Below are 115,343 nucleotides of genomic sequence, written 5' to 3'. Positions count from 1 at the left end.
CCGTGCAGGATGAACTGAAAATAAAGTTCGAAATATTTCTTGTTTTAAATTCCTGTAACACATTGATCAGAGAAAAGAGATTATTTTCGTAATAATCCAGAGGTTTTTCCTGGCTCTCTCCTACTGCTTTGTAAGCCGCAAAATGAATACACCCATCGATCTCGTAAGCATCGAAAACCTGGGAAAGCAGTTCTTTTCTTTTTAAATCAAATGGAAAAAAAACGGGCCTTTTACCTGCGATTTTTTCAATATTATTGAGAATAAATTTTTCAGAATTTGACATATCATCAACAATGATGACTTGAAAATTATTCTGTAAAAGTTCTACAACGGTGTGAGAACCGATATAACCGAGTCCGCCGGTAACGAGTATTGTCATGTGTTTTTAATTGGTGATTTAATTAGATTTTGTATTTATTCTAAAATTTTATCAGGATTTTGGTGTATACTGAAAATTCTTAGAATAATAATCATTTCGTTTTCAACTTGGTAGATTATCTTGAAACTCCATTTTGTAACGAAACGAATGTTTTCCCTATTATATACAGGTTCTTTGGGAAATTTGTAAGGCATATTCGACAATGATTCGGAAAGTTTTATCAACTTCTCTAAAACCATTTCAGCATTTTTTGGACTTTGCAATTTAATAAACGAAATAGCATTTTTTAAATCTGATAATGCTCTATCTTCCCAAACTATTTTCATTCATAACAATTTTCCGAACATTGTCAGTAGTGTGAAATTTAGCAGTTCCATTTTTTATATCCTCCTGCTGCTCATCCATTTCAGAAATAAATTCATCTTTTGTAATAGGTTTACCTTCAACAGTATAATAGATGACATCATCATCTGCTTTAAGTAAATTTTTTATTTTCTCTAAAAGTGGTAAATCGTTCAAAGATAAAATCCTTTGCGCTAAATTTATTTTTAAGGTTTCGGTATTCATAATGGTAAATTTAATGATAACTTTTAAAACTTACTAATCAGCTATTTTTCAATTTTGCTTTTGCCCAATTTCATTTATTTCGTCTGAATAAATTTTATGTTTATTATAATTCTATATTTATTAATCAGTACTAAAATAAATACATTAATTACAAAAATTATAAACCAGATAATTAAAAATTTAAACTGAATTTCGTTGAATATAAATGATTTATAAGTTGCTAAAATTATTAAAATACAAAATGAGACTATTCCAATATTTAAAGCTTTTATTGCAAATGATTTGAATTTCATCAACAGAAAAAATGAAACTATAAAAGACAGAAATGAAATAAAATTCAAAGGAAAATAAATCAAATCATCTTTAAAAAGACCAATTTCAGTAACAGTATTAATTTTTGAAACTACAATATATCCAAAAAGGCAAGACGTCAAAAAAGAAAACACAATCGCCAAATAATAAACGAATTTAAATTTAAACAATTGCATTTTTTTTCTTATACTTAATAACTTGTCGAAGATTTTAACTTTGACAAAGTAGTAGCAAATTATTTATTCATAAACTCCAAAACCGAGTCTGTAATATATTTCAATTGCTCTTCATCCAATTCTGTGTGCATCGGCAAAGAAATAACTTGCTCCAACAATTTGTCGGTATTTACAAAATCTGCATCATTGCTTTCCTGAAAATAAGCTTTCTGTTTTCTTAAAGCCACAGGATAATAAATCATTGCAGGAACTTCTTTTTCGGTCAAAAACTTCTGAAGTTCATTTCTTTTTCCATTCAAAATTCTCAAAGTATATTGATGAAAAACGTGCGTTGAATACTCAGCTCTTTTCGGTGTCAAAATATTAGGATTTCCGGCTAAAGCTTCGTCATAATAATCTGCAGCTTTTCTTCTTGCGTCATTATAACCATCTAAAAGTGGAAGTTTCTTTCTTAAAACTGTCGCCTGAATACTGTCTAAACGCGAGTTTACTCCAACCTCATCGTGGTAATATCTTTCGTACATTCCGTGATTTACGATACCTCTAATTTTGTGTGCGAGTTCATCATCATTGGTGAAAATTGCGCCACCGTCACCGTAACAACCTAAATTTTTAGAAGGAAAGAAAGAAGTTGTTCCAAGAATTCCCATCGTTCCAGATTTTTTCATCGTTCCATCTGTGAAGATAATATCGGAGCCGATTGCCTGTGCGTCGTCTTCAATAACAAAAAGATTGTGCTCTTTTGCTATTTTCAAAATCTCTTCCATATTCGCACACTGCCCAAAAATATGAACTGGAATAATCGCTTTTGTTTTCGGCGTAATTGCTGCTTTCAATTTATCGATATCGATGGTAAATGTATCATAATCTACATCAACTAAAACTGATTTTAATTTTAATAAATGAACCACTTCTACTGTAGCTGCAAAAGTAAAATCTGCCGTGATCACCTCATCGCCTTCTTTTAAATCGAGCGCCATTAAAGCAATTTGCAAAGCGTCGGTTCCATTTGCACAGGGAATTACGTGTTTTACATCTAAATACTGCTCCAATTCTGCCTGAAAAGATTTCACTTCAGGACCATTAATAAAGGCAGCAGAATCCATCACGTTTAAAACTGCATTATCTACATCAGCTTTTATCTTGTAGTATTGACTTTGCAGGTCAACCATCTGAATTTTTTTCATATGAAAATTTTATTGGATTTTATTGGTCATATTCAATCGCCTATCTTCATTAGTGTTTCTTTACAGAAACTATTAATGGCGATTTCATAAAAAAAATATTTGTTCAAATTTACTAAAATTAAGTTTTTTAAAAAATTAATTCCCTTTAATGTTTTTTTAATCTATCACAAAATCTGTTATTTTTTGATTTACAATTACTTATGGAATAATTTTAGATAAATTCTCAGCAATTAATTTAATAAATAAAATTATGAAAACGACTAAATTATTCTTGATATTATTCTTAATAACAGCTTTTGGAACATCAGAATTCTTTGCTCAAAGAGTTGATACAAGTGCACCAACAACCAAAACAAAAAGGAAGCACACCAAAAAAAGTGATGATTCACCCGAAACAGTGGTTACTGCAAATGGTCCCGTTACGTCAGTAACTAATGAAGTGAAACCAAAAAGAAAGTATACTAGAAAAACAGATCTTGCAGTGACGCCGACAATTTCAACGACAACTAATAACAGCATCATTAAACCAAAAAGAACGTATACCAGAAAAACAGCGGTCAATGCGGTAGCTCCAACTACCAGTATAGTTCAAACAACAACATCTTCCGTGCAACCAGCAACGAAATATACTCAAGCTGTGACGCCCGCAAAAACAGCTCTTGCACACAATACAGTAAAACAGGCTTACCATCCTTCAAACGGCGGAGATTATAATGGACATCAAGTTCTTGTAGGTCCAAAAGGTGGAAAATACTATATTAATAAAAACGGAAACAAAACCTATATTAAATAAGACTATTAAAATAATTCTAGGAAAAATGCTGAAAATATTCAGCATTTTTTTTACTTTTGTTTCAATCTAATAATTTAAAAATGAAGAAAATTTTATCCGTTTTCATTCTTGTACTTTTTAGTTTTGTAAGTGCCCAAACAGAACTTGTTTTTGTGATTTTCAAAGACAAACCAAACAAAGCTGCTTTTTACGCAAATCCTACAACAGAACTTACCCAGAAATCTCTGGATCGGCGAACCAGACTGGGAATTGCGCTTAATGATCAGGATGCTCCCATCGAACCTTCTTATATTCAGAATATCAGAAATCTTGGTTTCACAGTAACCGATTATTCCAAATGGATGAATGGTGTTGCGGTAAATGCAACTGCCGAGCAAATTATTCAGATCAAAGCGCAAAATTATGTTGATTCTGTAGAAAGCTTCATTAAGCACAGAAATCGTGGGACAAATGACATTAAAAAAGTAAACAAATTCGAAGACTTCAACAACAACGCTGGAAAAACCGATTTTAATTACGGACAAGGTTTAGCACAAATTAACCAGGTGAATTTACGACCACTTCATATCGCAGGTTTTACCGGAGCAGGAATGACTATAGCCGTAATAGACACTGGTTTCCCGACCGTAAATACAGGTTCAGCTTATGCACGAATCCGAAATAACGGACAGATCAAGGGTGGTTATAATTTCGTAAACAAAAGTGCAGACATCTATAATACCACGCTTAATAATCACGGTTCTTACTGTTTAGGAACGATTGCAGGATATGTTGCAAACAGTTTCGTTGGTACCGCTCCGGATGCAGATTTTTATTTATATGCAAGTGAAGATGCCGTAAATGAAATTCCCGAAGAACAAATTTACTGGACAGAAGCTGCGGAGGAAGCCGACAGAAAAGGAGTTGATGTGATCTCAACTTCACTAGGATACTATGATTTCGATGATCCAAGATACAGCTTGCTTTATTCGGACATGACGGGAACAACCTCGTTCATTGCAAGATCTGCTCAAATCGCGACTGAAAAAGGAATTTTTGTTTTGGCAGCTGCCGGAAATGAAGCCCAAAAACCATGGCATTACATTATAACTCCGTCTGATAACGAAAAAGTTTTCACGGTAGGAGCAGTAACTTCAACGGGTGCGAGCTCTTCTTTTTCCTCTTTCGGACCCAATTATGTAGGCGTTATAAAACCTGATGCAAGTGCAAGAGGAACTTCTACTTATATGGGTTACAATAATGGCGTAACTTCAGGCAGTGGAACTTCTTTTGCAACGCCACTTGCTGCAGGCGGAGTCGCTTGTTTGCTTCAGGCAATTCCCACTAAATCATTACCGGAAGTAAGAAATTTGCTTCGTCAGAATGCCTCTCTTTTCCCCAACTACACTGATCCAATGGGTTACGGAATTTTAAATTTTGGAAAAGTTTTAAATGTGACGTTAGCAACAAATGAAAACGCAACAAAATCCTCAATTTCAATTTACCCGAATCCTGTAAAATCGAATTTTACCATTACGACTTCAGAAAAAATCAACTCTGTGGAATTGTATGATGTTTTAGGAAGAAAAATAAAAACATTGACAAAAGAGAAAACAAATAATATTGAAAGTCTTGAAAAAGGCGTTTATTTCGTGAAAGTAAAAACCGAGAAAAACGAATACATCGAGAAAATTATTAAACAATAAACTTTAAAGATTAAAAAGAAATTAAGAAGTTTAAAAATGTGAAATAAAATTTAAGAATCACGCTTATAAAATCTTTAGATTTTTCTTGATCCTTTTTCATATCTTCATTAACTTAATGATTTAAACGAAATAATTCAATCCTTTAAAAATCAAAAACGCTTCTTTTTAGAAGCGTTTTTTTTAATTACAGAATTTAAATTTCCAAAAAAAATTTTTAAGCTGAATTCCGACTCGCATTAATATTTCCAAAAAGGGAACGCATGACCAATTTTTCATACGCTTCTTTATTGCCTTCTTTTTTCTGAATTTTTATTAAAGCATATTGCTGAATACTTAATAAGGGCAATACAATTTTTTCCCGAATCTGTACCGATTTTCTTGAGAGTGGTTCTTCTTCCATCAACATTTTAAAACTGGTCAATTCTAAAGTCATCGATTTTGAAAGTTTATATTCCTCAAAAATAACCGTCCAGAATTCGCCGAACTTCGGATTGTTTTTCATGTAATAGGTGAGTGGAAAATAGGATTTATTCATGCTCATCATCGAATTCAACACCAATGTTTTAAAGAAATCTGAGCCTTTGTACAAATCGATCACTTCATTGAAACGACCTTCTTTTTTCAAAGTATTCAACGCAAATCCAAAACCGAAAAAGCCCGGAACATTTTGTTTCAGCTGACTCCAGGAACCAACGAAAGGAATTGCGCGCAGATCTTCAAATTTAATCGCATTTCCGGCGCCTCTTTTCGTAGGCCGACTTCCGATATTGGTTTTTCCGTAATATTCGAGCGTACTCATTTCCTGAAGATACGGCACAAACATCGGATGCGCTTTGAGATCAGAATATTTTTTAAAACTTATTTCCGCCAATTCTTCAATGAGTTGCCGCTCTTTTTTGCTTAAATCTTTTTTTGAATTTTTGAAAACATCATTTTCAATTCCGGCAGTCAACAATTGTTCAAAATTATATTTCGCCTGATCTTTATTTCCAAAAACACTTGTTATCGTTTGACCTTGAATCGTGATTTCAATTTTATTATTTGCAATCGTTTTTCCCTGTGAAGCATAGAAATCGTGTGTTTTTCCGCCACCTCGTGCAGGAGGGCCGCCTCTTCCGTCAAAGAAAATAACTTTAATATCGTGATCTTCTGAAACTTTCGTGAGCTGTTCTTTGGTTTCATAAATTTCCCAGTTGGCTTTTAAATAACCGCCATCTTTAGTACCATCAGAAAACCCGAGCATAATGGTTTGCGCATTTCCGCGTCTATCCAAATGCTTTCTATAAACTGGAAGTTCATACAGTTGTCGCATTACTTTTTCACCGGCATCTAAACCTTCCATTGTTTCAAAAAGCGGAACAATATCCATGTTAATATCTTCTTCTTGATAACCGCATAATTTGAAGAGCGCAAAAACATTCAAAACATCTTTAATATGATCAGAGTTAGAAATAATATAGCGGCTCATTCCCTGTTCACCATTCCTTTTCTGAATGTATTTTATGTTATAAATGTTCTCTAAAGTGTCTTTGGTAATGCCATCAAAATCTTCCGGATCGAGAATAATATCAGTTTCGAGCAGCCATTTTAATTTTTCTTCAGTTGAAATACTTTCACTGTTTAAACCGGATTTTTTAGTCATAATATCATCGATGACTTCCTGATGAACGCGGCTGTCCTGCCGAATATCTAAAGTAGCGAAATGGGTTCCAAAAATTTTGATCCGATCTTTGAAATCCTGCAAAAGATTGAGAAAAAGTCCGTTATGCTGTTCCGTAATCACTTTTTCTGCTGCGTTGATGTGTTTTAAAATTTGGTCGGAAGTAATGCTTTGATCATCTTTAAAAATGGCATCATATAATTCATGACTCAGCGTTTCTAAAATCTCTGAAACTCCTCTAAAACTTAATCGTCTTCGTAAATCTTTCAAATGTTCGTAATACGATTTCAGAATTGAAAGACGAAGTTCTTCCGCCACTTTAAGGGTAATTTCTGCGGTGACAAAGGGGTTTCCGTCGCGATCTCCTCCCGGCCAGAAACCGAGCTGGATCATATCCTGATTCGGCACAAAAGAATCGGTCCCAAAAGAATTTTTCACTTTTTTGTACAGTTCACCGATCGTATCGTAATACACGTAACGTAGATAAAAAATAATGCTCATCGCTTCATCTAATGGCGTCGGTTTTTCTTTGTTGACGAAAGGAGTTTTGCCCAACTGCTGCAACAGCATATCGATTTCTGTGACCGAATATTTCATGATCGCAGTCCGCAGATCGTGAAGAATTCTTTGTACAGAATTCTGATAAAATTGCGTCGGATGCGCCGTGAAAACGACTTTAATCCCAAAATCTTTCATCTTTTGACGCGTCGCTTCCAGCTGATGTTCCTGAGAAGCGCGTTCATGAAGCTGCATCAAAGTTCCGGCATCACTTTCTGAATGCAATTCTGCGAAAGCCGCATCTTCAATACTGTCAAACAACACAACTTGTCGCTCGATATATTGTATGATCTTAAAGAGCAGTTCCGTTTTTTGTTCCTCAGTTTCCAGCTCCGTATGTTTGGTGAAAAACTCATCCATAATTTCTTCAGGATTTTTACCTTTCTCGTAACCTACTCTACTTTCTTCATACAAAAAAGGCAGCAACATGCCGATATTGCTCATTTTATCATAAGGCAAACTCATGAAAAGAGAATTATATATCTGGAATTTATTCTCCACCAGTTGGCGGAATTTTTCTATTTTTTCTTCGTATCGCATCTAACAAATTTAGGTAATTTAAAATTTCAAAGCTTTTATAATCGAAAAGATTAATACAAAATGTCAATCACTTTTTAGCGTTGCGATGTTTCAAAAGTTTGTATCTTCAATACATGAAATTTGTAAAAATAATATTTCTTCTTTTTTTTAGTTTTTCCTGGGGTCAAAATGAATTCAAAATCACGCATCACAAGAAAACAGTGATCCCTTTTCAATTGATCAACAATCTTATTTTTGTACCACTGAATATAAATGGAGTTGACCTTACTTTTTTACTTGATTCCGGCGTCAATGAGACGATTCTCTTTAGCTTAGAGGATAAACAAATCAACTTTAATGATATCGAAAAAATTAAATTTTCGGGTCTGGGTGAAAGTAAAAATATCGAAGGTTTGCGATCAGATAATAATGTGGTCAAAATTGGAAAGGATTTTCAGGATTTAAAACATACCGTTTTTATTATTTTAGACGAAAGCATTAACTTTTCTTCCCATGTTGGGATTCCCGTAAATGGCATTATCGGATATCAGTTTTTTAAAGATCACCCTGTACAAATTGATTTTGTCTCCAAAAAAATAACCGTATTCAACGATGATCAACTTCTTCAGAAAAGCAAAAAGAGATATACTGAATTTCCGATTTCTATTGAAGGAAATAAACCTTATTTAATGGCGGGTGTAGAAATGACTCATTCTAATATCGATTCAAAAATGCTCCTCGATCTTGGTAATAGCGATGCAATCTGGCTTTTCCCGAAGCTGATCGATGATTTTGTTTATAATCGACCGAATATTGAAGATTATTTAGGACAGGGATTTAATGGCGATATCTTTGGAAAAAGAAGCCGAATTCATCGCTTTTATATTGGTGATTTTGTTTTTGAAAAACCTTTAACTGCAATGCCTGATGAATATTCGATACAAAATGTAAGAATCGTTCCCGGCAGAAAAGGTTCCATCGGAAGCGATATTTTGCGTAGATTTTCAGTGATCTTCGACTATCCGAACCAGAAAATTTATTTGCGTAAAAATAAAAATTTCGATGATCCTTTTTTATTCAACAAGAGCGGTCTGGATATTCAACATGACGGAATGACGTGGGAAAAAGATCTGGTCACCATAGAAACTGCAAAACGCAGCAAAAACGATAACAGCGTACTTGCTTACGAATCCAAAGATACTTTTAAGTACAATTTTGTTTTAAAACCACTGTATTCAGTCGCCGGTTGTCGCATCAATTCTCCTTGTTACACGGCGGGAATAAGGAAAGATGATAAAATCATCAGTATTAATAAAAAGAAAGTGGGTGATTACACTTTACAGAAAATCAATAATCTGCTGAAAGATGAAGATGGTACAAGAATCACCTTTGAAATAGAGCGAAAAAATCAAAAAATGACTTTCGAAATAAAATTAATCGACCCAATTCCTTACCAAGATGCAAATTGAAGAAACCGTTTTAGACAGCATTCGTTCCCGACCGAGATTCAAAATTTTTACCGAAATAAGCCGGGAAAATTATACGGTTTTACTGCAGAAATTTTTGAGCGAGCATTCCGCTGAATATACCGGAAATGTGAATAATGAAGCGGCGATCATCAGTGTGAAAAGCGATCATGACCAATTCTGGAAACCATGTTTGGCATTAAGAACAGAAACTGACGAAGAAGAAAATAAAACCGTAATTCGTGGAGTTTTTGGCCCAACCAGCGCCGTATGGACTTTTTTTATGTTCCTGTATTTTATTCTTTCAATTGTGTGGATGGTTTTTATCACGCTTTGGTATGTAGAAAAACAAATTAAAAGCAACGATTTTCCCTGGGCACCTTCGGCTTCTTTTATCATGCTTTTTTTACTGATCGCAACTTATATTGCCGCAAGATTCGGACAAATAAAAGCGCGAAAAGAAATGCAAAAATTGCGGGAATTTGCCGAAGAATCGATCCGAAGTTTTGAAAATGTTTAAGCTGCAGGTTTTTGTTCAGTAGTATTCACCGTCAGTTGAGAATGAACTTCATCAGTTTTCTTCTGTTCCTGAAGAATTTTAGCAAGATCTGGTTGGATCAGGTCATTCAATTCTTTCACGGAAATATCGTTAGATTTTGCATCTTGAATTAAATTTTTCCAGGGCTTTTTTCCACCCCATTTGTAATCACCAAAAACGATGACCGGTGTTCCGTTGGCTTTAACGGTTGCGCCGCCTTTATTCAAAGTCCATTGATCGGTCCAGTTGTAAAGAAATTTTGCATCGTTCATCAATAATCTCAAGCAGGAATGCGACGCAGGATAACCCGGCAGATCATATTGATGCCAACCGATTCCCAATCTATTATGGATATTAAAATTGTAAGGCAGTTTCCATTCGCTTGATACAGACGAAATTGACAGTTCTTTTTTCCAGTTCGCAAATGTTAATCCACGTTCGGTCTGTGCTTTTTTAGCACCCATACTTGTTGGGCCCCATTTTACCAAATTTCCATTCGCATAAAGCGCGTACGCCTGAATTGGATAAGAAAATAAAACAATTTTATGAACGTCCTTTAATATCTCTAAATTATTGGGAAAGGGTGAATAAGCCATCAACGTAGAATCTATTTTATCGGGAACAGCAAGCGTATCGGCACGCCATTTATTCTTTAGATCTAAACGGTTTAAAGCCAGAATCGTATACTGTTCATCTTTCGAAAATTGTTTATTAAAAGCTGCCATCGCAGAATCTTTCTTCTTTTTCGGAAAAATAAAAGCGGTGTATTTAATTGCAGGTTTTTCAGCTTCAACTTTCTTTAAGGAATCTTTTTCAGATTGTGCAGTCGAATTATTTTGAGGCAAAGTTTTTTCTGTTACCACATCATCTTTTTTACAATGGATAAAAACTGAAACCGTGACTAAAGCAAAAAAGAGATTTAAAAAAGGAAATTTTTTCTTAATGGAGAACATGTTTAAATTATTTCGTGTAGCGTTTGCAAGAATAGTACCATGAGCAAAGATAATCAGCTTGTTTCAATAAATCTTTAAAAAATTAAAATTTGCTATTTACCACCGTCATTTTATTTTCCACAGAACCTTTTACTTTCTATTTTACACTTTGTCGGTATTACTAAAAAGTATAAATTTATACGACATTAAAAAAATATGTGGGAAATTTATCTTGTCTTCGTTGTACTTCTTTTGATTTTAACCGTATTGCCCAAAGTGCCAAGTTCTTACTGGATTTTCCGGGTGGCAGATTTTGGTAAAATTCAGATCAATCATTTCGCGATCATTACTTTTATAGTAGGATTTCTTTTCTACAAAAATAATTTCTGGTGGTATTCCCAAACGCTTTTACTGTTGATCATCATCTATCACAGCATTACACTTATTAAATACACGCGATATTATCCGGTCAAAAGAATCGAAACTTCTACTCAAAGTGCATCGAACACCTTAAAGATCATTTCAGCGAATATTTATCAATTCAACACCGAATTTCACCGTTTTGTTGACCTCATTAAAAAAAATGATCCTGATGTTTTTCTCACCATGGAAAGCAATAAAGACTGGGAAAAAGCACTTGTGGTTTTAGAAAATGAATACCCGCATCATCATAAAGTTGCCCTGGAAAACACGTACGGAATGCATTTCTATTCGAAGATCAGATTAGAAAACGCTAAAACTCATTTTTTTGTTGCTGATGATATTCCGAGTATTGAAGCGCATCTTCGGACGGAAGATGGTTTTGAATTTGTTTTTTTTGGAATTCATCCACCTCCACCGAGTCCGACCGAAGAAAAAACCTCGAAAGAAAGAGATGGCGACTTACTGAGCGTTGCAAAACGGATCAAGGAGATCAAAAAACCGGTAATTGTTGTGGGCGATTTTAATAATGTTGCGTGGTCAAAATCTTCGGTCCTATTCCGGAAAATCAGCCATTTAATCGATCCCCGCGTGGGAAAAGCTTTTATTTCTACTTTTCACGCAAAGTACCGTTTGCTACGATTTCCTATTGATCTGATGTTTCACAGCGAACATATTTTCATCAAAGAATTAAAAACTTTAGAAAAATTTGGGTCCGATCATCTACCTGTTTTCTGCGAGTTTTTTATCGATCATCTGAACGACCGGCAAAAAGAAAAAATCGAAAAAGCAGATTCTGAAGAAAAAGCCGAAGCTAATGAAATGATCGAGGAAGGAAAAAACGAAGAAGGTGAAAGAGATGCTGTTACCGAAGATTAAAAACCTTTCTTTAATTACTTCTTCACTCTAACAAGTTCAGGGATTAATTCCTTTTTTCTGGATGGTAAATTCATTAAAACAATGGCGAAAAGAATTAAAACAATTCCTACCCACTGAATTAAAATTACTTTCTCACCCAATAAAATAAAAGCCATCGTCACTGAAACCGGCAATTCTAATGAGGAAATAATACTTCCTAATCCTAAACCTGTTTTCGGAAAACCCAGGTTGAACAAAGTTGGTGGAATGATGGTTCCGAACAAGGCCAGAATAAATCCGTACGTATAAAAAATCGAAAATTCGAACGGCTTAATATGTTGCGTATTATCGGTGAAATTCAAATAAAATGATTTCAACACCTCAAAATGCAAAGGACCGATCTGTGCAAAAAAGAGAAATATAAAAACGATCACACCACCGCCGGAAAGCATGATCAAACTTTTTCTCAACACCGGAATATGCGTCGCCAATGTATTTGAAGTAAACATTGTCGCCGTAAAAGAAGCAGCCGCCATTAATCCCCAAAATACGCCGTGCCAATCTAATTTCACATCTAAATTGATAAGATTTGTAGCGAGAAAGGTTCCGGCCAAAACAATGATCGTAGCAATGACTTTCTTCGCATTGGGGAATTTTTTAGAAATAAAACTTTCAACAACAACACTAAACCAAACGGACTGCATCAATAATACGATCGCGATAGAAACATTGATATATTGCACACACAGATAGTAGAATAAACTCGTGCAACCTAAAGAAGTTCCTGCAAGCATTAAAATTCTGATCTCTTTTACAGTAGGTTTTCCCAGATTTTTCTTTGAAGTTTTGGTCTGAATTAGATTTAAAATTAATAATCCCAACAAACCTAAAACAAATTGCGCTGTTGTAACTTCTGAAGTTGTATAGCCATCTCCGTAAGATAATTTTACGAAAGTCGCCAACATTCCAAAAATACTTGCGCCCATCGCAACGTATAAAACCCCTTTAAAAATACTTTTCTTCTCCATTCTTTTTTTCAGCCTGCAAACTTACGGTTTTATAAGTTTCTGAGGTTATTAGATGAGAGAAAATTTATTTTGAATAATATTTCTAAATTTTAGAAGGAAAAATATCCAAAATTATTCGTCGTCGCTTAACTGTGTCGTGATTTTTTTTTCAATAATTTTCTGGTGTCTTTTGCGTTTTATCTTTCCTGACTGTCGGCTTTCATGGAAGTGTTGCTGAAGCGTATTGATAAAGAATAAAATTAAAAACACACTTAAAACCATGTAGAAAACATTGAATATTTTTCCCCAGTCAGATTTCGGATAAACTTCGGCATTTCCCGTAGTTACCATTATTGAAACTGCGTAATTAATGCAGTCGAGCCAACTCCAGCCTTCCAAAAAATGGTATCCGATAATTCCTAAAACTAGAACACCGATTGTACTGACGGTCAGTTGACGATATCTTTTTTCCCTCCAAAAAGTACTGAGCGTAGGTATTAACATCTAAATTTGATCAATAAATGGGTTAAATGAAATTTATCAAGAAGAATTTTAAAGGAGTAACTTATTTTCGATAAAGCTCTAGATACAATTGCGCCGAGTGATCCCAGGAAAAATCATAATTCATATTCGATCGCACCAAATTCTTCATCAGATCATGGTCGTGATAAATATGCATCGCTCTGTGCATCGCATTTACAGCATCTTCTGCAGTGGCGCTTCCAAAATTAATTCCACTTCCTCCTGTTGAAATATCTTCCACTGTATCACGCAAGCCGCCAATGTACCGCACAATGGGAATTGTCCCGTAACGCATTGCATACATTTGATTCAGTCCGCAAGGTTCTACGCGGGAAGGCATTAAAAGAAAATCTGAAGAAGCATAAATTTTGTGAGAGAGATATTCTTTGTATCCGAGGTCAAGCGCAAAATTGGAATAAGTTCCATTTAACTCCAGAAGTTGATTTTCTATCTTTTTTTCACCTGAACCTAAAATCATAATATTCAGTCTTCCTTCTGTCTGCTGAATGCTTTTCCATACAATTTCAGGTAGAAAATCTGCGCCTTTTTCTCCGGCGAATCTTCCGATAAAACTGAATAAAGGCAGATCGGGATTTAAACCGTATTCCTCACACAAGGCTTTTTTATTTTTCCATTTTCCTTCTAATGCATCTTTCTTACTAAAATTAAAATCCAGGAAAGCATCTGTTTCAGGATCCCAAACTTCGGTATCAATACCATTGATAATTCCGTAAGCTTTGCTACCTTCTTGCCGAACTAAACTTTCCAAACCGCGGAAACTCTGAAAAAGTTCCTGCATGTAACCGTCAGAAACTGCATTAAAGGCGTGACAACATTTAATCATCGACGCCAATGGATTGATGTAGCCATTCCAATCGAGAAATCCCCATTGTTCCCCATAAAACCACGGCATATAATTCGCCATATCCCATCGCATTTGTCCTTGATATTCTCCGTTGTGAATGGTGCCGATGGTTTTTACGCCTTTCAAAAAATTAAATTCGGGACAATTTTCAATCATGAACGGAATTAATCCGGTGTGATAATCGTGACAGTGCAAAATATCCGGTCGAATCTTCATCGCCGAAAGCCAGTGCAAAACGCCGTGCTGAAAAGCTAAAAACTGTTGACTTTCATCCCAATAACCATAAGGATTATCGCGGTCTAAAAGTCCGGGGATCTTGACCAAATATAAATCGAAACCTAAAGACTGACTTCTTTCCTTCATCACCTGAACCTGAAAAGTGTGCACACTTTGGTGAATCCATCCATCAAAAACAATTTCGAAATTGTGATCGTGAACAAAAGGTTTATTGTACCACGGCATGATTACGCTGGCTTCAACGCCTTCAATTTTATTCAGATATTTTGGCAAAGCTCCTACTACATCGGCGAGTCCACCGACTTTTGCAACAGGATAACATTCCATGGAAAGGTTAAAAATCTTCATATTTCAATTTTCTAAATTTCAAAATTCACGATTAGAAATGAGTGAATTTAAAATAATTCGAGCGTTCTATTTTTTCTTAGTAATCTTTTTTAATTCAGGTGCAGCTTCAGTGATCACTTTTTTAATCCTGGAAACTTTAACCGCAGGTTTAGATTTATTTGCCGTACTACTTTCAGTTTTCACTTCAGTTTCGCCTTTTTTATCTAACGCTTTACTTTTGACAACTTCTGGCGATTTTGTTTTGGGAACCACCGATTTTTTCGCTGTAGAGTCCATTTTCTTAGCTGTTTTCGAAACGGTACTCTTCTTCCTTTTAATCGATTTTTTCTGTTTCAAAACGACTCCAGAAAGTGGTGGTAAATTTAAAATAATTGCATTGGGACGGAACATCCATTCATCATCTTCTTCATCTACGATAACTGCTTTTACGCCACTTCCACCATATTTTTCGTCATCTGAATTTAAAATAACTTCCCAGTTTGTGCCTTCGTCAACGCCAATTTTGTAGTCGAAAACTCGAAGCGTTAAATTTAAAACGATCATCAAAACATCATCTTCGACCTTACCTTTCCTCAAATAAATAAAAATCGAATTATCACAATCATTGGCTTCAACCCACTCAAATCCTTCCGGTTTAAACTGATTTTCGTAAAGAGAAGTTTCAGTTCTGTAGAGAATATTTAAATCTCTAACAAAATCCTGCAAACCTTTATGAACAGGATATTTCAGCAAATGCCAATCGAGGGAAATCTTAAAATTCCATTCATTAGTTTGGCCGAATTCATCGCCCATAAAAAGAAGTTTTGCTCCCGGATGCGTAAACATATAAGTGTATAAAGCGCGAAGATTGGCGAATTTCTGCCATTCGTCTCCCGGCATTTTATAAATTAAACTCGATTTTCCATGCACAACTTCATCATGAGAAAGGGGCATCATATAATTTTCATTATAGACGTACATCGATGCAAATGTGATCTTATTATGCAAATATTTTCGGCCGGTTGGATCTTCTTTAAAATATTTTAAGGTATCGTGCATCCAGCCCATCATCCATTTCATACCGAAACCTATTCCGCCGTCGTGAACAGGTCTTGTGAGCATCGGAAAGTCAGAACTTTCTTCAGCAATCGTCATAATATCGGGGAACTCTTTGTAAACTGCAGTGTTGAATTCCTGCAAAAATAATTTTGCTTCCAAATTCACATTTCCACCTTCAACATTGGGCTCCCATTCGCCTTCATTCCTCGAATAATCTAAATGCAGCATCGAAGTTACCGCATCAACACGCAATCCATCGGCATGGTAACGGTCGAGCCAAAACATGGCATTTGAAATTAAAAAAGATTTTACTTCCGGTCTTCCATAATTAAAAATATAGGATTTCCAGTCGGGGTGAAAACCTTTTCGCGGATCTTCGTGTTCGTAGAGAAAAGTTCCATCAAAATAATGCAAACCGTTTGCATCGCCCGGAAAATGAGAAGGAACCCAATCGAGAATGACCCCAATATTATTCCTGTGAAGCTCATTAATTAAAAACATTAAATCCTGAGGCGAACCGAAACGGGAAGTTGCCGCGAAAAATCCGGTCACCTGATAACCCCAACTTGGATCATAAGGATATTCCATGACCGGCATAAATTCTACGTGGGTAAAATTCATCTCCATCAAATAAGGAACGAGCCGTTCTGCAATTTCGCGATAATTGAAAAATCTTGTCGGATCATCTAGTCCGCGCATCCAGGAACCGAGGTGCATTTCGTAAACGGAAATCGGAGCATTGAGAGCATTACTTTTCCAGCGTTCAGCCATCCAGTTTTCATCATTCCACTCGTACCAGGTTGTTGAAATGACAGAACTCGCCTGAACATTTTGTTCCCAACTCAGCGCAAAAGGATCACCTTTTTCGAGGAGAATATCTTTATTGGTTCGAATTCCGTATTTGTAAATATCGCCCCATTTTAAATTGGGAATAAAGCCTTCCCAAATACCGGAACTGTCCCATCGTGGTAATAAATTGTGCGTTTCAGAATGCCAGTCATTAAAATCACCGATGACGGAAACCTTCTTTGCAAAAGGTGCCCAAACTGCAAAATAAACGCCTTTTACACCATCGATTTCCGCATTATGAGAACCGAATTTATCGTATAATTTGTAGTGCTTTCCTTCGCGGAAAAGATAGATATCATGATCGGTAAATAAGGAATGAGGCAGGACTTTTTCCATAGTTTTAAGAATTAAAAAAGGTGAAAATTTTAGGTTATCCAGAAATCCGCCTTTTACACCTCAAATATATTTAAAATAAAAGTAAAAACAGTCGGAAAATGATTTATGATTAAATTACCGATTCTCAAATCATAACTTAAAATCATTAGTGTAAAGAAGAAAACGAATTGCATTTTCCAGAACAGAAACATTTACAAATTAAAATTCTTATTTTTAGACCTTCAAAAACAGCAGAACAAGAAATGAATTTCACGATAATATCTAATGAAGATGACGACAGACCCGTATTTATTACCGGGAATTTTAACAAATGGGATCCGAAAGATTTAACTTTTCAACTTAAACTTATCGATACAAATTCTTATACGATCGATATTGAAGATGAGAAACTTCCGGAAGCTATTGAATATAAATATACCCGTGGAGGTTGGGGAAATGTAGAGATCGACCGTTTCGGAAATATCACGCCGAACAGAAAAGCGAATAAATCTGACAGCGAAAAAGAAGATCATGTCGAAAGATGGCGTGTAAACTGGGGACCGTTCAAAAAAGAATTCTTCCCAATTGTTGAAATAATTTCTGAGAAATTTTTTATCCCACAGTTGAACCGCACGAGAAAAATCTGGGCACTTCTACCCTACAATTATCATAAAACCAAGAAAGATTATCCCGTTCTTTATCTGCATGATGCTCAGAATCTTTTTAATGAAGGTTCGGCTTTTGGAAACTGGGAAATAGACCAGAAAATGTCGATCCTCGCAGAATATGGACGAGGCGACGTCATCATCATTGCCATCGAAAATGGTAGTGAAGACCGGATCAAAGAATACGTTTTAGATAATAATTCGATCACTGAAAATGCAGAAGGAAAAAAATACATTCGTTTCCTTGCAGATACTTTGAAACCTTATGTTGATTCCGTTTACCGTACAAAACCAGAGCGGGAATTTACTGGAATTGGTGGCAGTTCTTTAGGAGCATTGATCAGTATTTACAGTGGATTTTTATATCCGGAAGTGTATTCGAAACTGATGATTTTCTCACCGTCGCTTTGGATCAATCCGGAAAATAATTTTCCACAAATGAACTTTAAAAATCCTTATGATATTAAAGTTTACCTCTACGGCGGTGAATTAGAAGGTTCACAAATGACGGAAAGAATTCAACTTTTCGAAAAAACAATGGAAGGTTGGGAAGATTCGCACTCCTTGCAGTTTGAATTTAAAATCAGCATTAATCACGAAGGAAAACACCAGGAATTTTTTTGGTCACAGGAATTTCCAAGAGCGGTAGAATGGCTGTTTTATGACACTCAAGACGATCCGAAAGAGTTGGCAGCAAAAGCGGAGATCATTAGAAATGAGACGACAGAAATTTAAATTTGAGATAAAGCATCAGATTTAAAACTTCACAATATATTGTTCTATAAAATTATTTCGGCGACAGTTGAAGAACCGTCGCCGAAATTTTTTTATTAGAAAAGAGAACTACGCCTCTTTTATATCATTATTTTCAATTCTTACCGCAAGCTCATATAAGTTTCCGCGCATCAAATATTTAATTCTTTCTCTCGTGGTAACTGTATTTACGTCGCCATTTTTGATGATGATAATTCGGTCTCCCTGTGCGATATTCTGATCAGAAATCCAGTCTTCAGGTGCGATATCATTTTCTTTTTCTTTCATATTCTCCAGAATAACTTCCGCCATTTCCTGAAATTTAGCATCATCGGAATATAAAACCTGATATTCAGGATCCAAACCTACCCGAAAGGTCTTCTTTAACTCTACTAAATGGCCGCTTGCGTTAGGTTCTGGATTATCATGACCATTGGTAAACCCAACTTCAACCAATTCACCGCCTTTCTCCGAGGCATAATCGACCGCATCATTATAGGTTTCAAAATTGGTGATAATGGTGTAATTTTCAAATTCATAATTCTGAAGTCTTTCCGTGTTTTCCATAAATTTATTTTATTATTTATTAATTTCTTCTTTCAGCTCCTTATCTTTTAGTTTGGCTTCGATTTTTTCCACTTTTAAACTTTGTCGCAAAAAAGCAAAGAGGCTCATATAAATATTTGCAATAAAAACCAACGCAAACAATGAAACGAGATAACCCCGCCAATCATCATACAGAAGTTTATATTTCGTAATGATCAAAAATACCGCTGTAATGTAATGACTGAAACAGTACTCGCAGGTGAAAAGGTAAAAGAACTTTCGCTCAACCAATTTCTTACATTCCTGCGACCTTTCTACGCAATATAATCTGGGTTCTTTGAAAATTTCTTCGTGCGTAACCGTCCACGCAATACATGCGATCGGAATTGCAAGAATGAAAAGCCAGGTAATTTGTACTGAAAGTTCCATGAATTAATTTAGTTAAAGTTACTCAAAAATTATACCTCATTAAGATATAAATTGATATTCGGATAAAATTAGATGCGGGTTGCAGAATTTAATGAATGATTTTTTTAAAATTTAAATCCAAAAATTTAATTTCATTGCTATATAAAAGAGTTCAATTTCTTAAAAAATAGTCCTTTCTTCGTTACCCAAAATTTTCCTATTTTTAGGGCAAATTTTTAAAATGAAAAGAAAGCATATTTTACTCTCAGCAGTATTATTTCCGGCGGTGATGGCATTCGCGCAACAGTACGGCGGAATGTGGATTCCCACGGAACTCAATGAAAAAGAAATGAAAGATTTAGGAATGAAGATTTCCGCAAAACAGATCTTCGATTCTTCAAAACCGAGTATTAAAGACGCTGTTGTTCAGTTTAATGGTGGTTGTACCGCAGAAATTATCTCTCCGCAGGGTTTGCTTCTAACGAATCACCATTGTGGTTACGGCCAAATTCAAAAACATTCGAGTGTTGAACATGATTATTTAAGCGATGGTTTCTGGGCGAAAGATATGAATGGTGAACTGCCAAATCCGGGCGTTACGGTTGATTTTATTTCAGACATTAAAGAAGTTACCGCACAAGTTTTAGCAGGAACTCAGAATTTAGATGCAAAAGCTTCTGAAGAGCTCATCAAAAAAAATATGGAATTCGTAAAAGCTGGTTTCAAATTAGAGCCTTGGCAAAAATTAATGATCCGCCCAATGTATTACGGTAATAAATATTACGCTTATCTCATCGAAACTTACAAGGATATTCGTTTGGTTGGAGCACCGCCGCAAAGTATAGGAAAATTTGGTTCAGATACCGATAACTGGGTTTGGCCAAGACATACTGGAGATTTCTCTATGTTTAGAATTTACGCGGATAAAGACAATAAACCGGCAGAATATTCGAAAGACAATGTGCCTTACAAACCGAAATATTTCTTACCCGTTTCCATTAAAGATAAGCAGGAAAATGATTTCACTTTCGTATTCGGATTTCCGGGAAAAACAACCGAATATTTACCGGCAATTGCGGTAGAAAAAATAATGACGGAAACTGATCCAACCATGATCGCGGTTCGTGAAGTTGCCCTGAAAACTTTAGATGAAAAAATGCGTTCTGACAATGCAACGAGAATTAAATATGCTTCGAAATACGCCTCTGTAGCCAATTACTGGAAAAAATGGATCGGCGAAGTCGAAGGTTTGAAAAAATCGGATGCGGTCGGAAAAAAGAAAGCGTATGAGCAGACTTTAATTGCGAAAAATCCACAGATCAAATCGACGATCGATGAGTTGAACCGACTTTATACGGAGCAATCCCCATACTCTTTGAATAAATCTTTTTATTCTGAGACGGTTCGAAATGCAGAAACCCTTTCTCTCGCCAATAACTTCTACAACTATATGCAGGCTGCAGAATCCGGTAAAACGGATGCGAAAGCTTTAGAAGGTTTTAAATCCAGATTATCAGGGATCTATGAGGATTATGATGGTGAATTGGATGCGAAAGTAACCGCAAAATTACTGGCGCTTTATGCAAACAGAACACAATCTAAATTTTTGCCTGCAGGTTTCGATCAATATAAAAATGAAGCAAAAAATCTTGCCGATATCGAAAAGCTCTCAAAAAACTCAGTAATTACAGGACGCGGCTCTATCAATGGCGCAACAACTTATACTGATATTAATAAAGTTTTCGCAGATCAAAATGCTTTAATTAAAAATTTAAAAAGTGATCCGTTGATGAAACTCTTCATGAATTTTAGAGAAACTTACATGAAAGGGACAGATTCTCAGTTCACGGATTATCAAAATCAAATCGATGTTCTGCAGAAAAAATACATGGCACAGCAAATGGAAACGGATAAAAACCGAACTTTCTTTCCAGACGCGAATTCTACACTTCGTGTAACTTATGGAAAGATCAAAGGTTCCAGTCCAAGAGATGCTGTAACTTACGGTTATCAAACGCATATTGCGGGAATTATGGAAAAATATGTTCCTGGAGATTATGAATTTGATGTTCCAAAAAAACTGATCCAACTTTATAATACGAAAGATTATGGAATCTATAAAGACAAAAGCGGCGACGTTCCTGTAAATTTCACCGCAACAAATCATACGACCGGCGGAAATTCGGGAAGTCCAACTTTGGATGCTTACGGAAATTTAATTGGTCTTAACTTCGACAGACAATGGGAAGGAACGATGAGCGACATCAATTTCGATCCCCGTTTTAGCCGAAACATCATGGTCGATACGAAATATATCCTATTCATCATCGACAAATATGCAGATGCAAAATGGTTGATCAATGAGATGAAAGTGGTGAAATAATCCGCCAACATTAGTAATAGTAATTCCCGTGAAAATTTTCACGGGATTTTTTTTAGTTTAAAGTAAAAATAATATTGATCTCAGAATTGTCTAGGGGAAAGGAAAAAATTTCCAACAAAAAAACTCCGGACTTACCTCCGGAGTTTTAGTTTTCATGGTTTCTAGTTTAAATTCTAATGAAAAAATGTAACTTTATTATGTTTTACATTGCAAATATCTACAATCCAGCGAGTCTAAACAAGAGTGTAATCACCCTTTATTTGAAAATCATGAATTTTCCCAGTTAAATTAATCGATTTTTAATCACAATTACAGTTTGCCCGTCGGTGTCTTTTCATTTCATTATCCCAAAAAGGATAGATTTTTAACGCAACATAGAAATCACCGGAATGCAGTTTTTTCTGATTAAAAAGTAAAGGTAAAACATTAGAACTGCCTAAAATTAAAGGTCCAAATCTCAAATATCCACCGAATTGAAGACTTCTATATTCATACAAAGACATTGAGGCACCATAACCTAAAACTGGCTTATGAACAGAATAGGAAGCTGAAAAAATATTGCTTCTCTTTAAAGAATTTTCGAAAACTGGGATCCGCTGAATCCAGTTTGCATTGACATACTGATGCTCGCCAATGTTTTTACTAGCGTTCAAATGAATGCTCGTCGGTAATCCCATCTGAAAATCGTTGCCACGAAAAGAGGCATTTTCATTGCCATAAACTTCTTTGCTTAAAAGCTGAAAATATTGATCAGGGCTTTTAAATTTGGTGTTATCAAGATTTGTATTGTTAACTACTTTGATGCTGTTCCCTGCAAAAAAATGTTTTTCACCTTCATAATTGACTTTTCCAAGGTCTAGAATATTTAAGCTGGCTTTAAAATTATAATCATCAGAATTTTCAATAGGATCAAGAACTGCAATTCCGAAATCTAAACCAAATCCTTTCCCTTTTTGCTTGTATTCATACCGTTTTTTGTCAAAATTATAATTGGTTGCGAGGTTAACTTCAATGTCATAATTCGACGCATAGATTGTTTTCGTATCGACTCCGTTTGTGATCTCCGAAGTCCTGTGCAGCTCGATCGGTGAATTACTGTTCATCTGCAAAGCATCAAAACCGATCTCATATTTAACATTTGCTCCTACGATCCACTGGTAATTAGAATAAGGAAATATTTCTGTAGCCACATTAAGACCAATTTCGCCCCAGTTCATGAAATTAATTTGCAGGGGTTTTAAAGAATAAAACTCCGGTTCTACAATCCCCTGATTGCCAAATTTTAAGTAATTATCAACGTTAATTGCAGAAGTTTGTGTTCGCAATCTTGAGAACAAACCGACTGTGAAGTATTTATCTTTAATGTGGATTTTTTTACTGAAAGAAGGTCCTAAAATATCGGAACTGAAATGATAATTACCGAAATCTTTATTGAAAAAATCTACGACATTTGCGGTATTTTCTCCATTGATATTTTTTATTTTATTGCGTGATCTCGTTGGCGTATTTCGAAGTCCCAAAAAGCTTTGCTGCGAAATATAAACGTAATCATTTTGCAAAAAGATATCTTCTGCAAATAAATTAATATCCCAGGGATTTGGATTAAGAAAAGTTTGTGTTGGCGAAACTAGTGCAGCATTTATTCCACTATATTGATCATTTGTAAAAGGTAAATTTTCCTGACCGAATATAATTACAGGAAGAGAAATTGCAAAAATTATTATAAGATATTTTGAAAACAAGGAATTATTTATTTAATAAACAAAATTAATCCATATTTATTTCTTAAACGGCACAAAATAAAAAAAGATGAAAGTAAGATTTCATCTTTTTATTATTATCGTTATTAATTTTGTTTTTAATATCCGAAAATTTCTTCCAGACTTAATTCTCTGAAATCACCCATCTTATTTAGAGCTTCAAAATCGAGATTCTCTTTTTTACCCATGATTGCTGTATTATATTTCAACGGTTTCATTTCACTATTATAAAAATCGGTTAAATCTGCTAAGGTCAGTTCTGCAATTTCGGAATTAATATCTTTTCTGATATCGTAATCAATTCCTAATTTCTTTAAATTTAAATGATTGAAAAAAATATTGGTTCGGTTCACTCTTGCCGCAGCAATTTGTTTTAAAGCCGAATTTCTAGCATTATTAAACTGAGCCGGAACTTGCGGTAGATCAGCCATTAATTCATCCATCGCAATGACTGCTTGTGATAATTTATTGGCCTGAGTTCCCACATAAGTGGTGATATAATCCGGATGATCGAGTTCACTGTTAGTGGCGTAAGAAACGTAGGCTGAATACGCCAAACTCTTACTCTCCCGAATTTCCTGGAAGACAATTGAAGATAATCCACGCCCAAAATATTCATTAAATAAATTTATTTTTCCAAAGTTTTTCAAGTTCACATTTCTTCCTTTTGCGACTTTGGTCATTTCAGTTTGAACCATATCGTAATTGGTAAAATAAACTTTTCCTTCAGTCGCCGGCTCTTGATATAATTTTTTTGGAGGAATTGCTATCATTTCTTCCTCAATAAAAGGCGTTATATATTTATGAAAACGATCAAATTCAGTTCCGTAAAAGAAGATTTGATAAGGCATTTGAAGCAAGTCTTTAATTTTGTGCATCATTTCCTCCGAATTTATTTCTTTCAATCTCTTTTCAGAAATGATATCTGTAAACCGAGATTCCCTGCCGAATTTCGCATAACTGGAAAGCGCCGCCATAATTCTGCCTTTGTCTTTTTTAGCGACTTCCCTACTTTCTAAAATAGTATTGATGTTTTGACGATAAACTTCTTCATCGGGTTTCGCATTTTGCATCCAGTCTTTCAACAATTCGATTCCTTTCGGTAAATTTTCCTCCAAACCACTTATTGAAATGATGAGCTGATCTGAAGTTGTTCGGAAATCGTTGGAAATCCCTAGTTTAAAAAATTCCTCGTTGAGTTCTTCTGCATTTAATTTATCGGTTCCTAAATATTGCAAAACCTGAGTTGCCAAACCGAGTTCTTTGTCATGATCGCTTCCGAAAGGGAAAATAAAATAAGCTTGTGCAATATCATTGTATTTATTTTCAACAAAACTTACTTTCTTACCTTCAATTTGAGCGGTTTTAATGGCTTTTGAATAATCAATAAAGTCAGGTTTAATGTCAGTGGATTTTTCCTTTAAAATTTCCTTTAAAAAAGAAGACTGTGACTCTTTATTTATTTTAATAGGCGTAATTCCGGGGTTTTCTACACGAACCAGCTTTTCATTAATCCCTTTTTCTTTTTTAACAACAACATAATTTTCTTTGAAAAAATCATTCGCAAATTTTACAATATCCGCTTTTGTAATCGTCTCGTATTCATTAATTTCATTCAGCTCTTCTTCCCAGGTTTGATCATTGATAAAAACGCCATAAAGTGTTGTTGCCAAACCATCTGCGGTTTCAAAGGCTTTCATTCTCTGGATCTTCATATCGTTAATTACCGCCTGAATAAGCCATTCTGGGAAATCACCTTTTTTCACCAACTCTATCTGATCGAGCAATAATTGTTTTGCTTCTTCTAAAGTTTGTTCATTTTTCGGTACAATAACCATTGAAAAAGTCCCATAATTCTTGAAAGGCGACGAGTAAGCCATTGCGCGCAAAGCTTTTTGACTTTGATTAATATACAAATCGATCAATCCCGATTCGCCTGAATTAGATAAAATATTGGCAACCATTTCGGCAAGTCTGGCTTCGTGTGTGCCGTAAGAATCAGTTCTCCAAGCCATTTGCAATCTCGGTGCAGATGGACTTTTTACAGTTCTTTCTACAATTTCGGTCATTGGTTCTTCAGAAATCTTCATCTTTTTTGGAAGTTCGCGGTATTCAAAAGTTCCGAAATAGTGATCGATCAATTCGATCGTTTTTTCGAAATCTAAATCTCCGACCAAAACCATTGCGTAATTATTGGGCACGTAATATTCATCAAAATATTTGTGAATCGCGACCATCGAAGGATTTTTCAGATGTTCCGATTTTCCCAAAGTAGTCTGTTGACCATTTGGATGGGTTGGAAAAAGCGCATCCATTAATTCATAATTCACCAAACGAGCATCGTTATCTTGGGCACGGTTAAATTCTTCGTAAACCGCTTCCAGTTCGGTATGGAACAATCTTAAAGTGAGTTCAGAAAATCTTTCTTTCTCAACTTTCAACCATTTTTCTAATTCGTTATTCGGAATATTATTTTTATAAACCGTTTCATCAAGCCAAGTATGCGCATTTGTTCCCGAAGCTCCAAGTGAAGAAATGGCTTTATCATATTCGTTGGCGATGGCAAATTTGCTGGCTTCCTGAGAAACTTCGTCGATCTTTTTGTAAAGCGCTTTCTTGTTCTCTGGATCCTGTTCCGCTTTATGTTCTTCATAAAGGTTGGAAATTTCCTCCAAAAGCGGTTTTTCCTTCTCCCAGTTCGCCGAAGCTAATTTAGACGTTCCTTTGAACATCATATGCTCCAGATAATGCGCCAAACCCGTATTATCGGAAGGATCATTATTGCTTCCAGTTTTTACGGGAATATAAGTCTGAATTTTTGGAGCATCGAAATTTTGGGCAAGATAAACTTTCAACCCATTTTTTAGGGTGTAAATTCGAACTCCATTTTTGTCATCGATTACCGATTCGTAAGAATATCCTGCTTTATCTGTGAATTTTTTTGTCTGAAATATGGCTGCACCTGTCATTTTTGTCGATCCTGTCATTGGTTAACTTGAATAATTTTATAATTGAAAATTTTAATATCAATTAAAACTGATGCGGTTTCAACATATTTTTAGGATCCAAAATTTCATCTAATTTCTCTTGAGAAAGAATTCCTTTCTCTAAAACTAAATTATATACACTGTTTCCTGTTGCTAAAGCTTCTTTCGCTATTTCTGTAGAATTTTTATATCCGATGTAAGGATTCAACGCTGTCACAATTCCGATGCTGTGTTTAACCATATTGAGGCAAATTTCTTTGTTGGCAGTAATTCCAACAATACATTTTTCTCTTAAAGTATCTAAGGCATTCCCAAGGAAATTCATACTTTCCATAATAGCATGCGACAAAACGGGCTCCATCACATTGAGTTGTAATTGCCCGGCTTCGGCGGCGAAAGTCACGGTTAAATCGTTTCCAAAAACTTTATAACAAACCTGATTCACCACTTCCGGAATTACAGGATTTACTTTACCGGGCATAATTGAAGATCCAGGTTGCATTGGCGGAAGATTGATCTCAAAAAAACCTGCTCTTGGTCCGGAAGAAAGCAATCTCAAATCATTACAAATTTTAGAAAGTTTCACCGCAAGTCTCTTCATTGCTGAAGAATAGATGACATACGAACCAGTGTCCGGAGTTGCTTCGACCAGATTTGGTGCGGAAACAACTGGATAACCAGAAATTTGAGCCAAGTTTTTCGCACACAATTTGGCATAACCAACCGGAGCGTTAATTCCTGTTCCGATCGCAGTTGCACCCATATTTATTTCAACAAAAAGGTGAGCATTGTTATTCAATTTTGAAATATCTTCTTCCAGAGTCGCTGCATACGCTTCAAATTCCTGACCCATTGTCATTGGAACGGCGTCCTGAAGCTGCGTTCTTCCCATTTTGATCACATCGTTGAATTCAACGCCTTTATGGCGAAAAGCTGCAATTGTTTTCTTTAGTTTCTCAACCAATTCTTTGTTCATCTGCAACAAAGCCATTTTAATCGCGGTTGGATATGCATCGTTTGTTGATTGCGAAAGATTGATATGATCGTTTGGCGAACAGAATTGGTAATCGCCTTTTTCTTTTCCTAATTTTTCTAAAACAATATTTGCAATTACTTCATTGGCATTCATATTCACAGAAGTTCCCGCTCCACCTTGAATCATATCAATAGGGAATTCTTTGTGAAATTTCCCTTCCATCAATTCATCGCAACTTTGTGCAATTTTTTGGTAGAGACTTTCTTCCAACAAACCTAATTCGTAATTTGTTTTAGCAGCTGCTTTTTTCACCATTGCCAAACCTCTGATAAAGTGTGGATAGGAAGAAAGATACTGACCGGAAATTTTAAAATTCTCAATCGCTCTCTGTGTTTGAACACCGTAATATGCGTTTGCAGGAACCTGTAAAGTTCCTAAAAGATCACTTTCATTTCTGAAATTTTCCATAAAAATAATTTGTTGAAAAGTTAAGATTTTTTTGTCGGATTTTAAAATGAGATTTCAATTTGCTCCTGTAAAAAACGGACGAATTGTGGTCGTCCGTTTTCGGTTTTCGCTGAAATTTCTTTAATTCAATTTGAATAATTCAATTGAAAATAAAGAACATTTATTTATTAGGATATTTTTGATTCAAAGCTTGCAAAATTGACCAAGTCTCAGCATCCATCAAACCATCATATTTTTCTGGTCGAAAATGATATTGAAAGGCTTCGATCGTTTTTTTGGTAGCATCATCGATCATTCCGGAAGGTTCTAAACCATATCCTAAAGTCTTTAAAGCAGTTTGGTATTTGAATACAGATTGGGCGGTGCTCATCTCTGCTACAAACGTTTCGGGGATTATCTGGTAAAAGAAATTCTGTTTTGTGGCTTCATCGTACCACATTCCGAGTTGATAGTCGTTGTATAATTTTTTCCAGGGAAATTTTGGACCTGGATCTTGTTTTCGTGTCGGCGCAATATCAGAATGTCCCAAAATATTTGTCGCCGGAATCATATATCTGTTCGCGATATCTTTAACTAAAGCTGCGATTTTAAGAACTTGCGCATCGTCATATTCCGGGAAAACCCGCAAACCAGTGGAATCTGTTTTGTACCCGCTGTTCACAATTTCTATTCCTATGGAAGTATCATTTAGCATCTTATCTGTTCTCCAGGCGCTAATTCCTGCGTGGTAAGCTCTTTTGTTCTCATCAACTAACTGGTAAATTTCTCTGTCACCCAAATTATTAACAAGATAATGCGCGCTCACCGACTGCTGGGTAAGAACTGCGACAGACTTATCGTCATCCAAAGCAGTATAATGCAAAATAATATATTTCTGTCTGAAATTTTGTCCAATAGAAGGATAATAAGTTTTTACAACCTTGTAACCGTTCGGATTCGCAGAAACAATAGAACCATAACTGATAGTATTATCATTTTTGCTACCATCTGCAATATTCTCTTTGTAAAAATCAACTCCACCTTCATGAAGAATTTTAGATTTCGCAATAGATACTGCTGGGTTTGCAGGCATATTTTTAGGTAAAGTTGGTTTTGTGACCACTTTTTGAATATTTTTTTGAGTTCCACAGGAAATAATAAGAAAACTTAAAGAAATGATATATAATGGCTTACGCATAATTGTAAAAAATTTGTTAAAAATAATGTCAAAAATACAAATATTTTTTAGGAATTTATTTTGGTTAATATGCAAAACTTTTCTATATTTGCACTCGCAATTACAGAACAGAAGCTCTTATAAATATTGCAATGGAGAGTTGCCTGAGTGGCCGAAAGGACTTGTTTGCTAAACAAGCGTATGGGAAACTGTACCAAGGGTTCGAATCCCTTACTCTCCGCAACTTCCACAAAAAAATTATTCGGGGCGTAGCGTAGTCCGGTCATCGCGCCTGGTTTGGGACCAGGAGGTCGCAGGTTCGAATCCTGCCGCCCCGACTTTATAGAAAACTCTTTCGAGAGTTTTCTTTTTTTAGAGACTTTATCTCCCAAAGATAAGTTCAAAAATCCCAATATTTTGGGTGCGTAGCTCAGCTGGATAGAGCATCTGCCTTCTAAGCAGACGGTCACAGGTTCGAATCCTGTCGCGCTCACTCAAACTTCACATTTATTTGTGGAGTTTTTTTTTGTTTTAAATAAGATGTTCAATTGCATAATCTTGCTGATCAACGCAAATTTACGATCGTATTGAGCTTAGTTAAAGGACTGAGATTTCGCAGTCTTTGTAAAAAATTTTTACTGACTATTATTATTCATCACAATAATTTCTACTTCATGTTGAATTTCCTAAATTTGCAGTCTTCAAAATAATTTCATGTCACTACAAATCATCAATCTTACAAAGAAATTCGGCGAACAAATCGCTTTGAATAATATTAATGTTGAAATCAACAACAACGAAATTATAGGTTTATTAGGTCCAAACGGTGCTGGAAAATCGACATTAATGAAATCTATTGTAGGTGCATTAAAAATTGATAAAGGTGAGATTTTATTTGATGGAACAGATGTTCGGGAAGATGAAATTGGGGTGAAGAAAAAGATGGGTTTTCTCCCGGAAAATAATCCTTTGTATAGTGAAATGTATGTAAAAGAATATTTAAATTTTGTCGCCGACCTTCATCAAATTTCAAAAGAGAGAATTGATGAAGTTATTGATTTGGTAGGAATTACGCCGGAAAAATCTAAGAAAATCTCCCAATTATCAAAAGGTTATCAGCAGAGAGTTGGTCTGGCTCAAGCAATCTTACATTCCCCTGATTTATTAATTTTAGATGAACCGACAAATGGCTTAGATCCCAATCAAATCATAGAAATTAGAAACGTAATTAAACAGATTGGAAAAGAAAAAACGATTATTCTTTCCACCCATATTATGCAGGAAGTAGAAGCGCTCTGTTCCCGCGTAATTTTGATTCATGAGGGAAACATTATCCAGGATTCGAATATTGAGGAATTCAAGGGCAAATACGGCAGTTTAGAAGAAGCATTCGCCGGCTACACCCAATAATAAAAATCCCCAAAATAATTTATTTTGGGGATTTTAACTTTTATAAATTAGTATTTAAATTTTTTCGATATTGTCGGTGAGCGAATTAATGAAATTTTGAAGTGGCTTTTCGACCATCATTTTAATGAATGGATTGAAATTACCTTCAAAAAGCAACTGGACTTCCGTTTGATTTTCACTAATTGCATTAAACATTCCTTTCAAAGAAAACTCTAAGCTTGAACTCGCAGATTTCAAAACCACTTGATTTTCGGTAACTTCTTCTATTTTCAACGCAATTTCCGGCATTCCTTTCAAGCTAAATTTAAAACCATTATCACGAACTTCAAAACTTTGCAATGAATCTGGCATTAATGTTTTATAATCTTCAGGATTTTTCAACAATTCCACCAATTCATTTACTGATTTATTTACAATAATCTTGCGTCCTTCTAAATTCATTTTTATATTTTTGTATTAATTAAAACGTTGCAAATGTATAAAGTTTTTGTGAATGAAAAAAAATTAACTTTAAGTAAGTATCCTGAAGACATTCAAAAGAATTTGCGTTTCGAAGGTTTTGCAACTTTAGAAATTGCAGTGGATCTTTTGGAAAACACGTCATGCCCGGAAATGAATGTTTACGGGGAAAATATTGATGAAATTTGGGAAGATTTCACACACATGTTCAAAGTCATTGAAGCTGCAGGTGGTCTTGTAAAAAACAAAAAAGACGAACTATTGTTTATCCGCCGAATGGGCAAATGGGATCTTCCAAAAGGGAAAATAGAAAAAGATGAATCCTTGGAGCAGGCGGCTCTGAGAGAAGTTGAAGAAGAAACGGGTTTAAAAGAGTTAATTCTTGAAGAATTTCTCAACAATACTTTTCACATTTACACCGAAAGAAATGGAGAAAAGATTTTAAAAACTACCTATTGGTTCAAAATGACTTACGTCGGAAATGAAAAACCTATTCCTCAAAAAGAAGAAGGAATCTCGGAAGTTACCTGGAAAAATGAAGAGATGATCAATAAAGAAGTTTTACCCATGACTTTTCAAAATATTAAACTCGTTCTGAATGATTACTGGAATACAAATTAATGAATAAATTCCAAAATTTGCTCTAAGGCGATTCCACGCGATCCTTTCAATAAAATGTTTTTTGAAGAAATTGAATGGTCTTTTAAATAAGTGGAAAGCTCTGCGGAATTTATAAAAGATCGGGAAATTTGATTGACCTTTCTAAAATGATTTCCAACAGTAATGATTTCATCAAAATGTAGCGTTTGAGCTAATTCCAGAATCGCGTGATGCTCCGTTTCTGAATCGGCACCCAATTCTAACATATCACCGATAATAATAGTTTTTGTCCCCTTAAATGTGCTGAAATTTTTCAACGATTCTGCCATAGAACTGGGATTTGCATTGTACGTATCGAGCACAAAAACCTTTCCGTCCTTCTCCAAAATCTGCGAACGCATATTGGTTGGAATATAATTTTCGATGGCTTTCTTGATGTCTTCAAAACCGACTTTAAAATGAAATCCTAAACTCGCTGCTGCACAAAGGTTGGTAAAATTATAATTGCCGGTTAAATGCGACTGAGCTTGATTTCCTTTAAATGATAATCCAACAAAATTTTGATCAGAAAATTCTTCAAATTGAAAGTCTGAACTTTCTTTCCCAAAAGTAATTTTGTCAACATAATTTTTCGTTTTTTCTACTTGAATAGGATCATTTTCATTCACTAAAAGTGTCTGTTTATTTTTTATTAAATACTCATACATTTCAGATTTCCCTTTGATAACTCCTTCAACTCCTCCAAAACCTTCGAGATGTGCTTTTCCGAAATTAGTGATGTATCCTAAATTCGGTTGTGCAATTTTACAAAGCATTTCTATTTCCTTCTGATGATTCGCACCCATTTCTACGACTGTAATTTCATGCTCAGGTTTTATAGAAAGTAAAGTTAGAGGAACGCCAATATGATTATTGAGATTTCCAGAAGTGTATTGAACGTTATATTTTTGTGATAAAACTGCGTGAATAATTTCTTTGGTGGTAGTTTTCCCGTTGCTTCCGGTTAAAGCAATGATCGGAATTTTGAGATGGCTTCTGTGCAAAACAGCTAATTCCTGCAAAAATTCTAAAGTAGAAGAAACGTAAAAAATATTACGCTCAGTGTTTTCAAATGATTTCTGTTCTACAATAACTGCTAAAGCTCCCTGATCGATGGCTTTTTCTGCCAAAGTTGCAGCATTAAAATTCTCTCCGGAAAAAGCAAAAAAGATATCATTTCTTTCAATTTTTCTATTATCGATGGTTACTTTTCCGGCTTGTAGAAAAATGGGATAAAAAGTGGCTGCATTCATTCTCCAAAAATAAAAAATCCTTCTGCAATTACAGAAGGATTATGAAAATATTTTAAATAAAATTATCTTTTTGTTCTACCTTTTCCAGTTGATTTGGCATCTTGAGATACTCGGAAACCAACCCATCCGTAAGATTTTCCTTCTTCACGGAATCTTCTTTGACCCGGATCTAACCAGTAAGCTCCATCTAACCAGGAACCTCCTTTAATTACACGCACCTCATTAGAAATTCTGGTGGTTCTGGATACTTTATCTTTTTGCATTACTACTCTACCTCTATCATCAACGATAAATCGTTTCTGTTTAGAGTTATACATATTGTAACCTGCTGTTGTGCTGTCTTCTTCTTTACCATAACCTGCATCAAGAGAAGACTGGAAATCTCCATCTCTAAAGTTTCTGTTATCAGCCACTGTTTCTCTCTCGTATTGTCCTGGTAAACCTTTGTAAACTAATCTTCCGTCGGAAAGTGTATCATATTTAGCTGCTTCAATTTTTTTGAAAGTGCCATCAGCATTTTTTACAACCTCTTTAGATACATTTCCTCTGTAATAATTGAAATCACTCGCTTCTTCATCGATAATTGGTCTGTAAACATCGGCAGTCCACTCAGAAACATTACCAAACATTCCAAAAATTCCCAAATTATTCGAAGGATATTGTTTCACATCAGCTGTTGTTGGGGAACCATCATTTTTCCATCCTGCAACACCAGAATAATCTCCTCTACCTTGTTTAAAGTTTTCGAGATACATTCCTCTGTTTTTACCTTTTTTACCTTTTAATTGCTCAATCTCAGGTTTTTTGCTCGTGTAAAGATTGTATTCTCTTTCTTTTTGCATTCCCAGTGCTGCAAATTCCCATTCTACTTCTGTCGGAAGTCGGAATTTTTCTACAACACCTGCAGTTGCGTTACGATTTGCGGCAAGAATTCTTTGATTAGAAGTTTTGATTCCTGATTTCTGCTGCAATCTTTGAGTATTGATATAAGCTTCCATTTCAGGATCATTTGCTTTAAATTTATCTAAATTAAAAGAATTTGCTCCTTGATTATTGGCATCATTCGTATAGAAATCCTTGGAAATAATTCCTTGCTCCATTAATGCTTTTTCATTTGCGCGATCGGTCAACCAATCACAATATCTTGAAGCCTGCAACCAGGAAACACCTACAACAGGATAATAATCATATTCAGGTCTGCGGAAATAGGTTTCTGCAAAATCGTTTCTAGACAATTTATTATTCCATACTAACGTATCGGGGAGTGCTCCTTTGTAAATTTCTTTAAAACTTGGGTCAGATGGTGGAAATACAAATTTCAACCAGGTCACATATTCTCTGTACTCGTAATTGGTAATTTCGGTTTCGCCGATAAAAAATGCACTTACCTGCATTCTTTTTGGGGTATTATTCCAATCGTGCATTACATCATCTTTAACCAATCCCATGGTGAAGGTTCCTCCTTCTACATAGACCATCCCGGGCCATCCTTTTTGTTTCTGTTGTTTTCCGGTGAAAAACCAACCCTTTTGATCATTTGGTTTCCAACCGGTTTTACTGGTAAAACGTTTTGTACCACCACCTTTTTTACCGCCGCCGCTTCCGCCGCAACTCATAAGTAAAATGGTAGAACTTAGCATTATTAATGAAAACAACTTTATTTTGCTCATAGTCTATATAGAATTTATCAAAGTACAAAGAAAAATGAAATAATCTAATAAATCAAATTAATATATTGATTTTTTTGGAAAACGTTAACAATTTAATTTTATTGTACCATATTATTATTTATTATTTTTCGTTTAATTTGTATCCGTGAAACTTTATACCACATGAAACGCATCTTAACTCTTGTCTTAACCAGCTTGTTTTTTTCTTTTACTGCTGCACAAACCATTAATATTCAATGGAATGGAAGCAAAGTAATCGATTTTGGAAGTTATCAAACGACCGTTCCTTTTTTCACCAATGAAGGCTTTGCTTATGAAGAAGGCTCTGTCTTTTTTCGTTCAAGTGAAAAATTTACGGGCGGGAATCAAAAAATAGCGAATTTGGTCTGGGAAAAAATTACCTCAAAAGAAATTTTTGAAGTAAGTCCTTCTAGTATTCCAACACAGGAAAAATCAGAAGTCGCCTATTATACCAATCCCTATACACAGGAAAAAACGACCAATATAAGAGTTTCTACTTTAAAATTAGAAAAAGACAATCTCTACAGATTAGTTTCTTTTAGTATAGTAAGTGGTGGAACAGTGAATCCGGCTTTATCTATGAGTGGAAAAATTGGATCTAATGATAATCCTTTAAAATCAGGAAATTTTTATAAAATTAAAATAGATAAATCGGGCGTTTTTAAAATTACAACGAAATTTTTGCGTGATAATGGTATTAATCCTTCCAACATCAATCCGAAAAATTTTAGGATTTATGGAAATGGTGGTTTAATGTTGCCTGAACATAATTTAGATACGCGATTTTCAGCTTTGCAGGAAGATGCGATCCAGGTAATTGGGGAAAATGACGGTACTTGGAACGACGATGATTATGCACTTTTTTATGCTCAAGGTCCGAATGGTTACAACATTTACAAATCTGACGGAAATTCTAATGGAAACGGTAATCGCAGAATAGACACCAGAACAGAGAAATCGAATAATTTCATCAATATATATGATGACTTTGCCTACTATTTTATCAATTTTGATTTAGGACCCGGAAAAAGAATTCAGGAAATGGATGAATCAGTCAATGCGAACATTATCAATCGTTATGACGACTACCAGTATATTAATGAAGAAAAATTTAATCTGATGAAAATTGGTAGAATTTGGACAGGTGATTCCTTTTCTGGAGGTAAAGCAGTTTCATTTACTACAAAATCGCCGATTCAATCCACAGATATAATCAAATACAGAACAAGAGTTATCGGTTATCAATCCAGTGGAAACACTATTACCACCAACATAAATAATACGAACCAGGCTATTTTCTCCATTCCTGCAGATGAAAAGAAGGAATTTATACCGAAAACATATGTAGGTATCATTACTAATTTACAAGGAAATACTTTAACCTTAAATTATCTCCCAAATGCTTCCAGCAATCCCAACGGAAAGTTTTATTTTGATTACGCAGAAGTTCAGTACAAAGAGGACTTAAAATTTAACAATTCCCAAATGAATTTCCGGAGTTACGGAATTGATGAAGGAAGCGGAACCACTTACACATTTAACGTTGCAGATGCAGCTTCAGTAGAGCAAATATGGCAAGTTTCGGATGTAACAAACGTAATTAAAAAAGTAAACAAATCGGGAAACACATCGAGTTTCGCTTTTGGTTATAATGCGAATAACAATATTTTCGTCAACGAATTTGTAGCATTTCAAAGCAGTGATGCATTTGCACCTTCTTTTGTAGGAAAGGTCGAAAACCAGGATCTTTCAGGATTACAAAATATTGATTACCTTATGATTACCGTGCCTCAAATGATGGGTCATGCACAACGACTTGCCAATTTCTATCAAAGCAAATATAACGTTGCAGTCGTTGACATTAATAAAATTTATAATGAATTCAGTAGTGGTAGCAAAGATATTACCGCGGTTCGAGATTTTGCGACAAAACTTAATACTCCGACCGGAAAACTAAAATATGTATTTATTCTTGGCGATACCTCTTATGATTACAAAGGAAAAAATAATCCTGGTTCAGATATTATCCCTTCTTACGAAAGCGAAGAGAGTGGAAATTATGCTGATTCTTTCGTGACTGATGATTATTATACAATGACTTCACCGCAAAGCCCTTCTTCTACGGCTTTATCTGCAACACTACCCGATTTACCAGTCGGTAGATTACCTGCCGCAAATCTCTCTGAAGCCAAACTGTTAATCGATAAAGCACTTGCTTATAACAATGCGCTTCCCGGTCAATCTACCCCTTTTGGTGAGTGGCGTATGAAACTGGATTTTGTGGTAGATGATGATGCAGATAATTTGGTTCCTTTCCATAATACGATGAATATTTCATTGGTAAATAATTTTGAAACAGGTATTTTAAGAAAAGAATATAATGTTCGGAAATTATATTTAGATGCCTTCACCGCTCAAGCTTCTGCAGGTGGACAAAGATATCCGCAGGTTAATCAGGCGATTTCAAATGATGTTGGGAACAGTCTTTATCTCTTTTATTTCGGACATGGTGGAATTAATGGCTGGGCGCAAGAAAGAGTTTTAACAATTGATCAAATTCAAAATTTTAATAATTACAATAATGTTTATACGCGTTTTCCTTTAGTTTCTACTATCACGTGTGAATTTACTTTGTGGGACGATCCTGCTACTTTTTCGGCAGGTGAACAGGTCATAAAATCAAAACAAGGTGGTGCTGCGATGATGCTGACTTCCAGTCGCGCTATCGGTGTTGGTTATGGTGAGCAATTTACGCAGATCTTTACCAAACATTTATTTGAACTGGTTAATGACGAATTCGTGAATTTTGGAGACGCATTTTTAAAAGCAAAAATAGAAAAAGGAGCATTTACAGACCATTTGAAAGTAAATTTATTAGGTGATCCTGCAACCAAGTTGAGCCGTCCTAAAAGATTACTCAATATTGATCAAATCGAATCTCCAGTTCTGGGCCAGTTGCGTGCTCTGGATTTTGTAACAGTAAAAGGACATATCAATAAATCTGATGGAACAATCGATACCTCATTTAATGGTAGAGTCGCGATTAATATTTTTGACAAGAGACTCAACAAAAAAACTTTGAATAACGATAATGAGCCGAAAATGACGCCCGTTCTTAATTATACAGAAGAAAACGGCCCTATCGTAAAATCTTCTGGCCAAGCTATAAATGGTGTTTTCTCCGTAGAATTTTATGTACCAAAGGATATCAATTACGAAATTGGAGACGGAAGAATTTTAGCCTACGCTGACAATAAAGTATTCGATGTTTTTAATAATCAAATTCAAAAAGTGGGTGGAATTAATCCAGATGGAATTAATGATACTACTCCACCAAAGGCTAAATTGTATATGAACAATACCAATTTTGCAGATGGCGGAATTACAGATCAAAACCCTCTACTTCTCGCCTGCGTAAATGATGATAAGGGAATTAACTCTACAGGTTCTGGGATCGGTCACGACATCACCGTAATTTTAGATGGTAAAATTGTAGATACCGTTGTACTCAATGATTTCTATTTTTCTGGGGACGGAAATGGCTGTACTGATGCTTCACTAAAAGATTATCAAAAAGGAAATGTGAGTTATCCTTTCCGTAACTTAGCACCGGGAGCTCATCAATTAAGTTTTAAAGTTTGGGACATCAACAATAATTCTACAACTGAAACGTTAAACTTTGTAGTTAAGGATGAAACCAACCAAAATTTAGTAGTTAATAAATTGTTAAATTGGCCAAATCCTTTTACGAACAAAACCTATGTTCAGTTTGAACATAACTGCGATGATATTTTAGATGTAAATGTGCAGATCTATACCATCACAGGGAAATTAGTAAAAACAATAAGCACCTCCGTGACGGCAGAACCTTTTTTCCAGGGGTTTAGAACACCGCGAACTGCGATCGAATGGGATGGAAATGATGATTTCGGTGACGCAGTTGGAAAAGGAACTTATATTTTTAAAATATTTGCAAAAAGTCAAAACCAAGACAAATGCAAGGGAACTGCAACTGCAGTTGAGAAAATGGTTTTATTAAAATAAAAAAAATAACGATAAAAAATTTACTTTATGACATTGACTAAAAAACTATTTTTAGGATTAGGATTAGGATTAAGTGTTGTGGCGTATTCGCAGATTCAGCCAGTTCTTACCGGCGCACCTTTTCTACGAATTTCTCCAGATGCAAGAGCAGGAGGAATGGGAGATCAGGGAGTTGCAACTACGACAGATGCTTTCTCTCAGTTTTGGAATGCCGCAAAATATCCGTTCAGCAAAACAACTTCTGCAATCGGAATCAATTATACACCATATATGGGTAAATTGACCAATGATGTATTTTTACTTTATGGCGCTTATCATCAATTTTTGGGAGATGAAGAGAGAGCTACAATCTCTGCGAGTATCTATTATTTCAATATGGGTTCTGTAGATCTTACAGATTATGTCGGAAATGAAGTGGTTCAGTTAGGTACTGCTAAACCAAACGAATTCTCTATTGATGTCGCTTATGGTTTAAAACTGACCGATAACTATTCAATGGCTGTTACCGGTAGATTTATCCGTTCAGATTTGTCGGGTGGTTTTAACTCTGATAACACTTTGAAGCCTGCAAATTCTTTCGCAGTAGATGTTTCCGGATATTATATGTCTCCTAAACATACAAGTATTAATGATTTTGAAGGTCGTGCAAGAGGTGGTTTTGCCATTCAAAACTTAGGACCAAGATTAGATTATACGGGTGACGATGAATCAAGATCTTACCTTCCAACAATGGCACGATTAGGTGCTGGTTACGATTTATTTGTTGATGATTTAAACCGTGTTGGATTAAATTTCGAAGCATCAAAAATTTTGGTTCCTGGACCGGACAATACTGGGAACGTTCCAAATGTTGGTGTACTTGATGGTATCGGAAAATCGTTTAGCAATCAAAAGAGTTTAATGTTTAGCGGAGCTGTAGAATATGAATATGACAATGCTTTTGCCATAAGAGGTGGTTATTTTCATGAAAGTGAAGAGCAAGGAGCAAGACAATATGCAACTGTTGGAGTTGGTCTTAAATACCAGTCTTTCGGTTTAGATATGTCTTATTTAATTAATACTTCCAAAGTAAACTCAGCTTTAGATAACACTTTGAGATTCGGATTAACTTGGAATATTGGGGAAGATTCTTCAAATTCACAAGACTATTAATTGTTCTCAATTTTAAAATAATAAAGTCTCAAGAAATTGAGACTTTTTTTATACTTTAAACTCCTAAATTTACAAAATGAATTACGCCACCGAATTTAAAAAATTTGCAACCAGCCAATACATCTTTTCGGCAGTGCGAATTACTTTGGCAATAGTAGTTCCCAGTATTATTTTCGTTTATTTTGGTTTGCTCAAAGAGTTCTTCCTCTTCCCTCTTGCCACAAGTTTTGTTGGATTAACCGATCAACCGGGACCTTTTGTCAGACGACGAAATTCTCTTATCCTCGCTATTGTCTGCTTTTTCTTCGTAGCACTTATTGCAAGTGTTATCAAAGATTATCCGCCACTTATTTATGTAGAAATTGTTGTCTTCGGTTTATTCTTTTCTATCATTGGTGTTTACGGACAAAGACTTGCCGCAGTTGGTTCCTTATCACTTGTTGTTTTGGCGATTTTTATTGATGGTCATTTGACTGGCGAAAATATTATTAAAAGTTCTTTCATTTTTTTAGCTGGATCAATTTGTTATCTGCTTATTTTCCTCGTAGTTTCCAGAATTCAACCCTACAAATTGGCGGGACAAATGATTGGCGAAAATTATTTATTACTCGCCGATTACCTTAAAATAAAATCTAAATTCTACCTAGACAAACCCGATTTTGCTAATTTATATTCTGAGGTTATTGCAGAACAGATCAAAATTAAAAATTTACAGGAAGAAACTCGCGAAACAGTTTTCAAAACACGAAAAATCGTTAATGAATCTACAACGACAAGCAGATTATTAATGCTGATGTTTCTCAACTCTATTGATCTTCATGAAAAGTTAATGACTTCAGACAGTGATTACAAAAAAGTTCAGGAGAGTTTCGGCGACACCGGTTTTTTAAAATCAATAAGTTTATACCTGGAAAAACTCTCGGAGGAATTAAGCAACATTGGAATTGCCTTGCAAAGTGGATCAAAAGCAAAACCTATTCTACAAATAGAGGGAGAACTTAATAAAATTTTTGACGAATATTTCGACTTACGCAATCAGAAATTAAAATCCGATAATCTGGAGAACTTTATGATCATGCGCTTAATTTTGGTTCGGATTACAGACATTACCGACGAAGTGAAAACCATTTACAAAGTTTTCGTACAGGATCAAAAATTAGCAAAAAGTTTATCAACTGGATTAGATCTAGAAAAATTTTTACCAAGCACTCAAAAATTAAATTTAAAGGTTTTATGGAATAACTTTTCCCTGAAATCATCGCAGTTTCGGCATTCGATCCGTATTGTTTTGGCTTTATTGATCGGTTACTTATTTTCTAAATTAGAATTTCTCGGCATCGGTCATTCTTACTGGATCTTAATTACGATTGTTGCCATTATGCGACCGGCTTATTCCACGACCAAACACCGAAATCTTTTGCGTTTGTACGGAACAGTTGCAGGTGCAGTCGTAGCTTACCTTATTTTATTTGGAATTTCGAGTAGCGCTTTTCTTTTTGCTTTATTGATGATCAATATGATTTTGTGTTTCAGTTTTTTGAAAGCCAATTATTTTTGGGCAGTTTTCTTCATGACGATCTATGTATTTTTAAGTTTTAACTTTCTGAAGCCTGGGAATGTAAACATGATTTTCAAAGACAGAATTCTCGATACAGCGATCGGCGGAATTGTTGCATTCGGCGTTTCCTATTTTATTTTCCCTGTTTGGGAACATACCCAGAATTTAGATTTGATGAAAAAAGCTGCGAAAAGTAATTTAAAATATTTCACTGCGGTTATGAATTTCTTTAATGATAAAAATACAGCAATTCAAGAATATAAATTAAAAAGAAAAGATGCCATCATCGATTTAGCAAATCTTTCCGACAATTTCCAACGGATGATTTCGGATCCTAAAAATCAACAGAAAAAACTCGAAAATATTCACCAGTTTGTCAATACGGCGCATTTGATAACAGCGTATATCGCATCGTTCTCTCAATATCCAAAATCTGCGAAAGATTATCCTGAAATTGATTTTGAAAGTTGGAAGCGTAAAATTTCTGCCGAATTATTGCGAACGAATTTAATTCTGGAGCAAAAAAAATTCCATGAAAATATTAGAGAAGAAAGCGCTCTGAAACCAGGAGATTCTGTAGAAAAATTAATGGAAATTCGAAAAAAGGAAATCACAGAAAACGAAATTTCCAATCTGCGTGATCCCAACCGAATTACGCATTTAACAGAATTGAAAAATTTACAGGAAATCCTGGAATTAATTTATGATGTAGCCAAAGAACAGAGAAAAGGGGCAGAAAAATTTGAACCTGAAATTCAGTCAACAATGGTAAAACAATAATTTTCAAAAAATTCTACTCTCGCATTAAATAGATCAGAAACCTTGTCATCATGAACTCTGCACTGAATATTGAAAGGAAAATCCAGGCTGAAAGGTTTAATTTCGTAATGTTTTTTAAGCGACCAATAATTAGAATGATGAATTTTGTATAAGCTTTCCTTCAAAGACCAGATCACTGTTAAATATGCCACTTCTTTTTCTTTTTCAATAAAATCTGCTTCATCTTCCTGCAAGAATTTGTGTTGAATTCTTTTAATTTTCGGATTAAAAGGTTCAATATCAATCCCAATTTTATTTTTAGAAATCGCCAAAGCTGCGTAAGGAAAAGAATGCGTTACAGAAATTTCAAAATCATTCGGAAATAAATAGGGAGTTCTGTCATGATAAAGAATTTTGTGATTGGGAAAAACAGATTTCAGAATTTTTCGAACCAAAAGAAGTTCTTTAAGTTTGGTCGGATGATAATCTTTTATCTTATCGTAATTTTCTTCCTCAACTAAAAATTGAGAATTCAATTCTTCCCTTTCATCGTATTTCCAAAGAAGAATTGTGGCGTTATCATCTGAAAAATCTCTGTAAAGTGGCATCAAAAAATATTATAACGTAAAAGTAAGCAATTTGAAAAAGATTACATATTAACTAATAGATTTAAGTAATAATAAGTATTTCTAAATCTCATTTGAGGGAAAGAAAGGGATTTCGTACATTTGCAAAAAGTTTATTTAAATAGATGGAAACTACAACACAATACGTTCCTTACAAAGTTAAGGACATTTCATTAGCAGAATTTGGCAGAAAAGAAATTAATTTAGCTGAAGCAGAAATGCCTGGTTTAATGGCGATCCGCGAAGAATACGGTCCGTCTCAACCTTTGAAAGGAGCAAGAATCGCCGGTTGTCTTCACATGACGATTCAAACTGCAGTTTTAATTGAAACTTTAGTTGCACTTGGAGCAGATGTTACCTGGTCTTCCTGTAATATTTTCTCAACTCAAGATCATGCGGCGGCGGCAATTGCAGCAGCAGGAATTCCTGTTTATGCTTGGAAAGGAATGACTGAGGAAGAATTCGAATGGTGTATCGAACAAACTGTATTTTTCGGAAAAGACAGACAACCTTTAAATTTGATCTTAGATGATGGTGGCGATTTAACCAACTTGGTTTTCGATAAATACCCAGAATTAACTGCTGGAATTAAAGGACTTTCTGAAGAAACTACAACTGGAGTTCACAGATTGTACGAAAGAATGGCAAATGGAACTTTGGTAATGCCTGCAATCAACGTAAATGATTCAGTTACAAAATCAAAATTCGATAACAAATACGGTTGTAGAGAATCTGCAGTTGATGCAGTGAGAAGAGCAACAGATTTAATGTTGGCTGGAAAAAGAGTCGTAGTTTGTGGTTACGGTGATGTTGGTAAAGGAACTGCAGCCTCTTTCAAAGGAGCTGGCTCGATCGTTACCGTTACAGAAATCGACCCGATCTGTGCATTGCAAGCTGCAATGGATGGTTTTGAAGTTAAAAAATTAAGTTCTGTAGTTGAAAATGCAGACATCATTATTACTACAACTGGTAACTTTAACATTGTTAAAGGTGAAGATTTCAAAAGAATGAAAGATAAAACTGTTGTTTGTAACATCGGTCACTTCGATAATGAACTCGATATGGCTTGGTTAAACGGAAACTATGGCGATACCAAATATGAAGTAAAACCACAGGTTGACGTTTATAACATCGACGGAAAAGAAATCATTATTTTAGCAGAAGGTCGTTTGGTAAACTTAGGTTGTGCAACAGGACACCCAAGTTTTGTAATGAGTAATTCATTTGCAAACCAGACTTTAGCTCAAATCGAATTATGGACTAATTCAGCAGCTTATGGAAATGAAGTGTATATGTTACCAAAACATCTAGATGAAAAAGTAGCATTTTTACACCTTAAAAAATTAGGAGTAGAATTAGAAACTTTATCAGCAGACCAGGCGAAATACATTGGCGTACCGGTTGAAGGTCCTTACAAACCAGAATATTACAGATATTAATAGAATTTATTACTGAATTTTATTTTTACTTATAATCTAAAACGCTCTGAAAATTTCAGAGCGTTTTTTTAGTTTTCTATGGCAATCATTTGAAACAAAAGATCATATTTATCGCCCAGTTTCCTCTTCAATCGTTGCTTGGATTTTTTCACAGCTTCAACAGTAATTCCCAACAATCCCGAAATTTCAGTATTCGTAAATCCTAATTTTTGAAGCAGGATGATTCGTAAATTTGAATCGGTGATCTCCGGGAAATTTTGTAGTAAATTATCGTAAAAATCTGGATGTTCGCGCTGAAATTCACTTTTAAAATTACGCCAGTTTTCTTCCGTCATTAAATGAGATTGGAGGAGATTGTCAAGTTTTCCATGATCTTGTTCAAAAGATGAATCCGTTTTTCTGAATTTTTCAATTTCCAAATGCAGTTTTTGAATCTGAATATTTTTTTCTTTTAAAAAATCGATTTGTGAATCAAGAGTCTTATGAGCATCTGCAAGTTTTTGTTCATTGCTCGCTTTCGTTTTTTCGTATTCTTCTATTTTATTATCATTTTGAGTCTTTCTAATCTTTTCCGTCTTTTTCGATTTAAAAATAATAAATAGCACGAATAAAATTAATAAACCCGATGCTATAAAGATTAGATTTTTCCAGAATAATTCCTTTGAAAGTTCTTGTTTGGTTGAAGCTATATTTTGTTGATAATTTCTTTTTTGCATCATCCAATTCGCCTGGTTCAGCGGCAAAATTCCGTCGGTTTTATTCAGCGAATCCTCCAAAATACCAATTCGTCTTCTGACTCCGAGTTCATCACGCCCTTTATTTTGTTTATAGATAATTTCTAACTTTAGTTTTAAAATTTCCAGCTCGTTAATTTTAAAATATGATTTCGATTTAGCAATTAGGTCGGCTTTTTTTAACACTATATCGGCTTCTAAAATCTGATCATTTGCAATAAGTAATCTTGCTAAGATGGTATACGCAAACATGACATTTTGTTCACATTTAAAGCGTTCAGAAATTTGAATATCTTCCCGTACTATTTTAATCGCATTAGGATAATCGTGCTCTTTCTCATAAATCAGTCCCAAATTACCTAGTGTTTTTGCATATCTAACACTATCTCCAACAGATTTTGCTACTTCAGAAGCTTTCTCAATATTTTTTCGTGCATTAATGACATCTCCCAATTGTAAATAATATAACCCCAAATTATCTGTGATTCTAGCAAATTCTGGTGTATTCGTATTGGTATATTTAATTGCTTTTTTTAAATAGTTAATCGCTTCATTATTATCTCCAATGGTTCCCATATAAAAACCAATTTTTGTGAAAGATTCCCCGGGAAATAAGATTTGCGAAGGATCAGTTTGATCTATTTTTTCGATTGCAGCAACAAAAAAAGGAAGGGATTTGGTTATTTCCCTATAATTATAAAAATATTCTGCGTTACAGAGCGTTGCCCAAATTTCAAGTGCTTTATCACCTGATTTTTGAGCACTTATAATTGATTTTGAGTAATATTGATTGCTTTTCTTATTAATTCGGTCGAAAGCTTTCGCATAACAATTTGCAAGCAAAACATTATATAAAACTTTATCAGATTCAGAATTACGGTCTTCAAGAGGTTGCAGAAAATTTTTAAGCGCAGTCGTATCACTCACCAAACTATTTTTCAGGGATAAAATTCTCTCCCATTCAGAAATACTATTTCTACCTGAATTCAACTGAATTTTCTGTGCTTGCAAGGAAAAAGTGGAAAGTATAAGAAATAAACTAAAAAAGTATTTTATTCGCATTAATCTTCTAAAACAAAATTATAGATGAATATATAACAAATTTTAAGAAATGCACATAATAACGCCATATTTTAATATGATTACAGCGAACTCAAACTATGCTCTGCATATTTCAAACAGGTTCAAATCATCACTAAAAGCAACACTTCCGATAATACTAAAAAAATAACTGAAAATACTGACTTTTGGAATACGCTGTTAATCAAGTAGTAATATTTAAAATAATAATAGAAAACACCTTATTATAGAGCATTCATAATTTTGTCCACCCTTTGTCCACCACAAAAATTTGATTTATTTCAAGCTATATTTTACATTTACAGAGAAAAAAAATAAGTGTCGAAACTTTTATAAAAAATAAAGGTTTCGACGAGTTCTAAAAACACAAATGATTTACTCCTTTAACTAAAAAAAGTTAGAGGAGTTTCTTTTATCAATTCTTTAACACGAATTCTTTTCTCAAATTCGTTAATTTATTAAAAAGAAAGATTATGTCAAACTTCGTATTTAAAAATGCATTAAAATAATTTTCTTGAAAGGTTAAATTACCGAACTTGCAAAAGAAATTCAGCAAGAATCAAAAAAATAATGCTTTTAAAATAAAATTATGAAAAGACACGAAGCTTTAATACAACTCAGCCGCGATCATCACTTTGGTTTATTGCTTTGCTGGAAACTAAAAGAAGGGTTAAAAAGAGAAATTCCCGTTGAGAGGATGGAAAAGTATATTGATCTTTTTTACCTTCAAAATCTTAAACCACATTTTGCTGAAGAAGAGGAAACGATTTTTAAAGTTTTAGGCGAAGAACACCCTTTAATTAAAGAGGCGATTTCGCAACACAGAACCTTTAAAAAAATGATTGAAAATGGTTTTAAAAGTCCAGAAGAAGTAGAAACTTTCCGGGCTTTGTTAGAACTTCATATTCGAACAGAAGAAAGGGAAATCTTTCCTGAAATAGAAAAGCAAGCGACTGATGAACAATTAGAAAATATTTTAAAACTGGATCATCCAGAATTGAAAGAACCTGAATACGAAGATATATTCTGGAAATAAAATTTCCTAAGACTTTAAAAAAATAATCCGGAAGTAAATTCCGGATTATTTTTATTTTTTTCTCTTAGCTTTCGATTTTGCTTTTTCTTGTGCTCGATTAGCTCCAATTTTTTTCGGAAGTTTTCTAGCGTGAGGACCACCCCAGTTTTCCTTCTTATTTTTATCTTTCTTCTCGTGAAATGCACCGCCACCTTCTTCCAGCTTGATGACATTGGCGTTTTTCATGACCACTTCATCTTTTTCAGAAGCAATTTTGACTCTGTTAATCTTAACTTCAGCAGGGAATTCTTTAATAGTTAATGACTTATCCATTAAAACCTCAATGTCTAACAATTGCGCTTCTTCCGTTCTTGTCACAAAAGAAACAGCGATCCCATTTTTGTCTGCTCTTCCCGTTCTCCCAATTCTGTGGATGTACTGTTCCGGCACTTCCGGGATCTCGAAATTGATTACGTGCGTAATATCTGAAATATCCAGACCTCTCGCCATAATATCGGTTGTTATCAAACCACGAACTTCCTGTTTCTCAAAACTTCGCATCGCATTCAAACGGTAATTCTGCGATTTGTTAGAGTGAATAACATCAAATTGATCAGGGAAAAGTTCCTCAATTTTAGTGTAGAGTAAATCGGCGTGTTTTTTATTATTACAGAAAATCAATACTTTAGAAAAGTCAGAATCTGTTTTCAATAAATATTCAAGCAAATTAATTTTGGTATTAAAGTTTTCAACTTTGTATCCAATCTGTTCGATTTTTTCTAATGGAGTTCCCGATTTTGCGAGAGAAATTTCCATTGGACCTGAAAAATATTCATACAATAATGCATCAACTGCTTCAGTCATGGTGGCTGAAAAAAGAATGTTCTGTCTTTTCTCTTTCATCATCTGGAAAATATGAGTCAACTGCGCTTTGAAACCCAAATTCAGCATTTCATCAAATTCATCGATGATCAATTTGCTGACTTCTTTCAGTGAAATTGCATTGTCTATCGCGAGATCCATTACTCTTCCGGGCGTACCTACTAAAATATCGCAACCATCATTGAAAAGTAATTTCTGCGTTTTAATATTTTTACCACCGTAAATCCCAATCACTCTTGCGGTAATATTTTGCGTTAAATTCTCCACAATTCCTGCAACCTGAACCACCAGTTCTCTTGTAGGAACGAGAATTAAAACAGTTGGATTTCCCGACTTGTTGTACTTCCAGTTTTTTAAAACGGGTAACAAATACGCCAACGTTTTTCCGGTTCCGGTCTGAGCAATTCCCATGACGTCGCGACCTGAAAGAATAGGTCCTAAACTTTTTTCCTGAATGGGAGTTGGTTCAAACAAATTTGAATCTGCTAAAACATCGAGAATTTTTTCCGGTAAATCAAAATCGGCAAAAGTGGTTTTTTCCATTTTGCAAAGATAGTTTTTTTGATAAGATTTAAATATTATGTATTTTGGATGAATGAAAAATTATACTTTTCTCATTCTTATTTTATTTTTTTCTTGTGAACAGAAGGTTAAGTCAGGCTCAAATGTAAATGCTGCGAAATCAAATTCAACAATTCCCCTTAAAATTCCAAAAGAGGAAGACTCCATATTAAACGCATGGTCTCACTATTATCAAAAAGAAAATCCAAATTTTAAACCTGAACTTTTCCTGTTAAAAGAAACTTCACCAATTTCATACAGAGAATCTTCTATATATATTCTACATCAAAAGGGTTTTAACGAAATCTACAAACCATTTTTAGTTTTTAGTAAAAGCAGAGATCACTATTTAGATTTCGACAGTTACAACTGGTTCATCGATCCCAATGGAAATGCTGGTTATGAAGCCGATCAACAAGTTGTTGTCGTAGATCTAAAAAAAAAATCTGCAAAACAGATCGCTTTCTTCGGACCGTCGTTCTGGGTGGAAGATGCATATTGGAAAGGTGATTCTGTGGCAGTACTACTGGGAAATTCCTACGAGAAAATCCCATTTAAAATGGAGTTTAACTTTAAAACAAATAAAGCAAAAAATTACATTTATCCAGATACCTTAAAATTTGAAACCCCTTATTCAAAAATAAGATTGAGAAGTAAAGGAATTAAAGTGGAATAATTTTAAATAATCATTAACAAAACGTCATTCAAGTAACTTTTAGATTTTAATGAACACTAATTCAGGATAAAAATAAAATTGGTGTAACGAAACGCTACTTTGCGTTGTCTATAAAGAATATAAACTATTGAATGAAATTTATCCTTATCACTTCCGCCGTGTTCTGCGCTACAATTTTTACCGCACAAACCAAACAAGACAGCATCAAACAAAAAAACATTCAGGAAGTTGTTGTGATCGCCAAAAAACCGACTGTTGAGAACAAGGTAGACCGAACCGTTTTTAATGTTGCAAACAGCTCGATTCTTTCCGGAAATACAACGTGGGATGTTCTTCGGATGACGCCGCTGATAAGTATCGATAATAATGACGTTATAAAAGCGGAAGGTGAAAGTGTGACGGTTTACATCAACGACCGGAAATCGGTGTTCACGGGAAAAGAACTGAAGGAATATTTAAGAACAATTCCTGCAGATAATCTCATGAAAATTGAGGTGATCACAAGTCCGTCTGCGAAATATGAAACTACGGGTGAAGTCATCAATATAGTTTTGAAAAAACTGGAAAATGAAGGTTTGAAAGGAAGCGCAACTTTCACCAACAGTCAAAGCACGAAGAATTCGCAATATTCTAATCTAAATCTTAATTATCACCGGAAAAACTTCACGCAAAATTTGACCGGAAGTTATAGCGATAATACAAGTGTAAGCAAGACCGATAACGAAAATATTTTATATGCAAATAATTCTTTAGGTCTTAATCACTCCGAAAACACTGATATAAACCGTACTCCATCCATCTCCACAACATCAGAGTTAGAGTTGAACGATAAAAATAATATCGGTTTCATCTTCGAATATTCTAAATCAAAAAGAAATCAAAATACAGATTCTTACGGAAGTAACTTTCTGAATGATCAGTTTCAAAATTCCTACACCAAAAATCAATATTTGACAGGGAGCTCGCAGAACCTTGGTAGTAACTTATTTTATAAATATTATGATAAGGTAAAAAATAAGATTTTAGATCTTAACATGGGAATTAATTATAGCGGTGTGAGTGATATTAATGATCACATAACCAATTTCAATACTACAATTATTCCATTAGGGACGAGAATTATTGCCAATAATCAGGAGCGCGAATATTATTTGAAAGCAGATTATTCTCAACCGATCGGTTCTGGCAGCAGTCAGCTGGAATTCGGTGGGAAAATTGATTTCAAAAACAATGTTATTCCTTACGATTATCTAAATCTTGCGGATAACCAATGGGTTTTTGACAATTCGAGAAGTAATGATTTTCACTATACGGATAATTTAAATTCTCTTTATGCCAATTTCAGCAAAACATTTTTTAAAAAATTGGAAACTAGAATTGGATTACGGTTTGAACATATTTCTTACACCATAAAGCAAGATGTTGGTTCTATCGAAAAAAGCAATTCCTACAGTACGCTACTTCCCGACTTGCTGGTAAAGTACTCGCTAACAGAAAATTATAATTTGAGCGCCACTTATAACCACAATGTTTGGCGGCCTTATTATTCAGAATTTAATCCGTTTTTATTGCCTGGAGACGATGGAACGTATTACCGCGGAAATATGGATCTGCAAGCCAATCCAAGTGATCGCTTTTCCCTGAAATTAGGATTGAAGAAAAAATATTTTGTTTCCTTATCTTACTTCTTTACCAATCATGATTACTGGACTTCTTATGTTGTTGAAGATGGAAAAACCATCAGTACACCTACGAATTTTGATGGTAAAGCAGAACGGTATTCTTTGAGTTTTAATACGAATCAAACTTTTTTGAAAAATAAGTTGAATATTAATGTGAACATCAACGCAAATTACGCGGACAATAGTGATTTCAATACGAGAAATAATTTAAATGCTAAAAATTACATTACCAATTTCACAGGTTCAACAAACATGTCTTACACCAATTTATTTGGAAAAGATATTAATTTAAACGGTTGGGTTGGAGTTTTCACTCAGAATAATGGAAATTCGCTTGGCAATAAAACAAATATTTTCCATACGATCTCGGCGACTAAAATATTTCCCAAACTGGAGATGGAAGCAACCTTAAGACTCAATAATATTTTCTCTAAACCATCTTTCGACAGCACTACATATGCACCGATAGGAACTTTTAGAACGGCATCGGTTTTTGACTGGTACGGCGTTTCTTTTTCTCTGGTCAAAAGATTTGGAAATCAAAAAGTAAAAGAAAACACGAAAACGAATGTGGAAAAAGACAGCGGTGGATCAAAATAGTTTGAACATTTTAATAAACCTTTCTCAGCATTTTTTGAAATTATCTTTTCATCAATCTAAGAAAAAGTACCAGTATCAGAGAAATGGAAAGTGTAAAACTGAGGATAATTAAAAGCGGAATTCCACTAATATTGTAAGCACTTTCTGAATTCCAGAGAATAGCGGTGGAAATAATATTCGCACACAAAATCATGGTTAAAATTAGATTCACGATGCTAGATTTAATCAGTTGATGTGTCTTATCAATGCTCTTAATTTCGCTTGTGACTGTAAATTTATTTTCATCTAATTTCTGAAGAAGCGAACGCAATTCTTTCGGGATCTCTTCAATATTATCCGCAAGTTCGAGGAGTTTTTGCGAGCCGGATTTCACTAATTTTTTGGGCGATATTTTATTGAAAATGATTTTTTTAGTGAAAGGCTGCAGACTTTTTACAATATCTAAATCTGGATTAATGCTTCTTCCAACGCCCTCGATCAGACTGATTCCTTTCAAAAGCAGATACAAATAATCTGGCATATTGATTCTGTTGTTCTTTAGAGTATTGCCCATTTTAGCGACCAGTTTCGGAACATCAATATTTTGGATCGAACCGCTGTGAACGAAATTGAGTACGTCTTCAACATCATTTTGAAAAGCTTTTTCATCCGGAATCTCATAACTCACCGCCATCTTCTTTAGATTTTTAACGATCTTCGGCGCATTTTTGGAGACAAAAGCCACGATGAGCTGCTCCAGAATTTCTTTATCATTTGGTTGAATTTTTCCAACCGCGCCAAAATCAATAAAAACGACTTTTCCATCTTTCTTCACCAAAATATTTCCGGCGTGCGGATCTGCGTGGAAAAAGCCGTAATCTAAAATCTGAGAAACAAACAAACGCAAACCAATTTCGGAGATTTTCACGGGATCGATTTCATTTTCCAAAAATCCTTCTTTATTGGTGATTTTTAAGCCATCGATAAATTCCATGCAAAGAATATTGTTGCTACAAAACTCTTCATACACTTTCGGAACGTAGGTTTCCTTATTATTTTTAAAGTTTAAAGCAAATTGCTGAATATTATTTTTTTCGTTGATCAAGGAAATTTCTTCCAGCAGAGATTTTTCGAAAGTGGAGATCGCCTGTTTCAAGTCGAGTTTCTCCCCAATTTCTGAATAGGTCGTAATGACTTTCACCAAATCATGCAGCAACAGCAAATCATCCTGAATATTTTCCTGAACGTTCGGTTTTTTGATTTTCAGAATCACTTCCGGACCATCATTCAAAACCGCTTTATAAACCTGTGCTATTGACGCCGTTGCCATTGGTTTTTTCTGAATGTCGCTAAAATAATCTTTCGGAGAAATATTGAATTCCTGCTCTAAAATTTCTTCCACATTCAGATCAACTTCTTCAACTTTGTCCTGAAGTTTCTGTAATTCTGTAATTAATTCCGGTGGCAATAAATCTTCGCGACTGGAAAAGGTTTGACCTAATTTTACAAACGTAGGTCCCAATTCCTCCAACGCCATTCTGATTCTTTCGTAAACAGAATTCGTAAAAACAACTTCATTTTCATCAACGGAAGGTTCGTTCTTCGCCAGATTCATTCGAGCCAAAATATCTTTGAAACCATATTTGCTAAAAATCGAGATCAATCTCGCTGACCGTTTTAATTTCCGTTGTTGTTTATTAAACATAAAGTAGTTTTACAGGGATTTGGCAAAAAGTATTCCCCAATTCTTTAAAAAAGGGGAATATTTATCATGTATTTTATATTGAGAAATCTAAATTATTCCCACTCAATGGTTGCAGGTGGTTTGCTCGAAATATCATAAGCGACACGGTTGATTCCTTTCACTTCATTAATAATTCGGTTAGAAATGGTATCTAAAAATTCGTACGGAAGTCTGCTCCAGGTTGCAGTCATAAAATCGGTCGTATTTGCGGAACGAACGACTGCGGTATATTCATACGTTCTTTCGTCGCCCATTACACCAACAGATTTCACGGGAAGTAAAACGACGAATGCTTGCGAAACTTTATCGTACAGATCATTTTTGTACAATTCTTCAATAAAAATATCGTCAGCTTCTTGTAGGATCTTAACTTTTTCTTCATCAACTTCTCCTAAAATTCTTATACCTAAACCTGGGCCGGGAAAAGGATGACGGTGAACCAAATGATGGGGAATCCCAAGTTCCTCTCCTACTTTACGAACCTCATCTTTGAAAAGTTCGCGCAAAGGTTCTAACAATTCAAAACCCATTTCTTCCGGTAATCCGCCAACATTGTGGTGCGATTTAATGACAGAAGAAGGTCCTTTTACAGATTGACTTTCGATAACATCTGGATAAATGGTTCCCTGTGCTAAAAATTTCGCGCCTTCAATCTTATGAGATTCTTCGTCGAAAACAGCAACGAATTCATTACCGATGGCTTTTCTTTTTTGCTCCGGATCTGAAATTCCCTTTAACTTAGAAAGAAATCTTTCGGAAGCATCGATCATTTTAATTTTCAAATTAAAATGTTCACCGTAGTTTTCCATTACTTTGTTTCCTTCATCTTTTCTCAAAAGTCCGGTGTCAACGAAGATACACTGCAACTGATCACCGATCGCGCGGTGAATTAAAACAGCAGCAACGGAAGAATCTACTCCACCAGAAAGTCCTAGGATCACTTTTTGATCGCCAACTTTTTCTTTAATGTCTGCTATTGTTTCATCGATGTAATTGGTGAGTTTCCAGCTTTTCGGTGCTTTACAAACATTGAAGATAAAATTTTCTAGCATTCTAGCTCCTTCTTCAGTGTGTGAAACTTCGGGATGAAACTGAACGCAATATATTTTTTTGGATTCATTGGAAATCGCAGAAATAACGTCGGTCATTCCATTGACATAAAATCCTTCGGGAACAGTTTCTACCTCGTCGAAATGACTCATCCAAACGGTAGAAAAGCGACTCACTCCGGAAAGTAAGCTGTTGGATTTTTGGATCTCGAGTTTTGCTTTTCCGTATTCTCCTTTTACGCCTTTCTTTACTGTTCCACCCAATAAATGAGTGATCAGCTGCATTCCGTAGCAAATTCCTAAAATTGGAATATTTTTTTCGAGAAGTGATTTTTCTATTAAATGTGCATTTTCAGCATTCACAGAACTTGGTCCGCCGGAAAGTATAATTCCTGAAGGATTTCTTGCTATGATTTCGTCAATCGGAGTATTGAAAGGAATGACTTCTGAATAAACGCCGTGCTCCCGAATTCTTCTGGCGATCAACTGATTATATTGAGAACCGAAATCTAAAATAATGATACCGTTGTTCATAAATCGAATTTATTTCTTTGGTTTATTTTCTGTAATGATAAAATATTCTGTTTTTATCATTTATTTTATTTTGAAACGAAGTCTTAACTAGCCCCGATTGCAACGGAAATCCTTTTTTGAAAAAAAAGATTGCAGTGGAAAGCGGGAAATAGCTCCTAAAAAAACTGAAAAAAAAAGACGTGAAAAATCACGCCCTTTGTTTTTTTAGAATTTACCTATGTCTTCTCTGTAAAATGCATAATCGAACTGAATTTTCAATGCATCCGCGTACACTGTTTTTCGAGCTTCTTCGTAAGTATCGCCCGTTGCCACAACGCTCAAAACCCGACCACCAGTTGTTATAATTTTGTCACCGGCATATCTTGCGCCTGCAAACATAACCTGGCTATTTTTTACTTTATCTGAATTTTTAATTTCAAATCCGGTATCAATTTTATTTGGGTAACCACCGGAACACATCACGAGACAAATTGCTTTTTCGTCTTTGAATTTAAGATCAATATCTTTTCCGTCAAGACAATCGGTTATGACGTCGAGAAGATTGTTTTCCATCAATGGCAAAATAACCTGAGTTTCTGGATCGCCCAGTCTTAAATTGTACTCCAGAAGATAAGTTCCGTCGTTGGTCACCATTAAACCAAAGAAAATAAATCCTTTGAAATGAATACCGGCGCCTTGAAGTCCCGCCAATGTAGGTGCTAAAATATTTTTCTCGAAATCTGCGTAATGCGCCTCTGTAAATTCAGGACTTGGTGCAACACTGCCCATTCCACCGGTGTTTGGACCTTTATCGCCTGTCCATGCTTTTTTATAATCTTTTACAGAAACACATGGGAACAATTTTTTACCGTTCGCAAATGCAATAATTGAAGCTTCAAAACCTCTCAAATATTCTTCGATAATCAATTGAATTCCGGCATCACCATAAATTCTTTCGATCATAAAACGATGAATCGTTAACTCAGCTTCTGCCAAATCAGTTGCAATCACAACTCCTTTTCCACCAGCAAGACCACTTGCTTTGATAACGATGGGGAATTTTTGAGTCTTCACATAATCCATTGCGTCTTGGTAGGCATCGAAAACTACCGCTTTTGCAGTTTTAATGTTATTGGTTTGCATGAATCTTTTAGAAAAAGCTTTACTACCTTCCAATTCGGCGGTTCTTTTTCGTGGGCCGAAAATTTTCAGGCCATGTTCTTTAAAATCATCAACAATACCTTCTACCAAAGGAGCTTCTGGACCAACAATGGTAAGATCGATTCTTTCATTAATGGCGAAATCCCGCAAAGCGACTACACTTTCTTCATATACGTTTTGACCAAGTTTAGCGGTGGTTGCATTGCCTTTTGCAAAATACATTTTAGAAATTCTACTGTCGCTGTGTAATTTCATAGCGATTGCAGATTCTCTTCCGCCGTTTCCTACGATTAATATTTTCATATTTAGTTTGCTTATTTAGAGTTTTACAAAATTACTGATTTGTAAATGGATTTCAAATTTAGTTTGAAGAAAAGTTTCTTAATTTTTAGTTAACACTGTGGATAAGATTGATAATCAGCATTTAATCAGTGGAAAAAATGACGCATCCCGGTAAACATCATTGGAATTCCATGTTCGTTTGCAGCTTCAATGCTTTCTTCGTCACGCATACTTCCACCAGGTTGAATAATTGCTTTGATACCTTCTTTTGCACAAAAATCAACAACATCCCGGAAAGGGAAAAATGCGTCTGAAGCTAAAACCAGATCTCCGGAGAATTTCTGTTTTGCTCTTTCTACGGCGTGTTCGGTTGCCCAAATTCTATTCACCTGTCCGCCGCCAATTCCTAAAGCCTGATAACCGTTGGAAACAACGATCGCATTTGATTTCACATATTTTACAACACGCTGCGCAAATAAAAGTGCTTTCTCCTGATCCGGAGTTGGTTGAAAAACGGTTACGGTTTCTATTTTTTCTGAAAATTGACTGTCATTATCCTGAACTAAAATTCCGCCATCTACTTTTACCCAGGTTTGAGCATCGGAAACAGGATTTTTAATTTTGATAATTCTTAAATTTTTCTTTTTTCTTAAAATTTCTAAAGCCTCTTCATCGAAATCTGGTGCCATCACAATTTCGAGAAAGGTTTTATTTAATTCTTCTGCAGTTGCTGCATCTACTTTGAAGTTCATACCAATAATTCCGCCAAAAATGGAAACTGGATCACATTCAAAAGTTTTCTTGTAAGTTTCTAAAGCAGAAGTTCCAACAGCAACGCCACATGGTGTAGAATGTTTCACGGCGCAACATGCCATTTCTTCTTTGAATTCGTTCACGACTTTCCAGCATAAATCCATATCACGGAGATTGTTGAAAGACAATTCTTTTCCACCCAAAATTTCGAAATCTTTCATCGCGCCATTATCCGTTGTTGAAACGTAATAAGCTGCAGTTTGATGTGGATTTTCGCCGTATCTTAAATCAGAAACTTTCTTATAAGAAGCATTTAAATATTGTGGATATTCTTCTTCCAGAAGCATTTTAGATATTGCGCCGTCGTACGCAGAAGTCAAGTTGAATACTTTTCCGGCGAGTTTTTTTCGTGTTTCTAAAGTCGTGTCGCCAGTTTCAGCAATTTCCTGCTGCACTTTTGCATAATCTTCAACATCGGTCAGAACTGTTACCGAATTATAATTTTTTGCACCGGAACGCAACATTGAAGGTCCGCCAATATCGATGAACTCGACTTTTTCATCTAAAGAAATATCGGAATTTGCATTTTCGAAAAATGGATATAAATTGACAATGACCATTTCAATTAATCCAATTTCGTGTTCCTGAACGGTTTTCATATGTTCTTCATTTGTACGAACAGCCAATAAACCGCCGTGAACTTTGGGATGTAACGTTTTTACACGACCATCTAACATTTCTGGGAAGTCGGTAACTTCATCAATTTGAATGGGATTTAAACCCGCTTCTTTCAAATGTTTGAATGTTCCGCCTGTGGAAACCAATTCGTAATTGTTTGCTTCTAAAAACTTTGCAAAATCTATGAGTCCAGACTTATCGGAAACGGAGATGAGCGCTCTTTTTTTTGACATTTTCTTTCTTTTTACTTTTTATTAGATCCCGTTCTTTCACCAACGGTTTTTGTTTTATTCATTCATTCATAGGGCTTCATCCTATGCTTTTGATTGCGTCATGTTGTGGCTTGGTTGTCAGTTTTTATTTAAAACCAAGTTGATTGCTTTTGGATAAATTTCAAATTCTGTATCGTGAATTTTCTGGGCTAAAGTTTCTACGGTTTCATTTTCACCTATTGGAAAAGATCTTTGGACAATAATTTCGCCTTCATCAATTCCGGAGGTTACATAATGAACTGTTGCGCCACTTTCGTTTTCGTTTGCTTCTAAAACTGCGTCGTGAACATGATTTCCCCACATTCCTTTTCCACCAAATTTTGGTAATAATGCAGGATGAATATTGATGATCTTTCCTTGAAAAGATTCACAGAACTCTTTATTTAAAATTGATAAAAATCCGGCGAGCACAATTAAATCTGTATCTCCAGGAATAACGGTTTTTAATTCTGAAGAAAATGTTTTTCCTCTGGGAATTAACTGCGTTGCAATTCCATGTTTTTTAGCACGTTCCAAACCGAAACATTCGCGATCAGCGATCACTGAAGAAATATGGGCATTTAGAATTTCTCCACTTTCGATGCAGTCGATAATTCTTTGAAGGTTTGTTCCGCCACCGGAAACCAGAACGACAATATTTTTCATTTATTTAATGTAACAGTTTACCAATTTATTAATGTGTTGAGATTGTTACACTGGTATATTTATATATTGGTACATTTATTAGATTAATTTTATCTTCTCCGCACCTTCATTGATTTCACCGATTTCGTAAGCATCCTCAATTAGATTCAGTACTTTCTCTGCATGTTCTTCATCGGTAACGACAACCATTCCAACTCCCATATTGAAAGTTCCGTACATTTCCATACGATCAATATTTCCTCGCTTTTCTAATTCCAACATTACAGATGGAATTTTAATTTTTGATACCTCAATCGTCGCACACAAATTTTCAGGGATAATTCTGGGAATATTTTCAATAATTCCGCCACCTGTGATATGAGCGATTCCACAAACATCAATTTCTTCTAAGATTTTGTGAATCGGTTGATAATATAATCTTGTAGGTTCAAGAAGTGTTTCGTACAAAGGTTTTCCTTCAAACTCTTCATTGAAATCAGGGAAAATTTTTCTTACCAATGAAAAACCATTGGAGTGAAATCCAGAACTTGGAAGTGCAATAATTTTACAACCTTTCTTAATATTTGAACCATCGATGATCTGATCTTTTTCTACAATTCCAACACAAAAACCTGCGACATCATAATCTCCAGGTTTGTACATTCCAGGCATTTCCGCAGTTTCTCCACCAATTAGTGCGCAGTTATTGTCTTTGCAAGCTTTTACCATTCCCATCACAATTTCGGCAGCGATTTCTGAATCTAATTTTCCGCACGCTAAATAATCGAGGAAAAAAAGAGGTTTCGCGCCATGACAAATAATATCATTTGCGCACATTGCAAAACAATCAACTCCTATCGAATCATATTTTTTTGAATCTAAAGCAACTTTCAGTTTAGTTCCTACTCCATCGGTTCCACTTACTAAAACAGGATTTTTGTAACCTGCGATTTCATAGAATGCACCGAAACTTCCGAGATTATTCAGCACATTTGCATTATGCGTTTCCGAAACTGCAGTTTTTATTTTATCTACGGTTTTGTAACCTTCTTCTTTATCGACTCCGGCGGATTTATAGGTATTGCTCATTTTGGTTTCTTTAATGGTATGATTCTAAATTTTTTATTTAAAATTTGAAGATCTGTTTTAACTACAATAAAAAAGCCGACAATCATTCTGATGGTCGGCTTTTTATTTATTTTTCAGCGTCGTTTACATTCCCAAATTCTTGGATTTCTTCTTTTGGTGAATGTATATGATGCGGTTTCACTTATAAAAATTTTGTTTTGCGAAAATAAGATTTTTTAACGAATTTAGAAAATGCTTCTTCATAAAATAATCCCAAAAATAAATCGAACTGAAATTGTCACCGAAATAAGTACTTTTGGAGACTCAAAAAAAATTTAATTATGGCTTCAGGCTTTTTTGCAATATTAGATGATATCGCAGCATTAATGGATGATGTTGCAGTCGCTTCAAAAATCGCAACCAAACAGACTGCAGGAATTCTGGGCGATGATTTGGCGGTGAATGCAGAAAAAGCCACCGGTTTTTTATCATCAAGGGAAATTCCGGTGCTGATGAAAATCATGAAAGGATCTTTTCTTAACAAACTCATCATTCTACCCATTGCTTTTCTGTTGCAATTTCTTTTTCCACCTGCGATTAAAGTAATTTTAGTTTTAGGAGGATTATATCTGGCTTTCGAAGGTGTTGAAAAAATTATCGAATATTTTTTCCATCAAAAAAAAGAGGGCGAAAAAGTAGTTGAAGAAATTGGCGATGCAGCGGAACTGGAAAATTCAAAAGTGAAATCTGCCGTGATGACCGATTTTATTTTATCTATTGAAATTGTTATCATTGCTTTAGGATCTGTTTTAGACAAAAGTTTACCAATTCAAATTGTTACCGTTTCTGTGGTCGCAGTTTTAGCGACTATTGGAGTTTACGGAATCGTTGCATTAATCGTGAGAATGGACGATGCAGGATATAAATTAATCAAAAAATCCAATAACAAAGGAATTCTAAACGCTCTCGGAAATTTTTTAGTAAAAGCTTTACCCATTATTATAAAAGCATTATCCGTCATCGGAACTATTGCTTTATTATTAGTTTCAGGTGGAATTTTCGACCATAATATTGAAGTTTTGCATCACTTTTGGCCCAACTTTCCAGAAATGGCGAAACAGCTTCTATATGGAATTATTGCTGGTTTGCTGATGGTTGTTTTATTCAATATTGGTAAGAAAATCTATTCTTTGGTTAAGAAATAAAAATTCCATTCATAATTTTTCAACAAAAATATTTTCCAGATTTTGATATTTGGAACCTCAATTTTATTGATTTCATTTGAAATTCGGCAGACTTAATTGAAACAGAAACTTTTTTTTCTTAAATTTATAAAAAGTCAAGATGGAAATTTTAGAAAAAAGAATCTACGAAAAGGCTGAAAAAGAAGATGGTTTCAGAATTCTTGTAGATCGACTTTGGCCAAGAGGAATGAAAAAAGAAGATGCGCATATTGACTTATGGGCAAAAGAAATCGCACCTTCAAACGAACTGCGGAAATCTTATCACGGAAAAGAAATTGATTTTGAGGAGTTCAATGCAAAATATTTGAAAGAACTCAATGAAAATCCAGAAACGGAAGCATTTTTAAATCAAATTAAAAAACATAAAACGATTACTTTGATGACCTGTGTAAAAGACATTACGATAAGTGAAGTTCCTGTTTTGAAGGTGTTTTTGATAAAAAAACTTTTATAATCAAAAACTTTTATAAATATAAAAAAAACGGATCACATTAACTGCAACCCGTTTTCTGATTTGATTATATTTAAATAAATAATTACATTTTAGGCAAATCCATCGGGACTTCCATTAATAAGATCTCGGAATCTTCTGTCGCTTCTAAAGTAAGCGCTTCAGTTTCCCAAACTCCGAATCCGTCTCTGGTTTCTAGATTTTGATCACCTACTTTTGCTGAACCTTTTAAAACAAATAAATAAACGCCATTTTTCGGATCGTGTAATTGATATTCTTTCGAAATTCCTTTTTCAAATTTTGCTAAGATAAACCAAGCATTTTGGTGAATCCAAACTCCTTCATCATCTGGATCTGGAGAAAGGATCTGTTGGAAATCATTTAATTTTTCACCTTCTTTAATACTGATCTGATCGTAACGAGGTTCTACATTCATTTTGTTTGGAATGATCCAAATCTGTAAGAACTTCACAAGTTCTTCTTTATTTTTATTGTATTCGCTGTGCTTAACGCCAGTTCCAGCACTCATCACCTGAATTTCTCCTTTTCTAATAACGGAAGCTGTGCCCATAGAATCTCTGTGTTCTAAATCACCCTCCAACGGAATCGAAATAATTTCCATATCGCGGTGCGGATGCGTGCCGAAACCCATTCCTGATGCGACCTGATCATCATTCAAAACACGCAAAACTCCAAAGTGCATTCTTTCAGGATTTTGATAATTTGCAAAACTAAAAGTGTGGTGAGATTTCAACCAACCGTGATCTGCGAAACCTCGTGAATCTGATTTGTGATAAACTGTTTTCATATCTTTTCTATTTTATTTAAAAAAATTTTTATGCTCTAATTATTTAACAAAAGTATCATCTTATCGCCTGAAAAGCATTGATTTAAGATAAGAAGGGTGCGAAGACTTTTCAGAAAAACTAAAGAGAAAAAAAGCCATCTCAATACTGAGACGGCCTGTTGAAATTTTCTTCATAAAAAATATTTCTTTCAGCAAATTTGGAGAGTTCATAACATTAAACTTCAAGCAAAATTTTCGATTAATGTTTTTAGAATTTAAAAATGAACCTGCTTAATTTCTTCTTCAAGTTCCTGCGGTGTTTCGTCTTTATCATTTTCGATTAAGAACATGGTTACTGCTGCAGCAATCAACATACAAACTCCACCGACAACGACATAATCCATCGCCATATTTCCGAAAAGATTTTGAACAATTGGTCCGCCGAAAATACCATTTATAATTTGCGGAATTACAATGAAGAAATTAAAAATCCCCATATAAACTCCCATTTTATGTTGTGGAATAGCATCGATCAACATTGCATAAGGCATCGCCAAAATACTTGCCCACGCAAAACCAAGTCCGACCATGGAGATCCAAAGCATATTACTGTCTTTAATAAAGAACATAGAAATCAATCCTAAACCTCCACAAAACAATGCTAATGCGTGAGTTTGTTTTTTACCAATAGCTTTTGCAATAGGTGTTAACAGAAATGCAAACGGAATGGCAAATAAATTATAGAGTCCGAATAAATGACCTGTTAAATCTCCGGCTTTGTTATATTGTAAAGATTTTGTGTCTTCAGGTGAAAGTCCAAAAGTATGAGTTGCCAAAGCACTTGTGGTAAAAACCCACATCGTAAATAAAGCAAACCAGGAGAAAAATTGTACGACTCCAAGCTTTTTCATTTTGGAAGGAATCTTCGAGAAATCCCTGAACATTTCAGAAAATTTAGAAGGTTCTGCCACACTTTCATCGCCTGCAAATTCCGCAAATTCTTTAGGCGAATATTCTCTTGTGGTTACGATCGTATAAAGGATCGAAATAATTAAAACCGCTGCACCAATATAAAAAGCATAGATCACATTATTGGCGACAAAACCTTCTGCGGCAACATTCGAAACTCCTAATTTTGTCAGCAAGTTTGGCATTTCAGAACCAATTACTGCACCAATACCAATTAAAATTGTTTGAACGCCAAATCCTATCGTTCCCTGATGTTTTGGCAGCATATCTCCTACTAAAGCACGAAAAGGTTCCATTGCAATATTGATGGAAAAGTCCATCATTGCTAAGAAAATTACCGCTAAAAGTAAAACACTCGCGCCTAACATTGTTGTTGCAGAAGCTGCATTTGGTAAGGCAACTAAACCGATTGCACATAAAGTAGCACCGATTAAAAAATAGGGTTTTCTTCTTCCGAGTGGACTCCAAGTGTTGTCGCCCATATGACCAATGATCGGTTGTACAATTAAACCTGTAATTGGCGCAACGAGCCAAAACCAAGACAGTTGTCCTACATCTGCACCGAAGTTGGCCAAAATTCTACTTGCATTTCCATTTTGAAGTCCAAACGCCATTTGAATTCCCAAAAATCCCATACTCATGTTGATGATCTGCGGAATAGAAAGATTTGGCTTTATTTTTTTTATCATTTTTTTAAATGTTGAATGTTAGATATTTAATAATGGATGCAAATATTATTTCTTTTTTAAATCAGAAATTATTTCGTCTTCAATCGGTGTTTTTATTTTGATAATATCTTTGTTGACCTCATTGGGAATGGTCATTGATAAAACATATTGTCTAATTTTCCACTGGTTTCCTATTTTTTCAAGAACGCCACTTCCGCGACAAAGCTTCATTTGAGTATCCAATAACTCGTTAAACCAGGCGTATTTTCCATCGGCGCTAAAAGTGATGTTTCTTTTTAAGGAAGTAAAACTCCAGGCTCTTCCTTTGTCGAAAGCAGATTTCGCGTAATCCATGAATTCTTTTTTGTTCCAAACTTCATTGGCATCAGTTCCGATGAAGGTAGATTCTTCTGCGTAGAGATTGAAGTAGTTTTTAAAATCTGCAGTTGCAGCATACAAATTCAGATCATCTAAAACTTTGCTCACATTCTTTTTCTGTACGTTTTCGTAAAAACCTTTTTTCTGCGAGAAAAGGGAATTGGAGAAAAGTAGTAGAAAGGTAATTAATGTAAATGTTATATTTTTTTTCATTCTTATTAAATTTTAAAGAGGCGACAAGTTCAGCATGACCCTGTGCATTTTTACCAGTTTATTTCTATTATTCAAGTTCTAAAATTAGTGAAGATTTTCCTGAAATTGTTAATTTATTTTCAATAGAAATTGGAATTTCTTTACCCGAAATAACATCTTTTCCTTTGGAAATTCCCTCCAAGGATTCAGCGAATCGTTTCAAGTCAAAAGTTTGTTCGTTTTCATTATTATTGATGATGACCATTACCTTGTCATTATTTGAATCGCCATTTTTACTGGACAAGTCGCGACTTTTCCCTGCATTATCATTATACCGGAAGTAAACATATACTTTTTCTTTTGGGATATAATGTTTGGTTTTCCCGGTGTGAATGACTTCTTTTCCTTTTCGCCAGTTCAGTAATTTTTGGGTATAATCGTAAAATTGTTTTTGTTCGGATGTTTGGGTTTCTGGATTGAATGCATTTTGAGCATCTCCTTTCCAGCCGCCGGGAAAATCTCGTCGAATATTAGCATCGCCCCCTTTGTTTTTATCGCCCAGCATTCCGATTTCTGAACCGTAATATAATTGCGGAATTCCACGAATGGTTGCGATTAAAGTCATCGCCATCTTGTAATATCGAACATCACCTTTAAAAATCTCATTAAATCTTTCGGTATCGTGATTTTCAAAAAAGACCAAAATATTATTGATGTTCGGATACAAAAAATCGTTGCTAAAAGAATCGTAGATTTTTGTCATTCCTTTATCCCAACTTTTTTCTTCTTTCAAAGCATCTGGTAAATCGGTGTATAAACTAAAATCCATCACCGAGGGAAGATTCGAATTATAATTTTCTATGGCTGCAATTTTAGAATCCTTTTGCCAATAGGAAATGTGCGCCGGACTCGACATCCAGGCTTCGCCGACAATATTGAAATTCGGATATTCGTCGGTGATCGCTTTTGCCCATTTTGCCATCGCAATTTTATCGTTGTAAGGATAAGTATCGACGCGCAATCCGCCAAGTTCGGCATATTCGATCCACCAGATTGCATTTTGAGTCAGGTATTTTAAAAGCAGAGGATTGCTTTGATTAAGATCAGGCATAGTCGTATCGAACCAACCATTTAATGCTTCTTCTTTATCGATTTCAGAAACATTGGTGTCAAACTGAGATGATATTCTGTAATTGGATCTTTTGAAACCATATTTTCCTTCACCATCTTTGAATTGATGGATCCAGTCTTTGGTTGGTAAATCCTGAATCATCCAGTGTGAAATTCCCCAGTGATTGGTGACGTAATCCTGAATGAGCATCATTCCACGTTTTTGAAGATTGCGGGAAAGTTCAAGATATTCTTCGTTGGTTCCGTAACGGCCATCAATTTTATACAAATCAGTTTGAGCATAACCGTGATAGGAAGTTTTCTTTTCGTTGTCTTCATTTACGGGAGTGAGCCAAAGAGAAGTTACGCCTAAATTTTGGAGATAATCTAAATGATTAATGACGCCACGCAAATCGCCGCCATGTCTTCCACTTGGTAAATTGCGGTTTGCTTTTTCGGTAAGGTTTGGTTGAGAATCGTTTGATGGATCACCATTTGCAAATCGATCAGGCATAATTAAATACATGACATCTTTTGATGAAAATGAATTTCTGTCTGCAGAACCTGGATTTCTTTTTTTGAGTTCGTAAGTGTAAGAATCGGCTGTTTTCTTTCCGTTTTTAAAATTAATTTTAAAAGAAGAATTTTTTACCTCATCGGTATTAATGGTGATGAAGATATAGTTTGGATTCTCGGTTTTGGTCAGATTTTTTATCTTAATGTTATCGGAAAGCTCGACATGATATTTTGAAATATCTTTTCCGTAAACCAAAATCTGGAGTTCGGGATTTTTCATTCCATGCCACCAGAAAGCGGGTTCTACTTTTTGGATCTGCGCGAAACTAAATAATGAAATGAATAGAAATAGGAATGATATTTTTTTCATGTTTTTTTAAGATGGCGCGAGCGAAGCGAGCGTCAGTTTTTTAATTTTCAGTAACGTTGGTCAAGTTGTTCGGAAACTTTGTCCAAGATTTTTAAACTTTGACAAAGTATTAATTGATCGCTAAAATCCTTAGCCCCGATCGCAGCGGCATCCTTTTGTGGAGCAAAGCGGAACAAAAGATATAGCGAAGAGCGGGATCAGCTCCTAAAAAAAATTTTATAATTTTTACTTTACAGGTTCTATAGAAATGGCGTAACCACCGCTTCTTGCTAACTTTATTGGAAGTTTTGATTTACTGGTGACGGTTTTCTTGTAAATTTTGTAAGACTGCGGATTGTTGATGTAATCGGCATCGTCGCCATCGGCATAAACGGTTGCTTCGTATTTTTTACCTTTTGGAAGGAAAGCAAAATCTACGGTATAAGTTCTGGCATTTTCATCGGTGATCCCACCCACAAACCATTCGTCTTTTCCTTTGGTTTTACGTGCGGTATGAATATAATCGCCGGGTTCTGCGGATAAAATAACGGTATCATCCCAATCTAATGCAACATCTTTAATGAACTGAAAAGCATCCATATGTTTGGCGTAATTTTCCGGTAAATCGGCCGCCATTTGAAGTGGAGAATACATAACCACATACAACGCCAACTGTTTTGCCAAAGTGGTTTTCACAAATCTCGTATCGCCAGGAAAATAATAATCGAATTTAGTCTGGAAAATTCCCGGCGTATAATCCATTGGTCCGCCCATAAAACGGGTGAAAGGTAAAATGGTTTGATGATCGGGATTGTTTCCGCCGAAAGCTTCGAACTCAGTTCCACGGGCAGCTTCTGCAGCGATCCAGTTTGGATAAGTTCTGCTTAAACCACTTGGACGAACCGATTCGTGGGAGTTGATCATGATCTTGTAATCGTTGGCTTTTTCAGCAATTCTTAAATAATGATTGATCATCCATTGTGAATAATGATGTTCACCGCGAGGAATAATATTTCCAACGTAACCAGTTTTCGCAGATTCGTAACCATATTTATTCATCAACTTAAAAGCGTCATCGGACCATCTTTCGTAGTTCGTTGCAGAACCTGACGTTTCGTGGTGCATCATCAATTTCAAATTTTTCGAATGCGCATAATCGTTCAACATTTTGATGTCAAAATCGGGATATGGCGTGATGAAATCGAAAACGAATTCTTTGCTGTGGCCGAACCAGTCTTCCCAACCGGTGTTCCAACCTTCGATGAGTAAAGCATCGAAACCGTTTGCTGAAGCAAAATCGATGTATTCTTTTACTTTGGTATTGTTGGCGGCGTGTTTTCCATTAGGAGTTAATTTAGAAAAGTCTGTAATTCCGATGTGTACATTATTCGCGGTCGAATAAGCCCACTGCGATTTTCCGATAATCATTTCCCACCACACTCCCATATATTTTGTAGGATGAATGTAAGAAGTATCTTTATATTGAGTGGGTTCATTAAGGTTAAAAAGCATTTTTGAAGCTAAGACTTCTTCGGCTTTCGGGGAGACGATAATGGTTCGCCATGGAGAAACTGATGGAGTTTGAATATAACCTTTCGCACCTTGAGCATCTGGAGTTAAATGGGTTTTAAATCTGAAATTTACAGCGTCCAATTCTAAATTTGAAGCCGGATAATTGATGACGGCAGCTTCTGCAATATTCATATACAACTGATCTTTGCCTTCTTTTTTCAACATTAAAGGAGTTTGTACTGCATTTTTAATTGGAGTTTGGGAGGCATTTCCATCATAAGAAGTGGGCCATTTTGCAGGGATTTCTGATAATTTGGTGGTTTGAGTTTGATATTCTTCGGTATCGTAATCGCCGGCAAGCCACCAAGCTTTCATATCGGTTGGAAGATCGATCTCGGAATCTTCTTCTTTAATGACGAAATAATTCAGATTTTTTTGCTCGGGAAATTCATACCTGAAACCTAAACCATCATTAAACAAACGGAATTTAACTACAATATGTCGGTCGTTTGCGGCTTGATCCAAAGTCACTGCCAGTTCGTTGTAGTGATTGATGTATGATTTTTTTTCACCCATGATCGGATCCCAAGTTTCGTTTTTGGAATCGAATTTCTCTGCAGTTTTGGTAAAGCCATTATCTAAATCTTTTCCTTTCTGATCTTTATTTTCAATTTCGGAGGCGAATTGAATATTGCCGTCTTTCAACAGTCTCAATCCTAATTTAGAATCTTCGACTACTGTTTTTCCATCGTATTTTAAATTATAGTATGGAACTCCTGTTTTCAACTGGAAATTCATTTCGAATTTTCCGTCGGGAGATTTTAAAGATTGTGCATTGAGCAGAAAATTTCCCAATAAAAGGAAAAGTACCGAAGTTTTTAGATTTTTCATAATGATTTTTTCCAATCAATAAATTTAGAGAAAATGGGAGTCATAACCAATTATTTGGAGCATCTTTATCCATAAAAAACCAAAAAAACTGCTGCAAAAAAGCAACAGTTTCAATGTTTATATTTAATAAGGCTCTTACAATTTTGTTTTAGTCCAAACTAAATTTTCTTCGTCGAAAGTAATTTTATAATTACCAGCTTCGGTAATTGGAATATTCGCTCCACTTGGCTCTAAACTTCCATTATTTCCATCATCTCCATAGTTGGTTCCCCAATCATTGTTTAATCTAAATTTGATTTCGCCAACAGAAAGTACAATATTATTAATTTCCCATTTCTGAGTGGTACTATTCCACAATAAATCGGTATCATTATCCCAACCTCCTGGAGTTGCGCTACCAATTATTCCCCACGAATATGCTTCTAAAGCGTAAGTTAGTGAATTGGTATCTACAGTTAATTTTTGGTAACCTATATTTGGAGCAACTAAATTGTTTCCGCCGTTGTAGGTAATATTATACCCACCTGTAGTTCCGTAGCTATTGTCCCAATTTCTGGCTGTGGTAATTTTAAATTCAGAATTTGGTGCAGTGTAATTAATGTAACCAATATAAATTCCATTGCTAGTTGCGGAACGCAAAGACTCAGCAGTAAGCGGATCCCAGTTTTGGTAAGCACCAGGAACATATAAAAATGACTCTAATTGATAAGGAGTCACTTTAAATGTAACAATATCAGAAACTTTAACGATTGTTCCACCAACCGAAGTGGAAGATGCAGTTACTTTAATATCGATATTGCTTGCAATATTTGCTATTGCTCCAGTTTTTAAAACAGCTTTATCAAATACCAAGTGAGAAACTTCCAGCATTTTTGCATTTTGAACAGTTCCTAAAGGAAAAAAGTTCGCGGAACCTGAAGCAGCAATTTCAACATTATATTTAACATCTCCGCCATAAGCATAATCATTCCATTTTATTGTCGCTGCAGTTACATTAGGATTTGCTCCATCTAAAACAATTGCTTGTCCAGAGGTTGGACTCGTAATTACAGGAATTGCAACCGGATAAGGTGTTATTCCTACTGAAATTACATTAGATAAATTAGTTCCCAAAATTACTCTAATGTAGAGCAAAGTCTGCGTATAAGGAGAATATCCTTGCTGTAAAATTGCAGTGTTTAATGCTCTAACCGTAGTTGTATAAGTGTTTTTTGTACTTGTAGCAAACGTTACCGGCGTCGCAAAATCTGCAGTTTTAGAAAACTGTATGGTGTAGTTCCCAGTTTCACCATTCATTCCGTCCCATGTCAAACGGAAACTGTTATCCGCCATTGTTGGATAAAGGGTATTGCTGCTCAAAGTTGTATTATACAATTTTATCGAAGCTTCTGGGTTAGTCCAGTTTTTATCTGCCTGATCTCTACAAGAGTTTAGCAGAAGTAATGGTAAAAATAATACCATTAAAATTTTAAATATATTTTTCATGTTAAATCTGCTTATTATTATTCAATAGTATAAGTTCCTGCTTTCAGGTTCAGTGTAATTTTATAAGAACCACCGTTTCCATTGAAGACGATGTTGGAATCATCGTTTTTTGGACCGATAAATCCAGAGTTCCCGTTGTTATCTTTCAAGATATTTCCCCATTCTAAATCTCCGAAAGATTTTTGTCCTAAGAATTTCATTTCAGAATTAGCACCTAAATTAGTGGTTAATTCATAAATTCCCTCTACATTTGGTTTCTTTGTCATCGGAAGTGCTGTAGCTGCATCCCATGAATTCAAAGTTCCTACAACATACAGATTCGGGTAATCAAAACCAAGTGCAGAAGCTGTCGCATTAATGGACTGAACTGCGCCGTCTGCATTGATTTCTATTTTATAAATTTTTGTTGGGTCAGTAAACTTCATATTTTCATGATCACCGAAAACTATGTTTGCAGAGGTTTGCTTAAAATATCTTTTGATCATATCTGTTCCAGGATTGTCAATACTGTAGTTGATAGGATCCCACGCTTGCTGACCTAAAAATCTAAAATTCTCTGGAGTCATGAAGGTGTAGATGTACGAAAAATTATTCTTTTTGTACAAAGCTTGTGCAACTCCAGAATTCCAGCCGACATAAGAAGCTGCTCCTACTAAATAAAAAGTAGGATATTCTAAGGCGTAAGGAGTAACATTTACGGAGGTAACATTAGAAACTGCTGTAATTTTATCGGCTCCTAATGCAGAAGTTACTCTTAAAAACATTTTTCCCTCCACATCTTTTGTCAACCCAATTGTTTGTGCAGCTGTATTTAGTTGACCTACTGTATAGGTTGCAGTTCTAATAGATTGTGCCACAATTCCTAAAACATAAGGAGTTTTGAAATCCTTATCCTTAGAAGCTTCAATTTTATAATTCACTTCTACGGGAACGGTGTAAGTTGCCTGACTCCAAGAAACATTAAGTGCAGGATTATCTGGATAGTTTTTGTCTAAAAAAATATGATCTGAAGATAAATCCATCACGATGGGTGCACCACTGTTGTCCGCTTTCACTAAATCCCGATCATCACATGACGTTAAGCCGACAATTAGGAGTAATGCATAAAATGCATTAATGATATATTTATTTTTCATTTTGTAATTATTCATTTATAGTTAAGATTAATAGCCCGCATTTTGAACCAAGTTCGGATTAGCGATAATATCTTTTGCCGGAATTGGATATAGATTTCTGTAATCTTCTACCGCTTGACCATCTTTAACACCCCCTTTCCACGGCCACAGATATGCTGCGGTTGTAAATTTAGAATAGCGGATAAGGTCTGTTCTTCTGGTCATCTCCCAACCTAATTCTCTACCTCTTTCGTCAAGAATAAAGTTTAAATTAATTGATGCTACCGGAAGCGCTCCTGCTCTTGTTCTTATTGAATTTACATAACCTAATGCAGTTCCAGCGTTTCCGCCACCTCCTCTGAGATTTGCTTCTGCATACATTAAATAAATATCTGCCAATCTAAACATAGGAATATCAGTATCTACAAAATTGCCGGAACCACGTGTTGGACCATCTTGTCCTTCTACTCCTGTACTGGTAACATTTTTAAATTTAACGAAGGCATAACCGTTGGAGAAATTTCCTAAATCATCAATCTCTAAAGTTTGTTTGTTGGTAAAGAAATTTCCACGTAAATCGCTTGTTCCAGCGCCACCAAACAAATTCACATAAGCTTTGGTAGTTCTCAAACCAGACCAACCACCGCCGATCCCAAATTCTTTAGCAGGCATTGTTCCTCCTACTGAAGCATGAACCAAGTAAGTAGACCCACCTGAAGTCTGTGCTTTCAAACCATCAAAAACAATTGGGAAAATAACTTCTGGATTATTTTTTTCATTATCTGCAAGAAATAAATCTGCATATTTAGTTTTCAAACCATAACCAGCACCAATTACTTTTTCGCTATAAGTGATACAATCCTTACTTCTATCTGTTCCGGTATAAACTTTAGCATTTAAATAAAGTCTAGCCAAAAGTGACCATGCTGCAGCTTGATCTGCTCTACCGTAAGCGGATCTTGGCGCTTTCAGTTCTGTAGAACAAGCCAGTAATTCCGTTTCAACATATTTGAATAAATCAGCCCGCAAAATTCTTGGCGGCGGTGTAGAAGATCCAATCGGCATATTTACTTCCGTGGGAAAAGGTATATTTCCGAATAAATCTAAAGCATGGTAGTAAGCTAACGCTCTTAAATATCTTGCTTCGGTTCTCATGTATTTCGCCTCGGCTAAATTAGTTCCTGTAATATTGTGGGCAGTTAATTTTTCATCGGTTGTATTACGAATAAAATCATTACAGAAAGCTATTTCCGTAAAAATTCTGTAATAAAATGCGCTTACAAATTCACTAGAAGAATCCCAGTTCATTTTGTGAATGGATTGTAAAGTACCATCATTCCAAGCAATTACTGCTTCATCTGTTGACAAAACCTGCATCGTAAAGAGCTGTCTTGTATATTGAGAAAAGTTGGCGTCAATTCCATTAATGTCGGGATTTCCACCACCACCTTCTTGACCACCGTGTGCAAAACCACCGTACAATTTAGCCAAAGCATTTGGGTAATTTGCAAAATTCCCGTAAACCACTTCTGCGGTATCATCTGATATTGAAGTTTGTTCTAAATCCCTCATACAAGATGTGGTAGCAAATAAAGCAACTACAGAAGCTGCTGCTAATATTGTTTTAATTCTTTTTGAATAAATTTTCATTTTCTTTTAATTAAAAATTAAAGTTAAGTCCTAATGAGTACACTCTTGGCATTTGATAATAACCATTATCAATCCCACCGAAAACCTCTGGATCTACACCAGTATATTTCGTTATTACTAATACATTCTGTGCCATCCCATAAACTCTTAGAGAAGAACCTGTGGCAAGTATATCACGGAAAGTATATCCTAGATTTACATTATCTATACGGAAGAAAGAAGCATTTTCAATAAAAATATCTGAGAAATACTGTGGTGTTGCAAACTGATTGCTTACCGCAGTTGAATATACATTCTGCAAATATTCATTGGTAGCAGCCGATTGCAGAGAACTGTTAGAAGCTGCGTTATTATACACATAATTTCCAATTACAGCTCTTGCGCTCAAACCCGCATCCCAGTTTTTGTGAGTGTATTTTGTACTGAAACCTAAAATCGCATCTGGCTGGGTAGATTTGTAATAATATTTATCTGAATTATTAATCTTTCCGTCGCCATTTCGATCTACAAAAACACCATCCATAGGTTTACCTGCATTGTCATAAACTTGTTGGAATACGTAGAATGCATAAGGTTGATAACCAACAGCATGTGCTTGAATGGTATTACCAACTCCACCAGTAATTCCTCCTACTGGTAAGAAAAAAGAATCATTTGCTCCTTGCGAAAGTTCTTTAATCTTAGAATCGTAGTGCGTTGCATTAAAGGAAAGTTCCAAAGTAGTATCTTCTGTTTTTATTGGAACTACGGTAATTGATCCTTCAATACCTTTAGAATCCATCACTCCAACATTTAAATTATTATTGTTAGATACATCTCCTGCAGCTATTGGAGCTCCTGAAACCAAAAGTTGATCGGCTACTTTTTGAAACAGGTCAATTGATCCAAAAATTCTGTTCTTCGCAAAACCATAATCTAAACCTATATTTTTAGTCGTTGTAGTTTCCCAAGTTAAGCGAGGATTAAAAATATTTGGACGATACATTTGATAAAAAGCATCACCTAAATAATATTGCGCTCCACCATTACTTAAGTTATAGGAACCAGAAGCTGCGTAATTATTATCTGAAAGTTCCTGATTACCGGTTTTCCCCCAACCAGCTCTCAATTTCAAAGTATTAATTCCTTTTCCTTTCAAGAAACTTTCTTCGTTAATCTTCCAACCAACAGAAACTCCCGGGAAATTTCCCCAAACATTATCTTTCGTACCATTGTAGAATCGAGAAGATCCATCTCTTCTAATAGAGGCAGAAATAATGTATTTATTTGCAATAGTAAAAATTCCACGCCCATAAAAGGATAGTAGCACATTTCTGGTTGCGAAATCTCGTCCAACTGGTGGTGCTACATTATTACCATTATAAGTCGGCGCATAAGGTTCTGCTCTATAAAAATTTTGGTAAGCATAACCTCCTACTAAATCTACATTTGTATTAATAGAAGAAATTGTTTTGGTATAACTTAAATAAGTTTCTAACAATCTATTTTCTTTTTCTTGAGAATAAGCTCTGGAACGACCTTTATCTGCAAAAGCTGTTTTATATAAACCGCTTTCTCTTTTTGAGCCATTCGATTTTGCATAATCGTAACCAGCGTTTACATTGAAATGTAATTCGGGTAAGAAATGGGACTTATAATCCAATTGAATATTCCCTAAACCTCTCCAAATTGAAGAAATATCTCTTGTTGCATCTAACTGAGCAAGTGGATTTGCATTTCCATTAACATTCAAATCTCCATTTAACAACCATTCATAGTAACCTCCATAATTTGCATTTCCTGAATAAACGGGTTGCGTAGGATCAAAATAAGTTGCGCTTCCAATAACACCACCTGCTGCAAATCTATTATCTGTAAAAGTTCCTTTTAAATTAACAGTTACTGCTAAGTGATTATCAAAAAATTTCGGTGTTAGGTTTAAACCTGCTGATGTTCTTTTGAAAGAGTTGGTTCTTACAATACCATTTTGCTCATTATATCCTAAAGACAAGCGATAAGGCAATCCTTTGATCCCACCAGACAACGCAATATTATTATCGCTTCCTGTTGCGGTCTGATAAATTAAATCTTGCCAATTGGTATTTGCAGTTCCTAATTTTGCCTGATAAGCAGATGAAGCATTAGCTTTCACAAAATCCCTGAATTCATCAGCAGACAATACATTTGTATTTTTCATTTTCGTAGAAACCGACGCTAAAGTAGAAAAATTCACTTTAAATTTCCCCGCAGAACCTCTTTTAGTAGTTACCAAAATAACCCCGTTTGAAGCTCTGTTACCATATATCGCAGTTGCAGATGCGTCTTTCAAAATATCGAAAGTTTCGATATCATTTGGATTAATTAAAGAGAGTGGATCCGCTGCACCCGTAATTCCGGTGAAATCTTGCGGTACACCATCGATTACAATAAGTGGTGCTTGAGAACCTCCCAATGAACCAATTCCTCTAATACGAATTGATGCTCCAGCTCCAGGAGCTCCATTGTTTCCTGTAATAGAAACTCCGGGAGTTTTTCCTTGAATTAACTGAGCGGGAGAATTTGCACCGCCGTTAAAGTCTTTAGAAGAAATTGAAGAAATAGATCCCGTAACATCGGCTTTCTTCTGTTTTCCGTAACCAATTAAAACAACCTGCTCGATATCCGCAGTTTTCAGAGAGTCTTTTGCCTGTGCGCGTAACATCGTTCCAGCAAATAATAAGAAAGCTGGCGCAATTTTCAAAACTGTAGTATAGTTTCTCACAAAAATAAAATTTAAGGATTAATATTCAATACATAACTGCTTCAATCAATAAAGCATTGCAATTTAGTCAAAAAATCAATTATTATTAAATTAATATTAAAATTGTTAATTTTATGTGATTAAAATCATATATTTAAAAGGCCATAAATATATAACTATTTAATAATCAGTTATTTAAAGCTTCAATATCTCAATTTGAGACTTTATGAATTTAACATTTAGTTAAACATTTGTTTAGCGAATTTACAATACAAACTACACATTATTTCATAAGAGCACAATTGTTATCTTCAAAATATTTCCTTTATCTCCTATTTTCTATTCAAAATCATAACGCTTATCTTTGCAAAAATTTAGATTAATAATATGTCAGATAGAAAGATGATTACGGCGGCTTTGCCTTATGCAAACGGTCCGGTTCACATTGGTCATTTAGCGGGAGTTTATATTCCAGCCGATGTTTATGCAAGATTCAACAGAAGATTAGGAAAAGACGTGGCTTTTATCTGTGGCTCCGATGAACACGGAATTCCAATTACCATTCGTGCCAAAAAAGAAGGCGTCACACCACAAGATATCGTCGATAAATACCACGGAATCATCAAAAAATCTTTCGAAGATTTAGGAATTTCTTTTGATGAATATTCTCGTACAACTTCTAAAAGACATCATGATGTTAGTCAGGATTTTTTCAAAACTCTATATAATAAAGGAAAGTTTATTGAAGAAGTTTCAGAACAATACTTCGATGAACAAGCCAATGAATTTCTTGCCGACCGTTATATCGTAGGAACTTGCCCGAATTGTGGCAACGAAAACGCTTACGGTGATCAGTGTGAAAAATGTGGTTCTACACTTTCTCCCTCAGAATTGATCAATCCAAAATCAATGTTAAGCGGGAATGTTCCGATTTTAAAGGAAACCAAAAACTGGTATCTTCCTTTAAATGAATACGAAGATTTCTTGAATGAATGGATCATTGAAGGTCATAAAGATGATTGGAAACCCAATGTTTACGGACAGGTTAAATCGTGGTTAACCGATGGTTTGAAACCAAGAGCAATGACCCGAGATCTGAATTGGGGCGTTCCGGTTCCACTTCCTAATGCAGAGGGAAAAGTGCTTTATGTTTGGTTTGATGCGCCGATCGGTTATATTTCTTTCACCCAGGAATGGGCAGAAAAAAATGGAAAAGACTGGAAAGATTATTGGCAGAATGAGAATACCGATTTAGTCCATTTCATAGGAAAAGACAATATCGTTTTCCACTGTATTATTTTCCCGGCGATGATGAAAGCGCATGGCGATTATATTATGCCGACCAATGTTCCGGCTTTTGAATTTTTAAATTTAGAAAACGATAAAATCTCAACTTCCCGAAACTGGGCAGTTTGGGCACACGAATATGTTCAGGAATTTCCGGGACAGCAAGATGTTTTACGTTATTCGCTACTTTCTTCCGCGCCGGAAACGAAAGACAATAATTTTACCTGGAAAGATTTCCAAACCAAAAATAATTCAGAATTGGTAGGAATTTTCGGAAACTTTATTAATAGAGTTGCCGTTCTGATTCATAAATATTACGACGGAGTTGTTCCAGCTGGAAATGAAAATGCTGAAGAATTAAACGAAATTACAAAAGCAGCAACCGAAGTTGAAAATTTCCTGGAACATTACGAATTCAGAAATGCTTTGACTGCAATGATGAATCTGGCTCGTTTCGGAAATCAATACCTTCAAATTGAAGAACCCTGGAAAACGATTAAAGACAATCCTGAAAAAGCAGCGGGTTCTTTATTTGTTGCAGCTCAAATTGCAGTTGGATTGGCTCAAATCTGCGAACCATTCCTTCCATTTAGTGCAGAGAAATTACAGAAAATGTTTAATGTTTCTCAATTAAGTTGGGAAGAGATTAAAAACGAAAAAGTATTAATTAAAACGGGACACTTAATAAATCCTGCCGAATTATTATTCTCGAAAATTGAAGATGAAACCATTGAATTTCAAATTCGAAAATTAGAGAACACCAAGGAATCCAATAAAAAAACCAATCCAAAAGCCAACGCGATGAAAGAAGAAATTCAATTTGATGATTTTACTAAAATAGATTTAAGAACTGCTACGATTTTAACTGCAGAAAAAGTGGAGAAAGCAGACAAACTTTTGAAATTCTCCGTAGATACAGGAGTTGACGTAAGAACAGTTGTTTCTGGTGTTGCAGAAAGTTTCACGCCTGAAGAATGTGTCGGAAAGCAAGTCATGATTTTATTAAATCTTGCGCCACGTAAAATTAGAGGAATTGAATCTCAAGGAATGTTGCTTTTAACAAATAATGCTGAAGGAAAATTAGTATTTGTAACTCCCGATGTACAAGTAGAAAACGGTGTTGAAATCGGATAATAATTCGTCAAAACACTTTATATAAAAAAAGACCTGAAAATTAATTCAGGTCTTTTTTCGTTAATCTTGCCAGATAAGAATCTTCTTCCTGCAGAATTCTTTCAATCTTAAATCCATTATTTTCCGCTACTCTTTGAAAAGTTTGATAATCCAGATAAAGCCATTTGATCGGTTTTTCGGTATCTAATTTATAGTGGATAAAATAATCAACTTCGCCATAATAATGATCTGCCGGAACCATTACTCCACCCTCTTCATCGCGGTCATACATGTACAAGATATCGGTGCCGTCAATTAAAATCTGTCCATCATCTTTCAATAAAGAAGATAATTTTTCCATATAAATATCAATTTTATCTAAACTGTCGAAAATTCCTGTTCCGTTCATCAAAAGCAAAATGGTGTCATAAGTTTCACCCGAAAAATCTAAGATATTTGAACATAGAACATTTTGAACGCCTCTCAATTGGCAAACTTCTATGGATTTGGGAGAATTATCTAAAGCGAGAACGTCTAATTTTCTTTCATTTTGAAGATATAAACTGTGTGAACCGGCTCCCGAACCAATATCTAAAGTTTTTCCTTTCGAAAGTTCCAAAGCTTTTTGTTCAATTAAATTCATGTCTTTAAAACCGCGGAAAAAATACTCTACAGGTAACTCATCAATTTCTGAAATGGAAGTTTCAGTCAGCAGATCTTCCGCGTTTTTGTCGTGATAAAAGTCCCAAATCGCTTTCCCCATTAAATCTTTCATTCTTAATAAATTTTTCCAAAAATAAGAAAATTCAAAATAATGTTTTCGCTTTGATTGATTATGCTTCAAGTCGAAAATTTACATCGCTTAAAATCAATTTAAAATAGAGTGTTGACTTGAGGCGAAAATTTGATAATTTAGACCCAATTATTACAACCAATGAGAAAAATTAATCAACTCTTTGCAGAATATGCCGAAAGTCACCAAAATCACACCAACAAAACCATTCATTGGATCTGTGTCCCTCTTATATTCTGGTCGATTTTAGGATTTATTTCGCTTATTCCTGCGCCGCATTTTTTTCTAAAATATTTTGGAGCCATAAGTATTGTTTCTATTATTGCTTTAATTTTAGTTACTATTTTTTACATCAGATTATCGTGGCGAATCGGTTTGATAATGATTTTTATAATGCTGCTCCTGGAGCATCTGGTCTATTTCGTTAATGTGAAATTGGAGCATCAATCCTGGATTATCTTTCTCGCAGTTTTCGTTTTATCTTGGATCGGACAATTTTATGGTCATAAGATCGAAGGCAAAAAACCGAGTTTTCTAAAGGATATGCAATTTCTTTTAATTGGACCGATTTGGTTATTGCATTTCCTACTGAAAAAAACTGGAATTAAATATTAAAAATTTTAAGAGAAATCACAAAAAAACCGTTTCCTCAAAAATGAAGAAACGGTTTAATATTTTTTAAAATAATTTCCTAAACGTTGAAGTGAGATTTTACTTCTTCTAAAAATTGCTCGCCGCTCATTTTTTGATCCGTACCAAGCGTCACTTTTAAATTTTTAAACTGGGGCGTTTCTGCAAGATGATTTTTAAACTGCTCTTGAATCGTTCCCGTACCTGTTAAATAAAGTTCTACAGTATTAGTAATCAAATGTTCCAAATCTTTAAAATACTTTGTAGTATTGGTTTGTTCCACGTTGTTTGCATTTTTTTCACTGGAATTCCCGTGTTGAACTTCACGTTTTACAGGATCGCAAAGAAAAAACATAAATGAACTTTCGATATCATGATTTTTTACCACGATTGCATTTTCCGAATCCATCCAGATTCCTGCTAATTTTTTTTCTGACATAATAATTTATTTCACCAGTATAATCAACTATGATGCAAAAGAGCTGTTAATGGTTGTTAAACTTTATTTTCCCAAAACAAAAACTGCCGGAATTTTATGTAGTTCCGGTTTGTTTTTCTGCCATTCTTTAATGGTCAAAGTCTTGATAAATTCATTCTCAGGATCATTGATATTCGCCGCAATACAAAGCTTTATATGTGGAGAAAGAAACTTACACAAATCTTCAAATAGTGGATTATTGCGATACGGAGTTTCCATAAAAATCTGAGAATATCCTGTAGAATTAATTTGATTTTCGAGTGCTGCAATTTTAGATCTTCTTTCCGAACGGTCAATTGGCAAATATCCATGGAACGTAAATTCCTGACCATTCAAACCGCTGGAGATCAGTGCTAAAATAATAGAAGAAGGTCCATTAACCGGAATTACTTTTACAGAATTTTCGTGACACCATTTCACCATTACATTTCCCGGATCAGCGATACACGGGAGTCCAGCTTCTGATAACAAGCCGAAATCCTGACCTTTGATCATCAACATCTGCGCTTCCTGTAAATCTTTTCTTTCCGAATATTTATCTAAAAGGAAAAGTTTCAGATCAGCTTGTTTTTTCTCGGGTGCGAAATATTTGATGACTTTTCGGGCCGTCTTTTCATTTTCCACAAAGAAATAATCGGTTTTTAAAATATATTCTTTAATCGAAGGGGCGAAATAATCAATGGGCGAGTTTTCAGATAAATAAGCGGGAATAAGGAATAGCATGATTTGTTAATTTGATGATGTGATGATTTGATGATGTGATGATTTGATGATTTGATGATCAGCATTTTGAAAAGAAATTTCTTTTAAAACGATTAATCAACTTGGCTCTTTTTACTTTTACCTGGCTCTTTTAAAACCGATTCTTTTAATTCTTCGGCAATCTTATCAGAAGCTTTATCGAGCATTTTATAGACCTTGTCGAAATCTTCTATTTCACTCCAGAAAGGATCCGGAACTTCCTGATCTCCTAAAATTAAGGAAACTTTTTGGCGTTCATCTTCATCGTTTGAAAAAGACAATACATTTTTCAAATTGCTTTTGTCCATTACATAGATGCGATCATATTTTTGAAAATCCTGTGCAACAAAGAGTCTGGATCGCTGATCAGAGATATCGATATTATATTTTTGGGCAGTCGAAACGGAGCGGTGATCTGGACTTTTTCCTGCATTATTTTCGAGCGTTCCCGCTGAATCTACTGTAAAATCATCGGGTAACTTTGATTTCAAAATTCCTTCTGCAAGCGGACTGCGACAGATATTACCGAGACAAACCATTAAAATTTTCATATAAAATATTTTTACAAAGTTCGGAAAATACAAATAAAAAAAGGAATTTAAAAAAATCCCTTTTTATTATTTTGATATTTAATGAGCAAATTATTGTCTAATTTTTTCGCCTAATTCTTTTACATATTTTTTCAGTTCCTTATCAATTTTTGAAACATCTTTGATCGTATCACAAGCGTACATTACGGTTGAGTGATCTTTTCCGCCCATTTCCTCACCGATTTTCGTAAAGGTAGCGTTGGTCAACTCTTTTGCAAAATACATCGCCAATTGTCGTGGAAGAGCAATTTCTCTTTTACGTGTTTTCGATAAAAGTTGCTCTCTTTCAATTCCAAAATACTCACAAACAACGTCTTGAATATAAGGAATATTGATCACTTTTTTCTGGTTCGCTGCGATCTTACTTATGGTTTCTTTCAGTAGTTCCAATGATAAATCTGACTTATATATTGTCGAATATGCAATCACTGAATTAATAACCCCGATCAATTCACGAACATTAGTTTTTACTTCCGAGGCAAGATAATCCAGCATATCTTCTGTTAAGACAATCCCGTCGCGGCTCAGTTTATCGATAATAATTCTTCTTCTCGTATCAAAATCAGGAGATTTTATTTCAGCAGACAGTCCCCATTTGAATCGGGAAACAATTCTTTCCTGAATATCTAATATATCAACAGGCGCTTTATCAGAAGTTAAGATGATCTGTTTTCCGTTTTGGTGCAGATAGTCGAAAATATGGAAGAAACTGTCCTGCGTCGATTTTTTTCCAGACAAAAACTGAATATCATCGATGATCAAAACATCAACCATTTGATAGAAATTCGCAAATTCTGTTTGTTTATGAGCTTTAGCAGCAGAAACGAATTGCTGAATAAATTTCTCGGAAGAAAGATAAAGAACCACTTTATCCGGATAAGAATTTTTAACTTCTAAACCGACTGCGTGACCCAAATGCGTTTTACCAACTCCATAACCACCATGTAAAAATAGCGGATTAAATGCGGTTGCGCCCGGTCTTTTTGCAATCGATTTCGCTACGGTCGCGGCAAATTTATTGCTTTCTCCTTCCACATAATTATCAAAAGAAAAATCAGCTTTCAGATTAGAATCGATGTTCACTTTTTTCATTCCCGGAACAACAAAAGGATTAATCAGATTTGCAGAAAATGACGGTGGCAAAGTTTCCTGAATTTTTGGCGTAGGAATACTTTTTCCCTTGAAGTTAACAGTAATGGGTTTTTCCTGACCACTTGGTCTGTTTTCCATCACAGAATACCAAAGTTTTACTCCCTTTCCAATATTTTTTTTCAGCGCTGCAGAAAGCAAAGACAAATAATTATCTTCAATGTATTCTTTGTAAAAATCACTCGGGACTAGAAGGGTAAGATTATTGCTTACCAAAGAAACTGGCTGCACGTTATCGAACAGCAAATCAAAAGAATTTTCTAGTTTTTTTAGATCAGTATTATCTTCAGCGGCATTGAGATTATCTCTCATGAACTGAAGACAATTTTCCCAAATGAGAGTTAAATTTTCATTCATTTTCCTTGTACAATTTTTCCTGAATTATTTAATTTTGGCAGGACAACAAATATCGAATTTTAAAATTTCTTAAAAAAATTTTTGTGCTATTGGTTATTTAAAAATATATTTGTATGATCAATTTTAAACTTCAATGATACACACAACCCACTCAATACGAGTACGTTACGCAGAAACAGATCCCATGAAATATGTGTACTACGGCATCTATGCTCAATACCTCGAAGTTGCGCGGGTTGAGCTTTTTCGCACATTAGGAATATCATACGATGAGATTGAAAATCAGGGAATTTGGTTGCCTGTTTCGGAGTACAGCATTAAGTATTTGAAGCCTGCTTTGTATGATGAAATTCTCGAAATTCATACCTTCATCAAAAAAATTCCCGGAGTTCGGGTCGAGTTTGAATATGAAATTTATAACAGTTCTAAACAGAAAATCACGGAAGCCAAAACAACGCTTTTCTTTTTGGATTCCAAAACAAATAAAGTGATAAAATGCCCATCGTTTTTAATGGAGTTTATCGATAAAAACTGGCAGGAATAATTTACAATTCACTTCCCGCTTCAATTTCGTATGGTTCTTTATTTTTTTCAAAAATTCTAGTGAGTTGATTTCCTTCAACCGTAATTTTATTTCCAACTTTGCGGATCCAGTTTCCTTCCCGAAGTCCGATTACTTTGGTGTCATTTTGAGTCAAAAACTCTTTGATCCGAGTTTCTCTTGTTTCACCATTATGTTTTAGATTCGGATTGGCATCTAAATAATGTGGGTTAATATTAAAAGGAACCAATCCCATCGTCTCAAAACTTGGCGGATAAACAATCGGCATATCATTCGTCGTTTTCATATTGAGACCACCAATATTCGATCCTGCACTGGAACCTAAATAAGGTTTTCCTTTTTCCACATTTTCTTTTAAAAGAGTCATTAAATTTTGTTCGTGCAAAGTTTTGACCAAAAGAAAAGTATTTCCGCCACCGGTGAAAAAACCTTGCGCCAAATTTATTGCTTCGATTTTATCCTCAAATTCATGAAGACCTTTCACCTTAATATTAAGTTTCGAAAAGAATATACTCGCTGTGTTTGTGTAATCTTCATGCGAAATTCCGCCCGGTCTTGCGAAAGGAATAAAAATGATCTCTTCGATTCCTGTGAAAAGTTCCTTTATTTCATGTTGCAGATATTCTAAATAATTTCCCCCGAAAAGCGTTGAAGTTGATGCTAAAATAATATTCATAATAGAATTTTTATATCAGACAAAGATATTTAATATTTTCCCTCAACACAGACTAGTTATCTTACTTTATTATGACCTAAAATAACCACTTCTTAAAATAGACAATATCAATTATTATATTCGTAAAAAAATACATGATTTTTATCAATTACGCATTAATTTCTTAAATATTAACTTTTTTGACGTAAAAGAGAAGTATCTTTGTACAGAAATTAAAAACAAAAAAATATCAAGATGAATTACACAGTAGTAGGTTTATTTCCAAACCAAAAATTTGCAAAAGAAATATCAGAAGGAATCGAAGAGTCAGGCATTAAAAATGAAGACTATATCATTTATAAAACCAATAAAAACAGTTCTAAGGAAGAAAAAAGAAACTTCTGGAAAAAACTTTTAGGTCTTAAAAACACTCAAGCAAGCGCTGAAGTTGAAAGTCTGATTACAAGTGTTGCAGTTCGTAATGAAGAAGAATTAAACAACATTAAAAAATCATTCGAAAAGAATGATGTTGTGAAAATATACGAATTTCAGGACATGACGATCGAAGAAGCAAAAAATTTAGATTACGTAAAAAAAATTGTTGAATTAAGAGCAAAATCTCAAATTTATTCAATGCCACAAATGACTATTTCCCGTGGAGCGATCAGCGAAGGAATCAATACCGAAGTGAGAGCATAAAAGAAAAATATTTTCTGAATAATAAAATCTGTACTATTTGTACAGATTTTTTTTGGCCAATATGTTATTCCTTAGCTACTAAATTTAAGTGATGATCTTTCGAAGTTCAGAACTTTTCAAATCAAAATAAATTAAAAAATTATCTTTAATAAAACTACTTTATCTCGAATGCCTTTTTTATTTTTGCTGAATGAAAATTGCTTTCCTCGGTCCACACGCAAGTTTCACGCAGTTGGCGTGTTCCCAAATATTTCCTGATAATGAACTTATTCCGCAGTCGAGTATTTTAGATTGTTTTAATGCGGTAAAAAATGGCGAGGTCGAAAAAGCAGTGGTTCCGCTCGAAAATTCTATTGAGGGAACCGTTTCTGTGACTTTGGATTATCTCTACCATTTCGAAGATATTTTTATCGAAACTGAAGCGGTGATGTCGATTGCGCATCATCTAATGATTAATCCTAATAATGAAGATTTCGAAAAAATTATTTCTCATCCGCAAGCTTTAGCGCAAACTTTTCATTTCCGAAATGACCATTTTAAGAATATGGAAACGCAGGATTTCAGTTCTACTTCTGCTTCGGCAAAATTAGTCGCAGAAAATCCTCAGGAAAAATGGGCCGCGATCGCAAATTCTTATGCCGCGAAATTGTATGGTTTAAAAATCATCAATTCTGATATTCAGGATTTTGAGCAGAATCATACCAAATTTATCGTCATCTCAAAAAAGAAAAATAATTTACAGTTAGATCTTCCTAAAACTTCTGAGAAAACTTCTTTAATTATAACCCTTCCCGAAGATCATGCGGGAGGATTGCATCAGGTTTTATCGGTTTTTGCGTGGCGAAAAATGAACTTGTCAAAAATTGAAAGCAGAACTTTGAAAACAGGATTAGGAAATTATTTTTTCTTTATTAATATTGCTAATGAATGGCATTCAATTTTATCAGAAAACGCTTTGGCAGAATTAAGATCTTTTGGCGCAAATGTAAAATTTCTCGGACATTATAATGAATATGTGCTGGAGGGTTAATTTAAAAACAGGTGAATTTCAAAGTCTAGTTTTTCGAAAATTTGATATTTTTCCCGTCAATTTTAATGAAATAAATACCAGAATTAAAAGTAGAAATATTAATAAAACTGGAAGGTTTATAATTTCCTTTTTTAATTAATTTACCATCCAACGAATAGATTTCGAAAGGTGAAACTTTTGAAATTCCTTTAAAGCTCAATTGATCTTTTACAGGATTTGGAAACAAAACTATGTCATCTTTTACATTAGAATCGGTTGCTAACGCAGCATCAAAAATCACGGTTGAGTTTTTTTCAATAATTTCATATTCTTTATTAAATTCTACGGTCGCAACTTCAAAATTTATTGCTTTTGAAAAAGACTGACTGTTTGAAGTATTGTCTAAAACGAGATCAGCGATTTCCCCATTTGTTCCCGTAACTCTTATCGGCAAAGGCAATTTGAAAAAACTAACCGACGGATCACTTTGCGTTTGAGAAACCAAAAATTTAATATCCTGAATTGCAACTGGTTGATTCCATTTAATGGTATAAGTGGGATAACCTTGACCATAAATCCAGTCATTAAAAAATTCTGTAAAATCTTTTCCTGTTGAAGTCAAAATCTGATTTTTGAAATCCTCTGTTTTTACATATTTATAGATAAATGCCGGATTTGAAGTATAATCTTTCAACATTTGGTAAAAGACATCATCACCCAAAATCCATTTGATCATGCGCAAAGTAAAACCGCCTTTTACATAAGTCAACCGTCCGCTGAAAACAGTAGCAACATTTCCCAGATCAGTGTCATTCACATAAATCTTTCCGTTTGGAAGGCTTGTAATCACATTAATTTGGTTGGATAAATGAGCCATAAATTCTGCGTGCGTCTTGATATTTTTCTCAAATATTACATGTTCTGCAAAAGTGGCAAAACCTTCATTCAACCAGGCTTCATTCCAGGAGCCACACGTGATTTTATCGCCAAACCATTGATGGGAAAGTTCATGTGCAATTTCTGTTTTCCCGAAAGAACTCATGGAGGACATTGTTTGATGCTCCATGCACGCTCCATTTACAGCAAATTCCATGTGACCGTATTTTTCATTAGAAAAAGGATAAGGTCCGAAATAATTTTCAAAAATCGTCATGCACTGCTTCGTCCATTCCAAATTATTTTGAATTGCAGAATTTGCACTCGTGTCAGGATATAAATAATTCACATATGGAAATGATGTATTTCCCATAACATCTGTGGTCTTCACAAATTCTCCGATGGAGAATGCAATTAAGTAAGCAGCGGTCGGATATTGGGTCCGCCAAAATGTAACTTTTTTGTTACCTGCAATTAAATTTTCAGACATTAATTTTCCGTTTGAGGCTACGCTGTAAAGTTCTGGCGTTGTAATTTTCATATCGAACCGATCAATTTTATCGTTCATACTTTGTTTCGTCGGGAACCAGTTTTGCGCGCCGTAAGGTTCAGACAATGTTGACATCACGGGACTTCCTGAATGGTTTCCCACATAAAAAGAAGTTCTGCCGGAATTATCGGGTACGCCTGAATATTTTACAGTCAAAGAATCCAACGTATTTGCGGGCAATGTCGTTGGGAAATCAATTTTTAATTCTTTCGTGGACAATTGCTGGAAATTTAAATTCGTTCCGTGATAAAGAATTTCAGATACCGGAATTTGATCGGTGAAGTCGAAATAAATACTCGACATTGCTGAATTTGGTAAAAAATGAGAAGTTACCGAACCCGAAATCTGCAAAATCGCCGGATCTAAGTTCACCTCCATCCTTTGGTATTTCAGATCATAATTTAAAGTGTTTGGATTCACATTAAAATTGATCATTTTTTCGTAATTCTTCACTTCATTATCAACCAAAGTTTTGTTTTCAACATATGCTTGAGAAAAAAGACTTACTGAAAAGAGGGTAGTTAATATAAGGAAATATAATTTTTTCATGATCTAAAATTTAAATTAAAGATAAAAAAAACACCTGACAATCAATCAGATGTTTCTTAAATTTTAAAAATCAGAACATTAATATTTGCCTTTCCACTTCTTTTTGAGTTCTTCAGCAATTTTATTTTCAGTGGTGTTTTTTCCAGGTTCGTAAAATTTAGTTCCTTTAATTTCATCCGGCAGAAATTCTAAATCAACAAAATTTCCTTCGTGTGAATGAGCATAGCCGTAATCTTTCCCGTAATCTAAATCTTTCATTAATTTTGTCGGAGCGTTTCTTAAATGTAACGGAACCGCCAGATTCCCCGTCTTTTTCACAAAAGACATTGCTTCATTTATCGCCATATACGTAGAATTACTTTTCGGGGAAACCGCCAAATAAACTGCAGTCTCGCTTAAAATAATTCTCGCCTCAGGATTTCCAATAATATTGATGGCCTGGAAACAATTATTCGCCATGATCAAAGCATTGGGATTGGCTAAACCGATATCTTCGGAAGCTAAAATCAACATTCTTCTCGCAATAAATTTAATATCTTCTCCACCGACCAACATTCGAGCTAACCAATAAACGGTGCCATTTGGATCTGAACCGCGCATCGATTTGATGAAGGCCGAAATAATATCGTAATGCTGTTCGCCATTTTTATCGTAAAGCGCCATCGTTTCCTGTAAAACATCGAGAACATCTTGATTGGCGATTTCTTTTTTATCAGAATTTTTAAATTGATTTAAAACATTTTCAACCGAGTTAATGAGTTTTCTCGCATCACCGCCAGAATATTGGATAAATGCTTCTTTGTCTTTTATTTTGAAGGTCGTATTTTCTAATTCGTTATATTTTTTTAATGTAATTTCTGCTAATTCTTCTAACTTTTCGAAAGTCAAAGATTTCAAAACATAAACCTGACTTCGCGATAAAAGAGCTGAAACAACTTCGAAGCTGGGATTTTCTGTAGTTGCTCCGATTAAAACGATCCAGCCTTTTTCTACAGCATGAAGTAAAGAGTCTTGCTGTGATTTATTAAAACGGTGAATTTCATCAATAAATAAAATGGGTGATTTCCCGGAAAATAAATTTTGTTTTTTGGCTTCATCGATCACTTCGCGAACATCTTTCACTCCTGAAGAAACTGCCGAAAGTTTAAAAAATTTCCGACCTGACTTTTCAGAAATAATTTCTGCCAAAGTTGTTTTTCCCGTTCCTGGCGGTCCCCAAAGAATTAAGGAATTCAAAACATCATTCTCCAACATTTTGCGAATGGTGCCGGTTTTCCCGGTTAAATGTTCCTGTCCCAAAACTTCATCTAAAGTTTTGGGACGCATTTTTTCGGCAAGCGGAGTATTAGAATTCAAGTTGAATAATTGAAAGTTTGATGATGAGAAATTCTGTCAAAATAAGTTTAACGAGAAACTTAGAACAAATTTAAACTATTTCGTTATTTTTGCAACTGCATGTTCAATAAAATCATCACTTTTCCTTTGGTTGTCCTGATAAAAATTTATCAGTGGTTTATCTCACCATTACTCCCAGATCATTGCCGTTATGAACCAACCTGCTCCAGTTATATGGTAGAAGCACTTCGTATTCATGGCCCATTCAAAGGTTTATGGTTAGGATCAAAGAGGATTTCAAGATGTCATCCGTGGGGAGGAGAAGGTTATGATCCAGTTCCGCCAAAAAATGATTAACAGAAAGTTTTTAATTTTAAATGATAGATTTTAAATTAAAGAATGATCATTTAAATATTGAACGTGCGACTTTGAATATTAAATTTTTGAATTAAATTATATGCTGACTTTCTTATACTCAACTTGGGATCCTTCCACCGGAATACATTTAGGTCCTGTGACGCTACATTATTACAGTTTGATGTTTATTTTCGCCTTTGGTTTAGGCTATATGATAATGACTAAAATTTATAAAATTGATAACGTCAACGTCAAATATGTAGAACCCCTTTTCACCTGGACTTTGATAGGAACTATTTTGGGAGCACGTTTAGGTCACGTTATTTTTTATCAGCCAGAACTTTTCAGAGAAGATTTTTGGTCGGTATTTTTACCTATCCGAACCAAACCACATTTAGAATTCACCGGATTTTCTGGATTGGCAAGTCATGGAGCGACGATCGCGTTAATTTTTACAACCCTTTATTATTCCTATAAAATAATTCGTAAAAATCCTTTCTGGGTTTATGACAGAATTGGGATTCCCGTTGCTTTGGGAGGTGCATTTGTAAGAATTGGGAACTTTTTCAATTCTGAAATCATTGGGAAAGCAGCACCTGAAAACTCTCCTTTTGCGGTTTTATTCCCACAACAAAGTTCGGAGTATGGTGCAATTGTTCCACGATATCCTACTCAATTATTTGAAGCGACCGGCTATTTTTTACTTTTCGTTTTATTGTGGATTTTATTCAGATACACGAAGAAAAAATATCAGCAAGGTTGGCTCTTCGGATTGTTCTTCATCATTTTATGGGCCGTGCGATTTTTCGTAGAATATTTAAAGGAACCACAAGGAGATGAATTTATTCATTTTGCAGGTCTGAATACGGGACAAATACTTTCTATACCCTTTATGTTAGCTGGATTTGTAATTATGTTTACATCGAAAAACCGCATGATCACAGAAGAAGAAAACGAAAAACCCGATTAATTTTAATCAAAATAAATACTAATCCTTTCAAATTTATTGAAAGGATTTTTTTATGCTAAGGATTTGAAGACATTTCCCAATTCATCGATCAAATCAGTAGGAAGCATGGCTTCTTTAGAAAATTTTTCTGCCGCGAGATCACCCGCTTTTCCATGGAGCCAAACTCCGAATATTGCAGCATCTTTTGGTGAATAATTCTGCGCTAATAGTGAAGTGATGATTCCCAAAAGAGCATCGCCACTTCCTCCTTTCGCCATTCCTGAATTCCCGGTAATATTGTAATAAACCTGATTTTCGGGCGTAATGATCTGGGTGTGATGATCTTTTAAAACAATATAAATTCCTAATTCCATCGCTTTCTCTCGCCCTAATTCCAATCTTTTAAAAGAATTATCTGTTTTCCCAAAAAGTCTTTCAAATTCTTTTGGATGTGGTGTAATGATTGAATTTGTTGGAATTTTTTTTAAAAATTGAGAATTTTTAGCAATAATATTTAGTGCATCTGCATCTAGAACCATTGGTTTATCACAACTTTTCAAAAAGTCCATAAAAGCAGATTCTGTTTCAGGAGCTGTTCCTAAGCTTGGACCGATACCTACTACAGAATCATTGTTAATATCGAAATGATAATTGCTATTCTCACCGCCATCTATATATTTCGCCTCAGGACAAGTAGTTTGCAAAATTCCATAACCACATTTTGGAGCAACAATGAAAGTTAATCCACTACCAGATTTTAGTGCAGATTTGGTTGCGAGAACAGCAGCTCCCATTTCACCAAAACTTCCTGCAATTATAGTAGTCTTACCATAAGTTCCTTTATGTGAAAACTCATTTCTTATTTTATAAATACCACGGATCAACTTTTTACCGATCACAAATTCATTTGTTGGTTCTTTGACAATAAATTCTTCGCTCAAAGAAATATCTAAAAGATGAACTTTACCACAGTAAATTCCCGTTTCAGGATGAAGAAATGTTTTTTTCCAAAACTGAAAACTTAATGTTTCATCAGCTTTAAAAATAACTGTATTGTCATTTATCATATGATCCGCCGATAATCCTGATGGCATATCTATAGCAACTTTTGAAAGCTTCACCCTATTTAGAAAATTAATCAGATCGACTTCTTTCTTGTTAGCTTTCCGATTTAGACCTGTCCCAAAAAGAGCATCAATGATAACTGCATTTTCTTTAAAATTAAAATTCTGAGTTTCATTGAAATCAAAAACATCAATACGAGCAATTTGTTTAACTTTCATGAGATTGCTCATCGCATCTTTCGAAAAATTTTCACTTTCATTTATAAAAACCGTGATATCAAAACCTTTGTGATACATTATTCTAGCCAACGCTAATCCACCGCCACCATTATTCCCGTTTCCACAAAAAATATAGAAAATTTCTTTATCCTTAAAGTTATTTGAAATCCAATTTACACAGGAATCAGCGACTCTCTGCATCAAATTTAAAGAATATACAGGTTCGTGTTTAATTGTGAAAGTATCACAATTCTTAATTTGTTGTGCGGAAAATATTTTCACTTGATATACCTTTTGTATTATATAAAATATATGAAAAAAATTAGTTGTGCTATTTAAAAAAAACAAATATCTAATTGATTATCAGTTAAATAAAAAATTACAATCAATTTTGGTTAAAAATACATAAATAATTTAAAATATTCGACAAAAACAAACTAAGAAAGGCGAAAATTGTAAGATAAAAATTATTCTATTTAATAATTTATTATCACGTAAATTTTTCATAATACACCTTCAGTAAATGTAAAATTATCGCCATCTTTAATTTGCTCAGCAGAAAAAATTTTCATTTGTATTATTTTTTGATGTTTAAATTTAATGAAATATTTCTTTAACTTTTTCTGTAACCATTAAATAATAGATGACAAATATTTTTGAAAAGTTTTCTTACTTTTGTTTATTAACATTAAAAATATAAAACTATGGGAATTGTACAGGATTTTAAAGCATTCGCCTTTAAAGGTAATGTGATCGATTTGGCAGTAGCAGTAATTATCGGAGCTGCATTTGGTAAGATTGTTTCTTCTTTGGTTGAGGATGTAATTACACCACTTTTACTGAATCCAACTCTTAAAGCGGCGGGTGCAGAAAATATCACAAAACTTTCCTGGAATGGAGTCATGTATGGCAATTTCCTTTCGGCTATCATTAGTTTTCTGTGTATCGCGATCGTATTATTTATGGTCATTAAAGCAGCAGCTAAAATGCAGAAACCACCTGAAGCTGCACCTGTAGCAGGACCAACTCAAGAACAACTCCTTGCAGAAATCAGAGATTTGTTGAAAAACAAATAATCAGATTCAATAAATAAACTTTAAACCCGAAAATATTTTCGGGTTTTTTACGTCGTAGAATAATCAAATTTCTTTATCGCTTTTTACAACTAACTAAAAAAAAGAACGAATCTCTCGACTCATTCTTACTATTTTTTAAATACAATTCTTTCTAATTAACTTGCAGAATACTACAAATTTGATCTGCTAAAGAAAGTCCGATTCTGTCCTGCGCTTCCATCGTTGAAGCTCCTGTATGTGGAGTCATAGAAATTTTTGGATGATTCAATATTTCTTTCGAAGGAGTTGGTTCGTTAAGAAATACATCTAATCCTCCGAAAGCAACTTTCCCCGAATTTAAGGCAGAAACCAACGCTTCTTCATCAATTACTCCACCTCTGGAACAGTTCACGATGGCAACACCATCTTTCATCATCGCGAATTCCTTTTCCCCGATCATATATCCCTCTTTCTGTGCGGGAACGTGAAGCGTAATAAAATCTGCATGTTTCAAAACTCCTTCAATTGATTCAGTTTCGATATCAACATTGATGAACTGATTATTGTAAAATTTTACTTTAATACTTGCTCTTCCAACATTGCTGTCGGCTGCAATAACCCGCATTCCTAAACCAAGCGCCATTCTTGCAACTTCCTGTCCGATTCTTCCCATCCCTATAATACCGATGGTTTTACCACGAAGTTCAATTCCTTTTTCATACGATTTTTTTAGTTTCGCAAATTCAGAATCGCCAACTACCGGCATTTTCCTGTTTGAATCCTGCAAGAATCTTGCACCAGTAAATAAGTGTGCGAAAACCAGTTCTGCCACTGATTCCGAAGAAGCTGAAGGCGTGTTGATGACATGAATATTTTTCAAACGAGCATAATCCACGTCGATATTATCCATTCCTACTCCACCTCTTCCGATGATTTCAATACTCGGACAAGCATCGATCATTTCTTTACGAACCTGAGTTGCGCTTCTTACCAGAATAGTTTTAATTTTATTTTCATTGATGTAATCAATTAAAAAATCCTGTGGAACTTTATTCGTAATTACTTCAAAACCTTTTTCAGTTAAGGCATCAATTCCTGATTGATCTAAACCGTCGTTTGCTAATACCTTCATCTGTTAATCTTCAAAAACTTCTATTGTTACCTTTTTTTCTACCATATTGGTAAATTTACCTTTGTATCGTGTCGCTTTTACAAGGTGATTATCAATCCAGTGATAATTGCCACCTCTCGGTTTTCCACAAAGAACACTGTGGTATTTAAAACCATGCTTATCGAGCCAATCGATCGTGATCTGCTTTAAATTTTCAGTTCGGGAAGTAAAATAGCAAATAATATGACCTTGATCGTACCATCTGTTAATGGTTTCCAGAGCATCGGGATAAGGAATACAATCCACCATTCTTTCCGGTTCCTCATTCGGAACATCGTCGGTAATCGTACCATCAATGTCAATCAAATAATTCTTGATATCACCCTTCAACATTGGACTCAGGTGGTCTTTATATTCTAATTCCATCACTTAAAAATTTAAGTTGCAAAATTACAACTTTTCATTGATTCACAGCTGATTATCTTTTATTTTTAGAAAATTTTGGGCAATCCCCTCTCCATCGCTAATTTCCCGCACCTCGGGTCGGGCTCTACGCTCCAATTCCTCGTCTCGTCTTTTCAGACAAGACTCCGGGATTTACACTTCGATCCCTATTGCAGGAATTGGATATCAAAAAATATTTAAAAAAAACAATCAAAAAAATTTTTTCTAAAAAGATTTTAAAAGCATAAATTTCTCTTAAAAATTTTACTGCGTAACTTATAAAACTTATTTTTGTGTGATATGGAAGAACAAGTAGTTTTAGTGAACGAAAATGATGAAATTCTAGGCTTGATGGAAAAGATGCAGGCTCACGAAAATGGGATTCTGCACCGCGCTTTTTCGGTTTTTTTGTTTAATGAAAAAGGCGAAATGCTTTTACAAAAAAGAGCTGCCCATAAATATCACTCTCCAAATCAATGGACGAACGCTGTTTGCTCGCATCCCCGAAATAACGAAACGTATCTGGAAGGCGCACAACGACGTATGAAAGAAGAACTTGGAATCGAAGCAGACCTGAGTCCAAAATTTCATTTTGTTTATAAAGCAGATGTTGGTCAAAACTTGTGGGAACATGAGCTGGATCACGTATTCACAGGAGATTTTAATGGTGAAGTTCATATAAATCCAGAAGAAGTTTCGGAAGTTCGGAACATCTCCATGGAAAATTTAGAAAAAGAAATGATCGAACATCCGGAGAATTTCACGGAATGGTTTAAGATCATTTTGAAGGAATATAAGGAACATTTGTAGATGAGCAATTGGTAATAAGTAATGAGTAATGAGTAATTGAAAAACTCAAACATTCAAATACTCAAATACTCAAATACTGAATTACTAAAAATCTTCGTAAAAAAAAACAAATATAATTCTAGCCCCGATTGCAACGGCATCCTTTTTTTTGGAAGGGCAAAAGCGGAGGCAAAAAAGATAGAGCGGAAAGCGGGTGAAGTCTTTGAAAAAAGCAAAATCTGAGTGCTCCTAATTAAAAAAAAATAAATTTAATAAAAATAAAAGATGAACAAGACGGCTTTGTACGATAAACACGTTTCTTTGGGTGCTAAAATGGTGCCTTTTGCAGGTTTCGATATGCCTGTTCAATATTCCGGCGTTACTGAAGAGCATTTTGCAGTTCGGGAAAAAGTAGGGATTTTTGATGTTTCCCACATGGGTCAGTTTTTTGTAGAAGGTCCTTCTGCAAAGGATTTGCTGCAATTTGTTGGAACAAATAATGTAGATGCTCTCGAAAATGGAAAAGCGCAGTATACGTGTTTGCCAAACGGAAACGGCGGAATTGTAGATGATCTGATCGTATATAAAATGACCGACGAAAAATATTTTGTGGTCGTAAATGCTTCTAACATTGAGAAAGACTGGAATCACATTTCAAAACACAACGAAAAATTTGGAGCGAAATTAACGAATGCTTCTGATGAAATGTCGTTGATCGCAATTCAAGGTCCGAAAGCGACGGAAACTTTGCAAAAACTGACGGATATTAATCTTTCTGAGATTCCATATTATCATTTTACAGAGGGCAAAATTGCAGGTTGTGAAGACGTGATCATTTCGAACACAGGTTATACCGGAAGTGGCGGTTTTGAAATTTATTTTAAAAACGAAAATGCTGTAAAAATCTGGGAAGCGATTACTGAAGCAGGTCAAGAATTTGGATTAATTCCTTGTGGATTGGCTTCCAGAGACACTTTGCGTTTGGAAAAAGGTTTTTGTTTGTATGGTAATGATATCGATGACACGACTTCTCCGCTTGAAGCAGGATTGGGTTGGATCACCAAATTCGATAAAGATTTTGTAGATAAAGAACGTTTCGCGAAAGAAAAAGAAGACGGAATTACAAGAAAATTAGTCGGTTTTGAAATGCAGGAAAAAGCGATTCCAAGACACGATTACCTGGTAGTTGATGCTGAAGGAAACGAAATTGGAAAAGTAACATCGGGAACAATGAGTCCCATGCGAAAAATCGGAATTGGTTTGGCATACGTTGCGAGACCACATTTTACCGTTGGTTCTGAGATTTTTATTCAGATCAGAAATAAAAATATTCCGGCGAAAGTGGTAAAAACTCCTTTTGTATAAAGCAAAACTTAAATATTTTAGGAAGCAGATGAAGATTTCATCTGCTTTTTTGTGTGGCACCATTTTCGCAGTCTTTGTATTAAACTTAAAATTTTACAATTATGTCTTTTATTAACAGAAGTATCGCAGGTTTAGCAGGTTCTTTGGCATTGACCGGAGTTCATCAATTATTTAAAAAATGCGTAAAAGGTTCGCCTAATCTTGATCAGGTTGGAGAAGTTGCGCTCGAAAAATCATTGGGAGAAGTTGATGTGAAATTGTCGGATGAAGAAGAAGTTTACGCTGCAGCAATGGGCGGAAATATAATATCTAACGCTCTTCTACTTTCAACTTTAGCAACAACCACCAATACAACCCAAATTATTACAAAAACATTAGGAACAGGATTATTGGGCGCTGCAGGAACAATTGGTTTGGCAGATCAAATTTTAGGAAATAATAAAGCCACCGACACGGACCAGAAAAAATGGATGACCACAGGTTATTATCTTATGGGAGCAATTGTCAGCATCAGCGTTTATAATTTATTAGAACGCCGAACTAAAAAATAAAAAGTAAATCCCGTCAACATTGGCGGGATTTATTTTTAGGGTAAATGCTGGAAACATAAATTGTTGCCGATGCTCGTAAAGTGTTTGCAACGCGTTCCTTTTTTAGTTATTCCATGACAGCGATTTTTCGTGCTTTCTCCCGATGTTTTTTTTGGTGATGCTACAATACCATAAGTCGATGTAAAGGGTGGCTTGCAAATTTTACAGGGAGCAAGTCCATCTCTCATCGCATTCTCAACAGTTGATTTTGAGGAGACATTCTTTACCATTCTACAATTCGAGAGATGGTATTTCTGTCCGGAGGGAGTTCTGTAAACCGTTTGTGCAGAAAGGTTTAGAGAAAGAAAGAATATAAAAATAAATTTTATCATTCGTTTCCGAAAAAGTGTTGCAAGTTCTCGATATTCTTCTTTTCATTTCCGACGAAAATTTCTTTATCAGTAAGGAAAACCGGACGTTTTAAAAAAGAATAATGTTCGAGCAGTAATCTTCTAAAATCATCTTCTTTCAAAGATTTCATGTCGATATTTTGCGCTTTTATTTGAGTTGATCTCCGGCTGAAAAGCGCTTCGTAGGAATTGGTCTTCGCATACATTGCATCAAGTTCTTCTTCCGTTATCGCTTTGCTTTTAATTTCCCGAAGTTCCCAGTCTGTCAGATTGAATTGGTTGAGAATTTTCGTACAGGTTCCGCAGGTTTTTAGATAGAAGACTTTTTTCATAATTCAAATTTACCAATTTATTCTAAAGATAAAACCATCTTGATTTATATAGAAGATAAATTTTATCATTTATTAGACCACAAAATTTACATAAGTTGAATTTTCTGAAGTAATTCAAAACACAAAAAAAACGTTGTTCGTATTTTTTGCCGACGCAAATCTTATACCCCTTAATTGATGTACTGCTTATTAATGGCTGTATTTCAAATGAGTTTTAGTTCAAAATAAAAGGAGAGAAATTTTTAGTAAAAAAAATAATAACAGATATTTGTCCTACTCAAACTTTAAATAATGCAAAACAAAACAGTTTTTCAGTTCATTTCTGAACCAAGCGACGTCAATTATGGGGGGAATGTTCATGGTGGAAGTGTAATGAAATGGATCGATCAGGCGGGTTATGCTTGCGGAAGTTCCTGGAGTTCCAGCTATTGCGTTACCGTTTATGTAGGTGGAATTCGGTTTTATTCGCCCATTAAAATTGGTCACATTGTAAAGGTTGAAGCGGAGGTCATCTACACGGGAAAAACGAGTATGCATATCGCCATCAATGTTTTTTCACGCAATATCAAACGAAAAGATTTCGAAAAGAAAACGCATTGTATTATTGTATTTGTCGCGGTTGATGACGAAGGTAATTCTGTAGAAGTTCCAAAATTTAGTCCGGTCACCGAACAGGAGAAACAAATGGAACACTATGCGATCAAACTCATGGATCTTCGGAAAAAAATAGAGGATGAAATGAAACCGTTCATGTAAAAAAATAGCATAATAATTTTTAATTCTAAATAAACTCTCAATGAAAAGAAAAATTCTATCAGTGGCCACTTTGGCGATCCTTTGTCAGGTAAATGCGCAAATCTTTAACAGTGGATTCGAAAACAATAACGGAACTCCAATTTCTTCCTATACAAAAATTAATGCTGACGGAAATATGGTTGCATCTTATGCCCCGGTTCAGGAATTTAATACCGAAGCTTGGATTCAGTTTTATGACGGTTTCGATAATAAAATTGCCTTTAGTACTTCTTCTTATGATCCCGCAGGAACTTCGAATGACTGGTTGATTACGCCTTCCATCGCTATTCCAGCGGTTGGTAGTCCTACGCTTTACTGGAAAGCCAAATCTTATGATTTCGATTTTACCGATTCTTACAGTATTAAAGTTTCTGAAACCGACAACCAAATGGCGAGTTTCACCACAACTTTACAACATGTAACAGGGGAACAAGCATACGATTTCAATGCAAGAAGCCTTGATTTGTCTGCTTACAAAGGGAAAACAATTCATTTGGCTTTTATAAATGATACAACAGATGGCTATTTTTTAGCATTAGATGATCTTTATATCAGCAATTCTGCAAACTGTATGATGCCCGATCTATCAGCTTTCACTTCCTCGAACTTAACCGAAAAAAGTTTCACTGCGAATTGGGGAGCAACTTCTGGAATTAGTTCTGTTGACACCGGACTCACCAATTTCGTAACTCCCGTTTCATCTACAGGAATTCAAACTTCAACGACCAAAAATTACAATAATTTACAGTCGGGAACACGTTATCAGTTTTTCCTTAAAAATGCTGATTGTGGATCAGGTTGGGCAGGTCCGAAATCTGTCTTTACTGCAGCGCTTCTTCCCTATTCTTATGATTTCGAATATACCGATGAAAACTATGGAGAGTACGATTCTGACGGTTGGACTTCTGGAACCTGGATCAATGGAAGTGGCACTTCTGCACAAACTGGATCCGGTTATGTTTTCAATAACACCAGCAAAACGTTTGCGAAAAATGACTGGATTTTTTCGTATCCCATAAAACTGCAGGCCAATGAAAAAGTAGAAATTAAATATTTTACGCAGATGGGAAGCGCAACTGCTTCTCCAGCAACTTTGAAATTGAGTGTTGCTACGGCACCAAATAAAGAATCGATTACTCAGGAACTAAGTTCGAGTTTAATCAGCGGAAACACCTACACCGAATATACCTCATCTTTTACAGCTCCTGCGGAAGGCGTGTATTATTTTGGATTTGGAAATGTGACTGCTCCGGTTGCAATCAATTCATCCTTGAGAATTGATAATATCCGTTTTAATAAGATCAACCTTGGTGTTTCCAATGTAGCTAAAAATCAAATTAAAGTTTATCCTAATCCGGTAAAAGATATTTTGCATCTGGAATCATCAGAAAATATTGACAAAACAGAAGTTTATGGCATTGACGGGAAATTAATTTCTACGACATTAAATAGTAATACGCTTAATTTTTCTAAAATTTCGAAAGGTATCTATCTTGTAAAAATTTATACAAAATCTGGAGTTCAGACTCAGAAAATTATTAAATAATATATTCTTTTTAATTTTAAAAATCCGTTTCAATATTGTTGAAACGGATTTTTTTATTGCGTAAAAGATCAGTAATACATCATTTTTAATTCCTTTAAATTCAACGAAATCTTTTAATCAGTTTATAAATTTCAAACCACATCACAGACAAGATCGCGGCAGAAGCAGCAGTTAAAATTTGTTCAATATTGAGAGAAGTCAGTTTGAAGAAATTTGAAACTGGCGCAACATAAAGCATTACACCCAAAATAAGTATTGTCAAAAAAGTGATGATAACCAAAAGAATATTTTTATTCCTGAAACTTTCAAACATCGAATAATAGAAGGAACGGTTGGCTAAACTGAGTAAAATATTTGCAAAAATTAAAGTGGTAAAAACCATTGTTCTCGTCAGTTCTTCATTTCCACCACTTCTGTAAGTCAGTTGGTAAATAAATAAAACTCCGGCAGTGATCATCAAACCCTGAATAATACTTAAAATTAATTCGCGCCAGGTGAGAAAAGTTTCTGTGATCGGCCGAGGTTTTTGCAACATCGTGTTTTTTTCCATCGGTTCGTTTTCATAGACGATTGAACACGTTGGACCCATTACCAATTCTAAAAATATGACATGAACCGGTGTAAAGATCTGCGGAAAAGCCCAACCTAAAAATAAGGGTAAAGAAACAGTCAGAATAATTGGAATATGAATGGAGATAATATATTGGACCGCTTTTTTAATATTGGTATAAATTCTTCGTCCGGCTGCAATGGCGATGACAAGTTTACCCAAATCGTCGTTCGTCAAAACAACCGATGCGGCAGCTTTTGCGATCTCAGTACCTTTTTCTCCCATCGCGACACCGATGTGTGCTGCTTTTAATGCAGGTCCATCATTTACGCCATCACCGATCATGGCAACAATTTCTCCGTTTTGTTTCAAAGCTTCAACGACGCGCAGTTTTGCTTCAGGGAACATTCTGGTAAACAGAACTTTTTCGTTCGCAATTTTCATTAATTCTGCTTCCGGAAGATTTGCAATTTCATCACCATTAACGGGATTTGAAACGTTCGGAATTCCAGCCTGAATGGCGATACTTTCTGTCGTTTGGGCATTATCACCCGTGATCACTTTAATTTTTATTCCGGCCAACTCTATTTTTCTGAAAACATTCTGGATATCTTTTTTCGGTGGATCATAGAAAACGACTAATCCTAAAAATTCAAAAGAAATTTCTTGTTGTCTTAAAGGAAAATCATCTCCTTTAAAATCAGATTTCGCCACGCCTAGAAGTCGGTATCCTTCTTTGCCAAAAATTTCCATCTCTTTTCGGATCGCGGATTTTTGAACTTCTGAAAGGTTGCAAACATTGATAATTGCTTCAGGTGCTCCTTTTGCAGCGACAATTCTTTCGCCTTCATTATTTTTAAAAAGATGCGTCATCATGGGTGGTTTCCCCTCTAATGGATATTCATGGAACATTTTATAATGAGATCGCAAATCCTCTTTTTGAGTTTCAGCATAAATCTGATGTAAAGTTTTTTCCATTGGATCAAAAGGAACGGGTTCACTACTCCACATCGCATATTGGATGACTTCTGCAACCGATTGATCATTGAATTCTTTGTCATTGAAAACACGTTCAGATTTAAAATCATAAACCGCTTTTAGATGCATTGAATTTTCCGTAATGGTTCCGGTTTTATCAGTACAGATAACGGTCGTGCTTCCAAGAGTTTCTACGATGCTGCTTTTTTTAATGATGATTCCTTCGCGCATGAGTTTCCAGGCTCCAAGTGCCATGAAAGTCGTAAAAGCGACCGGAATTTCTTCTGGCAAAATCGACATTGCTAAGGTCAATCCGTTCAGCAAAGAATCTACAATATTTCTGGTGTGATAGTAATTTACGGTACAAACTGAAAGAAAAACTGCAATTCCGATAATCGCCATGTATTTTATGAAACGTTCGATTTGAATTTGAAGCGGTGATTTTTCCTCCTTAATGTTGAGAATAGATTCTCCAATTTTTCCCAGCTTCGTTTCCTTTCCGATTTTTTGCACTTCAAAAACAGCCAAACCTGAAACGGTAGAAGTTCCGCTATAAATCTCTTTATCTTCAGATTTATTATCTTTGAATACAGAAAAACTTTCACCGGTCAAGGACGATTCATTGACTGAAAAGTCATTGCTGTGAACGATTACTCCATCGGCATTGATCATTTTACCTTCCTCCGTAAAACATAGATCACCAACTGCTATTTCATGCGTAGGAATTTCTAAAATCTTATTATTCCTAATAACTTTACTCAAAGGTTCGTTGAGTTTTTCTAAAGCTTCCAGCGCTTTTTTACTTCGGTTATCCTGGTAAAAGGAAATTCCGGATACCAAAACGATCGCCAGTAACATAAAAAGGGCTTCCCCATAATTCCCCACCACCAAATAAATTACCGCAATAATGATAAGTAGAATAAGCATAGGTTCCCGGAAAATATCGAACAACAGTTTTAGCCAACTGCTTTTCTCTGATACTTTCAGCTGATTATAGCCAAATTTCTCTTGCGAGCGCTTAACTTCGGCATCGGTAAGACCTTTTAAATGTTCGGGAATATTGAAATCCATAGACTATTGTTTCGTAAAATAAAGGTACTGAAAATGTGGTCGCACTCCTGATCTTTTTAAGAATATAATTGCAGTTTTTTATTTATATTTGTTAAGTTTTTTTTAAGAAAATTTTAAGATACTTTTAACACATCCGCTTTTACATAAAATATAATTAATGCAGAAATTCTACCTTTTACTTTTACTCTTCTTTTTTCAAAATATTTACTCCCAAACGAAGCCTTCCGATACTGCAAATTATCTGCGAAATGGCATGTTTGAAAATGCGTCAGGAAAAATAATTACCAGCAACAGCGAGAAAATAAAATTCACACAAGAAAGAAACCGCAAAATTGAACTGGAAAAGCACGGCATGCACAAAGCCACACAAACTGCTGTAGAAATGTGTACGAATGGTGGTTTTGAGCAAGTTGAAAGTATAAGTGGTTCTAATTATATTAAAAATTTCCTTTATAATATCGGTGATCCGCCTGGACCAACGCAGTGTAAATCGATTTCGAATACAGGCGACACTTCAATTCCACAATACAGTCCCACGAATACATCGGTGATGGCGACTTCGGTTCCGGCGAATCTGATCGATCGATTCATGGGCGACATCAAAGCATTTGACCAGTATGCATTAAAATTAAATTTTGAAAACTCAAGCACTTACGGATCTATAGCGCAGGGAAAAAGATTTAAAACCAATAACGAAAACTTCTTAAAATTCAACTACAAAGCCGTACTACAATCTGTTTATGATTCAAGTCACACTGATAATCAACCCTTTTTCAAAGCAAGGATCCTTAATAAAAATAATCAGGTTGTAAGCGAATTCTGTTTAGTTGGTGATGAGAAAAACTGTATTTTCACCAAAGTTCCGCAAGGTGGTTACGGTTATGTAACTCTATACACCGCCAACTGGCAATCGGGAATTTTGGATATTTCTTCAATTCCGAATAATGAAGAATTTACGGTAGAGTTCATGGCGTCGCGATGCGGTTTGGGCGGACATTTTGGTTATGCATATGTCGATGACATCTGTGTTCTGCACTCTAATGAGAGTTTTGTAGGATCAGTTACTTTGGATCCTTTGTATGCGGTTTGTCCTACTCTTCCGATCAGTGTTTGCGGAAATTATACCTTACCAAATTCTGGAGGGATTACAGCTACTTTAAAAAAATTGACCTTAAAAGTATACGGCGCAACCGGAAATGTTGTTTATACCACGACGACTCCTTCCTCTCTGGATACCGTGAATAATAAATTTTGTTTTTCACTTTTAGCGCAGAACTTCCCGGATATTTTGAGCGGAAATTATAATGTGGGTGTCACCGCAGATTTTGATGTTGCAGCAGGAACCGGCGGAGGTTGTGGAAGCAGCGGCAATACTTCGATATTTGCTTCAGCCAACGATCCTGATGCGAACGATGGTTGGGATATCAGTTTTCTAAACTGTTATTCAGGCTGTACTTTGAATGTGAATACTGCAAAAATTTCAAAATGTGATACGAACCATGATGGTTTCGAAGATTTTAATCTGACCAGTTTTGATGCGCAAATAGTGAGTTCGGTTTCAGGCCTTACTTTTACTTATTTCAAAGATTATAACAGCGCCTTTAATAATACCAATCCGATCTCTAATTTCACGAGTTATAATTCCGCGTCTGCTGTAGTTTATATCCGAGTTTGGAGAGATGCAGGTTGTTATAAGATCATTCCGGTTAATGTAGAAGTAAAAAACCCCACGGCGAACATTTCAGGAATATTAAATGTATGTTCCGGAAGTACCGATCTGAAAGCTTCTTCAGGAGCCACTTATTTATGGAGCACGGGAGAAACTACGCAAATAATTACGGTAACAAATATTGGAATCTATACGGTTACAGTTACCGATAGTTTTGGATGTTCCAGCCTTGCAACGGTCTCCATTGAACCAAGTCAGACTGCGGTGACGCCGACTTTGGAAATCACGCAGCCTTCTTGTTTTGTTTCTACAGGTACCATTAAAGTAATTTCTCCTGCGTCTGAATATAGTTTTAATAATGGCGTAACTTGGGTGACTAATCCTATAAAAACCGGACTTTATCCCGGAAACTATGAGGTATTGATCAAAACTGCGAAAGGATGTACTTCTTACGCTCAGTCGGTTACCATTGTCCCTGCTCTAACTGCTTATCCAAATTATAATGCGACACAACCGAAATTCTGTGGAGATACGGGAAGCATTACCATTATCACCAATTCGGCTTTTTACAGTTTCGACAATGGAATAACCTGGGTTACAAATTCCACTTTTGATCTTTTACAGCCAGGAACTTACACCATACGAACCAAAGATATTGCAGGATGTATTTCAAACCCAGCAGTAATTTTAATATCGAGTACAACATTAGGAAATCCTGATTTTACGGTGAAAAGTCCTGCTTGTACGGTTCCGGGAAGCATTACGATCAATACGCCCTCAGATTTTTATACTTTCAATGGCGGCCAAACCTGGGTTACTACAAACGTCCTATCGAATGTTTTATCAGGTAACTTTTCGGTCGGGATTAAAAATAACTTAGGATGTACGTCTTACTTTCAGAGTATTTATATACAACCTTTTCAGAACACCTCTCCTGATTATGAAGTCATACAGCCAACCTGTGGCGAAACGGGTACGATCTATATCAAAACAGAAGCTGATTTCTACAGTTTCGATAACGGTGCCACCTGGACAACAAGTAATACGAAGGATTTGTCTGCCGGGACTTATGGTATCAAATTGAAAAATGCAGCGGGTTGTCAATCGTTGTCTACAGCGGTTTATTTATATCCACCGAAGCTTGATTATCCTTTCACTTCGATCGTTCAGCCGACCTGCGGAAATAATGGCAGCATCACCATTAACACGGTCTCAGATTTTTACAGTTTTGATAATGGCGCAACTTGGGTAACCACGAATACCAAAAGTCTACCTGCCGGCAGTTATCAGATCATGATCAAAAACGCTTTAGGCTGCACCTCGAATGCGCAAAGTATTTATCTGTCTGAAACAAAACTTCCCCTTCCATCAGTAACTATCACTCAACCTACCTGTAGTACAAAAGGCACGATCACCATTAATACAGCTGCTAGTTTTTACAGTATTAATGGCGGTGTAAACTGGTATACCACAAATGTTTTTACCAATCTGGCAAGTTCTAGTTACAATGTGATGATCAAAAACAGTCAGAATTGCGTATCTGAAGCCAATTACGTCTATTTCAATCAGATCTACCTTGATGATCCTACGTACACTGCGGTCAATCCAAGTTGTGGGAATATTGGGAATATTACTTTCACTTCTGCTGCAGATGGATACAGTATTGATGGAGGATACACGTGGTCCACAAATCCAGTCTTTGATAATCTACCGGCGGGAAGTTATTACCTCGTCGTAAAAAATAATGCGAACTGTAAATCGAACAGCATTTCTGTTTACATGAATACGACGAATCTCGCCAGTCCCACAGTGAATATCGTCCAACCAGTCTGCGGCACAAAAGGAACCATAACAGTGACAAGCGTGGCAACTTCCTATAGTTTTGATGGTGGTTATACCTGGACAACCTCGCCAATTTTGAATAATGTTTCGCCGGGATATTACAGTGTTATGGTGAAATCTGGTACCTGTACTTCTAATACAACTTCTGTAAATATTGTAGCATTTTTACTTCCAAATCCTACTTATACCGTTACACAGCCAAGTTGCGGAGTTGGTGGAACGATTTCAATCACAACATCTGCGACTCAGTATAGTATAAATGGCGGACAAACCTGGAGTTCGTCACCTAATTTTACCAATCTTGCGGATGGATACTACAATCTCATGGTTCAAAATGCGCAGGGATGTAAATCTAACTCCTATGGCGTTTCTGTGGGTTTAACTAAATTCTATCTACCACAACCCAATGTTATGATCATTCAGCCAACTTGTGCTAATAAAGGAAGCATTAAAATCACAACACCGGCTACTTCTTATAGTTTTGATGGTGGGCAAACATGGAGTGCCGTTAATGAATTGACCAACCTAACATCAGGTTCATTCAGGATCGTCGTTAAAAATGCGCAGGGATGTACTTCCAATCCTTATGATATGAGTATTTATATCAACACCTTTTATTTACCGCGTCCTTTAATAAAAGTAATTCAGCCAACCTGTGGAAATTATGGAAGCATTACCGTTGTTTCACAAGCCGCCCAATATTCATTTGACAATGGCGCTACCTGGAGTACAAATCCGGTTCTGCTCAATCCGACACCCGGATATTTTACGGTCTTAATTAAAAATGCTGCGGGCTGTATTTCGCAGGGAACTTCGGCGTCCATAAGCAAATTTTATCTGAATCAACCGAGTGTAACTACTATTCAACCAACATGTACAAGTCCGAAAGGAAGCATTTTCATCAATACGATTGCAGATCTTTACAGTTTTGATAATGGCACAACATGGACGACAAATCCAGTAAAAAATAACGTGAATTCTGGCAACTACAACATTTTGATTAAGAATTCATTCGGTTGTATTTCACAAAGCGCTTACGCCTATATTTACGCAGCACCAGCAATTCCTGCAACACCTCTGGTCACTATAAAACAACCAACTGCATGTGACGCGACCGACGGAAGCATTACCATCACTACTTCTGCAGCGAGTTATACATTCAATGACGGCGCGACCTGGACAACAAATCCAGTGAAAAAAAATATTGGAGCAGGAACTTATATTGTAAGAATTAAAACGAATAGCGCAAGTTGTGAATCTGCGTCGGTTGCGGTCACTTTAAATTCGGGAATTAATATCGCAGCTCCTTCAGTTTCGATCGTACAACCAACCTGTAGCGTTTCTACAGGATCGATTACGGTAACAACAAGTGCAGCGACCTACAGTTTCGATGACGGATTGACCTTCGTTTATGCAGATACCAAAAGCGGATTAATTCCCGGAACTTATAAAATTAAAATTAAAAATGCCGCAGGTTGTATTTCAGATGCAATTGTTGCAACAGTTACTACTCCGGCTCCATTGCCTGCTCCGGCATTTTCTATTGTGCAGCCGAATTGTACTAATGCTTTGGGTTCCATACAGATCACAACTTCAGCTGCGGAATATAGTTTCGATAATGGAATTACCTACGTTCTGACAAGTATGAAATCGAATCTGGGACCTGGAACGTATAACTTAATGATCAAAGACAGCGCAGGATGTACCTCACTTGCAGGAATTGCGACCGTAGATGTGCAGCCAATCACACCAGGTGCTCCACAGATTTCTATAACGCAACCTTCCGGATGTACTGCTTCTTCGGGAAATGTAGCTGTAATTTCCGCTGCGGCTTTTTATAGTTTTGATGATGGTGCAACCTGGATCACTTCTGCGTCTTCAAATTTATCTCCCGGAACGTATAATATCCGAATTAAATTATCGATAAATGGTTGTTCGTCTCCTGCAACAATTGCAACGGTTGATGTACCGCCAAATGCGCCGCTACTTCCTGTGGTTGCTGTTATTCAACCTGCTTCATGTGTAAACCCATTTGGAAATATTACCATTACTTCTACGGAATATCAATACAGTTTTGACAATGGACTTACTTATTCATTTAATTCGACATCGGGGCAACTTGCTCCGGGAACTTATCAATTGAAAGTGAAGAACAGCGCGGGTTGCGAATCTGGTTCAGTATCAGTGACAATCAATGTTCCTGCAAATACGCCGAAAATTCCTACTGCGACTGTGCAGCAAATTGACTGTTCGCATCAGTCTGCAAATATTACCATTAATGAAAGTGCTTCACAGTACAGTATTGATAATGGATTGACCTGGCAAAACTCAAATACTTTCACTGGTTTATTGCCGAAAACTTACCTTGCGAAAATTAAAAATACGCTGGGTTGTGAGTCGATCGCTGCTTCAGTAGTCGTAAATACTTTTATCAATCCAACACCAAAACCTTTAGTCAATAATATTCAGGATTTCTGTATACAGCAAAATGCGACCATCACTAATATTTTGGCAACAGGAACCAATATTTTGTGGTACAATTCACCAGTTGGTGGAACTGCAATTCCGGCAACAACTTATTTGGTTAACGGAACTACTTATTTCGTGACTCAAACTATTAATGGTTGCGAGAGTGAGCGAACTCCGGTTACAGTTAACATCATCACTACTCCTCCACCGACCGGTAACTCTCCGCAAACTTTCTGTATCAGTCAAAACGCCGCTGTTTCAAACCTCGTCGTTGTAGGAAGTCAGATAAAATGGTACAGTAATAATTCCGGTTCTAGTGCGCTTCCAAACAATACGGTGCTTCAGAACGGCATCACTTATTATGCAACTCAAACTGTTCAAGGTTGCGAAAGTGTTCAGCGATTGCCTGTTGCAGTAATCTTAGTAACAACAAATATTCCCGCAAATGATTTCGCCGCACCTTCTTTATGTTCAGATGAAAATGGAACTAAGAAATTAAATTTAATGCATTATGAAACTGATCTGGTTGCGAACTCCACCAATTATTCTTACGTCTATTTTGACCAGAATAACCAACTCATTTCAGATGCAACCAATCATACTTTACAAACGGGACCAAATACATTTTTTGTAGAGATAAGTTCAAATTCAGGTTGTAAGGCAAAAGTAAAATTGACGCTTCAACTGAATGCTTCACCGGTTGTTAATGTGCCCTCAACAGCAGAGTTTTGTCCAAATGATTCTGTACAGTTAGACGCAGGAACTCACGCCGGAATCAAATCTTATTCCTGGACGTTTAACGGAAATCCTTTCAGTAATCAACAGATCATTAGTGTAAATCAAAGCGGAACGTATCAGATCACCGTTACGAATATTTCAGGCTGTAATACCGTTAAATCAGTCGTAGTAAAGAAAGTGGATCTACCAGTGATCACCGAAATTCAAATAGAAAACAGCACGGTGCGAATCATTGCAACGGGAATCGGAGTGCTTGAATATTCGATCGACGGATCGCAGTGGCAATCATCACCGACATTCTACAATGTGGAGAATGGAAACCATACTGCTTTTGTCAGAAGTGGTTCACAACCCTGCGCGATTGCAGAAAAAGATTTTATTCTTTTTAAGATCGTCAATATATTCACACCCAACAGCGACGGTATTAATGACGAATGGAAGATTGAAGGAATTGAAAAATATCCCGGCTCTAAAATAAGAGTGATCGACCGTTTTGGAACCATCGTTTTAGATAAAAGTGTGAACGGACCTTTCTCCTGGAATGGCGAATATCTCAGCAGAAAACTACCTACAGGAAATTACTGGTACCATATCGTGGTTTCCGATGGCAGAATTTTATCTGGTTATGTAATGATCAAAAATCGCAATTAAGAATAAGATTGAGAAAATTCAAATAAAGCGAAAATGGAAAAAGTAGATCTTAAAAAAGTCACGCTTGTCGACCTTGAGCAACTGCGAAAAATCAGCAGAAAGACTTTCTATGAAACATTTTCAAGCGGAAACACAGAAGAGAATATGAAGATATTTTTGGACGAAGCTTTTTCCACAGATAAGCTGACTTCCGAACTTCATGATACGAACAGCGAATTTTATTTTGCGACTCTTGATGAAATGGTGATCGGCTATTTGAAATTGAATTTTGGCCCATCACAGACTGAATTGCAAGACGACAAAGCTATAGAAATAGAACGGATTTATGTGATTCAGGAGTTTCTGGGGAAGAATGTCGGGCAATTACTTTATAACAAAGCCATCGAAATTGCGAAAGAAAAAAAGGCTGATTACATTTGGTTAGGAGTTTGGGAGGAAAATCCACGAGCGATCAGGTTTTACACTAAAAATGGTTTTGTAGAGTTCGACCAGCATATTTTTAAAGTTGGAGATGATGAGCAAACGGACATTATGATGAAACTAAATTTGAATAATTAAAGTTTCCTGAAAAAAACTCGCAAAAACAAAATTTGCTAAAAAACCTCTTTCGTTAAAATACCTAATTCAGAAAAATAAGAATTCAAACAGATTCCTTTTCCCACAAAAAAACTCCTTTCATCATTGAAAGGAGTTTTTTTTATTAATTATTTGCAATTTTTATCTCGCAATATTCACAGATCTCGTCTCGCGAATTACCGTAACCCGAACTTGTCCTGGATACGTTAATTCATTCTGAATTTTTTCTGAAATATCATAAGAAAGTTGCGCAGATTTGTCATCGCTTACTTTTCCACTTTCAACCATTACCCGAAGTTCTCTTCCTGCCTGAATTGCGTAAGCGCTGGAAACTCCGTCGAAACTTAAAGCAGCTGCTTCCAGATCTTTTAATCGTTGGATATAAGACTCCAAAACCTGTCTTCTTGCTCCTGGTCTTGCTCCTGAAATAGCATCTGCAACCTGAATAATTGGGGAAAGCAAACCTGTCATTTCTATTTCGTCGTGGTGAGCTCCAATTGCGTTGATCACTTCTGGACTTTCACCATATTTTTCCGCCCACTGCATTCCTAAAAGTGCGTGTGGAAGTTCAGATTCCTGCTCCGGAACTTTTCCAATATCGTGAAGTAAACCGGCTCTTTTTGCCAATTTTACGTTTAAACCTAATTCTGCAGCCATTGTCGCTGCGATATTTGCAACTTCTCTGGAGTGTTGCAATAAGTTTTGACCGTAAGAAGAACGGAATTTCATTCGTCCTACGATTTTTACCAATTCCGGGTGAAGTCCGTGAACACCTAGATCGATAACTGTTCTTTTACCAACTTCGGTAATCTCTTCTTCGATCTGTTTTTTGGTTTTTTCTACAACTTCTTCGATTCTTGCCGGGTGAATTCTACCATCGGTAACCAATCGGTGAAGCGAAAGTCTTGCGATCTCTCTTCTTACAGGATCAAAACATGAAAGCAAAATTGCTTCCGGGGTATCATCAACAATGATTTCTACGCCAGTTGCAGCTTCCAAAGCACGGATATTTCTACCTTCTCTACCAATAATTCTACCTTTAACTTCATCAGATTCAATATTAAAAACCGATACTGAATTTTCGATCGCTTGCTCCGTACCAATTCTCTGAATGGTTTGAATAACGATTTTTTTAGCTTCCTGTTTCGCATTTAACTGCGCTTCTGCCATAATATTCTGCACATGAGCTTGAGCTCTTGTTTTGGCTTCTGCTTTTAAAGCTTCTACCAATTCGTTTTTAGCATCTTCTGCGGAATATCCAGAAATTCGTTCTAACATTTCCACTTTTTGTGCGGTAACTGCATCTAATTCCTGTTGTTTTTTCTCTAAGATTTCATGTTTCTTACCATAATCTCCAATTTGGCGGTCTAGATCTTTTTCTAGTTTACCGGTTTTGCTAAGATCATCATTGAGTTTTTGCTCTTTGTCTTTGACTCTTTTTTCTGAATCCTGCATTTTTCTTTCTCTGCTCTGAATATCTGCATCATGTTGAGATTTCAGTTCCATGAATTTTTCTTTGGCTTGTAAATGCTTTTCCTTTTTGATGGATTCTGCCTGTACAGTTGCTTTTTCTAAAAGGTTGTCGGCATTTTTCTTCGCATCTTCTACAATGAATTTTGCTTTCGCATTCAAAGAGCTTTTAGAAAATATCATTCCGATCACTGCTCCTAGAACAAGGCAAACAACGCCTATTATAATTGCTGTTGGTGTCATATATGTTTAGTTTTATAGTTCATAATTTTATATTTAAAGTTGAATGTATGCAGTTCTAATTTCGCACACATAATGTTAATTCATTTATATTTTTTAAAAGTTAATTCGCCCTTAAAATCAATTTTTTACGCAAAAAAAAGCCCACAATAGTTCAAGATATAGAGTAAACTCCTTATCAACACGATTTGAACTTTTTTTTATTTTCTGTAATCCGAGCAAGTCGGCGCGCCATTAAATAAACATTCGTTCGGCAATTGTATAGCGTTGAGTTTACCTGTAATGTGTTAGAACTATTGTAGGCAGTTATTTTCCGGAAAAGAAAAATCTACTTTTCCAGCTCCTCCAGCATTTGATTAATCTGTATTAATCTTTCGTTGGAAGCTAATATATTTTTTTCGTTCGTGATCTGTGAAACTTCGGCATTGGTTCCTAATTTTAAGGCACACATTGCTAAAGCATCCTGTTTATCTCTCACGTCAAAATTCTGTTCAAAATCTTTAATCATCGCTTCAATACTTTTTCCCACTTTCCGAAGAGTTTCCTCTTCTGCGGCAGGAACATTCAGCGGGTAGTTTCTTCCGGCAATGTTGATGGTAATTCTTCTTACTTCCATTACAATCCGCTGTTTTGAAGTTCTGCAATACAATGATCCACTTCTTTTATTAACCTGTTGATATGGTTTTTCATCAATCGATTATGGTCTGGATTTCCTGATATTGCTGAATAAAGCTTTATTTTCTTTTGTTCTTCTGCTAAAACCTGATTGTTTTTTCTTTCCTCTTCGTATTTCTTCTTCAGTTCATCATGCTCTCGGGACAATTCTAAATACTCTTCGGTAAGGTTTTGATAGTTCTTTGTTACATTCAAAATCCTCTTTTCTAAAACCGAAAAACTATTATCTAAATCTTTGAGCATTTTCAGGCTTAATTAATTCTAACTATTTAGCAAAAATATAAAATTTTAATTTGAATTGATGGATTATTCAGGACTAATTTCCGAATATGTTGAAATAAAAAAAAGAGAAAGCGATGTTCGCCTCCTCTTTCGTAAATATTTTAGTTTTTTTATTCAAATTTAAGAACAAACATCAAAGCTCTGGTTTTCGCACTCGAGATTGCAGCCGACCAATAAGGTGGAGTTCCCGGATTATCGGCAACCATTTCGTCATTCATCATGAAGGTTCCACGAAAACCTGGCGTTAATTTAAATCTGCTGAAATAAAACTGGATCCCAATTTCTGCAGACCATGCAAAATTACTTGTTGTGGTCCGGAATAATCCTTGTGCATTATCATCTGGAGCGGTACTGTTTGACTGAAGATTCATCATCCAGTTCACTCCTGCGGCGGCGTAAGGACGAGAATTATACCATCGGTCACCATGAACTTCTATCAACAAAGGAAGATCTACATAAGTTGATTTTACCGTTCTTAATTTATCTGCGTCGGTCAATGGTCTTGGTGTAAAAGGTGCGTTTGCTGGAGTTCCGGCTTGAAACTGGTCGTTAGATTGAGTATCGAAAAATATTTCTCGTTCAACAAATTGTAGTCCTGGTTCAAATCTCAAATCGAAATTATCATTCAAACGAAATTTCCCGATCAGTCCTGCACCAAAACTGTAAGAAGATTTGGTTTGCACCAAACTTTTCTGACCATTCATTCCAAACCTGGGATCGAGAACTAATTTGTAATCAAAATTATTTCCGGCAAGATAAAAACCGTAACTGAATTTCTGATTATCAAATCCTTCCAGATTATCCATTCGGTCTTTGGTACGAAAAAGTTGAGCATTCGCAATTGTCGCAAAACAAATTGCTATAATGATATTAGTCTTCAATACTGTTTTCCACATATTATTTGGTTGCCTTATAAATCGTTGCGATGCCGAAACTCAATTTTTTATACTCTACGTTTTTAAAACCTGTGTTCAAAAGGATATTTTTCATTTTTTCTCCAAAAGGAAAAGCGTTTACCGAATCCGGAAGATAGGTATAAGCTCTGTTGTCTTTGGAAACTAATTTGCCTATTTGCGGCAAAATATTTTTAAAATAAAATTGATAGAAAGGACCTAAAAAACCTTCTACTTTTGAAAACTCAAGAATATAAACGCTTTTATTTTCCTTTACTACTCTTCTTAATTCTGCTAATCCTTTCTCCAGATTCTCGAAATTACGAACTCCAAATGCAACGCAAACCGAATCGAATTTATTGCTTTCGAAGCGCAAGTTTTCAGCGTCGCCTTTTTCCATGCTAATCTGGTCGTCTAATTTAAGTTTTTTAATTTTATCGATACCAACGTTTAACATCAACTGCGACAAATCAAGTCCTACGACTTTAGCACCGGTTTCTTTCTGTACCGCAATCGCCAAGTCGGCGGTTCCTGTGGCAACGTCGAGGACTTCTTTAGGTTCATCTTTATTCATCCATTTTACCAAAGTATTTCTCCAAAGAACATCAATTTTCATGGAAAGAACATGGTTCAACAGATCATATTTCGGAGCAATATTGTCGAACATTTCCTCGACTTCTTTCTTTTTTCCTGCTTCTGTATTATATGGGGTAACTTGATTCAAAATACTTTATTTAAAATTTATAATATTCTTTGTAGTAATTCAAAAAATCCTGTTTGCGGAAGATTTTGCTTCTAGATTCAACTTTCTGTACATTTTTTACTACTTTATCGTAATCTTCGTCTACATTATAATAAAAATCATCGGTGTACAGTTTATTAAATCGCTTCGGCGTATTCACGTAATTTTTACCATCGATCTCCGTAGCTTTTCTGGCAGCAATGAGAGAATCTTTATTTAAATTATAGCCGTAAAACTGTTCGTTGACATAATAATCCTGATGAGCAATATTGAGTAAGCCGCGAACTTTATTAACGACAAATGCAGAATCGTAAAGCAATTTTTTGTTTGCGTCGAAGACTTTGATCTGGTTTTTGCCTTTGTTAAGATCAACGGTTACGTTTTGTCCAGCGGCAATAATTGCTTC

Annotated in this window: 90 protein-coding genes and 3 tRNA genes (2 of these 93 cut by a window edge); 36 read left to right on the top strand and 57 right to left on the bottom strand. The window is 35.3% G+C overall.

All coding sequences use genetic code 11. From position 1 onward, the window contains the following. From galE to OA86_RS09500, 4 genes are all read right to left on the bottom strand, one after another. Nucleotides 1–379, bottom strand: the beginning of a protein-coding gene (gene galE, locus OA86_RS09520) for a UDP-glucose 4-epimerase GalE (RefSeq protein WP_039352170.1). The gene continues 638 nt to the left of window position 1, outside the view; only the first 379 of its 1,017 coding nucleotides appear in the window; the start codon lies at nt 377–379; its stop codon lies beyond the left edge, outside the window. A 35-nt stretch (nt 380–414) separates the two neighbouring features. Continuing rightward, entirely contained in the window at nt 415–705 is a 291-nt protein-coding gene (locus OA86_RS09515) for a type II toxin-antitoxin system RelE/ParE family toxin (protein ID WP_039352168.1), read from the bottom strand. Then, nucleotides 683–946 carry a hypothetical protein gene (locus OA86_RS09510; protein ID WP_039352165.1) on the bottom strand — a complete coding sequence of 88 codons (264 nt, stop codon included), beginning with the start codon at nt 944–946 and terminating at the stop codon, nt 683–685. The genes OA86_RS09515 and OA86_RS09510 overlap by 23 nt, the downstream gene beginning before the upstream one ends. A gap of 547 nt (nt 947–1,493) precedes the next feature. Beyond that, nucleotides 1,494–2,621 (bottom strand): DegT/DnrJ/EryC1/StrS family aminotransferase, encoded by a 1,128-nt coding sequence (locus OA86_RS09500; protein WP_039352158.1) that lies wholly within the window; start codon nt 2,619–2,621, stop codon nt 1,494–1,496. Between the two features lie 250 nt (nt 2,622–2,871). Here OA86_RS09500 and OA86_RS09495 point away from each other — a divergent pair, with 250 nt between their 5' ends. Both OA86_RS09495 and OA86_RS09490 read left to right on the top strand, forming a co-directional pair. Then, nucleotides 2,872–3,414 (top strand): hypothetical protein, encoded by a 543-nt coding sequence (locus OA86_RS09495; protein ID WP_039352155.1) that lies wholly within the window; start codon nt 2,872–2,874, stop codon nt 3,412–3,414. Nucleotides 3,415–3,494: 80 nt separating this feature from the next. Further along, on the top strand, nt 3,495–5,099 hold the full coding sequence (locus OA86_RS09490) for a S8/S53 family peptidase (RefSeq protein WP_039352152.1): 1,605 nt from the start codon (nt 3,495–3,497) through the stop codon (nt 5,097–5,099). A 214-nt stretch (nt 5,100–5,313) separates the two neighbouring features. Here the strand turns inward: OA86_RS09490 and OA86_RS09485 are convergent, their stop codons facing one another. Next, nucleotides 5,314–7,857 (bottom strand): phosphoenolpyruvate carboxylase, encoded by a 2,544-nt coding sequence (locus tag OA86_RS09485; protein ID WP_039352149.1) that lies wholly within the window; start codon nt 7,855–7,857, stop codon nt 5,314–5,316. Between the two features lie 113 nt (nt 7,858–7,970). Here OA86_RS09485 and OA86_RS09480 point away from each other — a divergent pair, with 113 nt between their 5' ends. Further along, on the top strand, nt 7,971–9,305 hold the full coding sequence (locus OA86_RS09480; protein WP_039352146.1) for a PDZ domain-containing protein: 1,335 nt from the start codon (nt 7,971–7,973) through the stop codon (nt 9,303–9,305). Further along, nucleotides 9,295–9,822, top strand: coding sequence for a hypothetical protein (locus tag OA86_RS09475; protein WP_039352143.1), 528 nt, complete (start codon nt 9,295–9,297; stop codon nt 9,820–9,822). The genes OA86_RS09480 and OA86_RS09475 overlap by 11 nt, the downstream gene beginning before the upstream one ends. Here the strand turns inward: OA86_RS09475 and OA86_RS09470 are convergent. Then, nucleotides 9,819–10,793 (bottom strand): L,D-transpeptidase, encoded by a 975-nt coding sequence (locus tag OA86_RS09470; protein WP_052257470.1) that lies wholly within the window; start codon nt 10,791–10,793, stop codon nt 9,819–9,821. The two genes, OA86_RS09475 and OA86_RS09470, sit on opposite strands and share 4 nt — an antisense overlap. A gap of 195 nt (nt 10,794–10,988) precedes the next feature. On the opposite strand from OA86_RS09470, the gene OA86_RS09465 reads away from it, so the two are divergent. Continuing rightward, nucleotides 10,989–12,071 carry an endonuclease/exonuclease/phosphatase family protein gene (locus OA86_RS09465; protein ID WP_039352140.1) on the top strand — a complete coding sequence of 361 codons (1,083 nt, stop codon included), beginning with the start codon at nt 10,989–10,991 and terminating at the stop codon, nt 12,069–12,071. Nucleotides 12,072–12,085: 14 nt separating this feature from the next. On the opposite strand, the gene OA86_RS09460 is transcribed toward OA86_RS09465, so the two are convergent. From OA86_RS09460 to glgB, 4 genes are all read right to left on the bottom strand, one after another. Next, nucleotides 12,086–13,078: an EamA family transporter gene (locus tag OA86_RS09460; RefSeq protein WP_039352137.1), complete on the bottom strand. Its 993-nt coding sequence runs from the start codon at nt 13,076–13,078 to the stop codon at nt 12,086–12,088. Between the two features lie 111 nt (nt 13,079–13,189). Continuing rightward, nucleotides 13,190–13,561, bottom strand: a complete 372-nt coding sequence (locus tag OA86_RS09455; protein WP_039352133.1) for a potassium channel family protein — start codon at nt 13,559–13,561, stop codon at nt 13,190–13,192. A gap of 61 nt (nt 13,562–13,622) precedes the next feature. Then, nucleotides 13,623–15,029 carry a glycogen synthase gene (locus OA86_RS09450; protein ID WP_039352129.1) on the bottom strand — a complete coding sequence of 469 codons (1,407 nt, stop codon included), beginning with the start codon at nt 15,027–15,029 and terminating at the stop codon, nt 13,623–13,625. Between the two features lie 66 nt (nt 15,030–15,095). Next, the gene (gene glgB, locus OA86_RS09445; protein WP_246008054.1) at nt 15,096–17,252 is read right to left on the bottom strand and encodes a 1,4-alpha-glucan branching protein GlgB; all 2,157 of its coding nucleotides are present in this window, start codon (nt 17,250–17,252) and stop codon (nt 15,096–15,098) included. Nucleotides 17,253–17,494: 242 nt separating this feature from the next. Between glgB and OA86_RS09440 the strand changes: the two genes are divergently transcribed. After that, nucleotides 17,495–18,631, top strand: coding sequence for an alpha/beta hydrolase (locus OA86_RS09440; protein WP_039352265.1), 1,137 nt, complete (start codon nt 17,495–17,497; stop codon nt 18,629–18,631). 108 nt (nt 18,632–18,739) lie between these two features. On the opposite strand, the gene OA86_RS09435 is transcribed toward OA86_RS09440, so the two are convergent. Then, nucleotides 18,740–19,216, bottom strand: coding sequence for a hypothetical protein (locus OA86_RS09435; RefSeq protein WP_039352127.1), 477 nt, complete (start codon nt 19,214–19,216; stop codon nt 18,740–18,742). Nucleotides 19,217–19,228: 12 nt separating this feature from the next. Next, a complete protein-coding gene (locus OA86_RS09430; protein WP_039352125.1) occupies nt 19,229–19,624 on the bottom strand; it encodes a hypothetical protein in 396 nt (131 codons plus the stop codon). A gap of 220 nt (nt 19,625–19,844) precedes the next feature. Between OA86_RS09430 and OA86_RS09425 the strand changes: the two genes are divergently transcribed. Further along, a complete protein-coding gene (locus OA86_RS09425; protein ID WP_039352122.1) occupies nt 19,845–21,986 on the top strand; it encodes a S46 family peptidase in 2,142 nt (713 codons plus the stop codon). Between the two features lie 299 nt (nt 21,987–22,285). Here the strand turns inward: OA86_RS09425 and OA86_RS09420 are convergent, their stop codons facing one another. The 4 genes from OA86_RS09420 to OA86_RS09405 all read right to left on the bottom strand — a co-directional run bounded on the left by OA86_RS09420 (nt 22,286) and on the right by OA86_RS09405 (nt 29,354). After that, nucleotides 22,286–23,728 (bottom strand): hypothetical protein, encoded by a 1,443-nt coding sequence (locus OA86_RS09420; RefSeq protein WP_039352119.1) that lies wholly within the window; start codon nt 23,726–23,728, stop codon nt 22,286–22,288. A gap of 116 nt (nt 23,729–23,844) precedes the next feature. Further along, a complete protein-coding gene (locus OA86_RS09415) occupies nt 23,845–26,733 on the bottom strand; it encodes a M16 family metallopeptidase (protein ID WP_082017318.1) in 2,889 nt (962 codons plus the stop codon). A 43-nt stretch (nt 26,734–26,776) separates the two neighbouring features. Beyond that, nucleotides 26,777–28,177: an aspartate ammonia-lyase gene (gene aspA / locus OA86_RS09410; RefSeq protein ID WP_039352116.1), complete on the bottom strand. Its 1,401-nt coding sequence runs from the start codon at nt 28,175–28,177 to the stop codon at nt 26,777–26,779. Nucleotides 28,178–28,337: 160 nt separating this feature from the next. Beyond that, nucleotides 28,338–29,354 carry an N-acetylmuramoyl-L-alanine amidase gene (locus tag OA86_RS09405; protein WP_039352115.1) on the bottom strand — a complete coding sequence of 339 codons (1,017 nt, stop codon included), beginning with the start codon at nt 29,352–29,354 and terminating at the stop codon, nt 28,338–28,340. A 133-nt stretch (nt 29,355–29,487) separates the two neighbouring features. On the opposite strand from OA86_RS09405, the gene OA86_RS09400 reads away from it, so the two are divergent. The 4 genes from OA86_RS09400 (at nt 29,488) to OA86_RS09385 (ending at nt 30,743) form a co-directional block, all read left to right on the top strand. After that, a tRNA-Ser gene (locus tag OA86_RS09400) sits at nt 29,488–29,574 on the top strand. A gap of 22 nt (nt 29,575–29,596) precedes the next feature. Further along, a tRNA-Pro gene (locus OA86_RS09395) sits at nt 29,597–29,671 on the top strand. Nucleotides 29,672–29,752: 81 nt separating this feature from the next. Beyond that, a tRNA-Arg gene (locus tag OA86_RS09390) sits at nt 29,753–29,826 on the top strand. A 221-nt stretch (nt 29,827–30,047) separates the two neighbouring features. After that, nucleotides 30,048–30,743, top strand: coding sequence for an ATP-binding cassette domain-containing protein (locus OA86_RS09385; protein ID WP_039352111.1), 696 nt, complete (start codon nt 30,048–30,050; stop codon nt 30,741–30,743). A gap of 54 nt (nt 30,744–30,797) precedes the next feature. On the opposite strand, the gene OA86_RS09380 is transcribed toward OA86_RS09385, so the two are convergent. Then, nucleotides 30,798–31,184 (bottom strand): SRPBCC domain-containing protein, encoded by a 387-nt coding sequence (locus tag OA86_RS09380; RefSeq protein ID WP_039352108.1) that lies wholly within the window; start codon nt 31,182–31,184, stop codon nt 30,798–30,800. Nucleotides 31,185–31,217: 33 nt separating this feature from the next. On the opposite strand from OA86_RS09380, the gene OA86_RS09375 reads away from it, so the two are divergent. Beyond that, on the top strand, nt 31,218–31,823 hold the full coding sequence (locus tag OA86_RS09375) for an NUDIX hydrolase (RefSeq protein WP_039352106.1): 606 nt from the start codon (nt 31,218–31,220) through the stop codon (nt 31,821–31,823). Here the strand turns inward: OA86_RS09375 and OA86_RS09370 are convergent. Together OA86_RS09370 and gldJ are read right to left on the bottom strand one after the other, a co-directional pair. Beyond that, the gene (locus tag OA86_RS09370) at nt 31,820–33,094 is read right to left on the bottom strand and encodes a UDP-N-acetylmuramoyl-tripeptide--D-alanyl-D-alanine ligase (protein WP_039352104.1); all 1,275 of its coding nucleotides are present in this window, start codon (nt 33,092–33,094) and stop codon (nt 31,820–31,822) included. The genes OA86_RS09375 and OA86_RS09370 overlap by 4 nt on opposite strands. Nucleotides 33,095–33,156: 62 nt before the next feature. After that, the gene (gene gldJ / locus OA86_RS09365) at nt 33,157–34,764 is read right to left on the bottom strand and encodes a gliding motility lipoprotein GldJ (protein ID WP_039352102.1); all 1,608 of its coding nucleotides are present in this window, start codon (nt 34,762–34,764) and stop codon (nt 33,157–33,159) included. 162 nt (nt 34,765–34,926) lie between these two features. Between gldJ and porU the strand changes: the two genes are divergently transcribed. The 3 genes from porU to OA86_RS09350 all read left to right on the top strand — a co-directional run bounded on the left by porU (nt 34,927) and on the right by OA86_RS09350 (nt 42,319). Then, a complete protein-coding gene (gene porU / locus OA86_RS09360; RefSeq protein ID WP_039352097.1) occupies nt 34,927–38,829 on the top strand; it encodes a type IX secretion system sortase PorU in 3,903 nt (1,300 codons plus the stop codon). Between the two features lie 27 nt (nt 38,830–38,856). Then, nucleotides 38,857–39,981, top strand: a complete 1,125-nt coding sequence (gene porV, locus OA86_RS09355) for a type IX secretion system outer membrane channel protein PorV (protein WP_039352094.1) — start codon at nt 38,857–38,859, stop codon at nt 39,979–39,981. 76 nt (nt 39,982–40,057) lie between these two features. Then, a complete protein-coding gene (locus OA86_RS09350; protein WP_039352091.1) occupies nt 40,058–42,319 on the top strand; it encodes an FUSC family protein in 2,262 nt (753 codons plus the stop codon). Here OA86_RS09350 and OA86_RS09345 read toward each other — a convergent pair. After that, a complete protein-coding gene (locus OA86_RS09345; RefSeq protein WP_039352088.1) occupies nt 42,295–42,906 on the bottom strand; it encodes a 4'-phosphopantetheinyl transferase family protein in 612 nt (203 codons plus the stop codon). The two genes, OA86_RS09350 and OA86_RS09345, sit on opposite strands and share 25 nt — an antisense overlap. Before the next feature lie 143 nt (nt 42,907–43,049). Between OA86_RS09345 and ahcY the strand changes: the two genes are divergently transcribed. Further along, nucleotides 43,050–44,363, top strand: a complete 1,314-nt coding sequence (ahcY, locus tag OA86_RS09340) for an adenosylhomocysteinase (protein ID WP_039352085.1) — start codon at nt 43,050–43,052, stop codon at nt 44,361–44,363. A gap of 68 nt (nt 44,364–44,431) precedes the next feature. On the opposite strand, the gene OA86_RS09335 is transcribed toward ahcY, so the two are convergent. Continuing rightward, nucleotides 44,432–46,087, bottom strand: coding sequence for a tetratricopeptide repeat protein (locus tag OA86_RS09335; RefSeq protein WP_169743952.1), 1,656 nt, complete (start codon nt 46,085–46,087; stop codon nt 44,432–44,434). A 679-nt stretch (nt 46,088–46,766) separates the two neighbouring features. Here OA86_RS09335 and OA86_RS09330 point away from each other — a divergent pair. Next, entirely contained in the window at nt 46,767–47,213 is a 447-nt protein-coding gene (locus OA86_RS09330) for a hemerythrin domain-containing protein (RefSeq protein ID WP_039352078.1), read from the top strand. 51 nt (nt 47,214–47,264) lie between these two features. Here OA86_RS09330 and OA86_RS09325 read toward each other — a convergent pair whose 3' ends face one another. Next, complete coding sequence (locus OA86_RS09325) at nt 47,265–48,617, bottom strand: DEAD/DEAH box helicase (RefSeq protein WP_039352074.1); 1,353 nt, start codon at nt 48,615–48,617, stop codon at nt 47,265–47,267. A gap of 52 nt (nt 48,618–48,669) precedes the next feature. Here OA86_RS09325 and OA86_RS09320 point away from each other — a divergent pair, with 52 nt between their 5' ends. Both OA86_RS09320 and OA86_RS09315 read left to right on the top strand, forming a co-directional pair. Beyond that, a complete protein-coding gene (locus OA86_RS09320) occupies nt 48,670–49,311 on the top strand; it encodes a hypothetical protein (RefSeq protein WP_039352073.1) in 642 nt (213 codons plus the stop codon). Between the two features lie 131 nt (nt 49,312–49,442). Next, nucleotides 49,443–51,593, top strand: a complete 2,151-nt coding sequence (locus OA86_RS09315; protein WP_039352070.1) for an outer membrane beta-barrel family protein — start codon at nt 49,443–49,445, stop codon at nt 51,591–51,593. Nucleotides 51,594–51,633: 40 nt separating this feature from the next. Here OA86_RS09315 and OA86_RS09310 read toward each other — a convergent pair whose 3' ends face one another. The 6 genes from OA86_RS09310 to purM all read right to left on the bottom strand — a co-directional run bounded on the left by OA86_RS09310 (nt 51,634) and on the right by purM (nt 59,737). Further along, nucleotides 51,634–53,277: an AarF/UbiB family protein gene (locus tag OA86_RS09310; RefSeq protein WP_039352068.1), complete on the bottom strand. Its 1,644-nt coding sequence runs from the start codon at nt 53,275–53,277 to the stop codon at nt 51,634–51,636. A gap of 92 nt (nt 53,278–53,369) precedes the next feature. After that, entirely contained in the window at nt 53,370–54,899 is a 1,530-nt protein-coding gene (guaA, locus tag OA86_RS09305; RefSeq protein WP_039352065.1) for a glutamine-hydrolyzing GMP synthase, read from the bottom strand. A 204-nt stretch (nt 54,900–55,103) separates the two neighbouring features. Then, nucleotides 55,104–56,342, bottom strand: coding sequence for a phosphoribosylamine--glycine ligase (purD, locus tag OA86_RS09300; RefSeq protein WP_039352062.1), 1,239 nt, complete (start codon nt 56,340–56,342; stop codon nt 55,104–55,106). Nucleotides 56,343–56,467: 125 nt separating this feature from the next. Next, nucleotides 56,468–57,985 (bottom strand): bifunctional phosphoribosylaminoimidazolecarboxamide formyltransferase/IMP cyclohydrolase, encoded by a 1,518-nt coding sequence (gene purH, locus OA86_RS09295; protein WP_039352059.1) that lies wholly within the window; start codon nt 57,983–57,985, stop codon nt 56,468–56,470. Nucleotides 57,986–58,102: 117 nt separating this feature from the next. Then, nucleotides 58,103–58,669 (bottom strand): phosphoribosylglycinamide formyltransferase, encoded by a 567-nt coding sequence (gene purN / locus OA86_RS09290; RefSeq protein ID WP_039352056.1) that lies wholly within the window; start codon nt 58,667–58,669, stop codon nt 58,103–58,105. A gap of 78 nt (nt 58,670–58,747) precedes the next feature. Beyond that, nucleotides 58,748–59,737 (bottom strand): phosphoribosylformylglycinamidine cyclo-ligase, encoded by a 990-nt coding sequence (gene purM, locus OA86_RS09285; protein WP_039352053.1) that lies wholly within the window; start codon nt 59,735–59,737, stop codon nt 58,748–58,750. A gap of 320 nt (nt 59,738–60,057) precedes the next feature. Between purM and OA86_RS09280 the strand changes: the two genes are divergently transcribed. After that, on the top strand, nt 60,058–60,921 hold the full coding sequence (locus OA86_RS09280) for a DUF808 domain-containing protein (protein WP_039352050.1): 864 nt from the start codon (nt 60,058–60,060) through the stop codon (nt 60,919–60,921). 139 nt (nt 60,922–61,060) lie between these two features. Then, entirely contained in the window at nt 61,061–61,414 is a 354-nt protein-coding gene (locus OA86_RS09275) for a DUF488 domain-containing protein (RefSeq protein ID WP_039352047.1), read from the top strand. 82 nt (nt 61,415–61,496) lie between these two features. Here the strand turns inward: OA86_RS09275 and OA86_RS09270 are convergent, their stop codons facing one another. The 9 genes from OA86_RS09270 to OA86_RS09230 all read right to left on the bottom strand — a co-directional run bounded on the left by OA86_RS09270 (nt 61,497) and on the right by OA86_RS09230 (nt 75,773). Beyond that, nucleotides 61,497–62,219: a pirin family protein gene (locus OA86_RS09270; protein ID WP_039352042.1), complete on the bottom strand. Its 723-nt coding sequence runs from the start codon at nt 62,217–62,219 to the stop codon at nt 61,497–61,499. A gap of 254 nt (nt 62,220–62,473) precedes the next feature. Beyond that, nucleotides 62,474–63,856: an MFS transporter gene (locus OA86_RS09265; RefSeq protein WP_039352039.1), complete on the bottom strand. Its 1,383-nt coding sequence runs from the start codon at nt 63,854–63,856 to the stop codon at nt 62,474–62,476. Nucleotides 63,857–63,901: 45 nt separating this feature from the next. Next, the gene (locus tag OA86_RS09260) at nt 63,902–64,426 is read right to left on the bottom strand and encodes a nuclear transport factor 2 family protein (RefSeq protein WP_039352037.1); all 525 of its coding nucleotides are present in this window, start codon (nt 64,424–64,426) and stop codon (nt 63,902–63,904) included. 67 nt (nt 64,427–64,493) lie between these two features. Continuing rightward, nucleotides 64,494–66,401: a glycoside hydrolase family 13 protein gene (locus tag OA86_RS09255; protein ID WP_126340416.1), complete on the bottom strand. Its 1,908-nt coding sequence runs from the start codon at nt 66,399–66,401 to the stop codon at nt 64,494–64,496. Between the two features lie 225 nt (nt 66,402–66,626). Then, nucleotides 66,627–68,783, bottom strand: a complete 2,157-nt coding sequence (locus tag OA86_RS09250; protein ID WP_039352035.1) for a glycoside hydrolase family 97 protein — start codon at nt 68,781–68,783, stop codon at nt 66,627–66,629. A gap of 135 nt (nt 68,784–68,918) precedes the next feature. Further along, nucleotides 68,919–70,268, bottom strand: coding sequence for a SusE domain-containing protein (locus OA86_RS15340; protein ID WP_052257469.1), 1,350 nt, complete (start codon nt 70,266–70,268; stop codon nt 68,919–68,921). 17 nt (nt 70,269–70,285) lie between these two features. Continuing rightward, nucleotides 70,286–71,404, bottom strand: coding sequence for a SusE domain-containing protein (locus OA86_RS09240; protein ID WP_039352257.1), 1,119 nt, complete (start codon nt 71,402–71,404; stop codon nt 70,286–70,288). A 27-nt stretch (nt 71,405–71,431) separates the two neighbouring features. Continuing rightward, nucleotides 71,432–73,033 carry a RagB/SusD family nutrient uptake outer membrane protein gene (locus tag OA86_RS09235; RefSeq protein WP_039352033.1) on the bottom strand — a complete coding sequence of 534 codons (1,602 nt, stop codon included), beginning with the start codon at nt 73,031–73,033 and terminating at the stop codon, nt 71,432–71,434. Between the two features lie 10 nt (nt 73,034–73,043). Further along, nucleotides 73,044–75,773 (bottom strand): SusC/RagA family TonB-linked outer membrane protein, encoded by a 2,730-nt coding sequence (locus tag OA86_RS09230; RefSeq protein WP_039352031.1) that lies wholly within the window; start codon nt 75,771–75,773, stop codon nt 73,044–73,046. 366 nt (nt 75,774–76,139) lie between these two features. Here OA86_RS09230 and metG point away from each other — a divergent pair, with 366 nt between their 5' ends. After that, a complete protein-coding gene (gene metG / locus OA86_RS09225) occupies nt 76,140–78,173 on the top strand; it encodes a methionine--tRNA ligase (RefSeq protein ID WP_039352028.1) in 2,034 nt (677 codons plus the stop codon). A gap of 40 nt (nt 78,174–78,213) precedes the next feature. Here metG and OA86_RS09220 read toward each other — a convergent pair whose 3' ends face one another. Further along, complete coding sequence (locus tag OA86_RS09220; protein WP_039352026.1) at nt 78,214–78,927, bottom strand: class I SAM-dependent methyltransferase; 714 nt, start codon at nt 78,925–78,927, stop codon at nt 78,214–78,216. A gap of 159 nt (nt 78,928–79,086) precedes the next feature. Here OA86_RS09220 and OA86_RS09215 point away from each other — a divergent pair, with 159 nt between their 5' ends. Continuing rightward, entirely contained in the window at nt 79,087–79,560 is a 474-nt protein-coding gene (locus OA86_RS09215) for an Mpo1 family 2-hydroxy fatty acid dioxygenase (protein WP_039352023.1), read from the top strand. A gap of 76 nt (nt 79,561–79,636) precedes the next feature. On the opposite strand, the gene OA86_RS09210 is transcribed toward OA86_RS09215, so the two are convergent. From OA86_RS09210 to dnaA, 4 genes are all read right to left on the bottom strand, one after another. Next, entirely contained in the window at nt 79,637–80,014 is a 378-nt protein-coding gene (locus OA86_RS09210; RefSeq protein WP_039352019.1) for a hypothetical protein, read from the bottom strand. Nucleotides 80,015–80,077: 63 nt separating this feature from the next. Beyond that, nucleotides 80,078–80,776 carry an SAM-dependent methyltransferase gene (locus OA86_RS09205; protein ID WP_039352017.1) on the bottom strand — a complete coding sequence of 233 codons (699 nt, stop codon included), beginning with the start codon at nt 80,774–80,776 and terminating at the stop codon, nt 80,078–80,080. Nucleotides 80,777–80,868: 92 nt separating this feature from the next. Further along, nucleotides 80,869–81,345 carry a low molecular weight protein-tyrosine-phosphatase gene (locus OA86_RS09200; RefSeq protein ID WP_052257467.1) on the bottom strand — a complete coding sequence of 159 codons (477 nt, stop codon included), beginning with the start codon at nt 81,343–81,345 and terminating at the stop codon, nt 80,869–80,871. A 90-nt stretch (nt 81,346–81,435) separates the two neighbouring features. After that, nucleotides 81,436–82,890, bottom strand: coding sequence for a chromosomal replication initiator protein DnaA (gene dnaA, locus OA86_RS09195; RefSeq protein WP_039352015.1), 1,455 nt, complete (start codon nt 82,888–82,890; stop codon nt 81,436–81,438). A gap of 133 nt (nt 82,891–83,023) precedes the next feature. Between dnaA and OA86_RS09190 the strand changes: the two genes are divergently transcribed. Beyond that, complete coding sequence (locus OA86_RS09190; protein ID WP_039352012.1) at nt 83,024–83,434, top strand: acyl-CoA thioesterase; 411 nt, start codon at nt 83,024–83,026, stop codon at nt 83,432–83,434. Between the two features lies 1 nt (nt 83,435). Here the strand turns inward: OA86_RS09190 and pepE are convergent, their stop codons facing one another. Then, complete coding sequence (gene pepE, locus OA86_RS09185) at nt 83,436–84,128, bottom strand: dipeptidase PepE (protein WP_039352009.1); 693 nt, start codon at nt 84,126–84,128, stop codon at nt 83,436–83,438. Between the two features lie 234 nt (nt 84,129–84,362). On the opposite strand from pepE, the gene OA86_RS09180 reads away from it, so the two are divergent. Next, on the top strand, nt 84,363–84,806 hold the full coding sequence (locus OA86_RS09180) for a hypothetical protein (RefSeq protein WP_039352005.1): 444 nt from the start codon (nt 84,363–84,365) through the stop codon (nt 84,804–84,806). A 190-nt stretch (nt 84,807–84,996) separates the two neighbouring features. Continuing rightward, complete coding sequence (gene pheA, locus OA86_RS09175; RefSeq protein ID WP_039352003.1) at nt 84,997–85,836, top strand: prephenate dehydratase; 840 nt, start codon at nt 84,997–84,999, stop codon at nt 85,834–85,836. Nucleotides 85,837–85,861: 25 nt separating this feature from the next. Here pheA and OA86_RS09170 read toward each other — a convergent pair whose 3' ends face one another. Together OA86_RS09170 and OA86_RS09165 are read right to left on the bottom strand one after the other, a co-directional pair. Further along, a complete protein-coding gene (locus OA86_RS09170; RefSeq protein ID WP_039352000.1) occupies nt 85,862–87,790 on the bottom strand; it encodes a M1 family metallopeptidase in 1,929 nt (642 codons plus the stop codon). Nucleotides 87,791–87,868: 78 nt separating this feature from the next. Continuing rightward, nucleotides 87,869–89,146 carry a replication-associated recombination protein A gene (locus OA86_RS09165; protein WP_039351998.1) on the bottom strand — a complete coding sequence of 426 codons (1,278 nt, stop codon included), beginning with the start codon at nt 89,144–89,146 and terminating at the stop codon, nt 87,869–87,871. A 99-nt stretch (nt 89,147–89,245) separates the two neighbouring features. Between OA86_RS09165 and yidD the strand changes: the two genes are divergently transcribed. Both yidD and lgt read left to right on the top strand, forming a co-directional pair. Next, complete coding sequence (yidD, locus tag OA86_RS09160) at nt 89,246–89,482, top strand: membrane protein insertion efficiency factor YidD (protein ID WP_039351997.1); 237 nt, start codon at nt 89,246–89,248, stop codon at nt 89,480–89,482. 100 nt (nt 89,483–89,582) lie between these two features. Then, on the top strand, nt 89,583–90,452 hold the full coding sequence (gene lgt, locus OA86_RS09155; protein ID WP_039351994.1) for a prolipoprotein diacylglyceryl transferase: 870 nt from the start codon (nt 89,583–89,585) through the stop codon (nt 90,450–90,452). A 50-nt stretch (nt 90,453–90,502) separates the two neighbouring features. Here lgt and OA86_RS09150 read toward each other — a convergent pair whose 3' ends face one another. Further along, on the bottom strand, nt 90,503–91,996 hold the full coding sequence (locus tag OA86_RS09150; RefSeq protein WP_039351985.1) for a bifunctional ADP-dependent NAD(P)H-hydrate dehydratase/NAD(P)H-hydrate epimerase: 1,494 nt from the start codon (nt 91,994–91,996) through the stop codon (nt 90,503–90,505). Nucleotides 91,997–92,418: 422 nt separating this feature from the next. On the opposite strand from OA86_RS09150, the gene mscL reads away from it, so the two are divergent. After that, entirely contained in the window at nt 92,419–92,790 is a 372-nt protein-coding gene (gene mscL / locus OA86_RS09145) for a large conductance mechanosensitive channel protein MscL (RefSeq protein WP_039351982.1), read from the top strand. Between the two features lie 151 nt (nt 92,791–92,941). Here mscL and OA86_RS09140 read toward each other — a convergent pair whose 3' ends face one another. Next, nucleotides 92,942–93,901 (bottom strand): D-2-hydroxyacid dehydrogenase, encoded by a 960-nt coding sequence (locus OA86_RS09140; protein ID WP_039351979.1) that lies wholly within the window; start codon nt 93,899–93,901, stop codon nt 92,942–92,944. A 3-nt stretch (nt 93,902–93,904) separates the two neighbouring features. Next, nucleotides 93,905–94,306: an LNS2 domain-containing protein gene (locus OA86_RS09135; protein WP_039351976.1), complete on the bottom strand. Its 402-nt coding sequence runs from the start codon at nt 94,304–94,306 to the stop codon at nt 93,905–93,907. A 318-nt stretch (nt 94,307–94,624) separates the two neighbouring features. Here OA86_RS09135 and idi point away from each other — a divergent pair, with 318 nt between their 5' ends. From idi to OA86_RS09120, 3 genes are all read left to right on the top strand, one after another. Further along, nucleotides 94,625–95,134 (top strand): isopentenyl-diphosphate Delta-isomerase, encoded by a 510-nt coding sequence (gene idi, locus OA86_RS09130; RefSeq protein ID WP_039351973.1) that lies wholly within the window; start codon nt 94,625–94,627, stop codon nt 95,132–95,134. Between the two features lie 264 nt (nt 95,135–95,398). Further along, nucleotides 95,399–96,478 (top strand): glycine cleavage system aminomethyltransferase GcvT, encoded by a 1,080-nt coding sequence (gcvT, locus tag OA86_RS09125; RefSeq protein WP_039351970.1) that lies wholly within the window; start codon nt 95,399–95,401, stop codon nt 96,476–96,478. A 101-nt stretch (nt 96,479–96,579) separates the two neighbouring features. After that, on the top strand, nt 96,580–97,029 hold the full coding sequence (locus OA86_RS09120) for a hypothetical protein (RefSeq protein WP_039351967.1): 450 nt from the start codon (nt 96,580–96,582) through the stop codon (nt 97,027–97,029). A gap of 35 nt (nt 97,030–97,064) precedes the next feature. Here OA86_RS09120 and OA86_RS15685 read toward each other — a convergent pair whose 3' ends face one another. Both OA86_RS15685 and OA86_RS09115 read right to left on the bottom strand, forming a co-directional pair. Then, on the bottom strand, nt 97,065–97,400 hold the full coding sequence (locus tag OA86_RS15685; protein ID WP_126340514.1) for a hypothetical protein: 336 nt from the start codon (nt 97,398–97,400) through the stop codon (nt 97,065–97,067). Then, nucleotides 97,397–97,750: an arsenate reductase family protein gene (locus OA86_RS09115; RefSeq protein WP_052257466.1), complete on the bottom strand. Its 354-nt coding sequence runs from the start codon at nt 97,748–97,750 to the stop codon at nt 97,397–97,399. Before OA86_RS09115 ends, OA86_RS15685 begins: the two co-directional genes overlap by 4 nt. Nucleotides 97,751–98,041: 291 nt before the next feature. Here OA86_RS09115 and OA86_RS09110 point away from each other — a divergent pair, with 291 nt between their 5' ends. Continuing rightward, on the top strand, nt 98,042–98,506 hold the full coding sequence (locus OA86_RS09110; protein ID WP_039351960.1) for an acyl-CoA thioesterase: 465 nt from the start codon (nt 98,042–98,044) through the stop codon (nt 98,504–98,506). A 40-nt stretch (nt 98,507–98,546) separates the two neighbouring features. Further along, nucleotides 98,547–100,091 (top strand): T9SS-dependent choice-of-anchor J family protein, encoded by a 1,545-nt coding sequence (locus tag OA86_RS09105; protein ID WP_039351957.1) that lies wholly within the window; start codon nt 98,547–98,549, stop codon nt 100,089–100,091. Between the two features lie 100 nt (nt 100,092–100,191). On the opposite strand, the gene OA86_RS09100 is transcribed toward OA86_RS09105, so the two are convergent. Beyond that, nucleotides 100,192–102,690: a cation-translocating P-type ATPase gene (locus tag OA86_RS09100; protein ID WP_039351954.1), complete on the bottom strand. Its 2,499-nt coding sequence runs from the start codon at nt 102,688–102,690 to the stop codon at nt 100,192–100,194. Between the two features lie 157 nt (nt 102,691–102,847). Between OA86_RS09100 and OA86_RS09095 the strand changes: the two genes are divergently transcribed. Together OA86_RS09095 and OA86_RS09090 are read left to right on the top strand one after the other, a co-directional pair. Further along, nucleotides 102,848–110,059: a T9SS type B sorting domain-containing protein gene (locus tag OA86_RS09095; protein ID WP_039351950.1), complete on the top strand. Its 7,212-nt coding sequence runs from the start codon at nt 102,848–102,850 to the stop codon at nt 110,057–110,059. A gap of 33 nt (nt 110,060–110,092) precedes the next feature. Continuing rightward, on the top strand, nt 110,093–110,617 hold the full coding sequence (locus tag OA86_RS09090) for a GNAT family N-acetyltransferase (protein WP_039351948.1): 525 nt from the start codon (nt 110,093–110,095) through the stop codon (nt 110,615–110,617). A 159-nt stretch (nt 110,618–110,776) separates the two neighbouring features. On the opposite strand, the gene rny is transcribed toward OA86_RS09090, so the two are convergent. The 6 genes from rny to OA86_RS09060 all read right to left on the bottom strand — a co-directional run. Then, nucleotides 110,777–112,348, bottom strand: coding sequence for a ribonuclease Y (gene rny / locus OA86_RS09085; RefSeq protein WP_039351945.1), 1,572 nt, complete (start codon nt 112,346–112,348; stop codon nt 110,777–110,779). Between the two features lie 325 nt (nt 112,349–112,673). Continuing rightward, nucleotides 112,674–112,961 carry a cell division protein ZapA gene (locus OA86_RS09080; protein WP_039351942.1) on the bottom strand — a complete coding sequence of 96 codons (288 nt, stop codon included), beginning with the start codon at nt 112,959–112,961 and terminating at the stop codon, nt 112,674–112,676. After that, nucleotides 112,961–113,263 (bottom strand): hypothetical protein, encoded by a 303-nt coding sequence (locus OA86_RS09075; RefSeq protein WP_039351939.1) that lies wholly within the window; start codon nt 113,261–113,263, stop codon nt 112,961–112,963. The genes OA86_RS09080 and OA86_RS09075 overlap by 1 nt, the downstream gene beginning before the upstream one ends. Nucleotides 113,264–113,412: 149 nt before the next feature. Further along, complete coding sequence (porT, locus tag OA86_RS09070) at nt 113,413–114,198, bottom strand: type IX secretion/gliding motility protein PorT/SprT (RefSeq protein WP_039351936.1); 786 nt, start codon at nt 114,196–114,198, stop codon at nt 113,413–113,415. Nucleotide 114,199: 1 nt separating this feature from the next. Beyond that, nucleotides 114,200–114,919 (bottom strand): bifunctional demethylmenaquinone methyltransferase/2-methoxy-6-polyprenyl-1,4-benzoquinol methylase UbiE, encoded by a 720-nt coding sequence (gene ubiE / locus OA86_RS09065; RefSeq protein ID WP_052257465.1) that lies wholly within the window; start codon nt 114,917–114,919, stop codon nt 114,200–114,202. A gap of 10 nt (nt 114,920–114,929) precedes the next feature. Beyond that, nucleotides 114,930–115,343 carry the 3' portion of a hypothetical protein gene (locus tag OA86_RS09060; protein WP_039351930.1) on the bottom strand. It continues 156 nt past the right edge of the window, so 414 of the gene's 570 nt are visible here — the last part of the coding sequence; its start codon lies off the right edge, out of view; its stop codon occupies nt 114,930–114,932.

Origin of the sequence: Kaistella jeonii (genome assembly GCF_000812865.1) — a bacterium.
In the GTDB taxonomy this organism is placed as follows: domain Bacteria; phylum Bacteroidota; class Bacteroidia; order Flavobacteriales; family Weeksellaceae; genus Kaistella; species Kaistella jeonii.
The sequence above is the reverse complement of the archived record's forward strand: the minus strand, read 5'-3'. Positions and strand labels throughout refer to the sequence as shown.

Excerpts from the sequence above, each read along its gene's own strand:
- porV (WP_039352094.1), top strand. The coding sequence starts at position 38,857 with ATGACATTGACTAAAAAACTATTTTTAGGATTAGGATTAGGATTAAGT.
- dnaA (WP_039352015.1), bottom strand. The coding sequence starts at position 82,890 with ATGAATGAAAATTTAACTCTCATTTGGGAAAATTGTCTTCAGTTCATG.
- OA86_RS09475 (WP_039352143.1), top strand. The coding sequence starts at position 9,295 with ATGCAAATTGAAGAAACCGTTTTAGACAGCATTCGTTCCCGACCGAGA.
- OA86_RS09235 (WP_039352033.1), bottom strand. The coding sequence starts at position 73,033 with ATGAAAATTTATTCAAAAAGAATTAAAACAATATTAGCAGCAGCTTCT.
- OA86_RS09315 (WP_039352070.1), top strand. The coding sequence starts at position 49,443 with ATGAAATTTATCCTTATCACTTCCGCCGTGTTCTGCGCTACAATTTTT.
- yidD (WP_039351997.1), top strand. The coding sequence starts at position 89,246 with ATGTTCAATAAAATCATCACTTTTCCTTTGGTTGTCCTGATAAAAATT.
- OA86_RS09270 (WP_039352042.1), bottom strand. The coding sequence starts at position 62,219 with ATGAAAACAGTTTATCACAAATCAGATTCACGAGGTTTCGCAGATCAC.
- guaA (WP_039352065.1), bottom strand. The coding sequence starts at position 54,899 with ATGAACAACGGTATCATTATTTTAGATTTCGGTTCTCAATATAATCAG.
- OA86_RS09105 (WP_039351957.1), top strand. The coding sequence starts at position 98,547 with ATGAAAAGAAAAATTCTATCAGTGGCCACTTTGGCGATCCTTTGTCAG.
- mscL (WP_039351982.1), top strand. The coding sequence starts at position 92,419 with ATGGGAATTGTACAGGATTTTAAAGCATTCGCCTTTAAAGGTAATGTG.
- OA86_RS09115 (WP_052257466.1), bottom strand. The coding sequence starts at position 97,750 with ATGAAAAAAGTCTTCTATCTAAAAACCTGCGGAACCTGTACGAAAATT.
- OA86_RS09455 (WP_039352133.1), bottom strand. The coding sequence starts at position 13,561 with ATGTTAATACCTACGCTCAGTACTTTTTGGAGGGAAAAAAGATATCGT.
- OA86_RS09140 (WP_039351979.1), bottom strand. The coding sequence starts at position 93,901 with ATGAAGGTATTAGCAAACGACGGTTTAGATCAATCAGGAATTGATGCC.
- OA86_RS09200 (WP_052257467.1), bottom strand. The coding sequence starts at position 81,345 with ATGAAAATTTTAATGGTTTGTCTCGGTAATATCTGTCGCAGTCCGCTT.
- purM (WP_039352053.1), bottom strand. The coding sequence starts at position 59,737 with ATGAGCAATACCTATAAATCCGCCGGAGTCGATAAAGAAGAAGGTTAC.
- OA86_RS09310 (WP_039352068.1), bottom strand. The coding sequence starts at position 53,277 with ATGTTTAATAAACAACAACGGAAATTAAAACGGTCAGCGAGATTGATC.
- OA86_RS09120 (WP_039351967.1), top strand. The coding sequence starts at position 96,580 with ATGTCTTTTATTAACAGAAGTATCGCAGGTTTAGCAGGTTCTTTGGCA.
- OA86_RS09250 (WP_039352035.1), bottom strand. The coding sequence starts at position 68,783 with ATGAAAAATCTAAAAACTTCGGTACTTTTCCTTTTATTGGGAAATTTT.
- idi (WP_039351973.1), top strand. The coding sequence starts at position 94,625 with ATGGAAGAACAAGTAGTTTTAGTGAACGAAAATGATGAAATTCTAGGC.
- pepE (WP_039352009.1), bottom strand. The coding sequence starts at position 84,128 with ATGAATATTATTTTAGCATCAACTTCAACGCTTTTCGGGGGAAATTAT.
- OA86_RS09240 (WP_039352257.1), bottom strand. The coding sequence starts at position 71,404 with ATGAAAAATAAATATATCATTAATGCATTTTATGCATTACTCCTAATT.
- OA86_RS09220 (WP_039352026.1), bottom strand. The coding sequence starts at position 78,927 with ATGAAAGATTTAATGGGGAAAGCGATTTGGGACTTTTATCACGACAAA.
- OA86_RS09080 (WP_039351942.1), bottom strand. The coding sequence starts at position 112,961 with ATGGAAGTAAGAAGAATTACCATCAACATTGCCGGAAGAAACTACCCG.
- OA86_RS09405 (WP_039352115.1), bottom strand. The coding sequence starts at position 29,354 with ATGCGTAAGCCATTATATATCATTTCTTTAAGTTTTCTTATTATTTCC.
- purH (WP_039352059.1), bottom strand. The coding sequence starts at position 57,985 with ATGTCAAAAAAAAGAGCGCTCATCTCCGTTTCCGATAAGTCTGGACTC.
- OA86_RS09370 (WP_039352104.1), bottom strand. The coding sequence starts at position 33,094 with ATGAATGCAGCCACTTTTTATCCCATTTTTCTACAAGCCGGAAAAGTA.
- rny (WP_039351945.1), bottom strand. The coding sequence starts at position 112,348 with ATGACACCAACAGCAATTATAATAGGCGTTGTTTGCCTTGTTCTAGGA.
- OA86_RS09350 (WP_039352091.1), top strand. The coding sequence starts at position 40,058 with ATGAATTACGCCACCGAATTTAAAAAATTTGCAACCAGCCAATACATC.
- OA86_RS09110 (WP_039351960.1), top strand. The coding sequence starts at position 98,042 with ATGCAAAACAAAACAGTTTTTCAGTTCATTTCTGAACCAAGCGACGTC.
- OA86_RS09345 (WP_039352088.1), bottom strand. The coding sequence starts at position 42,906 with ATGCCACTTTACAGAGATTTTTCAGATGATAACGCCACAATTCTTCTT.
- OA86_RS09100 (WP_039351954.1), bottom strand. The coding sequence starts at position 102,690 with ATGGATTTCAATATTCCCGAACATTTAAAAGGTCTTACCGATGCCGAA.
- aspA (WP_039352116.1), bottom strand. The coding sequence starts at position 28,177 with ATGGAAAATTTCAGAAATGAAAGTGATCTTTTAGGAACTTTACAGGTT.
- OA86_RS09435 (WP_039352127.1), bottom strand. The coding sequence starts at position 19,216 with ATGGAAAACACGGAAAGACTTCAGAATTATGAATTTGAAAATTACACC.
- porT (WP_039351936.1), bottom strand. The coding sequence starts at position 114,198 with ATGTGGAAAACAGTATTGAAGACTAATATCATTATAGCAATTTGTTTT.
- OA86_RS09320 (WP_039352073.1), top strand. The coding sequence starts at position 48,670 with ATGAAAAATTATACTTTTCTCATTCTTATTTTATTTTTTTCTTGTGAA.
- OA86_RS09450 (WP_039352129.1), bottom strand. The coding sequence starts at position 15,029 with ATGAAGATTTTTAACCTTTCCATGGAATGTTATCCTGTTGCAAAAGTC.
- OA86_RS09415 (WP_082017318.1), bottom strand. The coding sequence starts at position 26,733 with ATGACAGGATCGACAAAAATGACAGGTGCAGCCATATTTCAGACAAAA.
- OA86_RS09425 (WP_039352122.1), top strand. The coding sequence starts at position 19,845 with ATGAAAAGAAAGCATATTTTACTCTCAGCAGTATTATTTCCGGCGGTG.
- OA86_RS09490 (WP_039352152.1), top strand. The coding sequence starts at position 3,495 with ATGAAGAAAATTTTATCCGTTTTCATTCTTGTACTTTTTAGTTTTGTA.
- OA86_RS09500 (WP_039352158.1), bottom strand. The coding sequence starts at position 2,621 with ATGAAAAAAATTCAGATGGTTGACCTGCAAAGTCAATACTACAAGATA.
- lgt (WP_039351994.1), top strand. The coding sequence starts at position 89,583 with ATGCTGACTTTCTTATACTCAACTTGGGATCCTTCCACCGGAATACAT.
- OA86_RS09215 (WP_039352023.1), top strand. The coding sequence starts at position 79,087 with ATGAGAAAAATTAATCAACTCTTTGCAGAATATGCCGAAAGTCACCAA.
- OA86_RS09265 (WP_039352039.1), bottom strand. The coding sequence starts at position 63,856 with ATGATAAAAAAAATAAAGCCAAATCTTTCTATTCCGCAGATCATCAAC.
- OA86_RS09325 (WP_039352074.1), bottom strand. The coding sequence starts at position 48,617 with ATGGAAAAAACCACTTTTGCCGATTTTGATTTACCGGAAAAAATTCTC.
- OA86_RS09090 (WP_039351948.1), top strand. The coding sequence starts at position 110,093 with ATGGAAAAAGTAGATCTTAAAAAAGTCACGCTTGTCGACCTTGAGCAA.
- OA86_RS09280 (WP_039352050.1), top strand. The coding sequence starts at position 60,058 with ATGGCTTCAGGCTTTTTTGCAATATTAGATGATATCGCAGCATTAATG.
- OA86_RS09515 (WP_039352168.1), bottom strand. The coding sequence starts at position 705 with ATGAAAATAGTTTGGGAAGATAGAGCATTATCAGATTTAAAAAATGCT.
- metG (WP_039352028.1), top strand. The coding sequence starts at position 76,140 with ATGTCAGATAGAAAGATGATTACGGCGGCTTTGCCTTATGCAAACGGT.
- OA86_RS09190 (WP_039352012.1), top strand. The coding sequence starts at position 83,024 with ATGATACACACAACCCACTCAATACGAGTACGTTACGCAGAAACAGAT.
- OA86_RS09485 (WP_039352149.1), bottom strand. The coding sequence starts at position 7,857 with ATGCGATACGAAGAAAAAATAGAAAAATTCCGCCAACTGGTGGAGAAT.
- ahcY (WP_039352085.1), top strand. The coding sequence starts at position 43,050 with ATGGAAACTACAACACAATACGTTCCTTACAAAGTTAAGGACATTTCA.
- OA86_RS09075 (WP_039351939.1), bottom strand. The coding sequence starts at position 113,263 with ATGCTCAAAGATTTAGATAATAGTTTTTCGGTTTTAGAAAAGAGGATT.
- gcvT (WP_039351970.1), top strand. The coding sequence starts at position 95,399 with ATGAACAAGACGGCTTTGTACGATAAACACGTTTCTTTGGGTGCTAAA.
- OA86_RS09275 (WP_039352047.1), top strand. The coding sequence starts at position 61,061 with ATGGAAATTTTAGAAAAAAGAATCTACGAAAAGGCTGAAAAAGAAGAT.
- OA86_RS09440 (WP_039352265.1), top strand. The coding sequence starts at position 17,495 with ATGAATTTCACGATAATATCTAATGAAGATGACGACAGACCCGTATTT.
- purN (WP_039352056.1), bottom strand. The coding sequence starts at position 58,669 with ATGAAAAATATTGTCGTTCTGGTTTCCGGTGGCGGAACAAACCTTCAA.
- OA86_RS09430 (WP_039352125.1), bottom strand. The coding sequence starts at position 19,624 with ATGGAACTTTCAGTACAAATTACCTGGCTTTTCATTCTTGCAATTCCG.
- OA86_RS15340 (WP_052257469.1), bottom strand. The coding sequence starts at position 70,268 with ATGAAAAATATATTTAAAATTTTAATGGTATTATTTTTACCATTACTT.
- OA86_RS09375 (WP_039352106.1), top strand. The coding sequence starts at position 31,218 with ATGTATAAAGTTTTTGTGAATGAAAAAAAATTAACTTTAAGTAAGTAT.
- OA86_RS09095 (WP_039351950.1), top strand. The coding sequence starts at position 102,848 with ATGCAGAAATTCTACCTTTTACTTTTACTCTTCTTTTTTCAAAATATT.
- OA86_RS09480 (WP_039352146.1), top strand. The coding sequence starts at position 7,971 with ATGAAATTTGTAAAAATAATATTTCTTCTTTTTTTTAGTTTTTCCTGG.
- OA86_RS09180 (WP_039352005.1), top strand. The coding sequence starts at position 84,363 with ATGAATTACACAGTAGTAGGTTTATTTCCAAACCAAAAATTTGCAAAA.
- OA86_RS09460 (WP_039352137.1), bottom strand. The coding sequence starts at position 13,078 with ATGGAGAAGAAAAGTATTTTTAAAGGGGTTTTATACGTTGCGATGGGC.
- purD (WP_039352062.1), bottom strand. The coding sequence starts at position 56,342 with ATGAAAATATTAATCGTAGGAAACGGCGGAAGAGAATCTGCAATCGCT.
- OA86_RS09510 (WP_039352165.1), bottom strand. The coding sequence starts at position 946 with ATGAATACCGAAACCTTAAAAATAAATTTAGCGCAAAGGATTTTATCT.
- OA86_RS09330 (WP_039352078.1), top strand. The coding sequence starts at position 46,767 with ATGAAAAGACACGAAGCTTTAATACAACTCAGCCGCGATCATCACTTT.
- OA86_RS09205 (WP_039352017.1), bottom strand. The coding sequence starts at position 80,776 with ATGCTATTCCTTATTCCCGCTTATTTATCTGAAAACTCGCCCATTGAT.
- porU (WP_039352097.1), top strand. The coding sequence starts at position 34,927 with ATGAAACGCATCTTAACTCTTGTCTTAACCAGCTTGTTTTTTTCTTTT.
- gldJ (WP_039352102.1), bottom strand. The coding sequence starts at position 34,764 with ATGAGCAAAATAAAGTTGTTTTCATTAATAATGCTAAGTTCTACCATT.
- OA86_RS09135 (WP_039351976.1), bottom strand. The coding sequence starts at position 94,306 with ATGGAATTAGAATATAAAGACCACCTGAGTCCAATGTTGAAGGGTGAT.
- OA86_RS09470 (WP_052257470.1), bottom strand. The coding sequence starts at position 10,793 with ATGTTCTCCATTAAGAAAAAATTTCCTTTTTTAAATCTCTTTTTTGCT.
- OA86_RS09465 (WP_039352140.1), top strand. The coding sequence starts at position 10,989 with ATGTGGGAAATTTATCTTGTCTTCGTTGTACTTCTTTTGATTTTAACC.
- OA86_RS09495 (WP_039352155.1), top strand. The coding sequence starts at position 2,872 with ATGAAAACGACTAAATTATTCTTGATATTATTCTTAATAACAGCTTTT.
- OA86_RS09385 (WP_039352111.1), top strand. The coding sequence starts at position 30,048 with ATGTCACTACAAATCATCAATCTTACAAAGAAATTCGGCGAACAAATC.
- OA86_RS09255 (WP_126340416.1), bottom strand. The coding sequence starts at position 66,401 with ATGAAAAAAATATCATTCCTATTTCTATTCATTTCATTATTTAGTTTC.
- OA86_RS09170 (WP_039352000.1), bottom strand. The coding sequence starts at position 87,790 with ATGAAAAAATTATATTTCCTTATATTAACTACCCTCTTTTCAGTAAGT.
- OA86_RS15685 (WP_126340514.1), bottom strand. The coding sequence starts at position 97,400 with ATGATAAAATTTATTTTTATATTCTTTCTTTCTCTAAACCTTTCTGCA.
- pheA (WP_039352003.1), top strand. The coding sequence starts at position 84,997 with ATGAAAATTGCTTTCCTCGGTCCACACGCAAGTTTCACGCAGTTGGCG.
- OA86_RS09260 (WP_039352037.1), bottom strand. The coding sequence starts at position 64,426 with ATGAAAAAAAATATAACATTTACATTAATTACCTTTCTACTACTTTTC.
- OA86_RS09380 (WP_039352108.1), bottom strand. The coding sequence starts at position 31,184 with ATGAATTTAGAAGGACGCAAGATTATTGTAAATAAATCAGTAAATGAA.
- OA86_RS09210 (WP_039352019.1), bottom strand. The coding sequence starts at position 80,014 with ATGTCAGAAAAAAAATTAGCAGGAATCTGGATGGATTCGGAAAATGCA.
- glgB (WP_246008054.1), bottom strand. The coding sequence starts at position 17,252 with ATGGAAAAAGTCCTGCCTCATTCCTTATTTACCGATCATGATATCTAT.